Origin of the sequence: Ureibacillus endophyticus (genome assembly GCF_003628435.1) — a bacterium.
In the GTDB taxonomy this organism is placed as follows: Bacteria; Bacillota; Bacilli; order Bacillales_A; family Planococcaceae; genus Ureibacillus; species Ureibacillus endophyticus.
This window is the reverse complement of the sequence record NZ_RBZN01000006.1, coordinates 1-115,343: the sequence shown is the minus strand read 5'-3', so window position 1 is coordinate 115,343 and position 115,343 is coordinate 1. Positions and strand designations below refer to the sequence as shown.

Sequence of the window (115,343 nt, the reverse complement as noted above, 5' to 3'; positions counted from 1 at the left end):
ACTCTCATACGGTCCCTGGAGCTGTTCGACTTTCCTTCACTTCTACTATAAAAAAATAGTAGCACAAACCATGGCCTTGGTTTGTACTACTAATGTTAGTATGTTTTTTATTAGTTATTTTTCAATCTCTTAGCTTCTTCAATTATATTTTGAATCAATGTTTCAACGGATTGACTTTTCGCCAATGCTGCACTTTGACCAGACCACAGTGACATAAATTCTGCATTATGTTGTTCCCCTGATTTTTTGCGAATGTCTTGAGTGAGTGTATTTTGAACTGGGAAACTTGGTAAATTGTTTTGATGTGCTTGCATTTCAGAAATGAAACTGTTCTTTATTCCCCTTGCCCATTTACCAGAAAAAGCACGTGTTAAAACAGTAGTATCTCCTTCTACATTAAGAATCGCTTCTTTATGTACCTGATGTGCACCACTTTCGATGCAAGTTAAGAAAGCTGTTCCCATTTGTACCCCTTTTGCCCCTAAGCAAATCGAAGCCATAAGTCCTCTACCATCCATAATACCCCCAGCAGCAACAACAGGAACCCCTATATTATCTACAACTTGTGGAATTAGTGACATTAAACCAACTAAACTCTCTTGATCTTTATCAATAAAGTTGCCTCGATGCCCACCTGCTTCACTACCTTGCACAACAACGATATCCATACCTGCTTTTTCATTTGCAACTGCTTCTCGTAACGTAGTGGCTGTTCCCATGAGAATGATGTTATGTTTCTTTAATTCTTCTATAACATCAGCAGAAGGAATACCAAATGTAAAAGTACAGATTGGAATTCTCTCTTCAATGACTACTTGAATTTGCTCCATAAATGTTTCATATACAGAATTGAAATTAGGTACTTCTATATTTTCTTTTCGTGGTAAATCTAACTCATCACGAAAGCTGTTCATTATTTGATTACTTGATCTTATTTCATCTTCATTAACTTCAAATTCGTTAGGGACAAACAAATTAATACCAAAAGAATTTGACGTTAACTGCTTTAATTCTCTAATTTGTTCACGCATTTGAGTAGGTGTCATATATCCTGCACCAATCATCCCTAATCCTCCAGCATTTGAAACACTGGCTACTAACTTTGAAGTTGTAACTCCACCAGCCATTGGAGCTTGTATAATTGGATATTCAATATTTAATAATTTCGTTAGTACATTTGTTAGCATCGTTAAACTCCCCATGATTTTAGTTTCTTTATTATGTTCGTTACATTTAGTAGTAAGTCCTTCTTACTGCAAAAAGGGATAAAATCCAATAAAAAAACGAGTAGTACAAAGTCTACTCGCTACTTAGTTGTTTTTCGTTGTATGAATGCCCCTATCATCGTAATGATGATTAAATACGGAACAATGAACATGCCATAACCTGTTCCATACTCCGTTATGTCAGATGTAGAATGAAGAAACCATCCCCATAATCCATAGAGCAAGTAGCCTAAAATAACGGTAAGACTCCAAGCCCATTTCCTTGTTAGTAGTGGGTAAAATAAAGGTCCACCTACAAAAACAAGAAGAATGATTATTTGTGAAATACTAACGGACATACAGCACCCACTCTCTCAATATCTCAATCTCTTATTAGATTATAGATTAGTTGCATCTAGAACGATATTTATATTATTATGGTTGCTTTAATTCATTACTTGATCAATAGCTTTATTTCGAACTAATACCTTTAAAACAACATAGGCAAGTAGTGCACCTACAAATGAACTAGCTGTGAATGCTGGAATTAGCCCAAAAAGTGTCGCATCCTGACCTAAAAATAAGATGCCAATTGGATAAGTTGCCATTGCCCCTAATATTCCAGTTCCAATCACTTCTCCCAATGCCGTTAGCTCTAAATTTTTCGTTTTAGCATATAAAATACTTGCCAGTAACGCTCCTATTATACTGCCCGGATAAGCAAACAAACTACCCGTTCCTAAAAGATTACGCATTGTTGATGTTAAAATTGCTTGTAAAACTGCGTAGGCAGGACCTAACATAACAGCAGAAATAACATTTGCTAAATGTTGAATTGGAAAAGCCTTTGCAAATCCTAATGGAATGTAAATTAATGTACTTGACGCTGTTGTAATTGCTGCAATAATTGCAGTGTAAGTAAGTTTCTTCGTTTTGTTCACACTAAAACCCTCTTTCCTTTTTACTTACACTAGCGGCGCGCGTACCCCATTCCCCAATAAAAAACCCTATTTACACAAAACATGTAAATAGGGAAAATGAACAGAATGATTAAGTTGCAAATCATTGTACACTTCCCTACGTTAGTACGAACTAAATCAGGTTCAAAGGGTACTTCTCAGCCGAATGGCGCCCCTAGTGTTAAATATTCGATTGTCATTATCATACCATTCTACAAATATTTCTCAAGTATTTTGATAGGAAATCCTTTCAATTATTACTATTTAAAAATACATGAAAAGAATACCACATCTATGATAAGGTAAATTATCTAGTACTCATGAAAGGTGAAGATTCATGCTTGAAGTTAGCGATAGTAAATTATTAAAATATATAGTTCACCATGTAAGTGATACACTCATCTTAGGGGAAGAGGAATTCGCCCATCCAGAAGTATTGCTTGAAGCTGCATTCACTCAATTAGCCTTTAACAAAATTGATTTGGACCAGCAATACGAATTTTTCCACGAATCTGATATTGGTTTAAACGAAATATATACATATGTAAAATCGATTTTTGACAATGAAACTAGTTTCCTAGAACAATCAAAAAATATTGCAAAACATTTATATAGTGCTTCTCAACATCCGAATATAAAAGGCGGTGAATTGTTTGTTGGTCTTTTCGATCAATGTATCTGGAACAACAAAAGTAAAAAAGCAATTTCTATCGTCAAAATTGATGAAAAAGAAATATTTTTAGATGTGAAGAATGATCAGAACAAAATGGTGGTAAACGGCATCGATGGAATCAATGTAAAGAAGATTAATAATATGGCGGTTATTATAGATATGGGTGCAGATGAGCCCCCTGCTATCTTTATTAAAACGAAGAGAAAAGAAGATGTCGTTTACTGGCAAGAACGTTTCTTAAAAGTGAAAGTTGCCGATGAACACTATCATAAAACAAACTTAGCATTAACTGAATGTAAAAAATATATTTTAAAAGAGGCAAGCTTTACAAATACTGAGAAACTAGGTTTGTTAAACAAAACCCTTGATTATTTCAGAAATGAAGAAGAATTTCAGGTGAACGATTATATCGACACTGTATTTACCCAAGTAGATGCAGTTCAGAAAGATGTTATCATCAATACCGTAAAACCATACGAGACGATTATCTCTGATAGTGCTATTGAAAAAGCGGAAAAACAATATAAAAGAAAAATTAAACTAGATTCTCATATTGAAATACAAGTGAATGTCCGAGATATTGAGCAAGTAGATGATTTAATTGAAGTTGGTTATGACGAATCTACAAATCGAAAATATTATAAAATTTACTTCCAAGAAGAAGAATAATCTTAAAGTCCTGCATTTGCAGGGCTTTTTTTCATTCAAACTTCACAATTAACTTATATAATGCCCTTATGAATAGTTTTTCCATAATTGGTTGAACTTAATATTAAAAACGATTAGGAGATTATTGGTTATGAAAAAAATATTGTTCTTTAGCTTTATATTTTTACTCACATTTATAGGGAATGCATTTGCTCACACTGGATTAGAAACCTCCTCTCCTCAACAAGGAGAAGTCGTTGAAGAAGAGCTTAAACAAATACAACTAACTTTTGAAACAAAAATTGAACAAGGCAGTACTTTCACACTTCAAAACTCGAGTGGTGAAACGATTCCTGTTGATAACATCTCAGTTGTAGAGCGACAATTGGTTGGTGATATCCCAACCCCGTTACAAAATGGTGATTACAAAATAAATTGGAACATTATCGGTGCGGATGGTCATTTAATCGAGGGGGAAATTTCTTTTTCTGTAAATGTGCCTGAGGAAGAGACAACTGTAGAAGAAACAACTGAGGTAGAGCAAGCTGTGGAAGAAAATGAAGCAACAACCGTGATTGATGCAAACAATGAAGAACCAGAGCAAGAAAAATCTAATAATAGCATTTTGATTATTGCAGTTGTATTAATTGTCATTATTATTGGTAGTTTCTTGTTCATGAGAAGAAAAAAATAATGTATGTTTTTATTAATTATTAGTCAAGTATTCTTATACCTATGCCTTTCAATCACATTTGGTTGTTTTTTACTTTCCCTTATTCCCAAAAATTATCGACCTGATATTACTGTTCCAAAAAGGATCTTGTTATTAAGTATTATAGGAATTCCACTTTCTTCGTTTATACCAGTTTTGCAAATCATTCTTTATTTAATTCCTACTAGTGGATTTTATGAATCGTTTCAAAATGTAGTATTCACTTTTGAAATAGGAAAAGCGTGGCTGTTTGTTTTTACTTTATCTACTATTTTATTCATTTTTGTTCTTTTAATAGATTATCGTAAAGAAGCGTTATATGGATTTTTTGGCATTGTCCTTATCTGCCTTTCGATTGTCGGTGTTGGTTGGTCAAGTCATGCTAGTTCAATTGATTCAACATGGGGATTTATTAGTGACACTACTCATTTAACCGCTGTCTGTTTATGGATTGGCATTCTAATCGTGGTTAGTTGGTTTTCTAAAGATTCATCGAATTGGTTAGCCTTCTTAAAATGGTTTACGCCCGTAGCCATTCTTTGTTTTATCGTTACGGGGATTAGTGGACTTATTTTGATGAGTTTTGTCGTGGATGATTATGTAACTTCTTGGATGATTCCATATGGTCAGGCACTATTAATAAAGCATCTGTTCATTGTTCCTTTACTATTTTACGCCTTACTAAATGGTATCATTATTAGACGCGAAATGAAGAAGAATATCGATTTCGACCCACGCCCTTGGGCAAAAGTTGAAAGTATTATTATATTATTTATTTTTTCTGAAACTGCAGTACTCGGCGAACAGTCACCTCCGAAAGAGACAGCGATTAGCTCCGATACTGTATCGAAACTATTTACCATGTTCTCCAAGGTGCCAGTTCAAGAATCTTTACATCTATCAATAAACTTTAATAGTATCTTGTTTATTATTTTGGCTGTGCTTTTTTTTGCTATGACAATCTATTCTTTTATTAGAAAATCACCAGTTATTTTATCCATATTAATGAGCGTTCTACTAGTGGTTTGCTTATATTTCTCGTTTATATTAAGTGTTGCTTAATCACGATTGAATGTATTACTACTGAGCTGAGTGACCTTCATCTGGATTATGAAGGTCACTTCCTCCATTTTTCACGGAGTTTTGTCCTTCATCCGGCTTATGAAGGTCACTTCCTTCACTTTTTCACGGAGTTTTGTCCTTCATCCGGCTTATGAAGGTCACTTCCTTCATTTTTTCACGGAGTTTTGTCCTTCATCCGGCTTATGAAGGTCACTTCCACCATTTTTTCACTGGAATTTGGACTTCATCATTTCTAGGAAGGCACTTTTCAGAGCTTTTCTCTCAATAAAAAACAACTAACTCAATAATAAAAGGCAAAGTATAAGCTTCTACTTTGCCTTTTAATCATTATAACTTCACCAATATTCTTCCTCTTGCTTGTGCTTTTAGTAGAGTTGGTAAAACTTCTGGGAGTTGTTGTAGCGTTACTTCTTGTTGAACAAATTGCTCGAGATTTAACGATTTGCTTATATCTGCAATACGCTTCCAAACTTTCAAGCGGCTCTCCATATCGCAATAAACAGAATCGATTCCTAATAAATTAACGCCTCTTAAAATAAATGGGAACACTGTTGTAGGTACATTCGTTCCAGCTGTTAATCCACTCACAGCTACAGAACCACCGTATTGAATTTGACTTAGTAATGCCGCTAAAGGCTCTCCCCCAACAGGGTCTACGGCAGCCACCCATTTTTGTTTACCTAGAGCTCTTATTTTTCCATCGAAAACCTCTTCACGAGAAACAATGGAAGACGCACCTAGTTCTTTCAAATAATCCTGCTCTGATTGTTTTCCTGTACTCGCTTCGACCTCGTAACCAAGCTTAGCGAGAAGTGCGACCGCTATACTTCCTACCCCTCCAGTTGCTCCTGTTACAAGGACTTTTCCTTTATCAGGTGAGATACCATTGTCTTCTAAACGTTGTACAGAAAGAGCTGCAGTAAAACCAGCCGTTCCAAAGATCATTGCTTCTCTTAATGTAATTCCTTCAGGTAATGGAACTACCCACTTAGATGGAATTCGAGCAAATTGGCTATAGCCGCCAAAATGAGTAACCCCAATCTCATAGCTAGTTGCAATGACTTCATCCCCCTCTTTGAATCGTGGGTCTTCTGAAGAAACAACTACACCAGCTAAATCAATTCCCGGAACAAATGGATAAGTTTTCACAATGTTCCCATTCGGAATCGTAGCAAGACTATCTTTATAATTTATACCAGAATATTTAACTTGGATTAGGACTTCTCCTTCTGGTAAATCTTCAAATGTTAACTTTTGAACTTCTACAGAAAATTGTTCATCTTGTTTATTTACTATAAGTGCATCAAATGTTGACATGGTAAAGCCCCTTTCAGAACGATGATTATTAATAAATTCCACAAAGAATTGTATTATCCTTCTATGTAAACAAGGCTAGTCCGACAAACCAGATCACTGGAATAAAGAGTGCAGGTAACATATTTAATGATTTTGTTTCTTTTATCCCTAAAATCGCTAACCCCGAACTTAAGATTAAAATGCCGCCAACAATTGAAACTTCTGTCATCAGTGCATCAGTTAAAAATGGTTCAATGTATTGGGCACTTAAATAAATTGAGGTTTGCCATATAAATAACACAACTGCTGCAAAGGCGATTCCAAACCCGTATGTTGCAGCTAAAGCCATCGATGTGACCAAATCTAATGTAGCGTTTGTAAATAAATATGTATGGTTATTATTTAACGCACTTTCAACTGGACCTAAAATTGATAATGTTCCAATGCAAAAAAGTAATATCGCAGTTGATAGCCCCTTACTTAAATTCGACTTCGAAAAGCGATTAACAAGATTGTTAAACTTTGCATCAACGTCAATCACCGTACCAACTAACCCGCCAATCGCTAAGCTAACAATAAATAATACAGGATAGATACTATTGGGCATATTTTGTACAACTGCATTTACTCCAAGTGCCACTGCAGCGAAACCCATTGCAGTAAATAAAGCCGATTGATATTCATCTTTAATTCCTTTTTTTAAAATACTCCCTACAGCACTCCCAATTAGTATCGCTAAAGTATTGATAATTGTGCCGATCATAATTTCCCCTCACAGTTCTATTTATCTAACTATATATTACAGTCACACTTTACTTTATTAAAGTGTAAAAAAGGAGTTGTCTGAAAAGTCATTTTGAGACAACTCCTTTGCGACGAGAATAGTGACAACCACCGCAGGAACAATAATTCATGAGAGATATTTATCAAGAAAGAAAAGAGGTGTCCAAAAAATTATTACTTTTTTGACACCTCCATTAGTTTATCCGAAAAATAAATCAAGAATATTTGAACCTGTAGAAGATTGCTTATTATAGAACTCTGAATAGCCACAATTTTTACAGTAGACAACTACAAATTGATTATGTTGAATATCAAACATTTTAGACAACCCCGTTCCTGTCATCGCCACTTCTTTCGTTGCTGCATCTTTGCTACCGCACTTCACGCACCCTTTTTCATTCATATGAGATCCTCCCATTTAGGTTGTTAATACATATACGATTGAGTACTAAGAAGGTTTCGGGATTATTGTTTGGCGGATAAATTAAAATTTTTGGCGGAAAAAGCCCGAAAGTTGGCGGATATTTTGCCTAGTTTGGCGGAATTAATCACAACTTTGGCGGATTTCGAATCACACCTATAAAAAAACGCTTCTACCTAAGTAGAAACGCTAGCGTAGCTTTTTACCTAATATCACTAAATCACGTTTTACACCATCTAATGTTGCAACTTCAGGAAGGTGTGCCCATTTTTCGAATCCAAAGCTGTTAAATAAGCGGATACTAGGTTCATTGTGAGCAAAGATAAATCCAAGTAACGTGTCTACTTCACACTTTGGAGCTTCTTTGATTACTTTTGCCAATACCGTTTTTCCAAGACCATGCCCTCTATATTTTTCATCGAGATAAATACTAATTTCAACCGTAGCATTATAAGCGGGTCTTCCGTAGAAAGATTGAAGGCTAACCCAACCACAAATCTTTCCATCTGTCTCTACTACCCATAATGGGCGTTTAGCCGGTGAATGTTCATGGAACCATTTCAGCCGATCTTCCACTGTAACGGGTTCTGTATCTGCAGTGACCATGCGACTCGCAATCGTTGTATTATAAATCGCTACAATCGTTGGTAAATCTTCAAGGGTTGCATCTCTAAACGTAATTTCTAGGGACATACAAACACACACCTTTAGTAAATTTTATTCCATGTTATATCTTATTACATGAAATTACAACAAAGGATCCTTGTTTTCATCAAATTTAGGGAAAATAGTTGGGTGTAGAATACTAGCAATCTTCGCCAACCCTATTAATAATTTTGGAGAAGGTCTACAAAACAAATGCTCTTCTAAAATATGAAGTTCCATCTGTTCTGTGCCGCCACGCTTCACAATCACCTTAGGATTCACTTTTTCTTTCTGTACCCCTACCCACACTACACAGATTACTTCAGGATTTCGACTTTTCACGTCTTCCCAATCTGTTTTTACACTTGAAACAGGCACATCATCAAAAACATTCCGCCCACCAGCAAGGGTACTAATTTCAGTTAACCAGTTTTCAGCACCTGGCGTAAAAATCGGTTTTGCCCACCATTCCCAGTAAAGTTTTGTAGGCTCTGAAATTTGCTTAGATAAACCACGATATTTTTCAAGAAAAGCATTATACTTATCAACTAACTCCTTTGCTCTGTCAGAAGTATTTGTCGCTTCTCCAACAAATAGAAGGCTTTCACCTACTTCTTTCAACGTCTTTGGATTAGGCACTATCACATAAGGAAGTTTTCTTTTTTCCAACTCCTCAATATTTCGTTCCATTCCAGGTACTGTAAGAGACGCTAATACAATGTCAGGCTGCAACTGTTCTACCTTATCCATATCAATCTCTAAGTCTGGACCTACTCTTGGCAACGAGTTCACAACTTCTGGCCAATCTGAGTAGTTATCTACACCGACTAGATTGGATGTCAAACCTAAGTATCCAACTAACTCTGTGTTACTTGGACAAATGGATATGATTCGCATAGTACTCCTCCATCAATTTTTTAATCCGATCTAATTGAATATTTTCACGTACAACTTCAGCTAATAAATCAAAGCCTTCCTCTTTTTTCCGCGCAAAGGATGCTCGATTTTCAATTGGTTCTAACCCTTTTGTCATTCTTAGTTCATTCAACACAACTTCTCGGAAAGGATCGTTATGGAATATACCGTGAAAGTAAGTACCGATAATTTTTTTATCTAAAGTAATTATTCCTTCACTTCTATCCGTTAAGTGAATTAGATGATTCCAATCCTCTTCTAAGTAAGTTTCGCCCATATGAATTTCATACCCTTCTACAGAAATTCTCACATCTCCAAAATGAGCAATTCCTTTAGAAAGTACCGTTGTTTTATTTAGCGTCATCGTTGTTTTCATTGGAACTAAACCGAGACCATGGATTTCCTTAAGTGATGATTCTACTTCATAAGGATCTGTAATTTGATCCCCTAACATTTGATACCCACCACAAATGCCGAAAATCATTTTATCTTTCTTGTAGACTAAATCTAAAATTCTATTGGCAAGGCCCGTATTATGCAAAAACAACATGTCTTCAATTGTATTTTTACTACCAGGTAAGATAATTAAATCTGGTTCTCCAAGTTCTTCAATGTTTTTGACAAAACGAACATGACAATCTGTTTCCTCAAAAAGCGGATCAATATCTGTAAAGTTTGATATGAATGGAAGCCTTATTACTGCAATATCGATATCTTTTGTTGAATTTTGTGCAGAGGAATATTTACTTAAAACGACCGAATCTTCTGCTTCAATTAGTAAGTTATGAATATAAGGGACTACACCTAACACAGGTACTCCTGTATATTCTTCAAACCAGTCCAATCCAGGCTTAAGTAGTGATATATCGCCTCTAAATTTATTAATGATTACACCAATTACCCGTTTTTTATCTTCCGGCGCAAGTAATTGCAACGTGCCTACTAAACTTGCAAAAACGCCACCTTTCTCGATGTCTCCCACTAAAATAACAGGGGCATTTGCAATTTGAGCAACTCGCATATTGACTAGCTCTCGATCATTTAAGTTCACTTCTGCAGGGCTTCCGGCACCTTCGATAATGATTCGCTCAAAACCCTCTGCTAATCTGTTGTAAGATTCAGAAATTAACTTATAGCCTTCTTCAAAAAAATCTTGACGGTATTCGCCAGCTTTCATATTACGGTATGGCTTTCCATGAACAACAATTTGCGATTGGTATTCACCAGTTGGTTTGATTAAGATTGGATTCATATCAGTTGTTGCAACAATTCCAGCTGCCTCAGCTTGTACACCTTGAGCACGACCGATTTCTTTCCCATCCACCGTTATATAGGAATTTAAAGCCATATTTTGAGATTTAAAAGGTGCTGTTTTATAACCGTCTTGCTTAAAAATTCGGCACAATGCCGTAACAATGGCACTTTTCCCTGCATCTGAATGAGTTCCTTGAATCATTAAAGGAATGGCTCTCTCCATTTAAAATTCAATTCCTTTCACTGCAGGAATACCCTCATTATAATAGTGCTTTTCCGGTTCGATGATCGATACCAGATCTGCAATATCTTTTATCTCTTGTTTTGCATCTCTTCCTGTAATGACTAAGTGCACATGGGATGGTTTATTTTTAATGACTTCTAGTACTTCTTTAAGTGGGATACAATCATCAATAGGGAATGAATTGATTGCTAACGCATTATTTAATTCATCTAAAATGACTAAATCATATTCTCCACTCATTACGGCATCACGAGCAATTGGCCAAGCTTTTTTTAATGCTTCACGATGTTCCTCAGGTGTTTTTGTCCAAGTAAATCCTATGCCAAGTTGAACCATTTCTACTCCTAGCTTTTGTAACGCAATTTTCTCGCCATAAGTGCGCTCTGGAGATTTGATAAATTGATAGATTTTTACTTTTAAGCCTCTCCCTGTTGCACGCAAAGCTAGTCCTAAAGCAGAAGTTGTTTTTCCTTTACCATCGCCTGTATAAACTAGTGTGAGTCCCTTTTTCATGTAGTCATCTCTCCTTTACGTTCTAAACATTTATTAATCCAGTTGTCCACCATCTCCGGGCAAGATGCAAAATGAAAATGGGTATACCCCGCTACTAGATTATGTGTTAAATATCCCTCTTTTTTTACTCCTCGCATACCCTTTGTTTCGTAGGCGAATGTTGGTTCTTCTGTTGGTTGATACGTTGAATAGTGAAATTCATGTCCTTTTGCTTTTAAGTTATCTAATAGGAAGTTTGAATTTTGTCCAGTTATTTCTCTATAGCCTAGTGCTGTAAGTCTTGTTTGCATTTGCACTGCACCTGGAATAACTCCGACCATTTCAAATTTATTGTTGTCTGTCGTTTCAATGGATTCTGTTAAATACATAAAGCCACCACATTCAGCAAGGGTTGGCATACCACTCTCAATCGCTTGTTTTACCGAGTCTTTTACCTGTTCATTATTTGCAAGAGTATCTGCAAACTCTTCTGGAAATCCCCCACCAATATACAAACCATCAGCATCTTGTGGTACTTCTTCATTGGCAAGTGGTGAGAAATAAGTAATTTCAGCACCTTTTGATTTCAACATTTCTAGGTTCTCAGGATAGTAGAAATTAAAAGCTGCATCTTTTGCCACTGCTATTTTTACGATTGGCTCTTTTTGCTCATTAAATAGTGAATCATTTGCCACATTTAAGAGGTTCGCTACAGAAATTTCAAGTAATCGATCAATATCTATCGTTTCTGAAACGAGAGAACTTAATTGTTCAAAAAAGCCGTCAAGTTCGCCTCTTTCCAGCGATGGAATTAACCCAAGATGCCTTTCTGGAATTTCAATATCTAGTTCTCTTTTCAAATAGCCAATCACCGGAATTCCACATTCTTGTTCTATCGCCTTTTTAACAAGTTGATAGTGACCTTCACTTCCCACTTTATTGGCAATAACCCCAACGATGTTTGACCCTTCAGCAAATAATTGAAATCCCTTCACAATTGCTGCCGCGCTTCTAGCCATACTTGCACAATTAACCACAAGTAGGACTGGACTTTGCGTTATCATACTAATTTCAGCAGTACTACCTTCATTGGTCTCGGGATTTTTCCCATCATAAAAGCCCATAACCCCTTCAATTACTGAAATATCTGCACCCTTAGTTCCATGATGAAAAATATCTAACACTCTATCTTTCATTAACATCCAACTATCTAAATTACGAGATACTCGACCCGTTACAGCAGTATGATAGGAAGGATCGATATAATCTGGACCGCACTTAAATCCCTGAACAACTAGCCCACGCTTTTTTAAGGCAGCCATCAATCCAATTGTTAAGGTAGTCTTCCCTACACCACTTCCGGTACCTGCTATTACTATTCTTCGTTGTGTCAATGATTTCACCCCACCTCTAAACGCAACTTCATACCCGTTGCTTTAGTTATTGCACTATAGATAAATTCTCTAATTTCTTGAGCAGTTATTTTTCTTCCTTGTTGTGTTACCGCAAGGAGCTGTGTATCTAACGAATTTGAATCTAAGCATTTTACAGCATGCATCTTCCCTTCAGTTAATGCCATAAAACCATTGATAAGTTCACCGTCTGAAAAATGACCATCTAAAAAGAGCAATATTTTATATGAGCCCTTTTCCATACCTACTACTGCCATCATTTGTGAATTTTCCGTTATCATGATATTTTCTGTTGGAACGATGCAAGCTTGCTTGTCATTTGATATTCCGTGTTTCTCCGTATTATCAGTAAAATAGAAATGCTTAAACCATTGGATTCCTTCACCAAATGCTCCATTAGACATTGTTCTAAGCGGTTTTGAAAATTGTATATGTGTTACGTTTTCATTCTTTTTTATTTCATAGGAGTCTTTGAAACTTATATTCTCTATATCTTTTGAGTACTCTGGCGTCATTAACAGTTGAGGCTTAGGTACAGTTGGATGTGATTGAGCATTCACCTTCACTTGGTACACATCCTGTAATTGTTCCGCTTTCCGTAATAACTCCACATCACCCACTTCTTTAAGGGTTCCATTATGCAATAAGGCAAATCTATCTGCATAAAGTGCTGCCACATTCAAATCATGCAGTATTGAAAAGATCGTTAATCCTTTTGTTTTTTGGCGTTCTTTCAGTAAATCTAAAAGTTGAAATGTATGTTTAATATCTAAGTGATTAGTTGGTTCGTCTAAAAGTAAAACTTCTGGTTCTTGGGCTAGAGCTTTTGCTAGTAAAACTCGTTGCTTTTCACCGCCACTCAGTTTTTTAAATTGTGTTTTTCTGAAATGACTAATCTTTGTAATATCCATCATTTCTTCAATAATACGTTGGTCATCTTTTGAAAGACTTTTTAATAATCCCTTTTGGTGTGGATAACGACCAAGACTAATAATCTCCTCTACCGTATAATCAAAAGATACTTGAACTTCTTGTGTAAGAACGGCTACCTTTTTTGCTTTTTCAATTTTTGAGTATGAGGAGATTTCTTTATCGGATAATAAAACATTACCACTTTGGATTGGCAATTGCCCTGTAATCATTTTGAAAAGAGTTGTTTTTCCACTACCGTTTGGACCAAGTAGAGCAAAAAACTCACCTCTATGAATTTCTAAATTAATTCCTGTCAGTACAGGAGCATTTGAATATCCACCTACTAAGTTCTCAATTTTTATCATCCTCTTCTCCCCCTTTTTTCTCGAATTAATAAAAATGCAAAAACAGGTGCGCCAATTAAGGCAGTAACGACACCAATTGGAAGTTCTGTTGGTGCAATTATTGTCCTAGACAGTAAATCTGCTAAAATTAGAAAGCTACCACCAGTTATTAAGGATAACGGCAATACATGGCGATGATTTGGTCCAATTATAAGACGTACTAAGTGAGGAACAACAAGTCCAACAAATCCAATTGACCCAGAAACAGCTACTGCTGAGCCGGTCAATAAAGACGCACCTACTAATATAAAAGCTTTTCCTCTTTTTACATTCACACCAATATGATCGGCAGTTTCCTCCCCAAGAGCTAACGCATTTAGTTCACGATAATGATAAAATAAAATAATCGATCCAATTATCATGAATGGAATAATGAGTTGAACGTATTCCCACCCTCTCATACCGACACTTCCATATAACCAATAAATAATTTGTGTCATAACATCTCTGTCACCTAATGAAATAATGAGGGAAACAAGTGCACCAATAAAGGAGCTAACAATAATACCGGCTAAGATAATCGTTTCAATTGCCAAACTTCTACTACTTAATTGCACTAACCCAAATACAACAAGTAGAGTAGTTAAACCACTTACGATGGCAACTACTGGCAGTGTAAAACTACCTAAACCAATAATAGATACTTGGAAAAACAAAACAAGAACCGCGCCAAGTGAGGACCCGGATGAAACTCCAATGGTATAAGGATCTGCTAATGGGTTACGTAATAGCCCCTGGAAAGCTGCCCCTGCTAGTGCTAAAGAAGCACCAACACAAAAAGCAAGAACGACACGGGGCAAACGGATATTCCAAATAATCATTTCTTCATTTTTCGGAATAACTTGTAGCCAACCCATACCCAATGTTTTTTCTGAAATGATATGTAAAATTGTTGCTATTGGTACTGTCACACTACTTAAAAATAAGCCAAGAAGGCCCGTACAAAGTAGGAGCCCTCCGCTAAAAATGTATAACCAAATTGTTTTATTGTTTAAAAATTTCCGGATAGATAAGTTTTGCAAGTGTCTCGACTCCTTCAATTAAACGAGGACCAGGTCTTGTAACCGTATCGTTATCAACGTCAAATACCTCTCCGTTTTTTACAGCAGGTACTTCCGCCCATCCTTCCCGCGCAAGCACTTGTTCACTTGGATTGTCAATATAGTATCCATACGTTGTAATAATGGCATCTGGATTTAATTTAACGATTTCCTCTTCGTTTAATTTCACCCAACCTTCTTGGTCTTCGGCAACATTTGTTGCTTGAATTGACTCAAGCATTTCGTGCATAAATGTATTTTTACCTGTTGTAAAAATATCTGGAGCTGGTGAAACTTCTACCCAAACACGTTTTTTCTCTTTCACTGAAGCTATTGCCTTATCTTTGATTGCTTGGTGACGATCTTTCATGTCCGTAATAATTTCTTCTGCTTTATCACTTGTACCCGTAGCAGTACCAATCATTTTAATTTTCTCGTAAACATCATCAAATGAACTTGCACTTCCAACTACGATGACTTTAATTCCTGCATCTTCAAATTGTTGCAATACTTTTGGATGGGTATTGTAGTGATAATCTGTTACAAGCGCCATATCTGGCATTAAACTTAAAACAAGCTCTGCATTAATATCTTGTCCACCAACTTTTTGAATGTTGGCTGTTTCAGCTGGATAGTTACAATAATCTGATACACCAATAATTTTATCTCCAAGCCCTAATGCAAAGGCAATTTCTGTATTACTTGTTTGAATGGAAACAATTGATTCAGGTGCTTTTTCAATCGTTATTTCCCTATTTGCATCATCTGTTATCGTTACTGGGAACACATTTCCCGATTTCTCATTAGCTTCTTCAGTTGCGTTTGTATCCGCGTCATCTTGTGTGTTAGTATCGTCCGTACCACACCCTGCAAGTAACCCAATACTTAACAGTAGAAACGCGGTGAACAGTCCCAACTTTTTGAAAATCTCTTTCATTTCAAATTCCTCCTTCTACGTTAGAACAATAAAAAAAACGCCATCCCTCTTGGAAAGCGTTTTGTAAAAAGGCAGTTTATGTAGAAGTATATAACCAAAAATTAAGTTCGGTTACCTGCGCTTTAAACATTCCTTTCCTCGAGGAAGTTTAAACTACATAATAGGCAGGTCTCCTGACTTACGAATCAACAGTCGGTTACTCCTTCCCATGTTATAAAACACAGTGGATATTGCGTAACCTTCCTACTCGCTTACAGTGGCGGGACCGTGTTGGATTTACACCAACTTCCCTCTTAGTCTTAAATCATTCTTAATCGAATATTTAAGAAACCTATATGTATCGTATTCATTTTTGTTCTAAAGTGAAGTATAGTTGATAGCGACGTATTTGTAAATGTCAGAAAAAATTTACTTCCAAGTTATTTTTCCCTTTCCTCCAACCATTCTTTATATTCATGTTCGAGGTATTCATCCGTTTTTACAACTGTCCATTGGTCGCTTTTCTTTTGCAAATTAACTTCTATCAAGTATTCCCCACCTGCTTCATCGAAGTCTTTTTTCACATAGGAAATGCTACCATGTACTAGTATAATTACTTCTTGCTCGTTAATCCTTTTAACTTTAATTGGTTCGTAGCTTTCAATACTATAGTTAGCATCTATAACATCATCCATCGAATCAATTTCGTCTTTTTCGATATTAATTCCCGTCTTCTGATCGATATTATTTTTTAAATCCGGATATCTATCCCAAAGCAAGTTTACGTCGTGATTTAATACAGCTTGTGTTCTATAGTACATATATTCTCGAATCGACTTTACATATGTAGTGTATTCTGATGTCTCTGGTTCAACGAATTCTTCTTTTCCTAAATTTGACTTTAAATCTTCTGGAAGTGAAATAGGATCTGAACACCCACATAAGAAAACTACTAGACTGCTAACGGCTAAAAGTTTTTTCATATTCGATACCTCGCATTCCCTCTTAATATCTCTATTAATGTAACGGCCAAATTTGGTATTAGTTTCAAATATATCTTTTTTTCATTTTACTATAACATGTTTACGGAACGGTATTCTATCCACCTCCGTCTAACTGATAAAAACAAAAATGAGGAATTAAAAATGCATGCTAAATTAATACATTTAAAATCCCCCACCATCCAGGAAGTGAACCATGCGACAAAGGAAGAACAACTGGAATGGTTAATGGAACAGTATGGAGACTTAGTAATGAGACTGGCCTTTACGTATGTAAAAGAAAAACAAATTGCAGAAGATATTTCGCAAGAAGTATTTATAAGTTGTTACAAGCACCTTCAAAATTTCGAACAACGCTCCACTTATAAAACATGGATTTATCGGATTACGGTTAATAAGTGCAAAGACTATTTAAAAAGCTGGTCTTACCGAAATATTTATTATCGGGATAAACTTCAATCATTTTTTAAAGGTAGTAGTCATTCATCGGAGTCAAAATTTTTAGTAAGTGAAGAAAATGAAGAATTGTTTAAAAAAGTACTCGCACTTCCAACAAAATTAAGGGAGTCCATTATTCTTTATTACTATGAAGGTTTTTCCATCGATGAGATTGCAGAACTTTTAGCTATTAAAAGCAACACTGTGAAAACAAGACTCCACCGCGCAAGAGCTACTTTAAAAGTAACGTTAGAGGAGGAAATCATCGATGAAAAATAAATGGAACTATCCAGAGCAAAACGATCTTAAATTTGAGCAGAAGCATAAAGAATATGTATTTAAAAAAGTTGGAGAAATCCATGAAACTAGTAAAAAAAGTCACCACACGTTTGTTAAAAGAATGACCTTAGCTGCAACAATCACCTTTGCAATGGTTGCACTACTTATTGCTTCAACTTATGTTTCACCTGCAATGGCTAAGGTTGTTAGTAATATCCCTTATATTTCAGAATTTATTAATAAACAAGAACGTACCATTGCTTTAAATGATACCGTATATAATGTGATGAATAAACATAACTACCAACTACTAGATCTTCAAATTAACGGGAAGAAGATTTCCATTACGTTAATTGGCACAGATCAAGAAATTCAAGTAATTAAAAACGAAGTAGTGACAAATGTAGATACTGCCCTACAAGAAAAAAATCTCGGTCACTTTTCAATCGATGTAAAAGCTGGTGAAGTAACTCCATGGCCAGAAGATGACCCTGAAACGGTTCAAATGGAGAAAGCTAGTGAAGCTTTACACGATGAGATTATGGCACTTCTAGATGAAAATCATTTTGAACCTGCTTTCCCAATTGAAGCCCGCGTCAATAATGTACAGAATTTTATTTATGTCGCTGTCCCGAATACGGAATCTAAAGAAAGAATGGAACAATTAAAGGCGTTATTAAAAACAGCTTCTTCAAAATATGGCGATGATTTTAAAATGCGAATCACACAAATTGATATGAAGGCACGAGAACAGGAATTACGTTGGGGAGGAAATATTCACGCTATCGGTAGCGCATTAATGGAAAATAAGGATTTTAATGTGACAGGTTTTTCGTATTCCTTCCATCCTTATCCTTTGATGATAAAACTAAAAACATCAATAAAATCAACAGATCCAAATGTTAATGAACTTGTTGAAAGAATTGAAAATGAAATCACGCAATTTCTTAAAAATGATGAAAGGACGAAAGATATTCGAAACGACCCTTACGATTTAATTATTATGAGTAAGGATAAAAAGAGAATTAATTAAAAATAATCGCGGCTTACGATTGTAGGCCGCGATTTTAATTTAGAAATTTAACTCACTTCAGCAATTGTAATATCCACTCTTTTATATCTACAATACGGAGAGAATTTGGCTTAGAATCTGTTCCAGTAATAATAAGTGGTACAAGGGAATCTACTTTGTGCAATGAACCGTGAGCTCCCCCTCCTGCATGATCATAACTGTGATTTTCAATGAATTCATAATTAGGTAAAGCATCCACAATAATATAGCGCCCTTTGTGGGAATGGAGTGCCCCGTTTAGTCTTGCAAGTGCATCTGGGTAATCGTTATATTGTATTTTTCCATTTTGAACTGATAAATCTAAAATGGATGTGTCCCCTTTTATGTCCCAATTTTGATTATATTCGTCTTTTAAAGAACCATTTGCAGAAAATACCATCTCTTCTTTATGAGGTGCTGTTACGACGTTTTGTGTACCTTCCTTCCAAGAGATAAAACCAATACGTTCATCTTGCTTTAAAACATTTACAACTTCACTAAAATCAATTTGTTCATCTTTCAAATAGATATAGGCCATTCGTTCATTTACTGCAATAGCTATTTGACCATTTTTATTGTCCCGTTCCCAAAATGAATATTTGCTAAGTAGTTTATTTAAATCAATTAATGATTTATCCTTATCCTTTTTCACATAAGATTGACCACTATCTCCAACAATAATCCAAGTTACTTTCTCTATTGCCTCTTCCCAAGTCGGAAAAGAATTTAGCATTTCTTGTAATGATTCATCCAATTTTTCAATGGCTTTTAGGTTGTCAGGTCCCTTACTGTGTATGCGTGCATCTGCATCAGGAAAATAAGCTAAAGTAAAAGGTGGTAGTTGGTTCTGTTTTAATAAAAATTTGAACTCATTAACCGTAAAGTCGTTACTAACTCCCATCTTGTCCCAAGCAAATTTTTGAAAGTTATTATTTGGACTTAATTGTGATAAAACGCCAAAGGATAGAATATCTGGCCCTTTAACTTTCACATCCTTTGGCAATAGTGCCATTGTTGATATTAGTGCAGGAACATTGAGTTTATGCTCATCCCTTCCCCGATATATCACACCATTAATTGAGGCTGATTGTATCGAACGCTTTGCTAAATCTTCATAGATTGTGGTAGTTTCAGAATTCAGATGTTCATTATTCAATCGAATCACACTATCTTGAACGACATTACGAACTCCAGTATTCCAAATTTCACCAGGTCCACTCCCATAACTAACGATTCGATTTGCATCTTCGTTAAACCAAATTAGCCCTGGTATATTATGTTCATCAGCAAAAGTACCTGTTAATAATGAACTATCAATAGTTACGGACATCGTCGGATAAGAACTAACTATATTTGGAATGAATTCACCATTTTCAATTAAATATTTAAATGCTGGAGCTTTCCCCTGTGCTATCACTTTTTGAAGAGGTTTACTCATTAAAGAATCTACCGCAATAATAATAATCGGTTTTTTATCTGAGGTAATTTGGATATCAGAAATATCACGAGTCTTTGAGATGGATAAAGCCATTACAAAACCTATCAGTACAATCAACAATGCACCGATGATTAATAAAATTTTCCGCACCATTGTTTCACCTAAATTCCAATTTATTAAACAATAGTATGTATATTGAATGCTTTTATCATGTATAAAAAAGCGCCTCTACCATGTTGTAGAGCGCTTCATTACATATCTTTTAATTTTTCACGATTAAATATACCGAAATATAAAATACTAAAACCAACGACTTCTAAAAAAACAAACCCATAAATCATGATGGTCATTCCCGCAAACCCATCACCGACACTGATTCCAAATAATATACCCGCAACCCACGACAAAAGCGGTGCAATGATAATAATCGTTGCAATTCCCCAGATAAGGAACTTCCTTTTATTAGTTTTTCCACGACTTAAAAAAATTGCAGAAATAATGGCTAATACTAAAACAATAATAGCGGCTGGCATATGGTCTCCCCTTACTTTTCCCATTGAAAACAATTTAATTACTAAAGCCAATCATACAATAACTACCCCTTAATAAAAAGAATACGGATTTGACCCTCACCTACATCCAACTCTCTAAAGAATCAGGAATACATTTCCCTGTATTTTCTGAATTTTAACGCTTCGTTAAAAATACTATTTTTTTCTGCAAAATCCCTACATTTCCTTATTATTACTTTACTAATTGTGTTAATATACATAATGGTTTTCTATATCAAATGTTAATTTAAAGAAGGAGAATAAAAGACAAGTATGTTTAAAAAACTTAATCATATTAAAACCAAATTAATCCTAACATTTTCATTCTTTCTTATTATTCCAACGATAGCTGTAGGGGTTTTCGGTTACTTAAAAGCTGAAAAAGAAGTTACAAAAGCAATAACCGATAATATTGATGCAAACCTTAACTTACTAAACAGTTCTATTGATCAAACAATCAATTCTAGCATTTTTGATATTGAAACATTCTCAAAAGAAATTACTACTGCTTCCTATCAAGGTGAAAGCACTACGGAGCTACGTAAAGAACTCGCACAGTACTCAAAGTTGCATCCTGAAATTTTTAGTATCTATGTTGGAACTAGTGAAGGTGATTTTATAGAAGAACCGATTATTACTGATACTTCAGATTATGACCCAAGAATAAGAGATTGGTATAAAGAGTCCGTTGAAAATAATGGACAAATTATTATTTCAGAGCCCTATCCAGATATAACGACTGGGGATATGGTTGTAACCATTTCAAAAACTACCGCTGATGGAGAAGGTGTGGTAGGACTTGATCTTAATATTAAACATCTTCAGGATTTAATTGAAAATGTTCAAATCGGTGAAAGTGGCCACGCTTTACTTATCGATAAAAGCCAAACCTTTATTGCTCATCCAACCGAAGAAGCAGCCGCTCCAGCTGAAGAAGAATATTATAAAAAAATGTTTGAAGCAAATGAAGGTGCCTTTGACTTTGTTCAAGATAACGAAAAGAAATATATGAGTTTCCATACAAATGAATTAACAGGATGGAAAATTGGCGGAACTTTAGTTTACTCAGAAATAAAGCAAGCAGCTGCTCCTATTTTACATAACATGATAATTATCATTGTTATTGCACTTATATTAGGTGGTTGCACGATGTACTTTGTTATCAGATCGATTATTAAACCACTAAAAGTCTTAAAAGAAAAAGCTATTACTGTAAGTAAAGGTGATTTAACGGAACAAATCCAAATCAAAACTAATGATGAAATTGGTCATTTAGCAACTGCCTTCAACGAGATGCAAAATAGTTTACGAGTGCTTGTCCAACAAGTTGAGATGAGTGCTGAGGAAGTAGCAGCTTCATCTGAACAACTATCTGCGATTTCAGAGGAGACAACAGCAGCTAGTCAACAAGTAGCTTCTTCTATTCAAGAGGTTGCAAGTAATGTTGAAAAACAAGCATTCGGTGCGAAACAAAGTTCTGAACTGTTAAACGACTTTTTACACAATACAGTGGAAATTTCTAATTCTTCTTCCGTTGTAACAAAATTATCCTATAATACATTGTTACAAGCTGAAGAAGGTGAAAAAGTAGTAGAGAACAATGTTGAACAAATGAACTCTATTCATGAGTCTGTTACTGAATCCAATAAAATGATGGAATCCTTATATGAAAGTACAAAAAAAGTAAGCTCCATTTTAGCAGTCATAACTGAAATTGCAGAACAAACAAATCTACTTTCATTAAATGCTGCAATTGAGGCTGCCCGTGCTGGAGAACATGGAAAAGGATTTTCAGTTGTTGCTGATGAGGTCAGAAAACTCGCTGAACAATCACAAAAATCAGTACAAGAAATAAATACAATCGTACACACAATTCAAAACGACACAGAAAACACCGTACAAACAATGTTAAAAGTCAATAATGATGTTCAAGCTGGTGTTCAAATTTCTCAAGAGACAATCCAGAAATTTAATGAAATCATTAAAAGTACAAAAGAAATAACACCACAAATGGAGGAAATTTCAGCAACGGCAAAACAACTTGCAGAGAATATTCAAATCAATGCAACCATTGCTAGTGATGCAGCAGACATGGCACAAAAATCTGCATCCATTACGGAGGAAATTGCTGCTTCTTCAGAAGAACAATTGGCTGCAATGGAAAACGTTTCTTCCTCAGCGCAATCACTCACAACTTTAGCTGAAGCTCTAAAAAGCAATCTATCTAAATTCAAATATTAAAAAGAACTACTATGGAGGTGTCCAAAAAGTAATAATTTTTTGGACACCTCTTTTCTTTCTTGATAAATATCTCTTATGAATTATTGTTCCTGTGGTGGTTGTCACCATCCTCGTCGCAATTTATCTGTGACGAAAGCGGTAGCGTCAGTTACAAAGGAGTTGTCTCAAAATGACTTTTCAGACAACTCCTTTCCTTATGTCGATTACAGTATGATACTGCTCCCCTTTTTCATTAGCTCCATAGTTATTCTCCTGCGTACTTTTGATATTGAACATAATTATTGTCTATAATAAACATCTACTTTTGATTTTCAAAATTCAATTTATGAAATAGGTGAAATACATGAAAAAACTTCTCCATGTGGTTGCAGCAATTATTGAAAATGATCAACATGAAATCTTTTGTGCTCTAAGAGGACCAAATATGTCATTACCTAATTATTGGGAGTTCCCCGGCGGTAAAATTGAAAATGGTGAAACTCCAGAAGAAGCATTAGTTCGGGAAATTAAAGAAGAATTTAACTGTGAAATTAATGTTGGAGAAAAAGTAGAAGACACAACTTGTGAATATGAGGATATTATTGTAAGATTACAAACGTTTAAAGCAAATATAATTGGTGGAGTACCTATTGCAATGGAACACGCAGATGCAAGATGGGTGGCAAGAGATAAATTTAAGAAACTTGAATTTGCCCCTGCTGATATTCCCGCAGTAGAAAAGATATGTAAGAACTAAAAAATCACAAGTGTTAGTCTTGTTCTATCCTCTCCATCGTTTCAATATGATGTCATGGGGAATCCATTCATTTTAAGCGCAAGGACATTTCTCGACACATTCAATTATAGATGTTAAAATTTAAAGATTCGTAAAGTTAGTATATCCATTTTTTTCAATAGTAGGTGATTGAGTTTGCGCATTAAAAAGGCTATCCCCAATATGTTAACATTAGGCAACTTGTATTGTGGTTTTCTATCAATAGGTTTTGCTGCAAATAGTCATTATAAAAACGCAGCAATATTAATAATAATAGGCATGATGTTAGATAGTATGGACGGCAGATTAGCGAGGATCTTCAATGCCGATAGTACTTTAGGAAAAGAGTTAGACTCTTTAGCTGACATCGTTACATTTGGAATCGCACCATCATTTCTAATGTATTATACTTACTTTTACCAGTTAGAATTACTTGGATTAGCGATTGCTGGATTATTCCCTTTGTTTGGTGCCTTCCGATTAGCAAGATTCAATATTAGCAGTAATAAGTCATCACAACACTACTTTATCGGTGTTCCAATTACAGCCGCTGGTGGCATATTAGCATTATTGTCCTTGTTCAACCACCTGATTCCGAATATAATAACAGCAGTTATTTTTACTGCGCTTTGCTTTTTAATGGTTAGTAAACTTAAAATTCCAAGTTTAAAAGATGTTCCTTTACCTAAGTACGGTACAATTGTTACGATTTTTTTAGGATGTTTATTATTTATATTATTCAAAAATACTTATGGGAAATTTCCTTACTTAATCTATATTGCAGCACCTACGTATATTATTTATGTACTTTATCAATTTGTAAAAAACAAAAAATAAACATTCCATTGTCTACAGCTACAACTTTCCCTTAGGTTGTAGTTTATTTTTACGAAAAATTCCATTTTCTGCATAATAAGAAGGGATAATCAAAGAATGAAAATAAGAAGGAGAATTAAATATTACCTTATTCGTTTATTTCGCTTAAAATCTAGTCCACATCAAGTAGCTTTAGGCCTTACTATGGGTTTTATACCAAGTTGGATTCCACTGTTTGGTTTTGGCCCTGTACTTTCTATTGGTCTAGCAAAATTAACTAGATCAAATCCCATTTCAGCATTTGTAGGCGGTGTGATAGGTACTCCAATTTGGCCACTACTTTTTATATTAAATTACATGATTGGAGGCTTTCTATTAGATAGAAAACCTAAAGTTGATACACTTGAAGAAGTAGAGTATTCAACAGCTATTCAACATACACTTTCAGGATTTTTCAAATCTCATACGAGTGGAGTGCTATTTCTAACTGGTGCAATAATAAATATAGTACTCTCCTCAATCTTAATTTACTTCATGACATTTTTTCTATTCAAAAAATATCGGGTAACAATATTAAATAAATTAAGATGAACTATAGAATAAAAAAGCCAGCACTATATTTGAACTGCCCCGTAAAAATTAGATTTTTGTCTAACTTTTACGGGGCAGTTTATTTTAGATTACTAGTTTATGTTCATCTTACATTTTCATCCAATATCAAAGTGTTTATACTAATTCCCTGTTCAATCTTGTCAGAGAGAACTGAATTTTATAATAATGTGGTTTATCCAACCATATAAGTAATATAATAACAATGAATTGACTAAATTAAGGGGAGTGAATCTATATGATTATCGTTACAACAGAAAATATTCCAAATTACAAAGTAACTGAAGTTTTAGGTCCAGTATTTGGGCTAACAGTACGAGCTAGAGGAATTGGAAAAGATATTGTCGCTTCATTAAAGGGACTAGTTGGTGGGGAAATTAATCAATATACTGAAATGCTTGAAGATGCAAGAAAACAAGCCATCGATCGCATGGTAAAAAATGCTGCAGCAATGGGAGCAGATGCAATCGTTATGATGCGATTTGACTCTGGTGAAATCGGCCAAAACATGAGTGAAATCATCGCCTATGGAACGGCTGTTAAAATTGATAAGGCATAACAAATGAAGTGGATTATAGGATTTTACGGTGTTCAACTCGTCATTCTCATTTTATTAATTATTTTATCTTATCTAATTTATGATCGCCGCTTCAAGAAAAAACATGGGAAGCAAGTTCCTAAAGGTTTTGTACGTACAAATGAAATAACAATTGACCCAACTACAGGAAAAAAATTAGTCATTTATTTCAACCCCGAAACTGGTGAAAGATTTTACAAGGAAGACTAACAAACAATAAAAATTTGAAACAAAAGGGTGTGAAATACATTTCCATGCCCTTTTTAATATATCTCCCGTAATAAAAAAGCATTCAGAATGTCCACACATTCCGAATGCCCCATTTCCAATCCCTTGTATATACATAGAAAGGTTTTAAACTTCTAGACCTGCATTAACTGCTGAATTTGTTGAATTTGTCTCAACGGGTGTTTCATCCCCATTATCAGTACAAGCCGTTGTAAAAATAAGAAGGCAAATTAATCCCAGTACTACTTTCTTCATTCATACTCACTCTCTTCAAAAAAAGGTTTCCCTTATTTTTAGCTATTTGAGTAAAAATTATAAGTTTATTTCAAAACTAGAAATTGTCACTACTTAATCGGAATTTCAACTTTTGCGATTACCTTCATATCATCGTCAGTTGATTTAATTGAAATGAATCCTTTATTCTTTTTAACAATTTCTTTAACAATGAACAACCCTTGCCCTCTTATCTTTTTAACGTCCCTATCTTTCGTTGTATAGCCTTGTTTAAAAATAAGATCAGGTTCTATTTTCTTTATGCTTGTATTTGTTACTTGAAAAATATATTTCGTAGCCTCAGCAGTACAAATTACCTCTATTTTTCTATTACTCTCTGGAAGTTCCATTGTTGCTTCAATGGCGTTATCTATTAAGTTAGATAAGATTTTTATCAAATCAATTGACTTGATGTGGTCAAAGGCGTTTTGAGAAATACCAAAATCCATATCTATTTGATAGTTTTCCGCGGCTATTTTTTTCGTCTGTAATAAAATCGCTAATCCAGGATGGTCGATATTTAGTTTCAACTTTTCAATCATACTAACTTCTTTATTAAGGGATGTTACATATTCTAATGCTTTATCGTATGCACCAATTTGAAGTAACCCTTGAATGACTTGGATATGATTAATATAGTCATGTCGAAATGAAGAAACAGATGCAATAAGCGTGCTTAATTCTGATTGATATGTATTTTCTGCATACCCTACTTCTTTTGTAACTTCTTTTTGATACCATCTTTGTAAAAATAAAAAAGATACAATGATAATAATTATGAACAACCCGATAAATATAAAGATAACAACACGATCTTTAATAACCGCTTTCTCAATATGATGAATCGATGCTGAACTAATATCCATACCCAAATACCCTAATACATCTCCGGATTCATCTTTAATCGGTACTCCAACAGACATATATGTACCAAATTCAGGATCATGAATTTCTTTTGTTACATAGGGTTCGTTATATAAAAATGCTCGTTCTACATATTTTTTAGGTACAGTACAATTTGTTCCTATTGGAAAATGAATATTTCTAGGCATACCAACAATGAGGGTTTTCGAAACTTCAGGATTATCTATGTCCAATGTATAAACATATAGTGCAACTACTTTATCCCTAAATTCGTTCAACTCACTCCGAATTTTCCAATAGTATTGGTTTTCTTCTTGATTCTCCAGAAACTTTTTATAAGTTTCTATATCTAAATCACTTGCCAGTCCTTTAGCTACTTCTAGATTATGATTGACGACTGCATCTTCTACTGTGACTTTCATTCGGAAATTAATTGCAAGAAAACTAAGGCTTGTAAAAACAAGTATAAGAATAGTAGAAAGAATTAAGATTATTTTTCTTTTCATTAAACAAAATTTCCTTATTTTATTTATATATCTAGTAAAAACATCAATATGTATACTATTTTATAGTTTTAGTATTGTCTAGTGTTATTACTATAAATAATTTTAATGCCCTATTTATTAGCCAAGTTTTTCTGGAAGTAATTTATAATGTTGTTGATTTTATTTTAAGATGCGACTAGTTATTGTCAATAGTGCTCAAATCTCAATCATATTATTGCTTAGTTGGGACAGAATAATTAATAAAAGACTAAAGAGTTTCCTCTTTAGCCTTAAAATCAATGCTCTGTATAGCTACCAAACAGTTAGTTCCATGCAGTTCGTTCACTTACAGGTCTTTCCTGTTCGAACGAATTTCGATCGAAAGCTGCTTCAGGCCGCCGATTGTTGTCTACTTGGAATTCAGAAGCAAACTCTTCATTGTTGTTTTTGGCCTTTTGATTCTGATTATTTTTTGCACCATAAACATTTACATTGTTATTTTTATTGTTCGCTTCTTTATTTGCCATAGCTATCCTCCTCATTGATTTGAAATGAAAAATTCAGACAAGACCAAAATAGATTGTCTGCTTTTCATAAAATAGTTTGTCCCAATTAGGCGATTTTATCTCAGGAAAAGCTATGGTTTTATTTAAAATAATCTACTACATAAATTTTTAAAAATAATGATACAGGCTATCTTAAATGAATCATTATTTTCTTTCATACCTTTCGACAATTTGTTTTGCCAGATTATAAAAAGCTTGTGATTGGCTATCATACCCCCATTTTTCTTTAAAGGTACTATAATACTTTGTAAAATCTGCTGCATTTGCCATCTGATTATTTTCTTTAAAAATTGAATCAAATAAAGGTGCATCGGATTCATTTTTTAATAACTCCAAAGTGCTTTTATGAATTTTCGAATTTTCTTTATATTTTGTCACTACAATACCTAATGATTCTAATTTTATATCTAAATTTCTAGCAAACTCTTTAACTCGTTTAACAATTTGGGGAATTCCATATGTAGAGAGGATATCAGGTACGGTTGGAATGAGATAGCCGTTTGAAATTCGTAAGCCGTTTAAAGTAATGATGTCAAGGTTTGGAGGACAATCAATTAAAATATAATCATAATGATAATTTATTGGACGGATAGCTTTTTTAAGAATTTCTATTGGATTCGTTTCATGAAATGGTCCTGTCGCCATTTTTGCAATACGCTCTTGAACATCCATTAAATCCAAACTTGATGGTAGTAAATCTAAGTTTTTTATAGATGAAATATTTGAAACACTTTTTTGTATTGTTTTTTCTAAAATAAATTTTACTTCATCGGGGTCTAATGCTTCTTCAAAAATTGTAGCAATTGTATAACCGTCCTCGTTTAAATCTTTCCATTTGTTTTCACCTATTAACATTAAAGTAGCATTCGTTTGAGGATCTAAATCAATAACTAATACTTTTTTCTTAAATTCTGATGTAAGCATTTCTGCAAGGCCAACTGTTGTTGTAGTTTTTGCCACGCCACCTTTTAAGTTAATTGTAGAAATTACAATAGCCAATAGTCGCTCGCCCCTTTCCGATAACTGTTATCTACAATTTATGATAGATTTACTATTTTCATTAACAAAACTGGAAATCAATAAACGCATTTATAGACATTTCTCGGGAAATAAAATGAAATCTTTGACGAATATTCTCATTTATATTAATTCTTTGTCAAAGAAATAAAAGAAGACACTGATTGTCTCTTAATCTGTATACATTAATCCCATAATAAAAAGAATTTGGAACAAAAATCGATTTTTCAAATTTATTTAGAAATATTAGTGATGAAAATTTGCTATTTAGAAAAAGTTGATTGGAATGGAGTGTGGCTGACTCCTGCGGGAATAGCATGAGCCGAAAATCCATTTTTGCCGGCCATAGACGGCAAAAATTAGTTGAGGCCATGCCCGCGGAAAGCGTCCACACGAAATGGAAATCAACGTCCTTCATATCAAAAGACACCATTTTCACGTGAGAAAATGGTGTCTTTTCAGTTTTATCCCAGCTTCCTGCTTTTATTTTTCATCATAATCTGGAAGTTTAAATGTTTCTACTTCTTTTAATAAATCCTCTACTATATGTTCTAAGGCTTCTGCTGTCGCAGCAATTTCCTCCATAGAACTTAATTGTTGTTCTGTCGCTATAGAAACTTTCTCAATTTCACGTTTTGAGGAATTTGATATATCTTCTACAACCGTCATATCTGAAACGACTTTTTCGCTATTTTGCGCAATTTGGTGAGTGCTTTCAACAACTTGCTGTAGTTGATCTGTAATTTGTTCTATCAACATTTTAATTTCCATGAAGTTCTTTTCTGTTTGTATAAACATATCTAAACCTTTTGTAACTTCAAGGCGACTTGAATTCATTGATTCTACAGATTTCGAAGACTCTCTTTGAATTGCCGTAATAATTTCTTGTACTTGGTTGGAAGAATTATTTGTTTGTTCTGCAAGTTTACGTACCTCTTCAGCAACTACTGCAAAGCCTTTACCATGTTCTCCAGCACGTGCTGCTTCTATCGCTGCATTTAGCGCTAGTAAGTTTGTTTGTTCTGAAATCGATGTAATTACATTCACAATTTCATTAATCTTATTAGCATAATTATTTACAGTACTAATATCCGCAGATAACATATTAAAGGTTCCTTCGATTGTTTTCATTTGCTGTTGAGTAGAGGAAACAATCTCATGTCCAACGTCAATTTTAGATTCAGCCTCTTCTGCTTTCATTGTGACTGTATTCGTATTCTGATAAATTTTCTGAATATCTTCTGATACAACCTTTAAAGAGGCAAAGCTTTGATTTAGTTTATCCGTTTGATTTTCTAACCCTCTTTGAACTAACCCCATAGCAGCTGCTATTTGTTCTGACGATTTTGTACTTTCATCAATTGTTGAACTTAACTCTTCAGAAGATGATAGAATAACCTCAGACTTATTATGAATATGTGAAATAATAGAGGCTAGCATTGTCGACATTTTGTTAAATGACTTTCCAAGAATACCAATTTCATCTCTTTTTAAAACATCTACTTTCGTCCGTAAATCTCCCGCGCTCATTTCTACTGAGGCATCTGTTATTACTTTTAAAGGCTTCGTTATCGAACGGATGATAACTATTAAATAAATACTAAGTAAAATTAGTGATCCGATTACAACATAAATCGTCGAATTTAGAATTGGTTTTGTGGCATCGCTAATTTCACTTGTAAACATTGTTCCGCCAATTTTCCATCCAGTTAATGCGTTTGTTTGAACAAACATTTGTTTCTCTTTACCTTCAAATATATAGTCAAATGATGTTATATCCGGTTCTATCATTCGCTTAGCCCACTCTTCTTGGGAAACATCTAAACCTAATTCCAATGTTGGATGAGCTATGATCTGTTGGTTTGCTGTCATTAAAAACGGGTAACCTGTTTGACCAACTTTTATGGAATTAATAATTTCATATAAACTATCCATTCTTAAATTTACAGCAAATACAGCGTCTGCATTGCTAAGCGTTTTAGAAACCGTTACTACCCAATCACCTGTTGAAGCAGCTTGATGTGGATCAGAAATAACCACTTGTCCAGAATTTTCTTTAGCCTTTATATACCAATCACGGGTTGTAGGATCAAACTCAGCATTGTTCATGAGACCTAAATCCGGATATTGAATCATTTCTCCCTTAGCTGTTCCAATAAAAGTAGAAAGAATGCCTTCACTTGTTTCAAAGTAATTTTTAAATATATTTAAAGTACTATCCCAATTTTCTTTTTGTAAATCTTCTTGAGTCAGTTGGTCAGAAAAATAATCAACACTCTTAACAATTGGATCGAAATGTTTATTTATAAATCCATCAATGGTGACAACACTCTGATTGGCACTACCATGTATTTGATTTTCTAATTCTTCTTTTGAAGCAATAAATGATGTTGAAGCAATTAATAAACTTGGTAATAGTAATGCAACCAAAAAGGCAAAGCCTAATTTTCCATTAATAGATGTTTTCACAATACGTTTCTGCTTTTTTTCCATACGCAGCTACAAACCTCGAGATTTCTTAAAGTAACCTGGATTTGTAACCTTTCACCTCTCTTATAATGTAGTGGGGTGTATAAGTGCACTTGTTTTTACTAAATATTCCATTTCTTTTAATAATAGTATAATAGAATCGCACTCAAAAATGTGGTGATTTTTTTACAATTGTATGGAATTTTCTCGCTCATGCAGAAGCCCTTTAACACATTGAAAACTCGAGATTTCTTTAGGCGAAATAAAAAAACACCGTTTGTCGCAAATTCATGTGACAAATTGGTGTTTATACTAAGGTAGACTTTAAATGTATAGTTTTTTATAGGATACATCTAGTGCATTAACTTTTATTTCTAAAAAACTGGCTTAGTTTCGTTTTGAAATTAAGCCAGCCCTGTATACTATGTTACTTTTCTAATGTCACTCTTTGTAGGCGCAATGCATTTAATACAACAGATACGGAACTAAACGCCATGGCGGCACCAGCAACCCAAGGGGCAAGTAAACCAATTGCAGCAATTGGGATACCAAGTGTATTGTATGCAAAAGCCCAGAATAAGTTCTGTTTAATATTACGCATCGTTTTCCGACTCATTAAAATCGCATCTGCAATACTATTTAAGTCGCCTCTAATTAATGTAATATCAGCAGCTTCCATTGCAACATCTGTACCTGTACCGATTGCCATACCGATATCTGCTGTAGCTAATGCAGGCGCATCATTAATTCCGTCACCGACCATTGCTACCTTTTTGCCCTGTTGTTGTAGTTTCTTTACTTCTTCGGCTTTACCCTCTGGAAGCACTTCCGCTATAACTGCATCTACTCCTACCTCTTTACCAATTGCTTGAGCTGCACGTTCATTATCACCTGTCATCATGATGACTTTAATACCCATTTTTTGCAGTCTTTGTACCGCTTCTCGGGAAGTATCTTTTATCGTATCTGCCACTGCTACTAAACCTGCATATTGTCCATTAATTCCTGCTAGCATTGCCGTTTTTCCATCACGTTCTAATTTCTCCATCAGTGAAAGAACATGTTGTATATCAATTCCATATTGAGCCATTAATTTCCTTGTTCCAATGACTACACCCTGACCTGAAATTGTTGATTGCACACCGAAACCAGGAATCGCTTCGAAATATTGAATACTTCCCAGTTCTATCCCTTTTTCTTGAATACCTTGAACGATAGCTTGAGCTAATGGATGTTCAGATTGTTTCTCCGCTGCACCAATTAAAGATAAGAAATTTTCTTCATTTTGACCATTTGCTACATAGACATCCGTTAATACCGGTTTACCATGTGTCACGGTACCTGTTTTATCTACTACTACTGTATCAATATTTTGTGTTTGTTCTAAATGTTCGCCGCCTTTAAACAGAATACCAAATTCTGCAGCCCGGCCAGATCCTGCCATAATAGAAGTAGGTGTCGCTAAACCAAGAGCACATGGGCAAGCAATAACTAATACAGCGATTAATACTTCAAGAGCTGAAGTGAATTCACCAGGGTTAACCCAAATAATCCAAACTAAGAAAGTTAGAATAGCAATCCCTACTACGATAGGTACAAAAATACCTGAAATTTGGTCTGCCATTCGTTGAATTGGTGCCTTTGATCCTTGTGCATCTTCTACAACTTTTATTATTTGAGCTAGCGCTGTGTCACGACCAACCTTTGTCGCTTTCATTTTAATAAAACCGTTTTTGTTAATTGTAGACCCATATAAAGTGTCGCCAATTTCTTTATCTACAGGTAGACTTTCACCCGTTAACATCGATTCATTAACGGCAGTTATTCCTTCTATTACTTCTCCATCAACTGGAATTTTTTCACCTGGTTTTACTAGAATCATGTCACCAATTACTACTTCTTCTAGTGGAACTTCTTTTTCCACACCAGCTCGAACAACAATGGCAGTTTTCGCTTGAAGACCCATTAATTTTTTAATTGCTTCAGATGAACGTCCCTTTGCTTTTGCTTCGAATAATTTCCCTAAAAGAATAAGCGTAATTAAAACCGCACTTGTTTCAAAATAAAGATGTGGTGCATGATGTGTTCCTACAGTGATGATTGTTTGATAAACACTATAAAAATACGCTGCGGATGTACCCATCACGACCAGTACATCCATGTTCGCACTGCCATTACGAAGTGCTTTATATGCTCCTACATAAAATTGTTTCCCAATAATAAATTGCACTGGTGTTGCTAAAAACAGTTGTATCCATGGATTCATTAGGAAATCTGGTACATATAGAAACGATGTAAAAGCAAAGTGACCTACCATAGTCCAAAGTAACGGCAATGATAAAATAGCTGAAATAATGAACTTACGTTGTTGTTCTTTAATGTGCTTTTCACGGTAATCTACTTGTTCTTTATTTTCTTGCTTTTGGTGTGCACCGTAACCAAGTTTTTCTACTCTTGCAATTAGATCAGCAATTGTTATTTCAGAAGGATTAAATTCAATTGTTGCTTTTTCAAGGGCTAAATTAACGCTTGCACTAGCAACACCATTCGTTTTATTTAATACTTTTTCTATCCGCGTTGCACAGGCTGCACAAGTCATTCCTGTAATTTCAAACTCAGCTTTTTGCTTAACTACACCATAGCCTATTGCTTCGATTTTCTTTTCAAAGTCAATTTCACTTAGCTTTGAAGGATCGTATTGAATAGTTGATTTTTCGAGAGCTAAGTTAACAGTAGCCTTTTCAACACCATCCATTTTATTTAATACTTTTTCAATTCGTGTCGCACAGGCTGCACAGGTCATCCCTGTAATTTGAATACTAGTTTCTTTTACATTACTAGCTTCAGTACCCATTTTCTCCCCCTCCCCCTATATACCTGTACAGGGTATAATTTTATGAAAATGAGAGAGTGCTACAAGAGCACTCTTATTTTACGTCATAACCTTGTTCTTCAATTGTTTCTTTAATTTTCTCAATCGATACTTGAGATTCATTAAACGAAACATCTACTTGAGCAGTACTTAAATTTACTTTTACTTCGTTTACACCTTCTAATTTACCAACACTACCTTCTACAGCATTTACACAATGCCCACAAGACATACCTTGAACGTTTAATGTTACAGTTTGCATATTTTTTCTCTCCTTTAAATAAGTTTTATATACACTACTGGGGTATATAGAATATAAAAAATTATTTCTTCATTAACTTTTGAATCGTGACGATTAATTCATCAATTACTTCATTATCACCATTTGAAAGGCGATCTACGACACATCCCTTAACATGCCCTTCTAAAAGGATTTTAGCTACACTATTTAAAGCGGATTGTGTGGCAGAAAGTTGAGTAATGACATCATCGCAGTAAACGTCTCTCTCTATCATACCTTTAATACCTCGAATTTGACCTTCGATACGGTTTAAACGCGTTGTTAAATCCTTCTTTACACGTTCTGGATGATGACTTTTCCTGCAAGTGTCACTTTCAGTATGGCACTCTACTTCTTTCGATAGGTCTTCCATCAGTATAACCACCTCACTGAAATACAATTTACCATACCTATATAGGGTATGTAAAGTGAAACAAAAAAAGTTATTTTTTTCGTATTTCCACTAATTTTGATTAACTAATTAGTAATGCAAATCCAATACATTTATTAATGAACATCCTTATAGCTTTTATACCCGTAATTATTGTCTCTCTTATAATATAAAAAAACCTATTCACTCGTTTTTGAATGAATAGGCAACGTTTTATAAGAAAAATCCACCTATCAAAAGACCTCCCATTATTACAAAGGCAGGATGAATTTTCATCTTCTCTAGGGCAATAAATGAGCATACAATTAATAGAATCGTTGCAATTAACCCTATTGCGTTATATGAAGTGTTGAAAAAATCTAAAGTCATATCCGCTAAAAGAATTGCAATTGCTGGTAATACGAAACTAGATAATCTTTTTACACGCTGAGAATTTCGATAACGATATAAAATATTTAATAAAATTAACATGGCAATTAATGATGGCCCTACTTGAGCAAACAATCCAATAATCGCACCTGGTATACCAGCTACTTCATACCCAATGTAACCCGCCAATTTTGTTGTAATTGGTCCGGGAAGTGCATTCCCAAGCGCAAGTACTTCACTGAACTCACTTGTTGTCATCCAGCCATATTTTTCAACAACTTCGTGCTCAATTAATGGAATGGAGGAAGGTCCTCCTCCATAACCAAGAATACCCGTATAAAAGAAAGCTAAAAAAACTTGAAGATAAATCATTTTTCTTCACCTTCCTCTTTCTTTTTAATCGGAAGGGCTAATGCAAATAATAATAATAAACCGATGATTACACCTGGATGTAGTTTTAATAAAAATATTCCTACAAACGAACATACAAGAATAAGGGTACCAACCTTCCAACCGAGGGACTTTTTTGATTTTTTTAAGAAATCCCATGTTAAAACACCCAGCATAACAGCTACAATAGGTACTACACCTTTTGTCATGCCTTTAACAAAATCGAAATCCTTAAACTCTTTTAAAGTTACTAATAGAATTATCATTAAAAGGACAGTCGGAACCACCGTCGCTACTAGTGCTGTCACCAATCCTAACCAACCACCAACACGATATCCAATATATCCTGCCATTTTTGTAGCTATTGGTCCCGGCAAGGTATTTCCTATTGATAACACATCAGAAAATTCTTCATCGGTCATCATTTTAAATGTGTCTACTACTTCTTTTTGAACAAGAGGGATTGTAGAGGGACCCCCTCCAAATCCAAGAATTCCCGATCGGAAAAACGCAATAAAAATATCTTTTTGTTTTGTAATTGTGTCTTTTTCCGAGAACGGAATTGTTTCTTTTTTAGTAACCAATTGCCATCCCATCTCCTCTTGGGTCTGCTCCACCATATTTCACATTTGTTTGTTCATCAATGAAAATTGCACCAGCATGCCCCATAATGTCTGTAAACTCCTCTAGCACTTCTAGTTCATGCCCCATTTTCTTCAATTCATTGCAAACTTCTTGAGGGATACGGCTTTCTACTTTCAAACTATTTGATGCTGCTCCCCAAGTACGCCCATAAAGCCACCTTGGAGCTTCAATTGCCTCTTGCACATTCATTCCATAATCTACAATTCTCGTAACTAATGCAGCTTGTGTTTGTGGTTGCCCTTCCCCACCCATGGTTCCATAAACAAGTGTAGGTTTATCATTTTTCAATAACATCGCAGGGTTTAATGTATGGAATGTTCTTTTACAAGGAGCTAATGCATTTACATGATTTTCATCTAGTGAGAAATAGCTACCCCTGTTTTGTAGTACAATTCCCGTATCTTTTGGGATAAAACCTGAACCAAATTCATGATAAATACTTTGAATCATTGAAACAGCATTGCCGTATTCATCTACAATGCCAAACCATACTGTATCTCCCTTTGCATCAAGGAGTTGTAACTCATTAGCACGTTCACTATTTCTAATTTTTTCCGCTAATTTCAGCCCATGTTGTGGACTCAATAAATCATCAACTGGTATATTTACAAATTCAGGATCTGACAAATACTGATCACGGTCCTTAAAAGCATGTTTAATCGCTTCTACGAGTACATGATAATACGTAGATGAACCCTCTTCAATGTCTCTCAGCTCAATATGATTTAATATATTTAATATGGACAATGACGCCATGCCTTGCGTGTTTGGAGGCATATTATAAGCTTTATATTGTCGATAGTTCACTGAAATCGGATTAACCCAATCGCTTGTATGTCGCTTAAAATCATCAACAGTGAGAATACCACCATACTTTTGTAAATCAGAAACAATTCGTTCTGTTAATTCACTATTGTAAAAGTAGTCTGGTCCATTTTGAGCAACCAGTTCCAGTGTGCGGGCAAGATCCTCTTGTTTCATTATTTCTCCAGCTTGATAAGACTTTCCATTTTTTAAGAAAACTTTTTTAAATTCTTCAAATCTCCCGAGTGCTCGAAATTCCTTATCCCTTTCATCGAGATTTACATCTGTCCAATAGGCTTGACTTGGAGTTACAGGGAATCCCTCTTTTGCATAAGTAATTGCAGACTCTAACAAACTTCCCCAAGATAAGGTGCCATCCATTTCACTCTTTCCGTACTCAAATGCTTGCCCCCATCCAGCAATAGCACCTGGTACCGTGTTTGCAGCCAACGCTCCTCTTGATGGAATTATCGATAACCCTTGATTTTTGTAAAATTTGATTGTCGCCTTCTCTCCCGATCGTCCACTTGAATTAAGTGCTTTTAATTGTTTTGTTTTTGCATTATAAATTAACCAGAAATTATCTCCCCCAATACCATTCATATGAGGGTACACTACTCCAATTGTTGATGCTGCTGCAATTGCAGCTTCAATCGCATTTCCTCCCCTTTGAAGAATAGACATTGACGCTTGTGATGCTAAATAATGTGGAGTTGTGACCATCCCTTTTGTTGACATGGTTGTTGCTCTATATTGTTTCCCCATGAATTATCCCCCTTTGTCCCACCAAAAATATGTAAATATTCTATCAATTTATATGATAGACTAATTTTCATTTAAATGAAGGGGTCCTAAGTCTGAAAAAATTAAAGAGGTACCTTTTAGATACCTCAAAGTAAATTATCCTATTTGAATTTCTTTCAACTTGTCATTTAATTTTTTATAAACTACTTTCATTTCTGGTTCAGTACTTGCTTCAATAGCATCATTTAGTCCAAACCAGCCAATATCACTATTTTCATCAGCTTTAATTTGTATCGATTGATTTTCACTTGCTTGTAATAGGTAAGTAACATTTAAATGAACATGAGTTGATACGTGTTTTCCCTTTTTCTCATGAGCAGGTACACCTAAAATCTCTATAGAGTAGATGTCTTCCATGACAGGATTTATATTAGATAGTCCTGTTTCTTCTTTTGCTTCTTTCAATGCAACATGAAGTAAATCCGAATCCCCATCTGCATGTCCACCAACCCAAGACCAAGATTGATAAATATTATGATATACCATTAACACTTTTGAAAAATCCTCATTAACAAGCCAAGCTGATGCAGTAAAGTGTGCAAATTCATTTTCACGAGTTAATAGATTATCAAATGTATCCATATATCTTAATAGCATTTCTTGATCTTTTGTTTCTTGTGCGTTAAATGGTTTATATTGTTTAATTTGTTGTCTAATATTCATTTTGTAACTCCTATGATGTTAATTGATTTATTATTGTCGTTACCCTTTTATGCTGTGGTTTTGTTAAGTACGGTTCTCGTTCTTGTAGTATAGCAAGAAATTCTGCCTTGTTGAGTTCTGTTACCGCTATCAACGTACTCTCAGCATGTTGTGGGATTTCCTTTGTTCGGCAAGTTTTTAAGTGCTCCATTAAAAATGGAAAGATTTTTTCGTTGTTTTCATTATTTACTGAAGCTAACTTAGCAAGAGTTAGAATGCCTTTATCAACAGTAATAACGGAACCATTTTTTATAGCCAGTTTTATCGAATGAAGGTGTTCCATTAAAATCTCTGGCACTTCTTTTGCAATTGTTGCTAATACTTGCATCGAGCCCCAAACTAATCGATTGTTCGAGCTTTTTAATAGTGTAATAAAGGTTAGAGCATATTCACTAATTAGTTCGGGTTTTAATTTGCCGATTTCATAAGCTACTTTGATACAATCTTGTTTTATCTTTTTATCCTTGCTCGATAGATTTTGAATAATTTCATGGATTCCAACGATATTGTTTTCACTTACAAGTTCTTGCGCTAATTCAATATTCGGTTCTTCATCTCTTCTATCTAATTGTGAGGCTAATCTGTTCAATATTGTCATATTATTCCCCTTTGTTTGACATTACTCTCCCTAACGATCCATTTTCACCAGAATATACCTTTTCGATTTCTGTCATGCTTTTAATTAATTTAATATCATCAAATAGTATTCTTTCATCATCTTCTAAATTTGAGACTACAATATCTTGGAAAGTTAGAGAAGGATAACTATTTAAAAGCTGAATCAATTCAAATATTTTGTCTTTATCCAAATTATCGCCTTTTAAATACAACCGATACCCTTCACTACATTCGCCATTTTCATAGAACACATCAAAGTTCTCTTCAATTTTTTCGGATTCCTTATAACGATTTAATAAGTTAATAAACTCCATTAATGGTTGTATTGTTTCCTCTTTAAAGGTGGAAATTGTTGAATTATAGTTTGCTTCAATATTGAGACCACTACTTTTCCTAAATACTACATTAGAGATATTTAATTTTGGTACTTCCTTGCCATATTTCTTTAAGAAGTTTTCACCTAATAAAAAAGCTTTCTCCTGGATTATATAGTTATCACCCACAATTTCTGTATCCAACATTCCCATAAGGTCTACTGTAAATTCTACTTTGGGATCATCCGTGCGTTGTACTTGGTATATTCTGTCTCCCATATTTCCTTCATTAAGGGATTCTCGATAAGTAATGTCCACTTCAAAACCATATGTCTCTTTTATATAATCCTGTACTTTACGATCCACTTCCTCTTCTGAATCACATCCCGCTAGAAACAGAACAATAAGCAGAACCATTATGAATACCTTAGCCTTCATATTCATCTCCTCTACCCAGTTATCTTGAAAATTCTACCATATCACAGGAGTTCAGAGCACTAAATTTTCGAAATATGTTTTTCGATATTTATCGCAAAATTAAACATTTCTCGGGAAATATTTCTATATTTTTTATTTATATATCGAATTTTGTAAGGTATTGATAAAAAACGCTTATCATTTTAAATAGTTCTACTAATATTTGATAATATAGAAATTATAATTGTTTTGGAGAGTTTGAAATAAAGCTAATCCAACTATTAAAAATATTAATGGTATAAAGTTAGTTGAAATAAAAAAAGGAGGCATAATCGTGGATTTTCTAACCGTTTTATCTTTTTTAGGTGCGGCAATCGTCCTTACCATAATGCCGGGGCCAGATAATTTATTCACTTTAGCACAAAGTATTGCTAAAGGAAAAAGTGCTGGTATTTATACTACATTAGGCCTTTGCACAGGATTATTAGGTCATATTACAGCTGCAACAATCGGAATTTCAGCCATCATTTATCAATCAGCTTTTGCTTTTACTATCGTAAAATATGCAGGAGCGGCTTACTTGTTATATTTAGCATATAAGTCCTTTAAAGAAAAAAGTTCAAGTTTTAATATTAACAGTGATGACACTTTAGACCACAAATCTTTATACAAAAAAGGGGTTATAATGAACCTACTAAACCCAAAAGTTTCTTTATTTTTCTTGGCTTTCTTCCCACAGTTTATTAACTATGAAAGTGGAAGTGTATCCTTGCAAATGCTTATCTACGGAGTTTTATTTTTAATTCAAACTTTGGTGATTTTCACAGTCATCAGTATTTTTGCAGGGCAAGTTGGAAACTATTTACGAAAAAATACTTCATTATCTAAAAAGATTAATATTATTCAAGGAAGTCTATTTACATTAATCGGGTTAAAAATTGCTTTCAGTCAAAAATAATATAAAGCACATAAGCGATATAAAATAAGCACTCGTGATTCCATGAGTGCTTTAACTTTTTTCAGCGTTTCTTATGCTTGAACTTTTCCAAATACAGCTATTACTTCTTCTTCAAGTTGCTGGATTAATTTATACTTTCCTTTATGCGGTAAAACAGCTTTCACAATACTACTGTAATACCATTGTTGTTGTTCTTTTCCTCGATTAAATCTAGACCACACAACATCCCCTTGACTTACAAGCTCCTCACGAATAGTTCGTAAATTATGTAATTTATCTGCTATGATAATTTGAATTTCTTCTAAAGAAGCATTTTTTAAGGAATCAATTGTTTGTTGTTTCCGCTCTTCCCATGGGAGACTTTTATCATGTTCAGATGCTGCTAGAACAAGTTTTGCAATCTTTTCACCAAACTCTTGCACAAGTTGTTCATAGGTAGCGTCTGTATCCTCAATGGTGTCATGTAAAATTCCAGCAGCGATTACATCATTTGAACAGTTCAGCTGTTGTAAAAGCATCCCTACTGCAAATGGATGTGTAATGTATGGAATACTTGTCGATTTTCTCATTTGTCCATCATGAGCTTTTGCCGCAAAATTAATAGCCTTTTCAATGATCGTCATTAAAACTCTCCCACTTTCTTATTGTTAGCGTCATTGTCGGTTAATCTATAACTAAGTATAACCACCCTATTTAATGTAAGCACAAAAAATAGTCAGTTAATAACCAAAAAGCTTATCTCACTTTTACATGAGAATAAGCTTTTCTTCTAAATTAATCTTCTTTCTTAAACAACTTACCTGGCCAGAATGCATAGCGACCTAATACAACCGTAATAGCTGGAACAAGTAATGGACGAACAATAAATGTATCAATTAATACACCTAATGCAGTAATAACACCAAACTGAACAAGCAATTGAATTGGTAATGTAGCTAATACTGCAAATGTACCTGCTAAAATTAACCCTGCAGAGGTAATTACAGAACCAGTTTGTGTTACCCCATTTTTCACTGCCTCTTTTATACTTTGTGTTTTTCGATTATTCCACACTTCTGAGATCATAAAGATATTGTAATCTTCCCCAAGTGCTATTAAGAACACGAATGAATACAAAGGAAGTGCACTTGCAATGGATTCTGCTCCAAAGAAGTTCGTTAATACTAACCATCCTAATCCTAATGCTGCAAAGAATGAGATTAAAACAGTTCCTACTAAGTAAATAGTTGCTGCTATAGAACGTAAGTAAACCAGTAATAAAAGTGCAATAATAACTACCATTACAGGTTGAATAATCGATTCATCTCGTTCTTGTACAGTCTTTTTGTCAACTTGTGAGCTTGTTTCTCCACCAATCCAGTAACTTTCGTCAGCATTTTCAACACCAGCATCTGTAAGCATTGTTTTCATATCTTCTTTTAATGTAGGAATTAAATCCATCGCTTCGTTTGAATATGGGTTAACATTTAAATCAGCTTCATAATACTGAATGTTTGAGTCTTTTTCACTTGTTACAGGTTCATTAACTAAATCAATGTATGAAAGCGACTCTATTTGACTAGTTAAATTAATCTCTTCACCCTTTGTATCTACAAGAATTTTCACTGGTGCCAATTCACCTGGAGTGAAGTTTTCTGCAATAATATCAAACCCTTCACGCGAAGGCATATCCTCAGGGAAAGAAGATAATAAATCATAATTATATTTAATTTGCGTTGATGTTGGAGCTAATCCGCCAAGAACCACCAACGTCACAATAATAACTAACCATGGTTTATTCGTTACAAATGTGCCGATTTTAGACATGATTGGATGCTTTGGTTTTGGTTCTTTAAATGGTTTATTTTTCTTTTCTGCTCTCTTACGTTCCATTTCTTCCGTACGAGGAACAAACGGGAAGAATGCTGCACGACCCATAAGAGCTAAAATTGCTGGTAAAACCGTTAAAGCTGCAATTCCCATGATAAAGATAGCAAAACTAAATGGTACAGCAAAACGTTCAAATGCTCCGAAGTCTGCTAAGCCTAATGTTGCTAATCCAATGAATACAGTTAAAGCACTCATTAAAATCGCTCCACCTGACTCTTTCATTGCAAGGCTAAGCGCTAAATATTTATTCTCTACTTCTAATAATTTATCTCGATATCTTGTAATTAAAAATAAACAATAGTCCGTTCCAGCACCAAATAATAATACGGTCATAATCGATGCTGCTTGTGCATCTTTATTAATCCATCCATTTTCAGCGAACCAGCCTAATAATGGACTAATTGCACCATAAGCGATACCAACTACAATGATTGGTGTGATAGCTAATATAGGTGAACGGTAAATGACAATTAATAAGACTAAAATTAAAATAACCGTTGCAATTAAAAGTTTAACGTCTGCTTGCATAAACAGGTCTGTTGCATCTACTGAAATCCCTGCTGGACCTGAGAAGCGTGCATGTAAAACATCATCTTCTAAATTCGTATCATATGGATTTTCACCAATTGCCTCTTCAGTAATTTCTTTAATCTTTGCAAAGTTTTCTTTTACAACTTCTGCATCTAACGTTTCTTCGAAGAATACTGGCGTTACAATTGATGAGCCATTTTCAGAAACGCTGGCAAATAGAGCTTCCGGTGGGAGATCCCCAAATGGCGGAAGAGTGGTTTGCCCTTCTAATGGATTATTTGCTAACTCTTTATAGAGTTTCTGAATTCCTTGTATGTCCTCAATCCCTAACCCGGCCTCTTTATACCATACAATCAGCAAAGGTAACCCTGAATCTGATGGAAATTGTTCTTCTATAAAAGCATTTGCTTGTTCACTCATTACATCTTCAGGTAAATCACTACCACTATAGTTATCAACACTGTTGATTTGTGGGAATGACATTGATAATATTCCAACTATTAAAATCCACACTATTAGGGTTACCCATCGAGAATATTTATTCCCAACTAAATTTCCCAACTTCTCCATTAGGTGTTTTGACAATGTTTTATCCCTTCTTTCTCTTTTGTGAAAATAAAAAAACGCAAAGATATAAAAACATCCTTGCGTTTAATTTTATACCGATTCTCAATTCATTTCCTTGAATTAAGCTTTTAGAAAAGGTTTGCTAAATTATTAAGTATAGGATAAAGAATTAGCGAGTAACTTTTTAGACTATCTATGTTATTACAAAGATAGTCCTAATCAATAATGTTATATAAAAGATAATGTTCTAGGGTGATTTACTCTATCTCTTTTTCTTCTTCTTCATTAAATTGTCCAAAAATCGTCACAATTTCTTTCGCTTTCTTACGTTCTACCGCTTTTGGAAGCTCGTCAAAATAGCCTAATTGAAGCATAGAAATAATTCGCTCACCAGGTTTTGCACCAATTGCATTACGGAAAACAGGAGAATCTAAATAATCCGGAGTTTTCCAACATGAACCAATTCCATAATCCCATGCAAGAAGTTGGATGTTTTGAATAAATGTACTTGCTGCTGCAAAATCCTCTAGTCTTTGTTTTTGACGTACATCTTCCGGTACAATAACAAAAACAAATGCCCCAACTGTCGTAAATTTTTGCATTTGTTTATCTAACGCTTCATCACTAAGCTCTTTCCATTTTGGGATTGTTATATCACGTAATACCTTATATAATTGGAAAATTTCTTTACCACACGCTACTACTAATCTCCAAGGTTCTCTGTTTTGATGGTTCGGTGCCCATACCGCATCATCAATAATACGCATTAAATCATCTCGGTCTACTGGTTGGCCATTAAATTTTTTAATAGAACGTCTTCCTATAATTGCTTCTCTTACAGTTAACGATTGTTCGTGCATTGTTGTGTCTCTCCTTATAAAAAATCTAGACTCATTGTATTGGTTATATTCAATTTAACCTTAACACAAATATTTTTGATTTTAAATATTGCTTATCATTTCAGTTGAACACATCATCTATTTTAAAAAAGTAGTATTTCGTATTTGGGGTATAAGCATATGAATTAGTATAGTCGTAATGCCGATCTGCACTATTAACAGTATGAGCATGAATATAGGGAACTCCATTTACAATGCTCGTTACAATTGTACTATGATCAATGCGCCCGTCTCCTTGAAAATCATAAAAAATAACGTCCCCTATTTCTAACTCTGAAGCAGATTGTACACGTTTTGCAGTAAGCCCCGTCTTTGCAGTCTCTAAATACCAACGCAAACTATTCGATACTGTCCAGCTGTAACTCCAAGTTTCATTGGAATAATATCCACCTACATTTCGACCGCTTTTCCATCCATCTGTAATCCACCAGCCTCGAGCTCGATTGGGATATCCAGACATTGGGGCTCCCCCTGCACGCAAACATTGTGAAATAAAGTTCGTGCAATCATCTGAAAATGAAGGATAATTCGGATTTCTTCCATTCCACCACGTACGAGCATACTGAACAGCCGCGGCACGATTATAATAGATTGTAATGTTTAGACCTCCTTTATTTATCCTATGAAGTATCTGTTAATCAACATGTCAACTTTATTACAAATAAGCAATTGCACTAATTTTTTGATACAATGAATTTAATGAATATTCGGGTATCTAAATATAAGACAATTATTACAAATACCCATTAAACGATATATTTGTCAGTGCACTATCATATTTTACTTTCAAATAGATGAGGAATTTAAAATAGATAGAATGAGAGTGAGAGGATGTTGGCTTTGACACAGCACGCTGAAAAAGAAATTGTGGACTTTACAATGCTATGTGACAAAAAGGGAAACTTAAATCCTGAGGCAATTGGTTATGCTCGAAAACCAATTATTGATTGTAATTTAAGTGGACACTTCTTAAGAAAGAAAAAATGGAATTACTGGTGTGTATATGGTGAGGAAATTTTATTTTCAGTTACTGTCTGTCATTTTGATTATGCTGCTCTTTGCTCCATCTATTTTTTAGAATACGAATCACAAAGATTTTATGAAAAAACCGTTACGATTCCACTTGGGATTGGTAGTAAATTAAAAATGCCTACGAAAGTATTAGAGCCTTTACGTTTTTCAAATAATGAAGTTAAATTAGACATCACCCATTATCAAAATCAAACATTCTTAAACATATCTTCTAATAACTTCGATAACGAAACACTACAAACGGAGCTAATTATTCAGCATCCAAAAGATGACGATACGTTAAATGTTGTTATTCCGTGGAATCGTCAAACTTTCCAATTTACTGCAAAGCACCATACATTGCCAACAAGTGGTTTTGTAAGAATTGGAAATCGAATATTTAATTTTAACGTTGAAGACTGTTTTACAGTTTTAGATTTCGGACGTGGTGTTTGGCCAAGAGAAGTTACTTGGAACTGGGGCATGGCTTCCCAACGAAATCGTGATAAACGGATTGGTTTAAATTTTGGAGGAAAGTGGACAGATGGAACAGGAATGACAGAAAATGCGGTATTCGTAAATGGGCACATGACCAAAATCCACGAAGATGTGATTTTCTCATATGATCGATCTAATCTAATGAAACCTTGGTATGTTACTACGAAATTCACTGATCAAGTGGTATTAACGTTTCACCCATTCTTTGAACGAGTTTCAGAAACCAATGCAAAACTGGTCAAATCAGAAATACATCAGATGGTCGGTTATTATAGCGGTCAAGTTAAACTAGATAATGGGGAAACCCTCTTTATTCAACAAATGCTAGGGTGTATAGAAGAACATATTGCAAAGTGGTAATCCGGGCTTATCTTCATGCCCGGATTTTTAAATGCTTTTTAGGATTCGTAGGAATACTCGTTATTTTAATAATAGGATGAATACAATTTTGATGCGTAAAAATCGTACTTATTTAGAGTTCTTTCCTTTGGTTTCTCTGCTTCATAAAATTCAGCATTTTCTCAGGTTCATCTGTAAAAATAGCATCTACACCAATATTCAATAGTATTTCTGCATGTTCAATTTCATTTACCGTATATACACGAACAATTGAATTCTGTTGAATTGCTTCTAAAACCGATTTGCGAACTGCTGTTGGTAAAGCGACATGGAGTGCCTTTGCAGGAATTTCTTTTTGGTAATTTACTACGTTTAATATCATATTGGCAAACAAAGCTGCGTTCTCAACATTAGGGTCAATGTGAGCGATACGTCTCACCGCTTCATGATCAAATGATGAAATAATTACTTGATCCTCCATACCATATGCTTCTACTTCTCGTAATACTTTTTCTTCTAACCCTGCATACACAAAAATATCCGATTTTAATTCAATGTTTACCATGATCTTCGTTTTACAGAATAGCTCTAACACTTCAGATAAAGTCGGGATTTTCTCGCCTGAAAATTCCTCACCAAACCAAGAACCAAAATCGTATCTTCGTAGTTCCTCTAAAGTAAGATCTTTCACAAACCCACTACCATTGGAAGTGCGATTAATGGTTTCATCATGGATGACAACTATTTGGTTATCCTTTGTTAAATGTACATCCAATTCCACACCAAATATCGGTAATTTTGCAGCTGCCTGAAAAGCTGCCATCGTATTTTCAGGATATTTTCCGGAATACCCACGGTGGGCAAAAATTTTCATTCATACCTTCCTCACATAAAATTATATAAATATCCGATCTAATTCCCTTTCAATTAACGCACGAATTCTATCTCTACCAATGGTTATAAAGCCCATTAAAAGATGTAATGCTATCCCATCAATTAATGCATGCAGATGGATAATCTCCTCTTCTAGATTAATATCCACTTTTAATAAACCTGCATCATTCAACTTGTTCATAATTAAATTTATTCCTTGATGAACTGAGTCTTCCTTTAACTCCTTTTTTCTTAATTTATAGGAGATATACTCTAACCACACTTGCATTTCAACAACTCGATCTTCTGGTGGAATGAGTTCCATTAACATGTTCAATGTGACTTCTTTTGGTGGTAACTGCTGCTTCGCGTGTTCCATAATTCTTTCCGTTGCTTGCTCTTCAACTAGTTGCATGGCAAACTCAAGCAACTCTTCTTGTGTATTGAAGTAATGTCGAACAGCTCCAAGTGAAAGATTCGCCTCCTTTGCAATTGAACGAACAGACGCCCCACCAAGTCCATCTCTGGCTATAACATTCCACGTTGCTTTTGCGATTAACGCTTTTCTTTCTTCATGATTCACTATTTTTGGCATGACTCTATTATAACTCAATTTTTAAATAATACACTTGTATTATTTAAAATGACGTGCTATTATTTTAATACAAACGTATTAAAAAAACTAAAGGAGTTTTTACATGATAAAATGGATTATTGCTGCTGAAGTTGCCTTTTGGATTGTGATTATTGCAGGACTCTTTTCAAGATATGTGTTGAAGTGGAATAAAGTAAGCATTCTATTTTTCCTCTTAACGCCATTAATTGACCTTGGATTAGTAGCTTTGACGGTAATTGATTTACGGAATGGTGCTACAGCCACTACCGCGCACGGACTTTCGGTCATTTATATTGGGGTATCCATTGCATATGGCAAAACAATGATTGCTTGGGCAGATGAGAAGTTCCAATCATGGTTCTTAAAAAAACCGTCTAGTAAAAAGACATTAACAGGCATGGCAAAAGCAATTCACGAGTTAAAAATGTGGGCAAGACACGTTACTGCCTTTTCAATTGGAAGTTTGCTATTTTGGGGAATTATTACTTTTGTAGGCTCACAAGCAACCGAAGCTTTAAATGGTATATGGAGAGTATGGGGTTTAGTGTTATTAATTGATGCGATTATCTGTCTATCGTACTTTATCTTTCCCAAAAAAGTGACATCGTAATGAAAGGTAGCTATCACCAAAATGTAAGTGATAGCTATCTTTTTTCATGCGAATGCGAATAAGGCTCATTATATCAACTAGTCTTTGCTACCGCATTTGAACCATTGATATGTCAGATTGTATAGAAACTTGCATCGTTTGAAATCTTGGAGGCATCTTTGGTTCTTCAATAACAAGCGTAGAATAATATGCTTCCGTAATGGTAATAAAATAGACTAAAAATAATATTTTTTTCAGTCAATGATACAAAATAAACTCTTTCTCCTTCTTGTAAATAAATTTAACGTTTTTTCCATAATTGCATTTATTTTGTATACGAATAAGTTTCCTAAAAGTTTCAATATAGAAAGGAGATGTTTTGAAGTAAGTTGATTTCTTCTGCGGTGGTCACATAAAAATGCCATCCTCGTCGCAATTTATCTACGATGAAAGTGCTAATGGCAATCGCAAAGGTACCGTCTCAAATAATTTTCAGACGGCACCTTTACTCTTTAACCCTCATTAACCGCATACTATTTAGTGATACAATTAATGTGGCACCAATGTCGGCAAATATGGCAATCCATAAAGTTAGCCATCCTGGTACGACTAGCAATAAGGCTAGTAGCTTGATTCCTAATGAGAAAGTAATATTGGATTTAATAATCCTTAAGGCTTTACGACTTAATTTGATAGTAAATGGTAGTTTACTTAAATCATCAGCCATTAAGGCAACATCTGCTGTTTCCAATGCTGTATCCGTACCTGCTCCACCCATCGCAATCCCTACTGTTGAAGCTGCTAAAGCTGGAGCATCATTTACTCCATCTCCTACCATTACGACCTTTCCATACTCACTTCTTAACAATTTTATATAATTTAATTTATCTTCTGGCATTAGTTCGGCTTTTATTTCAGAAATCCCTATAGCTCTACTAATTGCTTTGGCTGTAGCTGTATTATCCCCAGTTAACATCACTGTTTTCTTAATGCCTAGCTCGTGTAAAGAATTTATTACGTTACGACTTGATTCACGCACTTCATCAGCAACGGCAATAATTGCCAACACTTTTTGCTTATTCCCAAAAAGCATTACAGTTTTCCCTTGATTCTGAAGGGTATCAATTCGTTGACTAATTTCACTTTCCACTAAAGTTATTTCGTTAAAAAGATGTAGACTTCCAACATAGTACGTAATTCCATCTATGGATCCTTTAACACCCTTGCCAGTGATGGAAGTATAATCTTCAACGTTAATATCTAAATAAGAAGTTTGCTTATCTTCGGCATTTTTTATGATCGCACTGGCAAGAGGATGACCTGAACGATATTCAAGTGCAGCAATGAATGATAAAATTTGTTCTTCATTTTCTCCATTTAACACCTCGAATTCCGTTACAACTGGAATTCCTTTCGTGATTGTACCTGTTTTATCGAAGGCAATCGCTCTTACATTCCCCATTTCCTCTAAATAAACGCCACCTTTAATAAGCACACCTTTTTTCGCAGCATTACCTATGGCAGATACAATTGAAATGGGGGTTGAGATAACTAAAGCACATGGGCAACCAACCACTAGAACGGATAAACCTTGATAAATCCACTCTCCCCAATCGCCTGCATATACAAGGGGTGGCACTATTGCTACCAATGCAGCAATGACCATAATGATGGGAGTATAATATTTTGCAAATTTATCAACAAACGCTTGAGATGGTGCTCGTTCGGCTTGTGCTTCTTCTACAAGTTCAATAATTTTCGAAATAGTAGTGTCTTCAACTAACTTCGTAATTCGTACTTCTAGTAAGCCTTCTTCATTTAACGTTCCAGCAAATACTTCATCGTTTACTGTTTTAACCACAGGTACAGATTCCCCTGTTATCGCGGCTTGGTTAACGATGGAGTTTCCATTAGTCACGATGCCATCCATTGCAATTTTCTGACCTGGTTTCACAATCATAATATCTCCAATTGCAACATCTTCAACGGGAACTAGCATTTCTTGGCCGTGACGTCTAACGAGTGCTTCTTTTGGTGCAATATCCATTAATGACCGGATGGATTGCCGCGCTTGATCCATTGAGTAGCGCTCCAATGCCTCACTTATTGCGAAGAGAATAACGACAACTGCCCCTTCAGCCCATTCACCGATTATGGCTGCACCAATTATCGCCACAGTCATTAATGTTTTCATATCAAAATCAAGCTGGATTAAATTTTTTAGACCAACTTTAAAAAGAGAATAGCCACCAATGACTATTGCAGATAAAAATAATAATATTGTGATTACGTTCTTTTCACCATTTAAATAAGAAGAAAGATAACCTAGTACAATAAGTAGAGCAGAAAAAATGAGAACTTGATGTTTTTTATAGAACGGAACCTTCTCTGTTTTCGGCTCAATTACTGCTGTAGGTTTATCTAGCATAACTTTAAGGCCTTCAAAGGCTCCTGCTTTTTCTAGCTCTTGGATGGTTGTTTCGCCTATAACACTAATTTTCGATGCGCCAAAATTTACTTTTGCATCTTGTACGCCTGGTAATTGTTTTACGTTACGTTCGAATTTCCCTGCACAATTTGCACAGGAAAAACCTTCTACTCGATAAACTTTTTGTTTTTTCGGCCTATCAGGATATACCTTTAAATTCTCAAATGCCCCTACCTTTTCAAGTTCTTCAACCGTGGTATGACCAACAACACTTATTTTTGAGGCACCAAAATTCACCTTTGCATCTTGTACCCCAGCAAGCTCTTTTACTTTTCGTTCAAACTTCCCAGCACAGTTCGCACAGGAAAAACCTTCAACTCGATACACCGTTTTATTTTGTTCATTTGCCTCATTCATCTTTTGCCACCTCCTTTTGATGAGCAAAAGCGACTTCTATCAGTTGTTTAACGTGATCATCATCTAATGAGTAATAAACTAATTTTCCCACTTTACGATATTTCGCTAACCCTAAATTTCGCAATAACCTGAGATGATGAGATGCAGTGGCAATTGAAGTTCCAACTATATTTGCGACATCACAAACACAAAGTTCATCTTCAATCGTTAACGCATAGGCAATTTTCACTCTTGTTTCATCGGATAATACCTTGAATACTTTGGACACTTCCACGGGTTGTTCTTCATCTAATTTATTTTGAATTTTTAAGACCTTTTCTTCATCTACACATGTCACTTCACAAAAATCTTTTTCTTTGGGCAAACCAGCCACCTCTTATTCAAACATATATTTGAATATAGTATATGTATGATACAACTTTATAGTCAATCGAAGTATTTACAAAAAAATAAGAAGCTAATTACTTGAAGTAATTAGCTTCCATATAGAATTTTAATTTGGTTTTAAATTTTGAAATTGATTCATAATTACATCTAATTCTTGACTACATTTTATTGTCTCTGGGTGTAGAAGTCCTTTATTTCTGCCTATTTCGATCATTCGTTTACGTAAATTGTATATTTCATTTTCTAAATCTATTGTGGAATAAATTAAACTTTCCAAGAAACCTACCCCCAGATAATTATCTTTAATTAAAGTATTTTTAATATATTATTAATTGATTACATTATGTTTCAAAATATTAAAAAAGTATATCAGCTAGGGCTCCTATTCTACTAGGAGTACATTCCTATAATGCCATTTAATTGTAAAAAATATACAACAAAATGTAATGAAACTTCACTTTTTATAGGGATTTTAGTAAGATTAATATCTAAATTTTAAGTAAATATAGATTGGGGGTTTTAATGTGTCTAAAAAACAACAGGAATCTTTCCAACATCCAGAATTTGAGAAGGAAGTAGATCGATTAAATTACACAAAACAATATATGGAGCAAATTCTGGAAGCTTCACAACGAGACTTGAAAGCAGTTCAAGAAAAAATTAAAGAATCCATGGCTAATCTTGAATATATTGATTCCAGTGATAGCTATATTAACATTTTAACAAATTCTCGTTTTTTCGAAATGGCTCTTAATCAAAAAGATAGCCTAGAGGCTGTTAAAAAGAAACCCTATTTTGCACGGATTCACTTTCAAAGAACTGGAGAAGCTGAAGAACTTTTATACATCGGGAAGACATCATTATTTCACAACGAGACACTTGAACCCATTATTGTAGATTGGCGTTCTCCTGTTGCTAACGTTTATTATGATGGCCGACTTGGAGAAATTACATATCCTGTTCGAGATGAGGTTTTTACCGGACATCTTTATTCAAAACGCCAATATAAAATTGAAGATGGAGAACTACTTAGCTTCCAAGATATAGACTTAACAACAAATGACGAGCTTTTACAAGATGCTCTTTCTGGAAAAGCCGACGTTCGATTAACCGAAATCGTTGCAACTATCCAAAAGGAGCAAAATGAAATCATTCGAGCCCACCTTCGTCAACCTATACTCGTTCAAGGTGCCGCGGGAAGTGGAAAAACAACCATTGCTCTTCACCGCATATCTTATTTTTTATATACAATGGGTGAACATTTTAACCCTGAGCAACTTATGATATTAGCGCCTAACAAATTGTTTATTGAATATATCGGGAATGTTTTACCTGAACTTGGTGTTGAACATATTTGTCAAACGACCTACGAAGAATATGTTCAAAAGGCAATTGGCATTAAATTAAAACTACAAAACCCTAACGAGCAACTTGAAACTATTGTTGAAGACGGAATTGATACACTCCCTGCCTTTAATATTCCCAAAATAAAAGGTACCCTATTTTACCGAGATATTTTAGATCGCTACTTAACTATGCACGAACAGCAACTTGCTATTCTTTTCGATGAAGATGTCTCCATCGAAAAATATAAAATTATAAGAGGTAGCCATTTAAAAAAGCTGTTTTTAATTGAATTTTCTTATATGCCTATTGAAAAACGTCTAGAGCGAATCAAGAAAGTGATACAAGCAGAAGTAAAAAGAAAATCGAAGTCAGTCATTGATACTTTAAATAAACGTTATGAAGACATGATAGGAAAAGCACTTAGCGGACTTCGGGACCCTGACAAACGAAGAGAAATGGTTACCAAGTTTATTGATAAACGGGACGAACGCTTACCAAAGATTAAAGCGGAAGCTAAAACCACCGCTTCAGCCTATATGCGACGATTTGAGAAAGTAAAAACTAAACTATTTTATCGTAAATTTTTGACTGATCGCATTCTTTTAAGTGAATTAGCACCTGAATGGACAATGGAAGAACAAGAAAAGTTTCTTCAATATCACAAAAAAGAACGATGGGCAATTGAAGATTTAGCAGCCCTATATTACTTACATGCGAAAATTAAAGGAATTCCCGAGCAGTGGAAAATGCGAGTTGTTTTCATTGATGAAGTCCAAGATTATAGTTTATTCCAATTAGCAGCATTAAAAGCTGGTTTAGAAACCGATATGTTTACTATGGTAGGAGATTTAGCTCAAGGGATTCATAGTTATCGTTCGGTTACCGAGTGGGATTCCGTATTAAATCTATTCCCCCGTGCAAACTATTTCACATTGCAAAAAAGTTACCGTACAACGATTGAAATAATGGAAGTTGCAAACAAAATTTTATCTAAAATGGATGAAGACCTTCCGTTAGTTGAACCTGTTGTACGTCATGGAAACATCCCTACTTTTGTAGAAAGTGAAAAATTTAGCGCAGGAATAATTGAAGAAATTTATGAAAAGTTACTTCAAAGAGGACATCGCTCTATTGCACTTATTTGTAAGACATCTAAAGAAGCTTTATTGTATTCAAAGATACTGAATAAATCCGGCATTGAAGCAGCCGTTTTAAAAGAGGATTCTGTTCTTGGAAAAACTCAATTGCTAATCGTTCCAAGTTACTTAGCAAAAGGTCTTGAATTTGATGCGGTTATTATTGTTGCCTTTGATACACCTTATTTTGATACACCAATTGATCGGAAATTGTTGTATGTGAGCTTAACTAGAGCAATGCATGAATTGTATTTAGTAGGACCTAATATGGAGTCCTTTTTGTTAGATGAAATCAAAAAATAGCTATCCTATGCAACAGATATTAGCACAGGACAGCTATTGACTAGGAGGAACCTTTACAAAGGAACGTTTCTTCAAAACTTTGTTCCAAAACACCTTTTTAAAATAATGAAATACGGATTTTCTTGGTCTTTTTTCAACTACTGTAGGTTGTGGCAACGCAGGCATTCTCATTGGATATCACTCCTTTATCTTAATATATAAAATATGAGATAAATTATGTGTCTTCTACACAAAATTTTTTAAAGGCTGTGCAGAAATTTCCTTTCTGTACAGCCCTTTATCTCTTATTTTAATGAAAAAACTGCATATTCTTTATACTTAGGGGATTTATCTAAGTGTGTTTCATATAGCACAACTTCATTCACTTCAAATGAAACTTCCTTACCATCTTCAGAAAGTATTGGGATAAGAGAATTTATATCAAAAGGCTGTTCTCCCTCCCATTTTCTGGCCAATGTAATGTGGGGGCGGAAAGGTTTTTTATCCAATTGAAAACCGACCTCAATACACTGTTGATACACTTGTTTTTGTAAATTATTTAAAATTTGCGATTCATTTACACCAGCCCAAAAAATACGTGGACTTTTCGGTGATCCAAATGTACCTATATTACTTAATGTTAAAGAAAATGGCCCTATATCAGAAATTGCAGAAGACACGGATTGAATCGATTTTATTTTCATTTCTTCCTCAGCAAAACCTAAAAACGCTAATGTGATATGATAATCCGCTTCGTGTACCCAACGCTTAAATGGGAATTTCTCTCTATTTTGCTCAATCCAATTATGTAAAAATGATTTCACATCGTTTGGAAGCTTTACTGCAAAAAAGTAATGATGTTTATCTGCCATTGTTTCACCCCTGTTAAACTTTCTCATTAATATACTTTCCGAACAAAAGTAAACTATCCATCAATTAGTTTTAACCCAATAGCCGAGATTAAAATGATTGAGATAAAAAGAACTCTTTTCAAGTCTTTTGATTCACCATATAAAAACATTCCAACAATGGTACCTCCTACAACCCCAATGCCCGTCCAAATTGCATAAGCTGTCCCCATTGCAATGGTATTCATTGAATATTGAAGAAGAAACAGACTCATACAAAAAGCGAGTATAAATAATACAAGAGGTTTCCAGTTTTTATCTTTACTCAACTGATTCATCATTGCAACACCGAAAGTTTCAAATAGTCCCGCCAAAATCAACGCCATCCATGCCATTAGTTTTCAACCCCTTTTTGCTCGTCTTGATCTGTCACCAGCTTTAGACCAATTACTCCTACTAGTAAAAGTAGAATAAGTAGAATTTTAGCTAATTTAAAAGGTTCGCCAAAGAATAGAATTTCTGATATTACTGCTCCAGCAGTACCTAACCCAACAAAAACTGCATATACCGTCCCTGCTGGTAAAGTTTGGGCAGCTGTTATTAACAAATAGTTCGAAACGATAATCGCGATAATTGTACCCGTCCATGACCAAAAGTCATTCGAATGAGCTAGTCCAATAACCCAAAAGACTTCAAAAACGGCTGCTACAAGTACCTTTATCCAATGTACATTCATTAAATTTACCTCCAATCAAAATAAAAAAGCCTAAAGAGATTACTAATAATAGTATCTCCCAGGCTTTTATCCTTCCGTGTCACAAAACATTTGTGGTTTTCTCTCGGACCAGACCATCTCTATGCGGAACCCTAGAAAACTTTAAATAATATACAATTGAAATTATTATTTCACATCTTTAATTGAAATTCAATATTAGCATAGTAGACTAGTGTGATTTTGTTCCAAATATTCCTTTGGTCCTTTATGATAGAATGAGGAATTACCGTTAGGAGGGGTTGAAATGGAGAATGATCATAAAGATAAGCAAGATCCAATTAGTGAAGAAGAGCTTATCGAATTAGTCCTAGAAGCCCAAAAAGAAGCGCTTGAAAAAGCAAGACAACAAAGATTATCCGGTGTCCAACCTACAAAAAAGAAACCGCCATTTGTCCGTGTGATTGCTTGGGTTATGGCTTTGATGCTAATGGTTAGTACTTTTGCAGTTATTTTTGAGATTTACTCAATTCCTGCAATTGAATTTTTAAAAACATCTGCATCACTTTCATCAAAAGAAGAAATAAAGAACTATAAAAAATCAGTAGTTGAAGTGAAAACGAATAGTGGAAAAGGAACAGGTTTTTCAATTTCAGAGGATGGATATATCGTTACAAATGAACATGTCATTGATGATGCACTTACAATCACCGTAACATTTCCAGATGATGGTCTATATAAAGGCGAGGTTATTGAAAGTTACCCCGATATCGATTTAGCAATATTAAAAGTTGAAGGTACAAACCTCCCCTACCTTTCGTTAGCAGATACATATGAACTTATTAAAAATGAAGCCATTTATTTTATTGGTAACCCATTATACTTCTCTGGCATTGCCAATAAAGGTGAAGTCATTGATTACATTTTACTTAATGATTGGAATGAACAAGTCATTATGTTAGATGCGCCTGTCTATCGTGGTAACAGCGGTAGTCCGGTTATTAATAATGAAGGTCAGGTAATCGGTATTATCTTTGCGACCACAAAGACAGACGATTATGGCCGTGTCGGCTTATTTATACCTATTGATTTGTTGCAACAACGTCTTAATTTATTAAAATAATGTAGTTTATCAGCTTAATAATCACCTACATTTCACCACCCCTTATTGATGAAACATTCAATAAGGGTTTTTTTGTATACTTAGTTGACGATTGTACTTTTGTACAAAAGCAATCACCCTTTTGATAGGTTATGTTTTATTGAAATAAGTTATTGATTCAGAGATTTTTCATAGAGCGTGTATCTATAATTAATAAATAAACAATTAAAGGAGATTTTTATGTAAACTATGTTGACGATATTACTTTTTAGTAATAATAAACCCTTTAATAAGGATATCCTTTATCATCTGGATATCAGATACTTTATTAATAAAGTTATTAGATTTACTAATTTTATTGTGTAAACAGCTTTTAAATTTAACAATTTAGGGTTAATAACACTCTTTTTAGTCAACTTAATTGACATGAAAACTTTCTTTATATAATTATCGCAAATTATTGCTAATTTGCATCAATTTTCAAGTATAATAATTAATTTTTATCAATATTTTTGTTATCTCTATAATCTTTCATATATAAAACTTGTTGGTTATTATTTTTGTCAACCACATTGACATTTTCATATTTTCAAATAACACAAAAAGATCCTGCTACCTCACAGGACCCTAAAATGAAGCTATCTTTTAATCATCATAACGATTGTCCACATAATAATCGAATACTGGAGAGTTTCTAATACCGATCCGTCATACAAAAGAATAAAAGATGCAATATAAATCAAAACAAATATAAACAAAGCTTGTGCTAGTTTCAATATTTCTACCACCTTGTCCCATTGCAGCATTTCATCTAAAAATCCACTATCATCACATCATATTAATTCATCTGCTCTATTATGAGACTCTATTTCTAGCTCATTATTTCATAAATTTACACATCATAGATAACTCTGTTATAATAAGCGCACCTGCAAGATACAAATACCGACAAGTCCAGATATAAATTTACATCGTTTATTTGTTTAGAATACTTTAATCATCAACTTAGTTTACAAAAAAACAGGTAGCCTATATTGTAATTAAAGCGTTTGTATGTTTTTTTGAAAAATATCTTGAATTCATTTATTCTACTCTTATTGGTGACAAACATTTACTTACACTGACAAACTTATTTTTCAAGAATATCAAGTTAGTCAACTTAGTTTACAAAAAACTTTTCTAATCTCTCTATATTCTCAACTGTTGAACAAGATATTGAAAAAAATCACAAATCATTATTACTTTTCGCCATTTATCTTAAAAAATCAACATTTCTATGTCAGTAACAATAACATTTTCGTCAATTAAGTTGACTGAAAAACAATTAATATTATTTGATATTAAGGGAACAATCTCTCTATTTTTAATTTATGTATTTTGAAAAAAGATTTTAAACTATAGTTTTTATTCAATAACAAAATTCGAGGAACTTCACTGCAACAATATAACGAAAATGTCATCTAGGTTGACAAAAATTTATAAGGTGCTATTTACTTTATCAATATCTCATTCTTCTAATGAAAATTACTGGATATATCATTTATTATATCCCGTGATAAATGCACATTACTTATTTCGACATTCATCCGATCATCGTTCTTCACTATATAACCTCTAACTTTTCCATTTTAACTTCTTATATCTACGGTTTAACGTCTGAAAATAATTCGATAATCCAAATAATTTGACTGAAACCTTCTAAACAAAAAAAGAAGGTGCAACATGAGCTGCCCTTCAACTTTTTTTGCAATATTAAATGATATAACTAATAAATAATCCAATAGATAATACAAAACTAAATAAAGTATTTGTGATTGCTGTAGACTTCATTGCCACACGCATATATTGTGGTTCTTTTTCACCTTTTTTAAATCCATTCACTGCAGATATAGGCTTTTTAATTGTTAATAGTACGATAAGTGCCCATGGACTAATACTTCCTATTAATACAAGAACAATAATCCATAAATAAGCAACAATAAACGAAAATGCTAAAACACTCACTGCTTTTTCTCTACCTAAAAGGATTGCAAGGGTTTTACGTCCACCTTTTGTGTCTTCCTCGATATCACGTATGTTGTTTGCCATATTAATAGCACCAACTAGAATCCCAACAGGAATCGAAATTAACACTGCTGTCGTCGATAACGTGTTTGTTTGAATAAAATAGGAGATTAATACAAAGCCTGTCCCCATTAAAGCTCCTGCAAAAAGTTCTCCAAATGGTGTATAAGCAATTGGAATTGGTCCACCTGTATAAAGATAACCTACCGCCATTCCAAATAACCCAATTACCACTAACAACCAACTACTATTCATACAAATGTAGACACCGATAATCATTGCTATTAAATAGAGAAGCAATGCAACCGTAAGTACATTTTTAGGTTTTAAACCATGACGAACGATTCCACCACCAATTCCAACTGAATCGGCAGTATCTAATCCTCGTTTAAAATCATAGTACTCGTTAAACAAATTCGTTGCGATTTGCAATGCTAGACAAGCAAGCATCATTGCAATAAATAACAACCAATCTATTTTGGCTTCAAATAGAGCAATAACAGTTCCTAAAATAACAGGTGCAAAGGTTGCCGTTAATGTATGTGGTCGAGTCATTTTCCACATTAATTTTACTGGACTCAAGTTTTCCTGTTCCATGAATCTATTCAACATCCTTATCTTTAAGTTCACATCTTTACATTATAACAAAAACCATTATTTGCTCAATGAGTAACTTTTGGATTCAGAAAATACCTTAACGAAAATTAAAGACCCAGACCAAAATTGATCTGGGACTTCATAATTTTAACTTAACCATTATATACAAAATAATCTACTTGCATAGACTTAATAAACCCTGCTCTTTCATAAACAGCAAGTGCTCTTTCATTTTCAATTTCTACTTCAAGCATGATTAAATTTTCACCATTTCTCAAAGCAAAGTCTTTTACCCAATTAAGAAGTGCTGTTGCAACACCTTGCCCTTGAAAATCCGGATGAACTGCAAGTGCTGTAATCCATTGGACATCGCCTTCTTTTACAGACGTAACAGTTCCAGCAATTTTATCATCCAATAAAGCAATCCACAAAATTCTACCTTCTGTTGTCGTATTGTAAGAAATCAGTTCTAGTGACTCTTCCATTAAATCACCAAAAGCTTCACCGTAGATTTCAATTAAACGTTCTTTATCAGTTGCTTCAAAGTAAGGTCGAATATATATACGGTCGTTCTCATCGAAAATTTGAGGCTTTGCTTCAAAAGTTGCTTCTGAAAAGCTATAAGTATAGCCGTATTTTTCAACAAATTTTCTTCTATATTTATCATTTTGAATGACTAATGAAAGCTCTCCTTCAGCACCACGTTGATGTAGTCCATCACCTAACACTTTAAGTAAAGCTTCATCAATCCCAATTTCTCTATACATTGGAGCAACTAGAATTGACCACTCATATGTATTCAACCCCATTTGATCCACTGCACTTGATACTCCGACTAACTCGTCCTTATCATCATCATATGCAAGAACAAAAAATCCTCTGACATTTGTATTTTGAGAAATAGGTAAATTTAATAAAACACTATAATTATATTGATCTATTTTACAAGCATCATCACACAAAGCTTTTATTTCTTTGTATGTTTCCGAATCTATTGGAAAGGATGCTGTGATAATTGAAAAGTTCATGTATTACTCTCGCTCCTAAAGCCTATTTTAATATCTTCTAATTTTAGAGGAACACTATCAAGGTAGCAAGGTCAAATCACTAATTACATGTTATTCCCTTATCATAAAATACCAGTTTGTTTTAGCATATTAGCGTAAATTCCATTCCTATTTTGTAATAATTGTTGTTGAGTACCAGATTCAACAATTTGCCCTTCTTTCATTACTAAAACAATGTCCGCATGACGAATCGTATTTAATCGGTGGGCAATGATAAAACTTGTTCTGCCTTTCATTAATACTTCCAACGCCTCTTGTATCTTAATTTCTGTCAAAGTATCGATACTACTTGTCGCCTCATCAAGTAATAATATTTTAGGGTCCGCTACAAGTGCCCGCGCAATTGAAAGTAATTGCTTTTGCCCTTGTGAAATTCCACTACCATCTGCTGTTAAAATGGTGTTATAGCCATTTGGTAGTTTCATAATAAAATCATGGGCATTTGCCTTTTTTGCAGCTTCTTCAATTTCTTCATTTGTAGCAGTTAGCTTACCGTATCGGATATTGTCATAGACACTTGCTTCAAATAAGAAAGAATCTTGCAAAACAAAGGCCATCTGATTGCGCAATGTAGAACGTTTTAAATCCTTTACATTAATTCCATCAAATAAAACCTCTCCACTTTCAACATCGTAAAACCGTGCGATCAATTGCATAATGGTTGTTTTCCCAGCACCTGTTGCCCCTACTAGCGCTACGGTTTGTCCTGGATAAACATGAAAACTAACATTTTTTAAGGTCTGTGTTTCTTCAGCTAATTCATATTTAAAATGTACATTTCGAAATTCCACTTCACCAAGAAGTTGATGAGTGTCAGCTACTTTACCAATATCATCTTCTTTGTCCTCATCCATAATTGAAAATACTCTTTCTACACCAGCAATAGCAGACAATACCGTATTCACTTGGTTAGCTAGATCATTTAATGGTCGAGTAAATTGTCGAGCATATTCAGTAAAAATCACAATCGTTCCAATTGAAACATATCCATTAAATGCTAAAATTCCCCCAATACCTGCCACAATAGCAAAGCTCATATTATTCAATAAGTTCATCACTTTTGGAATATATCCCGAATAAGTAAGCGCCCAGAAACCAGTTCTTTTTAGTTGCTCACTTTTTTCCCGAAATTCTTGCTTAACTCTTTCTTCTTGGGAAAATGCTTTAACAATTCGTTGCCCCGAAATGGTTTCTTCTATCATTCCGTTTAATGCACCCAAAGCAGCTTGTTGCTCTTTGAATAGTTTCCCTGTTCTCTTTGTAATCCAACGTGTAGCAATAAACATTAACGGAATAATTAACATTGTTAACAAAGTTAATATAGGACTTAAATACAGCATGACCACAAACGTACCAGTTAGAGTCAAAATACTAGAAAACACTTGAATAAAGGACGTATTCAATGTTGAACTAACCGTTTCGATATCATTCGTTGCTCGACTCATTAATTCTCCGTGTTGACGTTTATCGAAAAACGAAACAGGTAATCTCAGCAATTGATGAAAAACCCCTGTACGCATTCGATAAATTGTCTGTTGGGCAATACCTATCATCCAATAATTTTGGAAAAACAATGCTAATGCTAATAACAGGTAGATGAAAATTAGCATAATAATCATTGTTGATAAACCATCAAAGTTAAATTTTAGTACGTAGTCATCAATAATATGACCAATTAATAATGGGCCAAGCAATGACATGGTAGAACTAATAATGACAAGACATAACACAACAATAAGTAAAGCGCGTTGTTCATCTACTATTCTCCAAATATTTAGTAGGGTTCTTTTCCAATCACTTGCACGGGGGCCCTTCTTCTTTTTCCCAGATTTCTTTAAGTCTTCTTTCGATAATAATGGTTCATATCCAAAGGGCTTTTGGAAAAAGTTCATTACGATTCACCTACCTGTTCTGCTTGAGATTTTGCTATTTGTCTATATTCTTCACTCATTTGCATTAATTTCTCATGGGTTCCAAAGGCGATAACTTGTCCTTCATTGAGCAATAAAATTTTATCTGCTTCTTTTGCAGTACGCACCTTTTGAGTAACCACAAACATCGTAGCCTGTTCGTCCCTTATATCCTCCCAAAAAGCAGCCTCCGTTTTTATATCTAATGCACTCGTACTATCATCCAATATTAAAATTGGTGGCTTGCGAATTAGTGCCCGGGCTATGGATAATCTTTGTTTTTGTCCTCCCGAAAGATTAACGCCTTTTTGTCCAACCCGAGTTTCGTATTTATTCGGAAGATTTTCTAGTGTGTTATGAATTTGCGCCTTAGTCGTTGCATTTATGATTTCATTTAGTTCTGCATCTTGTTTACCCCAACGAACATTCTCAGATATGGAACCTGTAAAGAGCATCGACTGTTGAGGTACATAACCAAACATAGCTCTCAATCTTTCTAAAGGCCATTCTTTTATGTCTCGACCATTAATGAATATGGTTCCTGATGTGACATCATAGAAACGTGGCAGTAAATCTAATAATGTAGACTTTCCTGACCCTGTTGCTCCCATAATGGCGAGTTTTTCCCCTTCCATTACAGTAAAGGATACATTATTTAATATTTGCCGATCTGAATTTGGATAGTTAAACGAAACTTTGTCAAATTGTATTGACCCTACTTTATGTTCCACCAAGTTGTTTACTTCAAAGGATTTAGTTTCCGTTCCATGTTCTACAATTAATATTTCCTCCATTCGCTCTGCAGAAGCTTTCGCACGAGAAAACGCATTAATAATGAAGGCAAACATTGAAAATGAACCAGTCATACGTAAAGCGTAGTTAACAACTGCAACTAACTCCCCAACTTGAGCATGGCCATTTTTAACATCAATTGCCCCAAACCAAATGGCAATAAGAAGACTTCCATTCATAACAAAAAGTAGCACAGGCATAATGATTTCCATAATTCGTAAAGCTTTTACTGTATCCGTTTTTAAGTGGCCTGCAACTTGTTCGAATCGATTACCTTCATAACTTAAACGCATATAAGCTTTTACTAACCGAATGCCTTGTAAATTTTCCTGTAAAACACGATTAACTTTATCCAATCTTCTTTGAACTTGCGCAAAAGAACGTACGCCTTTTTTCACAATGAAGAATAAAAATAAAAAAGATATTGGTGCACCAATCATTAAAAATAATGCCATTTTTGAATTTACGAAAAACACCATAATTAAGCTTCCGATTACCATAAGTGGTACACGCATCATAATCCGTAAACTCATAAAAAAGACGGTTTGTACTTGTTGTACATCACTTGTTAATCTCGTAATTAATCCTGATGTAGGAAACTTCAAATAAGTTGCCATTGTAAAGGATTGTATTTTACTAAAAAGTGCATTTCTTAAATCAAAAGCAAAACTTTGTGCTGCATGGGCGCTGAAATACGAATTAATAACACCACTTGTAAAGGCTAAAAATGCTAAGCCAAGTAAGGTTAAGCCCCAGATAGCAATGCTATTCATATCGTTCGCCACGATACCGTCATCAATAATTTTCCCAATGATTAGCGGCTGTACAAGCTCTACTGCTAACTCCATTAACATTAAACATAGCGCTATAATTGCTGGTACTTTATACGGTTTTATAAATGAAAATACTGTTCTCACTATCTCACTCCCAATAGATAAACACGCATTATAAACCAACTATACACCTTTTAATATAGAAAACGTGTAGTGAATTGATAGTTATCTTCGTTTACACTTTGTTCATATTTAAAAACTAAATTGTAATTTTCTGCCTATACCCATACAACTAATCGTTTTATTCCATTGAAAACATAGATAGAAATGATAACTTTAAGCAAGAATATATTACATTTATTTTTTCTGATTATAACACCGTATGTAACTATCTTTTATCGTTAAGAATCAAAGCTTTAATACGATACATATATACTTAAAATTTCCAATTTCCTCTTTCGAACAAATAGTTCTATAGACCCTATAATCACAATATAAGACTTACTAATAATATCCTCCTCCATCCTATACCCAATTCACCCCCCATTCTAAAATCGTATTTTAAAATGACATTTATTTAACAATTTAGGAACACTCTCAGTACTTTAGTACCTCATTCAATTATTATCAAAATCTTAATAATAGATAGATAATGACTATTCGCTACAATAACTTTATAATAATAGTATGAATATACGATTTTTAAGGAGAAGGTTAGTTATGAGCCGTGAAAATACATCTTATAAAATTAGTAAAGAAATAGTAACATTTGCTCCCTTCCCGACTTTTGTACTAAATACACAAGGAATAGTAACTGTTTCAAACGATCTATGCACTAAATATTTCGGTTATTCTAATAATGAATTCGCAAAAGATTATCTGAACAATAGTTTATTATCATCCTTACCTGAAGAATCATGGAATCGAATATTACTTGGAAAAGAACAACTTCGTTTTGAACAAGTTCAATTGGTAACAAGTGACGATACATTTATGATGGCTACGTTAATTACAACACCATGTGAATTAGAAAATGAATCCTCTATTTTAGTCACATGCTTACTAGATGAAATGATGACTCGTGCAGATGATACATCACAGGAGTTAATAGATTTAAAAAATGGCCTTCTTTCAACTTTTATGGTAGTCAACTTGGATGCAGAAGGATTTATTACACATGGTAACCAAGCCTTTTTAAAAACAAGTCATTGGACACCTAAACGCATAATAGGAAAAACGTTTTGGCAACTCTTTCCCGAGACAGCTGAAAGTGCTGAAATCGTTGAAACTATTTGGCAGACAATAAATTCAGGAGAAATATGGGAAGGCGAAGTCGAAAAGATTACAAAGGATGGTCTATTGTATTGGGTCCATTTAACAGCAATCCCCACTTATTCTCATATAGAGCAAAATTACCGTTACATTTTAATCGAAAAAGATATAACAAATGAAAAGAAATTAACATTACAGTTGGAAAAAATCGCATATATTGATACAGAAACAGGACTTATGAATGTTCACCGTCTTGAAAATATCGTGACGGATATGATTGAAGAAGGTCGTCATTTCTTATTTGTTTATCTGAGTATCGATAAATTTTATACATTGCGAGAACTCCATAGTAATCAATTAGATCATAATTTAATTGTTGAGTTTACAAAACGTATGAAAATTTATTTCCAAGACAGTTTAATGGCTCGCATTAATGAAAATGACTTTGTAGTGATTACTCCTTTAGGCGAATGGTTTATTCAAGGGTTCTTAACATACCTAAAGCAAAACCCTATTTATATTGGAAATATGGCAGTCCCTATTTCTATTAGTGGCGGTATTACTCATTCACCACAAGATCAATCGAACTTTGCCCAATTAATGAAAGCATCCCTTGCAACAATAGCAAACGTCCGTGAAGCCGGTGGAGACAGTATACTTTCACTATCAAGCGAAACACATAAAGCTTTAAATCGTCGTTCTGTAATTGAGAAACGATTATTACTTGCACTTGATCAGAAAAATCTTAAAGTACTTTACCAACCACAAGTGGATCTTCAAACTGGAGATATTATCGCTGTAGAAGCCCTTGTTCGTTGGGAAGATGAAGAAGTTGGCGTAGTATCTCCAGATGAATTAATCCCGATTGCAGAGGAGTCAGGTTTAATTAATAATATTGGTTCCTTTGTAATTGAAGAAGCTTGTAAGCAAGCTGCTAAATGGAAAAATGAGGGGTTAAATTTAAAGGTAAGTATTAACCTATCTGTTCGCGAATTCCGTGATAAAAACATGGCAAAGTCAATATTAAACACTTTGGAGAAAACAGGTTGTCCTGCAAATTTAATTCAAATTGAAATTACTGAAAAGTTTGCATTAGAAGCTGAGGCTGAAACATCCATCATTAATCAAATGCGTAAACTTGAAAATGCAGGAATTGTATTTGTACTAGACGATTTTGGAACTGGTTATGCCTCATTCCGTTATATGCAGCTCTTACCAATAAGTATTTTAAAAATTGACCAAGCCTTTATTGGTTCCTTGTTACAATCTGAGAAGACACAACGATTAATTAACGGGATGGTTCAGTTTGGTAAATCTATGAACTTAATTGTTTTAGCAGAAGGCGTTGAAACAATTGAACAAAGAAATTTACTAGAACAATATGGTTGCGATGCGATACAAGGCTTCCTAATTAGTAAACCTATTACTGAATTAGAAGTAAGCAATCTTGTAGCTACGGTTTAAAAATATACTTTGCTAGGGCTCAATATGCGCTAAACCTTACTCCATTATTAAAGGGACATCTCAATTATAGATGTCCCCCTTTTTCTCTTCGTTTAGCCCTTGCGTAAGTTTGCATTGACGTTTTCCCTTTATTAAACATACGCATTACTAATTGAATAATTACCTCAGCAAAAACGAGTCCCATTGCAATTGCGCCTGAAATCATAAAAGCACGCATACCATTTTGAATACCTAGGTTATAGTCTAGTTCTACTATATTTCGCATAGTATTATAAGCGATACCCCCTGGAACGAGAGGTATAATTCCTGATACGTTAAAAATTATCATAGGCATTTTAAATCGACGAGCAAAAACCTGAGCAACAATTGCAACAATAAATGCTCCTATAAAAGATGATTGCACTTCTGTTGTTACCCCATAGTCCATTAGAACGTAGTATACTATCCACCCTATTGACCCTACTAATCCACAATAAGGAATCGCCTTTGTAGGTGCGTTGAAAATCACACCAAAACATGCTGTGAAAATAAAACTAAATAATAATTGTAGAAAGATTTCCATTGCAACGTCTCCTTAAAATGCTACCACAATCGCAATACCCGAACCGATTGCAAATGCAGTCAGAAATGCCTCAGTACCTTTTGCAATACCCGCTGTAAAATGGCCAGCCATCAAGTCTCGTACTGCGTTTGTAATTAATACCCCTGGAACAAGTGGCATTACACTACCGACAATGATTTTATCCATTTCACTTCCTAAATCAAAATGAACAGCTAATGAGGCGATGAATCCTACTACGAGGGAGGCAAAGAATTCTGAGAAAAACTTAACTTTTGTCATATCCTGAATAATTATTACTACAAAGTATCCTACCCCACCCGCGACAAAAGCTGCAGGTATATCTGACCACAATCCATTAAATAAAACCATAAAACAACTACTTGCAATCGCCGCGGCTAAAATTTGAAGATGGACGGGTAAAAAATAATTTGTTTTTTGTATCTTTCGCAACTCGTCATATGCTTCTTCTAATGTTATTATTTTACTTGAGAGCTTACGAGAAACACTATTCACTTTGGCTATTTTGTGTAAATCAGTAATTCTAGTCGAAATGGAAGTTATTTTCGTAATCTGCCTTCTTCCCAGCGATAGGATAATTCCTGTTGGTGTTACATAACTTTGTGCATCCTCGATTGATTGGGAGCGTGCCATTCGGAGCATTGTATCTTCTACTCGATATGTTTCCGCACCGCTTTCCATCATAATTTTGCCCGCTAGCAAAAACGTATCGAGAGCCATTTCATAATTCTGTTCTTTAGTTTCCATTGCGTGTGTTAATCTCCTTTTTTCTCCATGCTCATATTATCGAACAGAAACGTAAATCTCATTACATACTTTTCTCAATTTTAATTAAGTGTAGGAATTCTGACAACAATAAAACAAAAGGAGTGTAGTTTCGTTGAATAACGATCGTCAAAAAAAGCATCGTTCGTGGGTAGATTATGTATTGGTTAGCTCAATCTTCACACTCACGGTTTTAATTGGAATATTTATTTTTACAAACGGAGATTCAAAGTTTCAGAGTTCCATTTCTGCCAAGACAAAAGGTGAAATCGTTAATGATACACAAAAGTTATTATCAGAAACTAAATCTGAATTTGAAGATATTCAAATTGTGACAGAGACTTCTGAAGATCCTACAATGCCTTATACTCTTTACTATCCAAAAACGAAATTCGAACAAGTAAATAAAGAGATTTCACAATACATAACTAAATCAAAGGAAAATTATTTTAATGCCGTTCGACTTTATAAAAATGCTCATCCGGATAAAGATGTCGTAGGTAAATATCAGTTATTTTTAGACATTCACGAACATAATAACAGCTACTATTCTATTGTTTTTAAAAATAAATTAACAGTCGATCAAGCTAACTATGACATTTCATATCAAACTTATATTTTCAATAACCATTCAGGTGAGCTTGTTAGCACTTATCAATTATTCAATCAGAAAACTGAGAATTTAGAAGTTTTTTCAAAGTACGTGAAAAATCAACTTACTAAAAACTTAGGCAAGAACGTTTATACAGATAAACTGGATAGTAGTACTGCTCCTTATTGGAAAAACTATAAACGTTTAGCTATTATTAATGACCGTTTGGTTGTTTACTATAATAGTGGAGAAATTGCTGATCCTTCAGCCGGCACTCCAACGGTTATCGTTCCTATGTCTTATTTAAATCCAATATTGGCAGATTCCTTTAGAACAAGTGCGATAAGTAAAGAAACTATCATACCTGTTAAACCAACTGGAACAGGTAAACGTGTTGCTTTAACATTTGATGATGGTCCACATGAGAAAGTTACAAGACAAATCTTAAAAACATTGAACAAGTACGATGCAAAAGCTACGTTCTTTATGGTAGGGCGTCGTGTTCCAAACAATACAAAACTAGTAAAAGATATCTATAATAGTGGTCATGAAATTGGCAATCATACATGGAATCATCCAAAACTGACTAGCCTGACTTCAAAACAAGTAATGTCACAACTTGATTCAACGGACGATGCCATTTATAAAGCAATAGGTCAATATCCAACGGTTTTCCGTCCTCCATATGGGGCTAAAAACAAACGAGTAACCGATTTAATCGATGTCCCTGTTGTCATGTGGACAATTGATACGTTGGATTGGAAACACCGAAATGCCAATAAATTACTTCCAATGGTGAAGAACAACTTACACAACAACGCAATCATTTTAATGCATGATATTCATCAATCTACAGCAGATGGATTAGATAGTGTGTTAGCCTACTTACAAAAAGAAGGATATGAATGTGTAACAGTTAGTGAAATTCTTGCTAGCCAGAAGTAAGCTAAAAAGCCGAATTGCAAGTGTTAATCTTGCAATTCGGCTTCTTTTTATTTTATCTTTACATTCCCCAGTTTCTTAAAGCTCTTCAAATCATAACTGTTTACTTCTTTTGGAGAGATTGTGTATAAAGCTCCCTCTATATAAAGTAAGCGTGTAATCATTGAATTGTAGTCTTCATATTGCTCATCTTTTTGTGCATTTTTAATGAGATTTCCTTTTAATTGAATCCCTTTTTCTGCTGTAATCTCATAGATTAGTGCCCCTGTTCCTTTATAAGCAACTTCATACTCACCTTTTGCTTCATAAAGTGTTACAGGGAATCCGTAATAATTTAAGTTAGCATTTCTAAATAATGCTTTGTGGTTATATTGGATATCTGAATACGTACCACGACCGCCAATTACAACGCTATCTTGCTCTTTTGGATTGGAGAAGTCACTTACATCAAATAATGACACTTTCATTCCAGGAGTTGTTACGATTGGTTTCTTTGAAAAACTATCAACTCTCGACTCCGTTTCATAGCCAAATCCTATTAAATGATTTTCATCTAATGGATGTAGATAATTACTGAAGCCAGGGATTTTTAGCTCCCCTAACACTTTAGGGTTTTCTGGATTTTCTAAATCAATAACAAATAGTGGATCAATTTGCTTAAAGGTAACGATATACGCTTTCTCGCCCATGAAACGGACAGAATAGATTTTCTCTCCTTTTGCTAAATCCTTTACTTCTCCAACTTTCTTCAACTGGTCGTTAAATATGAACAAATGATTTTTAGAAGTTTGTTCACCTGCCCCCCAACTATTACCTTCAGTTACTGCAACTCGGAAATAGCCATTATGTTCATCCATTGAAAATTGATTAAGGATACTTCCATTAATTGTTGTTGTAGCTGCTAACTTCACATCCATCCCATTAATATCAAATTTATAGATGTCTGTGTCAGTAGCCATTGGAAGTATCATCATATCTGTTGCTATCATTTTTGAAGATTTGAAAGTTGTTGCTGGTAAATAATTGAATGCTGTTAAGTACAACGCTTCTTTCGACATATAAAGGGTTGAACTTCCCCCTAAAAATCCTTTTGTTTTCACTTCACTTTTTTCGAAATTCTTTACATCTATTGCAGATATAATCGTATAACTTGGTTCCATTGAGCCTGGTAAAATGGATAACTGTTTTATATCCATTGGTTGAACGGATTCACTTTCCGCACTATCGTATACGTACGGTCGTAGTTCAACATCCTCTTTCTCCGTAATAATCCAATAATCAGGTGTTTTATTTGTAACGATATACAAAATGCCATCAGTCAAACGAACCCCATTCATGTATCCATCTTGGGCTACTTCCCTTACTAATTTTGGATTACTTGCATCTTTCACATTATAAAATGCCGCTTTTGTCATGCTAATTCCTGAAATATAATCCTCTTTTTTCATTTCGAGATATTGATCAATAATAACGATTAATGTATCTTCTTTAATCATTAATTGGGTAGGATAACTGTTCTTCTCTAATGAAATTTTATTAACTACTTTTAATGATTTTGGATTATTAGCATCCGTAATAACAATTTCGTTTTCAATGATTGAATAAATATATCGGCCGTCTGTTACAACAATGTCTCCTTCTTCGATATCTTCAACTTGATTATTCGTTGTGGAGTGGGACGTGCCTCCACTTCCTCTATCTGCAGCTACATTAGCGCTTTCTTCAGCTATTGTCATTTCAGTTTTTTCTAAATTTCGTTTTTCCCGAGATAAGGCTACTTTAAAGAAATTTTCAAGATCTTTCATTGATTGAATTTGTTCTATTTCTTCAATTACTGTAAACTCAATTTTCTGCTTTTTTGCCTTTGTTTTTGACTCCTCAAATGCATTTTTCTCTACAAGCAAGACATATTTTCCTGGTTTTGTATTAGCAATTGAAATCGATTTTCTATTTTCATGTAATAATATTGTGGCTTCTACTCGATGACCTTGATTATCTTCTAAATACACATCCCCCTTATTCACACTGTCTTGTTTTAGTGATTCTGAAAAATGAACGATGTATGGTTGATTAACAAGAACTGTGGATGCCGCATTTACTTCTATCTTCTTTCCAAATAACATTAGAGAACTTGCTACTAAAATAACGATCAGTAGAAAAATTACCCCTGCATAATGCCTGCCATTCATAATTCTTCGCTCCTTTTAACCTTCTTTAATGGATTAGACTTGGCAATCATTATTTCGTTTCAATTTTTCAAAAAATTTTTCTACATTCTTATAATATAAAAAACGTGGAGAACCCCCTATTCTCCACGTTTATCATTTCTCCCTTATTCGAATGGCCATTTAGGTAACATTTTCGATAATGGTTTATCTTGACGTTTACCCAATACATAATCTGCCTGCATGATTGTGTGAATTTCACGAGTACCTTCATATATGACAGGTGCTTTTGAATTTCTTAAATAGCGCGCAACAGGATATTCATCTGAGTAACCATAAGCACCATGGATTTGTACAGCATCATCTGCTGCCTTGTTTGCAAAATCACATGCTTGCCATTTGGCTAACGATGTTTCGCGTGTATTTCGAACCCCTTTGTTTTTTAATTCTCCCACGCGATAAACAAGTAGCCTACTCATATGATAGCCTGCTTCCATTTTAGCTAGCATTTGTCCTACAAGCTGATGATCCCCAATCGCTTTCCCAAATGTTTTGCGTTCTTTACAATACTTCACACTTGCTTCAAGACATGCTTGAATTAAGCCTACTGCACCAGCAGCCACAGTAAATCGACCATTATCTAAAGCAGACATGGCAATTTTGAAGCCTTCTCCCTCTTCCCCAAGACGGTTTTCCACTGGTATTTTCACATCATCGAAAAATAATTCACCTGTATTTCCTGCACGGATACCGTACTTTCCTTTTATCGCCTTAGACGAGAAACCAGGCATTGTTCTTTCAACGATAAAAGCAGTTATTCCATGGTGCTTTTTCGACTTATCCGTATAAGCAAAGACAATAAAGTGATCTGCTACATCACATAAAGAGATCCACGTTTTCTGTCCATTTAAAATATAGACATCACCTTCACGTTTTGCATAGGAATCAATAGCTGCCACATCAGAACCTGCCCCTGGTTCAGTTAACCCAAAGGCACCAATTTTCTCACCGCGCGCTTGTGGTATTAAATATTTCTGCTTTTGAGCCTCTGTTCCCCATTGCAATAATGTCATAGAGTTTAACCCAGTATGCACAGAAACTGCAGTTCGAAAAGCAGTATCCCCGCGTTCAAGCTCTTCACAGACTATAGCTAAACTATTATAGTCCATACCTGCTCCACCGTACTTTTCGGGAATACAAACCCCCATTAAGCCTAATGATGCTAATCGTTTCCAAATGGTAGGATCAAACCCACCTTCAGCATCCCACTTTGCAATATGAGGCATTATTTCTGCATCAACAAATTGACGAACTGTTTTTCGCAAAAGCTGTTGTTCTTCTGAGAAATCAAAGTTCATATGCATCACCTTACCATTTCACAATTGATGAACGGTGAGATGTTTCTTTTATTACGACATTACGATTTGCCATTTTATCTATATATTCTTTTCCTGGTACAACTGTTTCTGGAGGGAAGACTCCTCTTTCCGTAATCGTACCACTTCCAAGCATGACTGCTACTGCTGCAATTGTACACGCTGTTGCACGTGCCATCGCTGTCATTGAAGATGTATCTTCTCGTTTTATATTCATTTCATATTCATAAGTGACTTGCTCACCAGATTTTTCACCTGAAACAATTACTCGAAGTAAAACAGCATCTTGTTTATTGCCTAAGTATAATTTTTTCTTTAATGCTTCTCGTACGACATCTCGTACTTTTACTTCATTACCATCAACTTCAACTTTATTTTCTTTATCAAAGAAACCTAAATCAGCAAGCAGTTTAAACTTTTCAGCATGCCCTTTATAGCGAATTGTTTTATATTCTAACGTTTTTACATTAGGGAATGTTTTGTAGAGAGTAGAAATTCCACCAGACGTGTAAAACGCCTCCAACACTCCAAACTCATTGAAGTAAATTGGCTCAACACCAGAAAGTGAATTAACTTCTTTTAATTTTCCATCCTGAATTACCTTTGATGGTTCAGTATAATGGTCAAACACACCTTCTAATGAGAATACTCGAGTATAGTTAAGCGGTGGTTCTGGTTTTGTAGGAATACCACCAACATAAAGCTTGATCGACTCAACTGAATCTAATTTTGAAGCACCATATCCTGCAAGTATATTAACCATCCCTGGTGCTACTCCTAGGTCAGGAATGATCGTAATACCTTTTTCCTTTGCGGCTTCATGCAATGTTAGAACTTCTTCTGTTACGTCTCCAATATGGCCTCCTAAATCGACAGAATGAACGCCTATTTCAATTGCTGCCTTTGCAACCTTTTTATTAAATTCATAGAAAAGAGCATTTACTGTTACGTCCCCTCTTGCCATAACATTTTTTAATTCCTCATCATTATTAGCATCAAGTTTAACCACTTCTACTTTTTGTGTATTTAAGGAATCAACAAATGCTTGTGCCGTATCAGTATCTAAATCTGCTAGATAGATTTTTTCTACTTTGTCGCTAGCCGTTAAGTCACGTGCTACCTCTTTCCCCATTAAACCAGCACCTAAAACTACAACTTTCATCACACACATCCCCTTTTATGTTTAGTTTTCTGTATCGATTTGTGCTCTTTGCAACCTACCACTATAATCGACGTAAATGCTTTTCCACTCTGTATATACATCTAGAGCAGCTTGACCTGAATCTCGATGGCCATTGCCTGTACCTTTTGTCCCCCCAAAAGGTAAATGGATTTCAGCTCCTGTTGTTCCTGCATTTACATAAACGATACCCGTATCTAAATCTCTTTGGGCTTTAAATATTTTATTAACATCTTGTGAGAAGATAGAACTTGATAAGCCGAATTTGACACTGTTGTTTACTTCAATTGCCTCCTCTAAACTAGCAACTTCAATAATACTCACAACTGGTCCAAAAATTTCTTCTTGTGCAATGATCATTTCATTTTTTACATTTGTAAAAATGGTAGGTTCAAAATAATACCCTTTATCAAAAGGTGGTGACGTTAAAGCTTTCCCACCAGCTAGTAAAGTAGCACCTTCTTTTTTACCAATCTGTACATAATGATTAATTTTCTCTAATGCTGCTTTATTAATTACCGGCCCCACCTTTACCGTAGGGTCAAGACCATCACCAATTGTTAAACTACTTAAAGCTGAAACAAGCATTTCTTCTAATTCATTTTTCACGTCTTTGTGAACAATAACGCGACTACATGCTGTACAGCGTTGTCCAGCTGTACCGAAAGCACTCCAAATTATTCCTTCCACAGCAAGATTTAAATCTGCATCATCCATAACGATAACCGCATTTTTACCGCCCATTTCAAGGGAAACTTTTTTCAAATGCTTACCACCTAGTTCAGCAACCTTGCTTCCCGTAGCGTTTGACCCCGTAAATGATATTACCTTTATATCTGGATGCTCTACCATTGCAGATCCAACATTAGGCCCAGTTCCAAACACAATATTGGCTACCCCATCAGGTAATCCTACTTCTTCAAATATTTTAGCCATCTCATAAGCCATTAAAGGAGTTTCTATAGAAGGTTTCCATACAACTGTGTTGCCAGCGACAATTGCAGGGAACGATTTCCAAGTTGCAATAGCAATTGGGAAATTCCAAGGCGTAATTAAACCAACTACCCCAATTGGTGCTCTAACACTCATTGCGAATTTATCTGCTAGTTCAGAAGGTGTTGTTTCCCCAAACAACCTTCTTCCTTCACCAGCCATATAAAATGCCATATCGATACCTTCTTGAACTTCTCCTCGAGCTTCCTCAATGACCTTACCCATTTCTTTTGTTAAAATTTGAGCAAGATGTTCTTTCTTTTCTTTTAATTTAAAGCCAATTTCATATAGAAATTCCGCTCGCTTTGGTGCAGGAACGAGAGCCCACTTTTTTTGTGCCTTTTTTGCTGCTTCTACCGCTTTGTCCACCTCATGTTTTGTTGAAAGTGGCACTGTTGCAAGATGCTCACCATTTGCCGGATTGATAACTGGAATATATTGAAGGCCATCAATCTCTATCCATTTACCGTCGATATAATTTTTTAGTTGCATAACACCCTCCTCATCCCAATCGAAATTGCGATAATATTGTATTAATATTCGACATTTTCTATTTAAATCCCTTTTTTTCTAAAAATTATTATTCTATAAAGATTATATGAATATGAATCTTTTTTTAGAGGTAAATCGTAATTTGAAATGGTATATATATATTAGTAACTTTAGGAGGTTATACCATAATGAACAATCATGAAATTGATTACAAATTGTATGGAGATGACATGCAATTTGTAGAGGTAGAGTTAGATCCAGGAGAAACAGTCATTGCTGAAGCTGGAAGTTTAATGATGATGGACGATTCAATTCGAATGGAAACAATTTTTGGGGATGGATCAAAAGGACATGGTAGCGGTCTAATGGGTAAACTAATGGGTGCTGGAAAACGTTTAATTACCGGCGAAAGTTTATTCATGACGACTTTCACTAATGAAGGTTCAGGAAAAAAGCATGTTTACTTCGCTTCCCCATATCCAGGAAGTATCATTCCTATGGATTTAAGCCAATATGGCGGGAAAATTATCTGTCAAAAGGATGCATTTTTAGCTGCTGCTAAAGGTGTTTCTGTTGGGGTAGAGTTCCAACGCAAAGTTGGTGTTGGTTTCTTCGGTGGAGAAGGTTTCATTATGCAAAAACTTGAAGGTGACGGTATGGCCTTCGTTCATGCTGGTGGTGCGATTCACCGTGTAGATTTACAACCAGGGCAAAAATTACTTGTAGATACTGGATGTTTAGTTGCGATGACTCAAGATGTAGATTATGATATTGAAACTGTTGGTGGCATTAAAACTGCTCTATTCGGTGGAGAAGGTATTTTCCTTGCTTCATTAAGAGGCCCAGGTACTGTTTGGATTCAATCATTACCATTTAGCCGTTTAGCAAGTCGCGTATTTGCTGCTGCTCCTGTGAAACAAGGCGGAGGCGGTAAAAATGCTGGAGAAGGCGGCATTGGTGGTTTATTTAATCTGTTTAACGACTAACAAAAAAGTGGAAGACCTAAGTCAATTAGGTCTCCCATTTTTTTTGTTTAGAAAGCAACGATCGTTTCTTTTAATTTAGATGCAGCTTCTTCAAGTTGTTCGGTTGTATTTCCAATTCGTTCAACGATTTGTGATAACTCCTCAACCTGTTGACCAACACTTTCAAAATCTGAAATCGTTGTTACAACTGTGGATGATATTTTCTCAAAGGATTCAAGGGATTTTTCGTTTTGCTCCATTCCATTTTGAACTAACTCTTGAATATGATGAATGGATTGAGTAACTTCAGAAGTTACTTCACTAGACATCCCGATTAAAGTTGCAATCTTTTCAACTGATTGTTTTGTTTGGTCTGCAAGTTTCCGAACTTCATTTGCAACTACTGCGAAACCTTTTCCGTGTTCCCCTGCTCTTGCTGCTTCGATTGCTGAGTTAAGCGCTAACAAATTAGTTTGGCCCGCAATGTCTTTAACAATTTCAACAACAGCTTGAATCTCTGAAGAAGATCGATTTAAGTCTTGTACCATTTTAGTCATTTGAATGGTTCTATCATTGATTTCTTTCGTTTGATCACTTAAATATTGAAGTTGTTTATAGCCCTCACTAGAAGCTTGTCTAGTATCCTGGGCATCTTGAATACTATTTTGCAATAATTCATTCACACTTTTCGTATTAGTAAACAGTTCTGATACTGCGTCATTAGTAGCAAATGATTGTTCTTCTAAGGTTACTGAAATGTTCCCGATAATTTCTTTCACTTCATTTCTAACCTTTTCTTGTTCCTTAACAGAAACACTTTGTGCAACACGGTCATATTCATCTAATACGATTTGTTGTTCTAGATTACACACTTTCCTTATAGCTTGGAATATTTTTTTCTGCTCTACTTCTAGCAAATTTAAGTCAGAAACAATTTCTTGCACTTTTCCTTCTAGTTTTTGGAATGAAGCTAAATACCATTTTGTTGTTAATCCAATTAGAACATGTTTATTTGCTACTCTTCTTCTAACTTCAATATAGTTTTCATCAATTCGGCCTGCAAACATTTCAATAAGATGATGTCTTAAAGTATGGCTTAGTCTTTCTGATGTACTATATTTCTCAATCATCTGTTTAAACTCTGGTACATTTCCTATTGTTCCGTAAAAAGCATCTACTACCTCTTTTACTCTTGGATCAATAAAAGGCTTAACCGCACGAATTGTTTGTAAGTCCTCTTCAGTTAAACCAATTATATCCAATTGCAACTGAAGTTTAGGATCCTCTACAAATATACCTACATTTGAAAATCTTTCATTTAAAATTGAGTTTCGACTTTCCTTTTTTTTAATAGCAAACAAATTACTCACTCCCAATTTTAGGGTTAAAGACTCTAGAAAATATAATTATTTTAGTAGAATTTTAATATATACGAACTTTTAACCTATTTACAATATATGCAATATCTATCATTTATTCAAGTTATTTATGAAATTAGACTTAAATATTGACGTATTATTGAACACATTAAATGATATTAGGTATATTGTCACTATTAAAAAGGAATAATTGGTAATATTGCGTAATTTTATTAAAACGGGAATTTTAAAAGGACTATGCAGATTGCCTTCTGCATAGCCCTTACGATTAATTATTAGATTAATATTCAAGAGTATCACTCCTGAAATTATTATTCTATTAGCAATTAAATTATACAACAATAGTGAATTTTACAGATATAATACAACAATTAAGATAGCCGCCAAAATAATTCGATATATTGCAAATGGTACTAATTTAACTCGAGAGATTAATTTTAAGAAGAACTTAATCGCTATTAATGCAAATACAAATGCACTAATAAAACCAACTACATAGAAAGAAATGTGATCTGCATTAATTTGATCCCAATTTTTTAGAAGTGATATACCACTTGCACCAGCCATTATTGGAACTGCCATAATAAATGTGAAATCAGCTGCCGTTTTATGGTCCAATCCTAATAATACCCCACCAGAAATCGTTGCACCAGAACGGGAAAACCCTGGCCACAGCGATAAACATTGGATTAATCCCACTTTAAACGCTTTCCCGTAAGATAGGTCATCTAATGATTTAATGGCTGGTCGTTTTGGAGCAAATTTGTCCGCAAAGATCATCAGGAAAGCCCCTATAATTAAACCAATGATCACAGTCTTAGTAGAGAATAAATTTTCATCAATAAAATCCTCAAACAAAACACCAAAAATACCTGCTGGAATAATCCCAATAATAACATGTCCTAAATTAAATTTACGAGAAGTTGTTTGTCCTTCTATTTTGTATAGTCCAACAAGGCTTAGCATTCGCTTCCACATAACAACTACTACCGCTAATATTGAACCAAGTTGAACAACAATTTTAAATGTATTCGCTGATCCTGAACCTAAAAATTCTTGTGTTTTTAACCATAGATCATCGACAATAATCATATGCCCTGTAGATGAAACAGGAGCAAACTCTGTCATCCCTTCTACAAATCCAAGGATGATAGCTTTTATTAAATCAAATAATTCCATAAATATCTCCTTATTATTTTCTATAAGTTCACAATTACATTACATGATGCAAGGTTGATTGTCTATCAGGCATTAATCATTTTTTTAATTGCCCTCTCCTGAAAAATTAATATCAACAATCCATAACTCCGAACGACTGCCAATTCTCATTGGTGGACCCCAAAATCCAAAACCTGAAGAAACTAAAGTATGCATATTTCCCTTTTTCATATAGCCATAATCCAGTTCAAAAATTCTATCAGTAATCAAGTTATTAGGCCAAAGTTGTCCAAGATGCGTATGACCGGATAAATGAAAATCTACTCCTGCTTCTTGAGGAAGCTCTAAATCATAGGGTGTATGGTTCATGACAATCCATGGATATTCTTCGTCAGTTGGTTTAAGAGAAGCAATTGGTTTTCGTTCTTTGTTCGTTGCATCTTCTTGTCCTGTTAAATATAAACGGTCGCCAACTAAAATGGTTTCATCCATTAATATTTGTACATTTGCACCCTTCATTTCTTCAATAAATAACGGAATTTTTCCACCATAATATTCGTGGTTTCCTAACACCCCATAAACACCATATGTTGCATGTAACTGTTTCATCACTTCATCCATGCCCTCTTCGACAAACCAAATCGGATCATCATCTACTATATCGCCGACAAGTAATATAGCGTCTGGTTTTGCTTTATTTGCTAGATCAACAAATCTTTGTAGATGCCCTTTATTCGATAAAATACCTAAATGAAAATCAGATGCCATGACTAAACGTAATGGCTCTCCACTCTTATCGATAGATATTTCTAAATGTCGTGTAACAGGCGAGTAAGCATTATATGTACCAACACCAAATAAAATAACGAGTAAACCAACAACAATTGAACCCATAATCTTTACATTTTTTAGTGGTGTTATGAAGATAATGATGTTTACAATCACACAAAGTATAAGGCCATATTCAAAAAAGAACATCCAATAGTTCCCCACAATAGCTAATGGAGATAGCCAACTTACTTGGGCGAAAAACGGACTAAATGCTATTATAAAAAAGACAACCCAAAATACTACCGGCCATCTAAATGGACGAAAAGATCCTATCCACTTTTTTAAATTCCAACCTAAATATGCACTTATAGCACCATATATTAATACAGCAATGATTATACCCGCAAGACGCCCCATAAATTTCCTCCTAAGACGTAATCTTTACAAAGTATATCATGGTAATTGACGATGTTCATTGAAGGTGGCATCTGAAAATTTATTTTGAGACGCCACCATGTGATGAGGATGGTTCAACCACTGATATTAGCACTAATAAGTATTGGAAAAGGCTGTGCAGAAATCTACATTTCTGCACAGCCCTATACACTTACTAACTCACAGGTACTGTAATCGTTACTTTAAATAAATCACCATCTACATCAATTTTTAATCTGCCATTGTGCATATCAACTATTGATTGTGCGATAGCTAACCCTAAACCTGAGCCATCTGTATGTCTTGAAGTATCTGCTCGTTTGAATCGTTCAGTTAATTCCTCTACATTTTCACCCAGCTCATATTTCGCAATATTTTTTACCGTAAACTCTGCATCCATACCCTTTTGAGTTAACGTCATATAAACTCTAGTACCCTCTAAAGAATATTTCAATGCATTGACTACTAAGTTATCCAGCACTCTCCACCATTTTTGGCCATCCACATTTGCATAAAGTGGTACATCTGGCTTTGTTATGCGAAGATCTAAATTTGCATCTCGGAAAGCTTCTTCATGTTCTCCAACTGCTTGTTGCATTAGTTGGGTTAAATCAATACGTTGTTTATTGAGTTCTATATTTCCACTTGCCATTTTTGACACTTCAAACAAATCTTCAATTAATGTTTTTAATCGCGCCGATTTTTTATCAAGTACATCAATGTACTTATTACGCTCTTCTTCAGATAAATTAGGATTTTTTAGCAAATCTGTATACGTAATAATTGACGTTAATGGTGTACGTAAATCATGACTTACATTTGTTATAAGTTCTGTTTTTAATCGTTCACTTTTAGCTTGTTCTGTTAAGGATTTTCTTACTCCTTCACGTAAATGGTTCAAGTTTTCTGCGTGGTTTGCTAATGGTGATTTCCCTTTTACTTTAATTGGAGTCGTTAATCTGCCCTCTGCCATGTCCTTCGTTTGTTTCATTATCAAGTTTAGGTATCCCATACGACGAAGGAAGATTATCAGAGCAGGTAATCCTATAAAGAATAGTAGAACAACATATACAAGTAGTAATCCACCATCCAACATTGATCCAGCAAAGCCTATTCCTGATAAAAATGTAATTACCATTATTATGACAGATTGTATACCAATTGAACGATTTAAAAATAAATCTTGTATTCCATCTGCTAATCTATATAAAAACGCTTGTTTAAATTCTTGTTTAAATTTTTGTGCATTGCTTAAGCATTCCTTAATCCATACTACTCCTAATACAACAATCGTAATTGAAATAAAAAGTAGTATAAAATTAAATAGTACATCTACTACATAATTGGTTAAATTATAGTAGTAAGTAACATTACTGATAAGATTACTCATCGAATCTATCAATGCATAAGCAAATAAAGCTGAAGTCAATACGATGACAATTCGAACATCAATCGGTACTCGTAAAAACCACTCTTTTAATCTTGATGAGAAATTAAAGTTTTTAAAAGAAGGTTTTGCAATAGTAAACAAAGCTATTATTGTTAAAATTCCAGTAGCCCAAATGGAATAAAAAATAATTTTAGCCACTGTAAATGACTTATACTCTGTACCAAATTGAGTTGCATTTAACATACTTTTAGGAATACTAATACTCCCTTCAAATTGAACTGTCTCGTAATTAAACTCCATTTGATTAATTAATGTAACACTATCATAGTTTCCATCAGAACCAACATAAAAATAATTATTTACTGTAAAATACGGTTTTTGATTACCATATTTTTCGGAAAAAATTGTTACATTAGAATTTCCTGAATCAAAGTGTTCACCAGTATCTACATTGACCAAATTATAAGAGAAATAACCATAGTTATTTAAAAATTCCTTCGCTGCTAACTTCTCTTCTTTTGCAAACTTTTCAATGAGTTGTTCCTTTTGTTTTCTTATTTTTTCTTCCACATGTTTATCATCGGAGAAATTCTCTTTTATATCTTCTATCTTAGCATCACGTTCTGCTATTAATATTTCTTTTAATTGTGCGTCCCCAGATTCATCCGCTTGTAAAATTCGATCACTATATTGCTCGCGAATATTTGCTACTTGTTCGGATAATGTACCGTAATAGTTACGATGAAAGTCAATTTCTTCTTGTGTAACTGTAATCGATTCTTTTGCTTTTTTCTCATCAAACGGTTGCAACACATAACGTCCAAGCTGTTGTTTAAAGTCTTCCTTCGTCATTTCAAAATTAGAGGATTCGAAATAGTTGCTGCCTATATATTTATGTGCATTGAGAATAAAGAGCACGCTAGAAAAAACTACCCACGTAATTAGAAAAAGAGAGAGGAGTGATTTAGCATTTAACTTCATTTATATTTTCCTCCTCAAAATAGTTTTATTAATAATTGCATTGCATTATCATAATGTGAACTTAAAAACTTCCATGTGGCAAATCCGATATACCCCATCCCAATAATGCTCGCTATTAGGCAAGTAATGGTAATGTAAGTCTCAATTTTATTTTTCAATTTTATATCCAATGCCCCACACAACCTTTAAAAACCTTGGATTTTTAGGATCAGCTTCGATTTTTTCACGGATTTTTCGGATATGCACTGCCACTACATTTTCTGCGTTATAAGCTTCTTCATTCCATACCAATTCATAAATCTCGTTAATTGAATATACTCGTCCAGCATTTTTTAATAAAAGCTCTGTTATTTTGTATTCAATGGGTGTTAGTTTTACAAGTTCCCCATCTAAGCGGACTTCTTTTGCATCCACATCAAGGGATAGCCCATTCACTTCAACTTTTGATTTGGATTGTCCATCATACGTTCCTAACTGGACATATCGTCGTAATTGCGATTTAACACGTGCTAGTAATTCTAACGGGTGGAAAGGTTTTGTAACATAATCATCTGCCCCAACCGACAACCCGTGGATTTTATCAGAATCCTCTGCCTTAGCGCTTAACATAATAATAGGAATATTTTTTTCTTCTCGTATTTTAAATGTTGCCGTAATTCCGTCCATATTTGGCATCATTATGTCTAATATGATTAAATGAACTTCATTTTCCTTTAACAACTGTAATGCCCTAAGTCCATCAGCAGCTTTTAAAACATTATATCCTTCATTTTTTAAATAGATCTCTATGCCATCTCGAATGTCTTGATCATCATCTGTCACAAGTACCGTTAATTTTTTCTCCACTGACCTCACCTCATCCCTTTTTCTTATGTTTCCATCATAGTTTTTGAATCTTAATAACTGGTTATTATAATTCTGAAGAAATTCTTAAGATTGTATGTAACATTTAATAAGTTTAATAAGGACATGCTAAGTTTGCATGTCCTTATCCTATCAACTTGAGGGTTCAATTTCCTCATTTATAGCGTTATGTGCTTTTCTACTACCTAATGTTAAAACAATAATCCCACCTAATAACATCGCTACGCCTACCCATGATGTAGGACTTAAATATTCCCCGACTAGAAAGACTCCGAGAAGTGCAGCTGTTAATGGTTCAGCTAAGGATAATGTAACTGCAGATGAAGAGCTAATTTTCTCTAAACCACCTAAAAATAATATATAAGCTACACTAGTTGCTGCTAAACCCATAAATACGATTGGAAATAGGTTTTGCTTATCCATCGCCCAAGACACTCCATCACCAGAAAAAGGTAATAACATAATAGAGCAAATAGAGAAAGTCATTGCTACTGCTGGTAATGTTTCTTCATTTTCCGTTAACTGCTTACTACAATTCGTATAAAGCGCAAACATAAACCCTGCACATAAAGCGAGAAGAACGCCTATCGGATGCACTGTAGCTTCCCCACGGTTAACAAAGAGCAATATACAACCAACGATAGCGAGAATAGTTGCAATTCCCCAAACTCTATTTGGTTTGCTCTTCCAAATAGCCCACTCAATGATTCCCGAGAATACTGGAGAGCTTCCAATTGTAACAACTGTACCAACAGCGACTCCAGTAAATCGTACAGATGTAAAAAATAAAGATTGGAATAAAGCAATAGTTAATGCAGCGAGAATTGTCCATTTCCACGACCATTTGCGAAAATTAATTTTACGCATGAACAATGCTGCTATCAGGAGTACCCCTCCCCCAATAAGTGAACGTACCCCCGCTACGGCAATCGGTGATATCCCTTCTTTCAGGAACGTTTGTGTTGTACCTACCGTTCCCCAGAGAATCGCAGCAAGTAACACAAATATATATGGCAATAAATTCAAACGAGAACATCCCCTTAAATTCATAGTTTACTCTATATTGCAATACTACCATTTTTTAGAGGTATATCAAAATAGGTTACGTAGAATGTTATAATAGAGAAAATCAACGGAAATGAGTTTGATAGGAGAGCTTAAACATGTACAAAACTGTAGCTGAAACTGCAAAAGATATTTCAATGCCGGAAGATCAAGTACTCCGCTATATTTATGCTGGACGAATTAAAGCGGTTTACGATGGTGAGCAGTATTTGATCAATAGCTCGCAATTTGATACTTATCATGAGCAATTGGCACGCATAAAGGAAGAGATCGAAATTTGGCGAAACACTCCAATCCCAGAAGACATTGATGTAAAAGATGAGGATTAAAATTCCGCTCATATTCAGCTAAAGCGTATATAAAAAACCATCCTGAGGCGTCAAGTTGATAAACCGAACGCAACAAGATGGTTTTTTTATATTGTCACGACAAAGCCCGCACGTTTGCCGATAATTTCTGCATAATCTTCTACCATTACACTTGCAGTAGGGTACATACCTGCACCTGGTCCTACTAAAGTTAAAGTCCCGATATAATTTGTCTCCATTGTCACTGCATTAAACACATCATCAATTGGGTACAATGGATGTTCTTTATCCACTACCATTGGTCCAACTTTCGCAATGATTTTCCCATCCGATAGACGTTCAACTTCTGCTACGTGACGATAACGTAATCCTTGTTCTGTCGCTTCTTTTACTTGTTCAGAAGTAATTCCATCTATACCAACGACTTCAACATCAGCCCAATCTGGTTGTTCTCCAAAAGCTAAGGCTGATAAAATCATTAATTTTTTGAACGCGTCTTGCCCTGATACATCATTATATGGGTCAGCTTCTGCATAACCTAAGTTTTGTGCTTCACGAAGCGCTTCATCAAAAGACCAGCCTTCTGCACGCATTTTTGTTAAAATATAATTTGACGTACCATTTAAGATACCTTGAATTCTAGTAACATCGTTAACTAGTAAAATGTTTTTCATTGTTTTTATAACAGGAACACCGCCAGCAGTTGTTGCCTCATAACCAACGAATACACCATTTTGCTTTGCTAACTCTTGCAACTCTAACCCGCGCTTTGCAAACATCACTTTATTTGCTGTAACTACATGACACTTATGTTCTACAGCCTTTTTTAAATAAGAATAGGCAGGTTCTTCATTTACGATTGCTTCAAATACTACTTGAATTCCTTTGACTGATAGAACATCATCTATACTATCTGTTAGCAAGTGTGCTGTACCAGGTACACGTTCTCTCGTTGTATCACGAACTAAAATCTTTGCTACTTCTAATTCAATACCTAGTTTATCTCGAAGCTCCTCTCTTTTTTCATTTAATATATGATATATCCCTTGCCCTACTGTGCCAAAACCTAAGATGGCCGCCTTTATTGTTGCCATTCCTATACTCGCCTCCATCTTTACTATACGTCCTTCTATTTCATATGCTCGTTAGATAAACCTATTTTACAAATATAAAAACAAATAATTCGAAAAATTTAACTTAAGAGAATTTTATCTTATATTCAGACGGAACTCAAGGAAATTCTTCTCATGATGGACAATTGTTTTTTTAAGAAGGTCAGAAAAATTCCAATTTACTTTTAATGCATAATATATTTATTCATTAAACTTTACATTAAATAATGTTCTTATAATGCCCAATTACAACCACTATTTAAGAAAATAAAAAACTGCCTAAAATGCACATTCAGGCAGTAAAAGAGATGTTATAAAGGGAAATGTTTAATTAAGATACTTTTCTAATAAGGCTCGCTTTATACTTATTTATTATTTCTTTCATAATATTTTCTTCTTCCATCGTAAAACGTGGTACACCATATGTTCTGTAAACTAACTGGAACTGACCGAATTCTAGCTCCCAATCCTTCGCAGGTTCATCAATATGACTCTTTCCATACTCTTCGTATGCATCTTTCACTTCTTTCACAATATACCCATTTTGAGCGAAAGAATGTACTTGTTCAGAAAATGCGTTATGACCATATATTTTATTCCACACCGTCGCAACATCCGCTAATAGATGTTGTAAAGCATCAGCATTAATAAAAATATGTTGTTCGTTTAATTCAAAAATAAAATAAGCTGCGATATTTTGTGCACTATAGATATTTCCCATTTTACAACACTCCTTCATCTCTCTAGGGGTGTAGCAGTTGTTGGGGGACAACCGCTACAGTTTTCTAATTTCATATATATTCAAAAGCTAGGGGATGCTTTGAACGCGATTTTCAATTATTTACCTATATTATAAGACCGATAACCTTAATTGTCAATAAAACAAATGAATTTACTAGGTTTTAAAATAAAAAGTAAGTAGCCTAATGAACGGCCTTTAGTTTGGTTGGCGAAAACCAGCCTATTCACGAAATGATGTGAATCAGACAAGCTTCACCAAGCGAACTAAATTACTTTTTATGCATTTGTTTGAGTAACACCTTCAACAGCTACAGCTAAAGCTTGTTCTAAATCAGCAATGATATCTTCAACGGCTTCTAAACCAATTGATAAGCGAATGAGCTCTTCAGATACACCTGCAATTTTTAATTCTTCAGCAGATAATTGTTGGTGAGTTGTTGAAGCTGGATGAATGATTAATGATTTTGCATCTCCAACGTTTGCTACGTGAGAGAATAATTGAACATTATCAATCACTTTGCTTCCTGCTTCTCGTCCACCTTTAATGCCAAATGTAAGCATAGAACCGAAGCCATTTTTTAAGTACTTTTTCGCTAATGCATGCGATGGGAAGTTTTCTTTCCCTGGATAGTTTACATATTCCACAGATGGGTGGTTTTCTAAAAACTCTACAACTTTCTCTGCATTCTCACCGTGTCTTGTATAACGCAAATGAAGCGTCTCTAAACCTTGTAAGAAGTTAAATGCAGCATCTGCACTTAATGTTGGTCCAAAGTCACGTAGTAATTGAACACGCAATTTTGTAGCAAATGCAGCTGCAGCAGTGTCAATTCCATAACGTAAACCATGATAAGACTCGTCCGGCTCTGTAAATCCTGGGAAGCGACCTTGTGTCCAATCGAACTTACCAGCATCAACGACAATGCCACCGATCGTTGTTCCATGTCCACCAATCCATTTTGTTGCAGAGTGAACGACAACATCTGCACCAAATTCGATTGGGTTTGATCCGTATGGGGATGGGAATGTATTATCGATAATTAGCGGAAGTCCATGCGCATGAGCAATTTCCGCAACTCTTTCAATATCTAAAACATTTAAACTTGGATTACCAATTGTTTCAGCATAGATTGCTTTTGTATTTTCAGTAATTGCCGCTTCAAAGTTTTCTGGGTTTGATTCATCAACAAATATTGTTGTAATTCCGTAGCGTGGCAGTGTATTTGCAAACAGGTTATATGTTCCACCGTATAATGAACCAGCAGCTACAATTTCATCCCCTGCCCCTGCAATGTTTAAAATGGAGAACGCTATGGCAGCCATCCCTGAAGATACAGCTACTGCTGCAGTTCCACCTTCTAATTTGGCAACACGTTGCTCAAAAACATCGACTGTTGGGTTCATAATTCGGGAATAGATATTACCTGGTGTTTCTAATGCGAACAGTTGACGAGCATGCTCTGTATTTTGAAACGCATAAGCAGTCGTGCGATAAATTGGTACAGCAATTGCACCTGTTACTGGATCTGGTTTTTGTCCACCGTGCAATAGAATTGTTTCTGGACGTTGTTGTGACATGTAATCTTCCTCCTAGTTTTTATTCGATGGATGATCGCATTTAATAAGGAGGACTTTATTTAGGGAAAAACAAAAAGCCCTCTTATATAAGAAGAGGGCTGCTAGTTGCATTTTTCCTCCCCTTATCTGTCAGATCAATCAAAATCTGTAGGAATTAGCACCTTAGTAAACACTTTATGTATTCACTGGTTGCCGGGCATCATAGGGCCTATTCCCTCCGCCACTCTGGATAAAGGTATTTGATTCATGTTCCATCGTTGTACTTACTATAAAGCATAGTAATCAACTCTGTCAACTATTAATTTTAAATTTTTTGAAACTTCTTTCATTTCATCAGAGTATAATAGAAATAACATCTATTGGAAAGGAGTTTTTCAGAATGCTAGTTACTTTGTTTTCCGTTCTTATAGTTGGTTATTTAATCGGATGCATTCATGGTTCTAACTTCGCTAAATTATTATCCGGTGTAAATTTGAAAGAAGTTGGTCATGGAAATGCCGGAGCATCAAATGCAGTATTATCTCTCGGATGGAAATATGGTGTACTTGTTGGAATAATTGATATTGGTAAAGGGATCGTCGCAATCATTCTTGGTCAATTTTTACTTTTAAATTATACTACCTTTACCACAGAGCAAATTTCAATACTTCTTTATTCCATCGGAGCCGCTGTTATTTTAGGACATAATTTCCCCGTCCATATGAATTTCCGCGGTGGAAAAGGTACTGCATCTTTAATCGGCATATTCATTACACTTAACTGGCAGATGGGGTTAATTGCAGTATTGCTTCTTATTGTCATTTCCCTTATATCAAATTATTTAATTATCGGTGTATTTGCCCTTTATTTGATATTTGCTATAACTGCTATCATACAAGAACCAACAATCTGGCCATTTTTCATAACATTATCTTTATTTGTTATAGCAATCATCTTACATGTTGAAAATCTAAACCGAATGCGTTTAGGAACAGAACCAAAAATTACGTCTGCTTTTAACAAAAAACGATAAATTAACAAAAATGCCGTAAATTTAACTTCAAATTAACTTTACGGCTTTTCACCTCTCCTTCCTCCTCGGTAAAACACATTTTGAAATTACCCTCAATCCCCTATTTTGTATTACATTTCAAAATAGTCTAATATAGCTTTATAGGGAATATTTCTCTAATTTATTCTATTTACTACATTACATACAAAGGGGAGTTTTAGTATGTCAGTTAAAGAGGTATTACGTAGTCATTCATCTGTTCGAAAATACACTGGAGAACAAATTCCAAAAGAAACGGTTATTGATCTAATCGAAACTGCACAAATGGCAGCAAGTTCCCATTTTGTTCAAGCCTATAGTGTTATTTGGGTAACTGATGAAGAAAAGAAACAAAAACTAGGTGAACTATCTAAGAATGAATTTCAGTTTAAAACAGCAGGTGCTTCATTTTTATTTTGTGTAGACTTTAAACGTCTTCAAATGGCGGGGCAAAAACATGGAGTTGAGATTGTAGCAGACAGTGCTGAAAATGTACTTGTTGGGGTTGCAGATGTATCAATTTTTGCTCAAAACTTCGTAATCGCTGCAGAAGCAGAAGGTTATGGTATTTGTTATATCGGGGGTGCACGTAACAACCCTGCTGAAATTAGTGAATTATTCGATTTACCAGATTACGTTTTCCCACTCTTTGCTATGACAATTGGAAAACCTACAAAACGCAACGAAACAAAACCAAGATTACCTGTCGGAGCAATCCTTCATGAAAATAGTTACAATACAGAAAAATACAATGAACTGTTAGATGAATACGATTCCATTATGGAGAACTACTATGCAAGTCGCAGTTCAAACCAAAAGATGTCTAATTGGACAAAACAGATGGCGGATTATTTAATTGAGCAAAAACGTCCTTACATGAAAGAGTTTTTAGCATCAAAAGGATTTAATTGGAAATAAATAAGAATTTATAGGGAGAACTTACCTGTTTATATAGTTAAATGGTAGGTTCTCTTTTACATAAATACGGTAATATAGTAATCTAATAATTCCCCGATAACTTTGATAAACTACTAGTATTATTTGTAAGTTTAAAGGGGTGTTATAGATGTATCAAAATAGACAGGTCGCATTGTCTTTAGAGAGACAACAGAATAAAAAAATACGACATTATTATCGTGTTTTAGCAGACATTAATTTAGAACTTGCAAAACTTCACAAAAATATAGAATTGAAAATTAATAAAGAAGCCTATAAACACATTACTGAATTTGTAAATCAATATATTTCTTATACAACGGTTTGGAATATTAAATTTATCTACAATTTGGAAAGCCCTGAAGTGGCATTGATGCAAATTTTCCATTTAGAATATATTTTTAAACACGAACCAGAAAGTCGCTTTGTACATGAGCGACAGATATTACAAAAGAAAAAGAATCTGTTTGATAAATTAAAACCTTACACAAAAGAACATGTCCAGCTAAGAAAACAACGATTGATAGATTATCTCAATGAAAAAGAGAAAAACCTGACAAGATAATGCCCGGTTTTTCTCTTTTTTTAGTTAGATACAACACCTTCGATTTCCATCTCTTTTACAGGGAGGAATAATTCTTTCGTATTGTAGTATATTACTACAACCTTGTCACCTTCTTGTAAATAAATTGAAAGTGGTGTATTTTGAGAACTTACTATAAAGTTTTGCCCCGTGTTCAATAAGAACGAAACAACTGTATAATCCCCTACACGTTCTTTATAAACACGTACAACTTCACCTGAAATTGTAGCTTCTTCAGCACTTGAAGTTCCATCTACAGATCCCCCACCTCTTCTTAGCGCTGTCTTATACTGTTTCAACGCTTCGTTCGGTGTTACACCATATGCGGAAATTTCAGGATTTGCAGCTGATACAATAAAGTAGTTTTGTAAAAAACCGTTTGAGTCTAATACTGGTGCTAGCCAACTTGCTTCGCCATAGAAGTTATAAAGAATCGGCATTTCACCTTGCCATTCCTTTTCAATAAACTTTTTCTCAATAATATCTAAAGCACCTTGAGAATCCATATATGATTCTTCCAAGTTACCTGTATAATACGTTGCTTCACCTGTTCTTGCATGAGTTAAAGAATAGCCAAGCATTGAATCTACGCCCTCTTTTGGACTCGTGAAATCAGTGAAGTAGTACATTTCCCCATTCTCATTAAAGATAGGACTAACATTTGCTTCTGTTCCTTCATCTGAAGGTAACTTCACGTCCTTTTTACCAAACATACTATTCCAGAAGCCATGAACATATTTACCAAAATAGCTATTTTGTAAACTTACCGCTTCTGGTGAAACCGCACCATCAATAAACTCTGGTACTTCATCTATTGTTAAATTCTCTGAATCACCAGTTGCCGCATCCACCATAACGATTCCCTTCACATCAAAACCATTTCGAGCAGAAATGAAATTACCATAAGAGCGGATATAGTACGGTTTTCCATCGTCATCGATTTCAAGCTGTGGTTCTCCGTAGAAAATTAACGTTGGGTTTTGCAAACGAATATGTCGCTCTAAATTTTTATTTAAAAATGCTGAAGGTACATAAGTCATTTCATATTGAACAAACTTTGGATTGTCTGTTGAATCAGTAGCGCTCATTGTAAAATAGCCTGGTGTTGTTTTTCCTGTGAACCATTTAAAGAATCCGGAAAACTCAACTGGTGCAATATAAACAAATTCACCATTTACCTTTTGTATTTGTAAATTACCAAGTTCATAGTAACTAGTATTTGGGACTTGCCCAAATGCTTTTTTCATTTTATTTTCTGCAAAACGTGGTGGTACACTTGCTGGAGTTTTTGTTTCATCAAATGGTTCAATTTCAACCTTTTCCTCCATTTTTGCAGATTCATACTTATCATTCGCATTCCAAACCGAAGCGGATAGCATATAGCCAAGGACGATCAAACTTAATAAAAAGATTAAACCTTTAAATGTTTTTTCTATACCTGATGAGATGATTGCTCCTAAGAGAGCGACGATTGGTAATGCATACGCAAAAATCGTCCAATGCAGATCAATTTTAGTAATGTAAATAATTGCAACAATTAATATAAAACTTGCTATTAGAACGAAAATAAATGAATTCGCCAGTTGTTTGCTGCTAATTTCCCCTTTTTGCACCTTTTTCGAGAGCGGAACAAGAAGAAGTGTCGTGACAAACGCAGCTATTACTGCTGTTAATAACAATTGAGTCACTTAAACCACCCTTTCTTTTAATTAACTGATTTACGTAATTAGGAGCTAATTAGTTTCATATAAAATTAAATAATTTATAATGTTAAAGTGTTCATACATCTTTACAAATTATTCCGTTATCCGAAGTAAAAATGTTACAATAAATGTAACAACCATTTAAGGAGGACATTCCATGAAAGAGAAAGTAATTGAACGGTTAATTCGATATGCAAAAATTGATACAACATCTGATCCGGAAAGTTCCACAACTCCATCAACTAAAAAGCAATTTGATTTATTAAATGTTTTAAAAGATGAACTTGCGGAAATTGGTCTAACAGAAATTACACTTGATGAAAATGGTTATTTGTTTGCAACATTACCTGCAAATACAGATAAAGAAGTGCCGACAATAGGTTTTTTAGCTCATGTAGATACATCTCCCGACTTTTCTGGTACAAATGTAAATCCTCAACGTATCGATAATTATGATGGTGGGGATATCCAATTAAATGATAACTTAATCATGTCACCAAATTACTTCCCTAATTTAAAGAACTATGTTGGTCAAACACTTATTACAACAGATGGTACTACGCTTTTAGGAGCAGATGATAAAGCTGGAATTGCTGAAATCATGACAGCAATGGAATACTTAGTTCAACACCCTGAAATCAAACACGGAAAGATCCGAGTTGCATTTACACCTGATGAAGAAATTGGTCGTGGTCCCCATAAATTTGATGTGAAAGCATTTGGAGCAGATTTTGCCTACACAATGGATGGTGGTCCACTTGGCGAACTTCAATATGAAAGTTTTAATGCTGCAGCTGCAAAGGTTACTATTCGAGGAACAAGTGTACACCCAGGATCAGCAAAAAATAAAATGGTCAATGCCATCACTTTAGCAGTTAAATTCCAAAACGGTATGCCATCAGATGCTGTTCCGGAAAAGACTGAAGGTTATCAAGGTTTTATTCATTTAATGAACTTTAATGGTCGAATTGAAGAAGCTCAACTTTCATACATTATTCGTGATCACGATCGAGAAAAATTCGAAGCAAAAAAGGCTCATTTCTTTGAATTAGAAAAGTTTATGAAAGAAAGATTTGGTGAAGATTCAATCACAGTAGAAATTGAAGATCAATATTACAACATGCGTGAAAAAATTGAGCCAGTAAAAGAAATTGTAGATATTGCACATAAAGCAATGGAGAATTTAGGTATTACACCGATTGTTGAACCAGTTCGTGGTGGTACTGACGGTTCTCAATTATCATTTATGGGCTTACCAACACCAAATATTTTTGCTGGTGGAGAAAACATGCATGGCAAATTTGAATTTGTCTCAGGTGAAACGATGGAAAAAGCAACGAAAGTTATTTTAGAAATTGTTCAATTATTCGAAGCACAAGGAAAATAATTAGTTATGTGAAGTAAGTATATAGCTTACTTCGCTATTTTTTAATTATAAAATTCAGAACCCTTAGAATTTTTTATTATCTTACAGTATACTTAGGTTTATTTAAGAAAGGTATTCCTGCTATTACATTTAGGAAGTAGGTTGATAGATTGAAAGAGATTACTATAGGTATTTTAGCTTCAATATTTTTTGCGGTTACCTTTATTTTAAATCGATCAATGGAATTGGAGGGCGGGAGTTGGCTTTGGAGTTCATCTCTACGGTATTTCTTTATGCTTCCCTTTTTATTCGTGATTGTCTTATCTCGAAAAGGGTTAAAACCATTATCACATGAAATGAAAGGTCAACCAATTAAATGGTTGCTTTGGAGTTTTGTAGGTTTTGTACTATTTTACGCTCCCCTCACCTATGCAGCTGCTTTCGGACCAGGTTGGCTTGTATCAGGTACTTGGCAATTAACAATCGTAGCGGGCGTTTTATTAGCACCACTTTTCACATCAATGATTAATGGTAAAAAAGTGCGTCAAAAGATACCTGTTACTTCTCTATTAATTTCAAGTGTTATTTTAATAGGAATATTATTCATTCAAATTCCACAAGCTAAATCCGTATCTCCTAGTATTTTACTTTTAGGAATTTTGCCGGTATTAGTTGCAGCTTTCGCTTATCCTTTGGGGAATAGAAAAATGATGGAATTATGTGGTGGTCGACTTGATACGTTTCAACGAGTTTTAGGTATGACCATTGCCTCCTTACCAAGTTGGATTGTACTAGGCGTTATAGCATTGTTTACTGTTGGCCTCCCTACTCCTAGCCAAATATTGCAATCTCTTATAATCGGAGTTAGTTCGGGCGTAATTGCAACCGTATTATTCTTTATTGCAACAGATCGTTCCAGAGGCGATCAAGGTAAACTGGCAGCGGTAGAAGCAACACAATCGACACAAGTGCTGTTTGTAATTATTGGCGAAATGTTAATACTAGGCGCCCCCCTCCCAAATGCAATTGCATTAACAGGTATAGGTATTATTATTGTTGGAATGATTCTCCACAGTTACCACACAATGCTAGTAGCGAAAAAATCCAATATAAAAGAAAAACAGGCCGAGCTTCAAGGATGAGCTTGGCCTTTTCATTTAAGTAAACGTTTTATTAGGGGGGGAACGTTGCCTTATGTTATGTTTAGAGATAAACCTTTTCAAATCTTTTGTTTATTTCTTTCTATATGGTAATGATAATCATTTTCATTTATAAAGTCAACTGTTTTTAGCACATTTTATTAGGAATTCTTTAAAGATCTTCTATATTGATATTGCTTAATTTGGAAAAACAGAAAACATCCTATGCAAAATCCCAAAATTGCAATAAATGATGCAAGAGCAACCATTACTGTAAATACATAACCTAAAACATTCCATCCAATTAAAAAACTCAATAATCCAAAAGCTAAACAAGCTATTGCAATGCAAGCATTAAATTTTTGTTGTGTTACATCTTCAGGAACATAGCTCTTTCCTTCTTTGATTAAAAACAATCGTGCAAACTTCATTACTGGATTATAGTTAAACAATACACCCATCAAATTTGCGATAAGTGGAATAATAAGAATCCAAACTTCTCCTGTTAACCAAGTGAGAATAACTGATAAAAATATTGTCCATTGGTTCATTCTAACAAGTGGACGTGGTATAGATAGTATTTGCGACACCTAAATCCCCACCTTTCCAATTTGTTTTATTTATTTTATTATATTTCCCACTATTTGTATAGTAAAAAATTCATCGATTTATTAAAAAATGATATAGTAATGGTAAGGAAGGTGAAGGAAATGCCAGCGTTAACGTACGATCAAATAAGAATTTTGAATTCATATAGCGTTTTTACAGAAGATACTGAACGAACACTATTCACATTAGAAAATTTACATAAAGACTTTTTTATTAAAGACTTCAGAAATTTAATGATGGGCATTACACAGGCGACAACAGAAGCAGCTGCTATTTCTCATTTTGGCCGCCGTTATGGAATGTTTGTAGCGATGCAATTCTATATGTTAGCAGTTTATGATGAAATCTGGGACGGCAAATTAGATGATGTGCGTTTTAGTCTTATTAACGAATACGGGAATAATACACTTGGAACTTTTATTACGCCAAAGGATTTTCGTTATGTGGAGGATAAAGAAAGAAGTTCGGTAATTAAAAAACTATTAATTCAATGCCATTTAGTTTTTCAACAGCTACGAAAAGCAACTTCTGTGTCCCCATTAACTTTATGGGAAAATGTCTTTGGTTACATGTTATGGAATTACCATGAACTATTAGAAAATCCTTTATTAGCAGACCGCGCATTTGAAGATATCGAAATACTTGAAGATGAAGAAACTTGGGAGTTGTTTTCTAGCAAGTCCTTGTTTTATCAATATACAGGTGGAAAGAATCCTTCAAGTTTAGTCAATCAACCATTACGAAAAAGTTGTTGTTTTTCAAAGGATATACCAGGACTAACTGCTTGTGAGTTTTGTCCGATGAAGTAAAAATAAAAGGGATATTGCAGAGTTTATGATTCTGCATATCCCTTTTCAATAACTTATGCAAATGAATTCTAAAAAGTATTATCTCTATGGTGGTTTTAACAATACTCGTTACAGAAATTGTGCTCCTGCGGTGGTTGACACCATCCTCGTCGCAATTTATCTGGACGAAAGCGAAGCGACAGTCACAAAGGGTGCGTCTCAAAAATAAATTTTCAGACGCACCCTCACCACCAATACATTGGATATTTCCTTTTTGGATGTAAGTTATTAATAATAAGAGCGAAAATAACAATGATTATTGTCCCAAGTAAAACTGGGTGAAAAATAAAATCCCAGCCATAGTCCCCCATCATTATGATTATCGTATTCCCACATGCTGGTGGATGAAATGTTCTCGCTAATAGCATGAAAAAGATGGTCAAACATAGAGCAAGGCTGATTAAAATTGGTGACGATCCAAATTGAGTAGATATTGTTAAACTAATAATTGATGCAATGAGATAACTTCCTATAACATTCCGAGGTTGTCCAACAGGTGCATTCCACGCCGCAATGACAAGCATTATACTTGCCCCAAAAGATGCGATAAACCAAATTGAATTTGTATATTCAGTTAAAACGAAGACTGGCAATACACAGCAAAATGCCCCTACCGCAGCAATCATAGCATCTGAAACAGAGGTACGACTATTGCTTTTTGAATATCCAGTCATTTTACTAATTAGCGTTTTAAGATAATGTTCGTTTACTGTTGTTTTATTCTCCAATGTATTCACTTTCCTAGTTATTAATTTTTATAAATTCTATCATTTTAATATGGAATATGGTAGAACTATTTTAGGAATTCTTTAAAAATTGCAACAAAAGGAGAAAAAATAATAAGAAGCTACCAATAGATAGCTTCTTATTAATTACTATTTAATTTTTTGATATTCTACTACCCAATCATCCGCAAGTTGTTTCATTCGAACACCGACAAATCCTTCACTCAATAATCTTTGCTGTGCTTCTACATCGCCCATTGAGATAGTCACAACTTCATCTTCATAATGAGGTTCTCCTCGTAAATCAAGAGCAAAAACGTAACGTAATTTTCCACCATAAATATACTTTAGCGCTACAATGTAGAATCCTTGAGAGAACTTGTCCTTTAAACTTGGAATATTGTATGGCATCACTGTTGTTGCTACGTAATCGAAGGAATCTGTATCAATTTGCTTCATAATAACAGAAGCTAATGTTTTTTGTAGACCAAACCCTCGATAATTCGGATTAACACTTGAGATTTCTTGGTATAAAACTCGTTTTAATTCTGACTCTTTTTCTAGCCCAATATCATATCCTAAATGTTCATCATCTATCGGAGGAATAAGAAGCGCACGAAAGCCGATTAATTTAGCATCAGCATAAGCACCAATCATAATTCCATTGCCCTCTAAAATAAATTCAAATTCTTCTTCTGAAAGTGGTTGTAGTATGTCTTTGTCTGTAAGAGCTTCACATACTAAATCTTGTAACTCCAACACTTCAGGTAAATGGCTTTTATTTAAAACAGCTACATAATATGGCTTGTCTCCTAATAATCCTTCATGAATAGTCTTCATAATTCTCACCTACTCCACTATCTCTGAATTTTGGGTAAGCTCTGCAAGAATTGTTTCATCTATGCTAAGACCTAAACCAGGTTTTTCGTTTAATTGAATATAAGGAATGATGTAACTTTCTTTTAAATCCCCAATATCTTTCGTAAATTTCACAGGACCTGTTAATTCAACACTCTTAATAATTTTTTTAGAAAAGGCTACATGGAATCCTGCCGCTGAACCGATTGAAGATTCCACCATTGAACCAATTTGACATTCAATACCGGCCATTTCCGCCATATGCGCTAACTTCATAGCAGGATAAATTCCGCCACATTTCATAAGCTTGATATTGATTTTATCAGCCGCGCGTTTTGCAATAATTTGACGTAGATCATACATATCACGGATGCCTTCATCAATCATTTGTGGTACAGATGTTTTAGACTTTATCTCTACCATTGCATCGATATCATCTTGCACTACTGGCTGTTCTAACCAATCTAAATCAAGAGATTCTAGTTTGCGTAATGCTTGAAGTGTGTTTGCACTGTTGATCCAACCTTGGTTTACGTCTACGCGAATTGCAATGTCATCACCAACACGATCGCGAACAGCTTGAATACGCTTCACGTCACCTGCAACATCTAGACCAACCTTCATTTTAAATGAACGGTATCCTTCTTTTATTTTTTCTTCAGCTTCATCAGCCATTTTCTCCGGTTCATCTATACTTAGTACATGTGTAACCGGGAATTTTTCATGATACCGTCCACCAAGTAATTGATAAACTGGTACACCTAACTTTTTCCCTGCGATATCATAACATGCAATATCGATTGCAGCTTTTGCTGCAGGTGCTCTGTGTACCGTTTTATCCATAAGTTCATGGATTTTTTCAAATTCCATTGGGTTTTGTCCAACAATTGCTGGTGCCAATGTATTTTTTAACATGGCATAGGTAGATTCCGGTGTTTCTCCAGTAATATGTTCGTCTGGGACTGATTCGCCCCATCCTACAACACCACACTCTGTAGTTAGTTTTACGATTATTGATCGAATATGTGGGTAAGTCGCATAGCTTATAATAAATGGCTTAATTAATGGCAAGTTAACTTCAAAGATTTCAACTTGTTTAATTTTCATAATTCGATAACATCCTTTTCTAGTCTCACACTGAGGTATTTTTTATTATCCTTTTGCTGCATTCTTTAATGTTGTTGTTAATACTTTTGCACCTGTAATTAACGCTTCTTTGTTAAACGTCATTTTAGGATGATGAAGACCTGGCGCTAAATCAGCACCAATACCAATCATTGCTGCTTTTAATTCCGGTTTTAAAACTGTATAGAAATGGAAATCGTCACTACCAGTAGTAGAAATTGGTTTTGCTAAGTGTTCAATTCCTAAAGTCTCGATAATGGATGCTTCTACAATATGCGCAGCTTCTTCTGAAACTTCGGCACCCGGAGTTCTATCTATCCAATCCCATTGAATTTGTGTTCCGAACATATTCATTATAGCCTTGAAGCCTTCTTCAATTCTCTTTTGTAATTCATCCAATGTCGCATTTTTCTGTGCGCGAACGTCCATAGAAAATGTTGCATTACCCGGGATTATATTCGTACTTCCACCGTCTGCAACCACTTTCGTTAATTTAGCACTATATACTTCAAATGGGTTGATATAAATATTTTTAAGCATTTGCTGAATTGCAACAATGACATCAATTGCATTTTTACCTTGATGTGGTCTTGCGCCATGGGCATCCACTCCATGAATTGTACCATTTAAAAATAATGCGGCACCATGGTGAATTGCTGGAGTAACTTTTCCAAATGGAAGCTCTTCGATTGGTCTTAAATGAATTCCGAATAAATGCGAAACACCATCAGCAACACCGTGTTTCACCATTTCTATTGCTCCCCCACCTGTTTCCTCAGCAGGTTGGAAAATAAAGCGAATACGTTTTTTTAGTGGTAAATCTTTTAATTGAAGTAATGCACCTAAAACCATTGAAATATTTGCATCATGGCCACAGGAATGGTTCGCCTTCATGATACCATCTACATCCTGCCATAGAGCATCGATATCAGCTCTTACTGCTATTATTTCCTCTCCTTCACCGATTTCTGCAACAAGTCCAGTAACATCAGAAAAGAGTTTATATGAAACTTTTAATTCATCTAATATAGAAGCGATTTTTTTAGTCGTCTCAAATTCTTTCCAGCTAACTTCTGGATTTTCATGAAAATAGTCAAACCAACCATAGATGACTTCTTCATAAGTTTTTATTTGGCTCATATAAGTGCACCTCAAATTTTTATTTCTTTCTCTATTATACATAACAATGATAGAAATATTAACAGCTTCCGCCTATCAAGCTTAAATTATAGAAGGAGGAATACTAGTGATTTATTTTGCCATTCTTTTTTACTAATCTTTTGCTTTTTCCCAAAAGGATAAAAGACTAATCATAACGATTAGCCTTTCGTCAAATTTTTATAAATGCTCATACCACTCTTTAGCTGCCTGCACTTCGCCCATTGTTAACTGGTGTCCATGATTGTCCCAATACATTACAACCGATGCATTCGCTTCTTCTAGTAACGCCTGTAATTCAACAGATTCTTGTTGCGGGCAAATAGGATCATTTGTACCTGCTGCAATAAATACATGAGTTCCGGCTAAATTCGGTAATTGTATCCCTCTTCTTGGTACCATCGGATGATGTAAGATAGCACCTTTTATTGCAGTCTCATAATGGAATAGTAAACTTGCTGCAATATTAGCCCCGTTTGAGTAACCAATCGCCATGATATTTTGCCGATTGAATTCGTACTTGATTGCAGCTTCATCTAAGAATGTATTCAGTTCATTTGTTCGGAAAATTAAGTCTTCCTCGTCAAATATCCCTTCAGCAAGTCTTTTGAAGAAACGAGGCATTCCATTTTCTAATACATTTCCTCTCACACTTAACACTGGAGCAGTTGGGTCTATTATTTCTGCCAACTGTAATAAACTATGTTCATTGCCACCAGTTCCATGTAAAAGTAAAAGTACTGGTTTATTTTGATCTGTTCCCTGCTTAAAAATATGTTGCATTTGATTTCATCCTCACTTTTTTTATTAATCTAAATGGCGAACTTCGATTGGGATTAATGATTCTCTTAACCTTTCACGTAAATGCTCATATTGTGCAGGTAACTTTAATTCACTTCCCATTGTTTCAGGCGTTTCATCATGTGCAAAGCCTGGTGAGTCTGTGGCAATTTCAAATAATATTTCTCCAGATTCACGGAAATAGATCGAGTTAAAGTAATTCCGATCCTTTACTTCTGTTACATGTTGACCTAAATCCATTGCGTATTGTTGCCATTCAATATGATCTTGATTATCGTTTGCTCGCCAAGCAATATGATGAACTGTTCCAACGCCAATCCTACCACGAACACCCGTTGTCATCTTTAAATCAATAATATTCCCTATGTCTGCTGTTGCTCTAAAACGTTTATAGTCACCTTCTTGACCAACTACCTCTAAACCCATTAGCTCTACTAAAGTCTCTGCTGTTTCTTCAGGACGACATGAATAAAGTATTGCACCGCCAAAACCTTTAATAGCAACTTCCTTTGTCACTCCTCCGAATGTCCAACCATTGTCTTCACCATTTACACGTTCAACAAGTTCTAAGTGTAATCCATGTGGGTCATCAAATTGTAAAAAGGTTTCACCAAATCGAACTGTTTCGGAATAGCTGATATTAAATTTTGTTAAACGTTCTTTCCAAAAATCCATCGCGCCAACGGGAACTACATATGTTGTAACTCCCACTTGCCCATCGCCAATTCTTCCTTGATAAGCATTTGGCCAAGGGAAGAAGGTGATGATAGTACCTGGTTTTCCATTTTCTTCTCCGAAATAAAGGTGATAAGTGCCTGGGTCATCGAAATTAACCGTTTGTTTAACTAGTCGTAATCCAAGAACTCCTGCATAAAAATCAATATTTTCTTGAGGATGTCCTACAATAGCAGTAATGTGATGTATCCCCGTTGTATGTTTTTTCATTTTCATTTCCCCTCACGTTTATTCTATTGGTCCTAACTTCGCTTCAATTTCAGCTCGCTTTGGTTCTAAAAAAGGTGGCAAATCTAATTTTTTACCAAGCTCTTCAATTGGTGTATCAACTGTAAATCCTGGACCATCTGTAGCCAATTCAAAAATAATGCCGTTTTTTTCTTTAAAGTATAAACTTTCAAAATAGTAGCGATCAGTCAGGTTCATAATTTTATAGCCAAAGTCTTTAATTCTCTTTTCCCAAAATCGTAATTGTTCTTTATCTTCCACACGCAATGCTAAATGATGTACACTTCCTCGACCAGGTCTTTCTTTTGGTCCATCTTGTTGAACGATAACAATTCCCCCAAATACTTGCCCTTTAACGGATTGAAGAATTGCTTGGTGACTAGATTTTGAAACAAGTGTGTAATCAAAAATATTCTGTAACATACTTGATAGATTCTCTAAAGATTGAACCGTGATTTCTACATTTCCCATACCTAATATTCGATGCTCGGATGGTACATTCGAATGGTTCCATTCAGTCCAATGCTGTGGGATTGGTTTACCATTATGATTTAATAAAACTAACCTTAAGCCGTCTGGATCTTCAAAATGTAATGCCTCCATCTCTGCATATGTTGTAATTTCCCCATGTTTAACACCTAGTTGCGTAAAACGTTTTTTCCAGTAGACAAGGCTTTCATAGGAAGATACTAATAAACCAATTTGAGTAATGGCGTTTGTACCACGGTGCGTTCTTCCGACAAGTGGCATTTCAAAGAAAGTTAAGCCTGTTCCTGGACTTCCTATTAAATCTCCATAAAACAGGTGATACATGGAGGGATCGTCTTGATTTACAGAGACTTTTACTCTTCGCAATCCAAGTATAGTTTGATAGAATTCATTGTTTACTTTAATGTTTTTCGTAATCATTGAAATATGATGATGTCCAGCGATATTTACCATTTTTCGCACCTCAATTTCTTCCTTCATAACGACTCAGCACATCTTTCAACTTCTTTAAATGATTTGCTCAATCTTTATGTAAGAGGCAACATGTGCATTTACGATTGCACATGTTGCTAAGTATTTATTAACGTATTGTCTTTAAAGCCGTAGCCCAAGGAATTAATTGATCCAACATTTGATTTACTGAATCTGCTTGCACATCTTTCGGTTTGAAGTCTGTACCGTTTTCAAAGTCTGTGAATAGTGATAATGCAGGGTGAACACGAACGTCAGCAACTAATAATTCACCTAAAATTCCACGTAGATGTTCTGCTGCACGTGCCCCACCAACTGATCCGTAAGATACAATACCTGCCGCTTTGTTATTCCATTCTTCACGTAAAAAGTCTAAAGCGTTTTTAAGAGCACCAGTAATAGAGTGGTTGTATTCTTGAACGATAAAGATGAATCCATCTTGTTTTGCAACCGCTTCTGACCAAGCAGCAACACCTGAAGTATCTCCACCTGGTTCACCTAAGAATGGTAGTTTATAATCAGCAATATCAATAATTGTATAGTTTGCGTCTCCGCGTTTTTCAGCAAGTTCTTTTACCCATGCACCTACTTGAGGGCTTACACGTCCTTCACGAGTTGATCCTAAAATAATTCCGATATTTAAATTTGTCATTGTTTGTTCCTCCTTATGGTCATTACCAAATAGTTTATCTAAAAATCCCATTTCTATTATTCACCTCCTTAAAAATACTCTTTTTCGAAATGTTTAGTGCTACGAACTGTATCAATTGGGCGCACTAGCTTTTCAATTTGGTCACGTTTCTCTTCAAAAAATGGAGGAAGGGACAACTTTTCTCCAAGAGTTTCGTATGGTTCATCGCCCATAAATCCAGGTCCATCTGTAGCTAACTCAAAAAGGATAGAAGGAGCAACATTTGTGTATAGCGAGCCAAAATAGTAACGCTCAACATAACCTGAGTTTGGTAATTTAAAGTTGTGTAGACGTTGTTTCCAAGCTTCTAAGTCTTCACGATTATCTACTCTGAATGCAGTATGATGGACAGAACCATAACCTTGACTTGCTTGAGGAAGAACTGTATTATACTCAACAATTACTTGAGCACCATTTCCACCTTCACCCATTTCGAATAGATGAAATGCATTTTCTTGTGCAACTTCACGCATCACGAACACTTTCTCGAGTACTTCTTTAAAATAATCAAAATATGATGTTCGCACATGAATTGGTCCAAGTCCGGTAATCGCGAATTCTAATGGAATTGGTCCCTTTTTCCATGGTGTGCCAGATTCTACTCCCTTGTTTGCTTCATCTGAAATAAGTTGATAAGCTTGATCGTCAAAATCTACAAACCGTAAAATCTTTTTCCCAAACTGTTGTTGGATTCCTTGATGTTTTACTTCATATTTATCAAATCGCTTAACCCAATACTCTAACGCTTCATCATTTGGTACACGAAAGGATGTTTTTGATATCTCATTCGTTCCATGAACACCTTTTGGAATGCCTGGAAAATCAAAAAACGTCATATCTGTACCCGGGCTCCCCACATCATCGGTGAAATATAAATGGTATGTTTTAATATCATCCTGATTTATAGTTTTCTTCACTAAACGTAAACCTAATACATATGTGAAAAATTCATATATCTTTTCAGCACTGCTAGTAATGGCTGTAACATGATGAATACCTTTTAATTCTTTCATTTTATTCTCCTCCATTTTTATCTCGAATTCGAGATATATATTTAAAAAAATTTATCCGAAATTAAAATTATTTTTTTGGCGAATACCTTCAAAAAAAACATTCACTTGAATTCAGTTATCTTGAATTCGAAATAAATTTAACATATTTTTATCATGTTTGTCAATAGATAAAAAAAACGACAAACTCCATTATGGGTTTTGTCGTTATAAGTTATTATAAACTTGAAAAAAAGCCTTGAGGATATTCTTCAATATCGACTAATTGTTCCTTAGTTTCAAATTCTAACTCCACACGACTATCTTGCTCTTGTTCTTCATCCAGTAAATACGTTTCAAACTTGGATAATAGTAAACTCGTCATAATAAACACCCCTTAGTTAGAATTTTCTGATATTTTATATCTTACCCATTTTAATTAGTGAAAACAATACAAATTTGTTATATATGCAAAAAAAGTATTAAACATATCTCAATAATCGAATAGTTTCTGGCAATAATATTTTTATGCATAAAAAAAGCTTGCACGATAAGTACAAGCTAAAAAATTTATTTTGCAGTTGCATCTAACTTTGTTTCTCTCTGGCCATTTTCACCTTTATGTTTCGTTAAAAATTGAACGATAAACATAATTCCGAAGACGATTAATCCTGTAATATCAGATAGTGACTCTGGATAAATCATTGCTAAACCAGCTGCAAGTAAAACTAAACGTTCAAACCATAACAACTTCCTATACCAGTATCCAATTACGGCTGAACCGATTGCTATCATACCCATAATTGCTGTAACCACGACCCAAAGTATTTGTAAGATGGTTACATCAATCATCAACAGAGCTGGAGAAAAGACAATCATATATGGAATAATAAAAGCAGCTATCGCTAACTTAGCAGAGTTAACTCCCGTTTTAATTGGATCTCCACCTGATATTCCAGATGCTGCAAACGCCGCAAGGGCAACTGGTGGTGTGATATCTGCAATGATACCAAAATAGAAAACAAAGAAATGTGCTGATAATAATACTGTAATTGGAATTAATTCCTGAGATACGATATCCGGAGCTAATAATGTAATAATTGCTGGAGCTGCTATTGTCGATGTAATAACATAGTTAGCTGTCGTTGGTGCACCCATACCAAGTATCAATGAAGCAATCATTACAAAAACTAACGTTAATAAAATATTGCCGCCTGCTAAATCTACTAAACTATTAGCTAAACTTAAACCTAGACCTGTTTTCACAACTACGCCTACGATAATACCTGCACAGGCTGTTGCTGCTGCTACCGCTAATGCAGTTCGTGCACCATCAACTAGCGCTTCAATAACATCTTTAAACCCAAGGCGTGTATCTTTATTAATTGCCCCTACGATAATACAAGAAACAATTCCATAAAGAGCAGCGTGCATTACAGGTACCCCAACTAGCATTAACACGATAATTAATACAATAGGGAATAATAAATAAATCTTTTTAAACACTTCTCTACGATTTGGTAATTCCTCATCAGTCAGTCCACGTAAACCTAATCGCTTTGCTTCAAAGTGTGTCATAATCCAAATACCTGTAAAATATAAGAGTGCTGGAATTGCTGCTGCTTTTGCAATATCCCAATAGGTAATACCGCGCCCAATAAATTCGACCATTAAGAATGCTGCGGCCCCCATTATCGGTGGCATTAATTGTCCGCCTGTTGATGCGGCTGCTTCTACTGCCCCTGCAAATTCTTTCTTATAACCTAATTTTTTCATCATAGGTATTGTATATGAACCAGATGTAACAACGTTTGCAACAGAGCTTCCGGATATAGTACCTTGTAAAGCTGAAGAGAAAATGGCAACTTTCGCTGGACCACCAACAAGCTTTCCAGCAACTGCAACAGCTAAATCGTTAAAGTATTGTCCCACACCCGTCTTCACTAAAAAGGCACCAAATAATAAAAACACAAATATATATGTGGCAGATACACTAATTGGTGTTCCTAAAATACCATCTGTTGTGTAAAACATTAAATTAACAATATTTTCTATCGATTGACCACGATGGGCTAAAAAATCTGGGAAATATGGACCGTAAAATGCATAGATTAAGAAGAATGAAGCTATTATCATTATTGGTAAGCCAACTGCACGTCTAGCGGCTTCTAAAACTAATAAGACTGCAATTAAACCTACATAAAAGTCCATATCAGAAATTGTACCTAAACTTTTTACTAAACGATCGTAGTTTATCGTCCAATATGACCCTACTACGACGGATAATACAGCCAAAATATAATCATAGAAGGCTACTTTTGTTTTTGGTCCCCTTTTACGAGCTGGGAATAATAAAAATATCGCAGTTAAAGCAAATCCTAAGTGAATCGTTCGCTGGATTGGCGCCGTATATTGCCCGAAGATTGCTGTATACAATTGAAACAATGAAAAACATAGTAGAAGTATAAAGATAGCCCAATGTACTACACCTTTTAACTGCCGAGTATTCGATTCGGTGTCGTATTTTTCTAAGAGTGCTTGTTGTTGTTCAGCAGATAATGTTTCAAATTGCTCTTCTTTCGTCTGTTCATTATGCTTTACCATCTCCCATTACAGCTCCTTTCCATTTTTCAAATAACGAAACTTTTTCGACTTGGAACAAGTACGATTTACCCTTTTCCAAATGTTTTTTTAAATTATATGATTGTTGATTGTAAATAAACGATAAATCCATATCGATATTTCCTATATATATTGTAAAATCTGATAAAACCTTATCCTCATAAGACAATATGTATCTCCCATTTTCATACGTAAGCCTTTCTCCTTCTTCAGCGTATGCAGGCATTCCTATCGATACGTCTTCATATTCCATTGACACAAGCTTTAGATCCTTTGTCTTCGTAATCTCATAGGTTTCTAAAACATCTGTCCTATGAATTGAATGGGTGTACCTAATTTGAAATTCGTTTTCATTTGAGATGTTTATATAAACCTTTTCTGGTTGGTTTGTTCTTGTTTCCGTAAATGAAAAGACTAAATCTATTGGTAAAAAAAAGAAGCATGTAGCTACAATACCAAACGAAATGACCATCACTATTCGTTTCATGTAACCACCTCTATTGTTAGTAAAAAAATAGGGCTTGCAATTACAAGCCCCATTTTAATAACAGATTAATTATTGCTCATCAAAATATTTTTGTGCACCTGGATGAACATCAATTCCAATTCCATCTAAAGCAGTCTCCGCTTTAATAAATGCACCTTTTGCATGGCTGATTGAACCTGCGTTATCATAAATCGCTTTTGTAATTCCATAAGCAACATCTTCTGGTAAATCAGCTTTCACAGCAAGCATAGCTAGTACAGAAACAGTTGGCACATCAGTTTCTAACCCATAAGTACCAGCAGGAACTGTATCCGTTGCATAATAAGGATATTTTGAAATTAAACTTTCTGCCTTATCAGCTGCTACTGGAACGATTACAACGTCTGTAGTTGCACTTAATGCTTCTACAGCTGCCGTTGGATAACCAGCAGTAATAAACGCAGCATCAATTTGGCCAGTTTGTAATCCATCTGTAGATTCACCGAAATCTAAATTTTGAGCTTGAATATCATCCATCGTTAATCCATGTACTTCTAATAATTGTTCAGCATTTGCATATGTTCCTGAACCAGGAGCACCTACCGATACTTTTTTACCTTTTAAATCTTCAAAAGAAGTAATTCCAGATTTTTCAGTTGTTACAAGCTGAACTGTTTCTGGATATAAACCACCGATTGCCACTAAGTCTTCTACAGCCGCGCCTTCAAACATCAGTTGACCATTTTTCGCATAATAAGCAATATCTGTTTGAACAAAGGCAATTTCAGCATCGCCATCTTTTAAAGCGTTTACGTTTGCAGCAGAAGCTTGTGATACTTCAGCAGTTGTTTTAATTCCAGTTTCATCAGTTATTAAGTCAGCAAATGTACCTCCCAAAGCATAATAAGTACCTTGAGTACCACCTGTTACTAAACTTAAAAATTTAATATCAGATTTAGTTTCCTCTGAAGACTCTTCCGTTGTCCCCTCTGTTGTAGTGTTATCAGTAGTACTTTCTGTATCTTTCGTCTCTTCCCCACCACATGCTACTAAAACTAGTAAAAGTAGACTCAAGATTGCGAAAAATAAAAACTTATTCTTCTTCAAAAAAACCCCTCCTCTGACATATTTGTAACATACAGTATAAATTTAACTATTATTCTAATGGAAAGTCAAATATTTTAATATTCTACTAATTTAATAATAGCTTAAAAACAAATAAATACCCTCTTTAAAGCAATATTTTCAATAATTATCAGAATATTAAGTAGTGCAATAATTTTAAGTGATCTTATTCTCACCCATATTTTGAATAACCAGATGCACTGACTTTTAAAGAGTATTTGCAACTCCAAAATAAAAAAACTGTAAGAAAAGGTTCGTTCTTCCCTTTTCCTACAGCTTAATAATTAATTTTTAAGTGTAATGACTCCACAAGCAATGCGATCTCCCGAATTCCCTGATGGATCTGTAACATAATCATCCGGATGTTGATGAATTACAATTGCACTACCATCTTCATCAATAATTGAATTTTCTTTCCCAGGTTTAAGAGTTATATCTTTGGCTACTAATTCTACTTGAACATTTCCATCTTCTTCAGGTGTAATATTCGGTAAATCTCCTAGATGTGGGCCAGCAGGATTGTCAGTGCCGTGCTTTTTACCTGTTGGATTAAAATGGGCACCAGCTGACTCGAATGTAGGTTTTTCACATTTACCTACTTCATGTATATGAAACCCATGTCCCCCCTCTGAAAGTCCTTTCACACCTAGAGATATTTGTACACCATCATCCCGTTCAGTCATTTCCATATGACCAATTTCATTTCCTTTTGTATCAATAATAGTTGCTGTTGCTTGCAAAGCTTCTGGTGCAGCTACTGAAATTTTTTCTTCATCATTATTAAAACCAAAAAGATTACATCCACTTAGAATTACTGCTAATCCACTTAATAATATAAATTTTTTCCACATAATTTATTAACCCTCCTCGTTGTGAGTATTACCAAGGGGGTATAAAAATATTCTTGTAATGTTTTTATTTCCCATTCACCAAATATAAAGATTACCGATAAAAGATAAAAGGAGGGAAACAAATGGATATTAGCTCTATAATGTCTGCTCAAGTAGCACAGCTTCAACATACTGTACAATTATCTATTATGGATAAAGCATTGAATATGGGTGCAGCCAGTGCTGTCGAAATGCTCAATCAATTACCACAACAACAAGCTTCTGCAGCAAACCATCCGTACAAAGGAACAGTAATTGACGTATCAGTATAAAAATATCTACGGATTAATTTTACCCATCCAAAAATACATTTTAGTCGGGTAGACATAAAAAAGCGCTAAAAATTAGCGCTTTCTAAAATGAATCATTAACAAATGCCTTTTCATTTTCTTGATATTTTAATAAACTATGTAAAATACAATTTTTACCATAAATTTGGTTTTGCCACCATCAGCCACAATACGATTAATAAAATTACAATATATAACCATGTTGATTTCCTTAGATTAGCTATAAAATTTGCTTTATTAAAATCAGTGGTGCCAAAGGTTTTTAAAGTTGGTTTAAAGGCTCTGGCTAAATAAAAAACAGAACTCATCATCCCAATAATTGTTAATACAATCCATGATGTTGTCCAAGTCCAACCGCTTAAAATAATTAGAAATATCCCAGAAACTACTAATACATGTCCGAAATGTTTAATTACATTAATCGCATATTGAAATGCTTGAACAAAACCACTTAAATCAGCTTCTTCAGTCACTTCCATTTTCTTTAGCATAGGTATTAATGCAAATAGCGGTCCAATCGATCCAATAGCACTTAATATATGTAAATATAAGAAAATAGTATGTAACACTGTTCTACACATCCAATCAACTCTAATGTCTATAGTATATCATCACGGCAATTGCTATTTTTTGATAAAAACATGACAATTGCACGTAATAATCCAACTTTTAGAGCATAATATATAAATTAAACAATTATTACTTATGTAAACTTTGTTAATTTCTAGTTAGATATTTGTAAAATCAAACACACTAGAAATAATACCTTATATTATTCAAATTAGAAGCATACATAGTTGTGCTAATACTAATAATCGGAGGTGGTCATTATAGGTATCCATAAATTTTTCACAAGCTTAAATGATTTAGAGCGAATTTTCCGTGCACCTGGTCGCTTTAAGTTTGAAGAACATAATGTTGCTGCACACTCATGGAAGGTATCTCAATATGCCATGTTTTTTGGGACATTAGAAGAAATGAACGGTGCAAAAGTAAACTGGAAATCATTATATGAAAAAACAATTAATCATGATTTTGCAGAAGTCTTTATTGGAGACATTAAAACTCCCGTTAAACATGCGAGTATTGAATTAAAACAAATGCTTGCCCATGTAGAGGAAAAAATGATGGAAAATTTCATTAAAGAAGAAATCCCTACTGAATTTCAGGAAATTTTCTCTATGCGAATGAAAGAAGGAAAAGATAATACCCTAGAAGGTCGTCTTCTTGAGTTTTCTGATAAACTCGATCAATTTTATGAGTCCTTTGCAGAATTAAAGCGAGGAAATACGGATAAAGAGTTTGTCATTATGTATCAACAAGCATTAAAAAATCTTTTGAAAATGCCGCTACCAGTGAGTGTGCGTTATTTTAGAAACGAAATTTTAAGTGATGTTATTAAGGAAGATACTCAAATTAATGTTGCAGCTTTAACACATGAAATTTTAAATAAATTAAATAAAAAATAAAGCTTTTCCTATGATGGAAGGCTTTTTTATTTTTCACTTTCTTAGGATATATTTTTTATATTCTAACTTATTAAAAATTTGACTTTTTTATCGTTACATACTTACTTGCACAAATAAATACAATCGTATAATATAACATTAAAGCTGCGTTGTTCGTAAAAATATTAAGTTTTAACCTTTGAACTGTAAAAGGGAGTTTTAATCGAATAAGGAATGGCGAGCGTCACACTGCGGTGCATGACGATATACAGGAATTATTCTGCGAACACCCACTTTGAGGAGTGGTGGTTTAAAACTTTCTATTAATAACTACGGCAAGGCGGCTTTGCCATACATACTGTATAGCAAGGCTTCTTTTATTAACACCTTAATCATTCATTATGATAAGGTGTTTTTTATTTATGAAAAGACATTCTTAAAGTAAACATATTGTTCTTTATGACAGTGCAAATAATCTTCGCTTCACACATGGACACACTAATTCTCTTATTCGTTCTAATTTGCTATGTGTACCTCTACTTACTTGTTATATAGGTTACTCCCCTATCTCCTAATGCTACACTTTATAACTCTATTTATATTCTTTCAATCTAAGCTTCTCATCATCAAGCTGAAATATTCTGCATACCTAGCATAATATAAATTTCATATTTCTCGGTCTGGTCTCTACTTCTGAGGCTCAAAACGACTTTCATTAAATACAAAAAGACGTATAGCAAATGCTATACGTCTTCATATGACCCGTACGGGATTCGAACCCGTGTTACCGCCGTGAAAGGGCGGTGTCTTAACCACTTGACCAACGGGCCGTGGCTCCGAAGGTAGGACTCGAACCTACGACCAACCGGTTAACAGCCGGTTGCTCTACCACTGAGCTACTTCGGAATATTATGGTGGGCCTAAATGGACTTGAACCATCGACCTCACGCTTATCAGGCGTGCGCTCTAACCAGCTGAGCTATAGGCCCATAATGGAGCGGGTGATGAGAATCGAACTCACGACATCAGCTTGGAAGGCTGAGGTTTTACCATTAAACTACACCCGCATAAAATGGTGGGTCGAGACGGAATCGAACCGCCGACACTTTGAGCTTCAGTCAAATGCTCTACCAACTGAGCTATCGACCCACTTTATGGCGGTCCCGACCGGGATCGAACCGGCGATCTCCTGCGTGACAGGCAGGCATGTTAACCGCTACACCACGGGACCTTAAGTAAATGGCGGAGGAAGAGGGATTCGAACCCCCGCGCGGTTTAACCCGCCTGTCGGTTTTCAAGACCGATCCCTTCAGCCGGACTTGGGTATTCCTCCACTTTACTAAATGGCGGCAGAGGGGATCGAACCCCCGACCTTACGGGTATGAACCGTACGCTCTAGCCAGCTGAGCTACGCCGCCATATTTTTATTTGATTTTATTGGTGGAGCCTAGCGGGATCGAACCGCTGACCTCCTGCGTGCAAGGCAGGCGCTCTCCCAGCTGAGCTAAGGCCCCAATTAAAATGGTCGAGAAGACAGGATTCGAACCTGCGACCCCTTGGTCCCAAACCAAGTGCTCTACCAAGCTGAGCTACTTCTCGTATATATGGCGCGCCCGGCAGGAGTCGAACCCACAACCTTCTGATCCGTAGTCAGACGCTCTATCCAATTGAGCTACGGGCGCATATAAATGGTGCCGAGGACCGGAATCGAACCGGTACGGTAGTCACCTACCGCAGGATTTTAAGTCCTGTGCGTCTGCCAGTTCCGCCACCCCGGCACATTTGGAGCGGAAGACGGGGTTCGAACCCGCGACCCCCACCTTGGCAAGGTGGTGTTCTACCACTGAACTACTTCCGCATGTGCATTGATTTTCTGGCAAGTTTTTAATAAAACTGGTGAGCCATGAAGGACTTGAACCTTCGACCCTCTGATTAAAAGTCAGATGCTCTACCACTGAGCTAATGGCTCTCTATAAGATGGTGGAGGGGGACGGATTCGAACCGCCGAACCCGAAGGAGCGGATTTACAGTCCGCCGCGTTTAGCCACTTCGCTACCCCTCCAGAAAGGATGCCGGCGATAGGAGTCGAACCCACGACCTACTGATTACAAGTCAGTTGCTCTACCAACTGAGCTACACCGGCATATATGGTGGAGGATGACGGGCTCGAACCGCCGACCCCCTGCTTGTAAGGCAGGTGCTCTCCCAGCTGAGCTAATCCTCCATTTTTGAAACAAGCGAAGCGACGTCCTACTCTCACAGGGGGAAGCCCCCAACTACCATCGGCGCTAAAGAGCTTAACTTCCGTGTTCGGTATGGGAACGGGTGTGACCTCTTTGCCATCATCACTTCACTTGTACATGGATGTACTGGCTTCGCCGTTGAAACATGGATGTTGCGCTCTTAGGCGAAGTTCCTATTTCATTGTTGAGAGCTTGTACTCTCAAAACTGGATAAAGACATTGACTAACGACCATTCAAGTTAGTGGTTAAGTCCTCGATCGATTAGTATTCGTCAGCTCCATGTGTCGCCACACTTCCACCTCGAACCTATCTACCTC

The 115,343-nt window shown here is 34.9% G+C and carries 108 protein-coding genes, 17 tRNA genes, 1 rRNA gene, 1 other RNA gene and 4 riboswitches; of the genes, 29 read left to right on the top strand and 98 right to left on the bottom strand.

Annotation, left to right across the window (positions count from 1 at the left end):
* Positions 1 to 110: 110 nt before the first annotated feature.
* The 3 genes from D8M03_RS04610 to thiW form a co-directional block, all read right to left on the bottom strand.
* Positions 111 to 1,187, bottom strand: coding sequence for an NAD(P)H-dependent flavin oxidoreductase (locus D8M03_RS04610; RefSeq protein WP_245987449.1), 1,077 nt, complete (start codon positions 1,185 to 1,187; stop codon positions 111 to 113).
* Positions 1,188 to 1,306: 119 nt separating this feature from the next.
* Positions 1,307 to 1,564: a hypothetical protein gene (locus tag D8M03_RS04605; RefSeq protein WP_121213575.1), complete on the bottom strand. Its 258-nt coding sequence runs from the start codon at positions 1,562 to 1,564 to the stop codon at positions 1,307 to 1,309.
* Between the two features lie 87 nt (positions 1,565 to 1,651).
* Positions 1,652 to 2,146 carry an energy coupling factor transporter S component ThiW gene (thiW, locus tag D8M03_RS04600; protein WP_121213573.1) on the bottom strand — a complete coding sequence of 165 codons (495 nt, stop codon included), beginning with the start codon at positions 2,144 to 2,146 and terminating at the stop codon, positions 1,652 to 1,654.
* 116 nt (positions 2,147 to 2,262) lie between these two features.
* Positions 2,263 to 2,351, bottom strand: a riboswitch (TPP riboswitch).
* Between the two features lie 150 nt (positions 2,352 to 2,501).
* Here thiW and D8M03_RS04595 point away from each other — a divergent pair.
* The 3 genes from D8M03_RS04595 (at position 2,502) to D8M03_RS04585 (ending at position 5,259) form a co-directional block, all read left to right on the top strand.
* A complete protein-coding gene (locus tag D8M03_RS04595; RefSeq protein ID WP_121213571.1) occupies positions 2,502 to 3,506 on the top strand; it encodes a nucleoid-associated protein in 1,005 nt (334 codons plus the stop codon).
* A gap of 130 nt (positions 3,507 to 3,636) precedes the next feature.
* Entirely contained in the window at positions 3,637 to 4,179 is a 543-nt protein-coding gene (locus tag D8M03_RS04590) for a copper resistance CopC family protein (protein ID WP_121213569.1), read from the top strand.
* 3 nt (positions 4,180 to 4,182) lie between these two features.
* Positions 4,183 to 5,259, top strand: coding sequence for a copper resistance D family protein (locus tag D8M03_RS04585; RefSeq protein WP_121213566.1), 1,077 nt, complete (start codon positions 4,183 to 4,185; stop codon positions 5,257 to 5,259).
* A gap of 348 nt (positions 5,260 to 5,607) precedes the next feature.
* Here D8M03_RS04585 and D8M03_RS04580 read toward each other — a convergent pair whose 3' ends face one another.
* The 12 genes from D8M03_RS04580 to D8M03_RS04525 form a co-directional block, all read right to left on the bottom strand.
* Entirely contained in the window at positions 5,608 to 6,597 is a 990-nt protein-coding gene (locus tag D8M03_RS04580) for an acrylyl-CoA reductase family protein (RefSeq protein WP_121213564.1), read from the bottom strand.
* A 61-nt stretch (positions 6,598 to 6,658) separates the two neighbouring features.
* On the bottom strand, positions 6,659 to 7,339 hold the full coding sequence (locus tag D8M03_RS04575; RefSeq protein ID WP_121213563.1) for a DUF554 domain-containing protein: 681 nt from the start codon (positions 7,337 to 7,339) through the stop codon (positions 6,659 to 6,661).
* A gap of 219 nt (positions 7,340 to 7,558) precedes the next feature.
* Complete coding sequence (locus D8M03_RS04570; RefSeq protein ID WP_121213562.1) at positions 7,559 to 7,762, bottom strand: zinc ribbon domain-containing protein; 204 nt, start codon at positions 7,760 to 7,762, stop codon at positions 7,559 to 7,561.
* Positions 7,763 to 7,969: 207 nt separating this feature from the next.
* Positions 7,970 to 8,473 (bottom strand): GNAT family N-acetyltransferase, encoded by a 504-nt coding sequence (locus D8M03_RS04565; protein WP_121213561.1) that lies wholly within the window; start codon positions 8,471 to 8,473, stop codon positions 7,970 to 7,972.
* Positions 8,474 to 8,527: 54 nt separating this feature from the next.
* Complete coding sequence (locus D8M03_RS04560; protein ID WP_121213559.1) at positions 8,528 to 9,322, bottom strand: cobalamin-binding protein; 795 nt, start codon at positions 9,320 to 9,322, stop codon at positions 8,528 to 8,530.
* Positions 9,294 to 10,817 (bottom strand): cobyric acid synthase, encoded by a 1,524-nt coding sequence (locus D8M03_RS04555; RefSeq protein WP_121213557.1) that lies wholly within the window; start codon positions 10,815 to 10,817, stop codon positions 9,294 to 9,296. The genes D8M03_RS04560 and D8M03_RS04555 overlap by 29 nt, the downstream gene beginning before the upstream one ends.
* Positions 10,818 to 11,351 (bottom strand): cob(I)yrinic acid a,c-diamide adenosyltransferase, encoded by a 534-nt coding sequence (locus D8M03_RS04550; RefSeq protein WP_121213556.1) that lies wholly within the window; start codon positions 11,349 to 11,351, stop codon positions 10,818 to 10,820. It lies immediately after the preceding gene.
* A complete protein-coding gene (locus D8M03_RS04545; RefSeq protein ID WP_121213555.1) occupies positions 11,348 to 12,724 on the bottom strand; it encodes a cobyrinic acid a,c-diamide synthase CobB in 1,377 nt (458 codons plus the stop codon). The genes D8M03_RS04550 and D8M03_RS04545 overlap by 4 nt, the downstream gene beginning before the upstream one ends.
* Positions 12,725 to 12,729: 5 nt before the next feature.
* Positions 12,730 to 14,019, bottom strand: a complete 1,290-nt coding sequence (locus D8M03_RS04540; RefSeq protein ID WP_121213553.1) for an ABC transporter ATP-binding protein — start codon at positions 14,017 to 14,019, stop codon at positions 12,730 to 12,732.
* Positions 14,016 to 15,080, bottom strand: a complete 1,065-nt coding sequence (locus D8M03_RS04535; RefSeq protein ID WP_121213552.1) for a FecCD family ABC transporter permease — start codon at positions 15,078 to 15,080, stop codon at positions 14,016 to 14,018. Before D8M03_RS04535 ends, D8M03_RS04540 begins: the two co-directional genes overlap by 4 nt.
* Complete coding sequence (locus tag D8M03_RS04530; RefSeq protein ID WP_121213551.1) at positions 15,043 to 16,035, bottom strand: ABC transporter substrate-binding protein; 993 nt, start codon at positions 16,033 to 16,035, stop codon at positions 15,043 to 15,045. The genes D8M03_RS04535 and D8M03_RS04530 overlap by 38 nt, the downstream gene beginning before the upstream one ends.
* Positions 16,036 to 16,181: 146 nt before the next feature.
* Positions 16,182 to 16,384, bottom strand: a riboswitch (cobalamin riboswitch).
* 70 nt (positions 16,385 to 16,454) lie between these two features.
* Positions 16,455 to 16,997 carry a hypothetical protein gene (locus D8M03_RS04525; protein ID WP_121213549.1) on the bottom strand — a complete coding sequence of 181 codons (543 nt, stop codon included), beginning with the start codon at positions 16,995 to 16,997 and terminating at the stop codon, positions 16,455 to 16,457.
* 162 nt (positions 16,998 to 17,159) lie between these two features.
* Between D8M03_RS04525 and D8M03_RS04520 the strand changes: the two genes are divergently transcribed.
* Positions 17,160 to 17,732: a sigma-70 family RNA polymerase sigma factor gene (locus D8M03_RS04520; RefSeq protein ID WP_121213548.1), complete on the top strand. Its 573-nt coding sequence runs from the start codon at positions 17,160 to 17,162 to the stop codon at positions 17,730 to 17,732.
* Positions 17,722 to 18,765, top strand: coding sequence for a DUF4030 domain-containing protein (locus D8M03_RS04515; RefSeq protein WP_121213546.1), 1,044 nt, complete (start codon positions 17,722 to 17,724; stop codon positions 18,763 to 18,765). The genes D8M03_RS04520 and D8M03_RS04515 overlap by 11 nt, the downstream gene beginning before the upstream one ends.
* 52 nt (positions 18,766 to 18,817) lie before the next feature.
* Here the strand turns inward: D8M03_RS04515 and D8M03_RS04510 are convergent, their stop codons facing one another.
* Complete coding sequence (locus D8M03_RS04510) at positions 18,818 to 20,374, bottom strand: alkaline phosphatase family protein (protein WP_121213545.1); 1,557 nt, start codon at positions 20,372 to 20,374, stop codon at positions 18,818 to 18,820.
* Between the two features lie 98 nt (positions 20,375 to 20,472).
* Complete coding sequence (locus tag D8M03_RS04505) at positions 20,473 to 20,754, bottom strand: hypothetical protein (RefSeq protein ID WP_121213543.1); 282 nt, start codon at positions 20,752 to 20,754, stop codon at positions 20,473 to 20,475.
* A 291-nt stretch (positions 20,755 to 21,045) separates the two neighbouring features.
* Between D8M03_RS04505 and D8M03_RS04500 the strand changes: the two genes are divergently transcribed.
* The 6 genes from D8M03_RS04500 to D8M03_RS04475 all read left to right on the top strand — a co-directional run bounded on the left by D8M03_RS04500 (position 21,046) and on the right by D8M03_RS04475 (position 25,979).
* Positions 21,046 to 23,013 carry a methyl-accepting chemotaxis protein gene (locus D8M03_RS04500; protein WP_121213541.1) on the top strand — a complete coding sequence of 656 codons (1,968 nt, stop codon included), beginning with the start codon at positions 21,046 to 21,048 and terminating at the stop codon, positions 23,011 to 23,013.
* Positions 23,014 to 23,356: 343 nt separating this feature from the next.
* Positions 23,357 to 23,749, top strand: coding sequence for a (deoxy)nucleoside triphosphate pyrophosphohydrolase (locus D8M03_RS04495; RefSeq protein WP_121213539.1), 393 nt, complete (start codon positions 23,357 to 23,359; stop codon positions 23,747 to 23,749).
* A gap of 174 nt (positions 23,750 to 23,923) precedes the next feature.
* Positions 23,924 to 24,604, top strand: a complete 681-nt coding sequence (pssA, locus tag D8M03_RS04490; protein WP_121213537.1) for a CDP-diacylglycerol--serine O-phosphatidyltransferase — start codon at positions 23,924 to 23,926, stop codon at positions 24,602 to 24,604.
* A 96-nt stretch (positions 24,605 to 24,700) separates the two neighbouring features.
* Positions 24,701 to 25,174, top strand: a complete 474-nt coding sequence (locus D8M03_RS04485; protein WP_121213535.1) for a DUF2062 domain-containing protein — start codon at positions 24,701 to 24,703, stop codon at positions 25,172 to 25,174.
* Positions 25,175 to 25,430: 256 nt separating this feature from the next.
* Positions 25,431 to 25,751 (top strand): YbjQ family protein, encoded by a 321-nt coding sequence (locus D8M03_RS04480; protein WP_121213534.1) that lies wholly within the window; start codon positions 25,431 to 25,433, stop codon positions 25,749 to 25,751.
* Positions 25,752 to 25,754: 3 nt separating this feature from the next.
* On the top strand, positions 25,755 to 25,979 hold the full coding sequence (locus D8M03_RS04475; RefSeq protein ID WP_121213532.1) for a hypothetical protein: 225 nt from the start codon (positions 25,755 to 25,757) through the stop codon (positions 25,977 to 25,979).
* A 144-nt stretch (positions 25,980 to 26,123) separates the two neighbouring features.
* Here D8M03_RS04475 and D8M03_RS17950 read toward each other — a convergent pair whose 3' ends face one another.
* The 14 genes from D8M03_RS17950 to D8M03_RS04405 form a co-directional block, all read right to left on the bottom strand.
* Positions 26,124 to 26,252, bottom strand: a complete 129-nt coding sequence (locus D8M03_RS17950) for a hypothetical protein (RefSeq protein WP_281272146.1) — start codon at positions 26,250 to 26,252, stop codon at positions 26,124 to 26,126.
* 89 nt (positions 26,253 to 26,341) lie between these two features.
* On the bottom strand, positions 26,342 to 27,640 hold the full coding sequence (locus tag D8M03_RS04470) for a sensor histidine kinase (RefSeq protein WP_121213530.1): 1,299 nt from the start codon (positions 27,638 to 27,640) through the stop codon (positions 26,342 to 26,344).
* A 302-nt stretch (positions 27,641 to 27,942) separates the two neighbouring features.
* Positions 27,943 to 28,146, bottom strand: a complete 204-nt coding sequence (locus D8M03_RS04465) for a hypothetical protein (RefSeq protein WP_121213529.1) — start codon at positions 28,144 to 28,146, stop codon at positions 27,943 to 27,945.
* 183 nt (positions 28,147 to 28,329) lie between these two features.
* On the bottom strand, positions 28,330 to 29,184 hold the full coding sequence (locus tag D8M03_RS04460; protein WP_211330866.1) for a ParA family protein: 855 nt from the start codon (positions 29,182 to 29,184) through the stop codon (positions 28,330 to 28,332).
* Positions 29,185 to 29,685: 501 nt separating this feature from the next.
* On the bottom strand, positions 29,686 to 31,695 hold the full coding sequence (locus D8M03_RS04450) for a methyl-accepting chemotaxis protein (protein ID WP_121213525.1): 2,010 nt from the start codon (positions 31,693 to 31,695) through the stop codon (positions 29,686 to 29,688).
* Positions 31,696 to 32,098: 403 nt separating this feature from the next.
* Entirely contained in the window at positions 32,099 to 34,525 is a 2,427-nt protein-coding gene (locus tag D8M03_RS04445; RefSeq protein WP_121213524.1) for a heavy metal translocating P-type ATPase, read from the bottom strand.
* 73 nt (positions 34,526 to 34,598) lie between these two features.
* Positions 34,599 to 34,805, bottom strand: a complete 207-nt coding sequence (copZ, locus tag D8M03_RS04440; protein WP_121213522.1) for a copper chaperone CopZ — start codon at positions 34,803 to 34,805, stop codon at positions 34,599 to 34,601.
* Positions 34,806 to 34,866: 61 nt separating this feature from the next.
* Complete coding sequence (locus D8M03_RS04435) at positions 34,867 to 35,196, bottom strand: metal-sensitive transcriptional regulator (protein WP_121213520.1); 330 nt, start codon at positions 35,194 to 35,196, stop codon at positions 34,867 to 34,869.
* 231 nt (positions 35,197 to 35,427) lie between these two features.
* The gene (locus D8M03_RS04430; protein WP_121213518.1) at positions 35,428 to 35,955 is read right to left on the bottom strand and encodes a chromate transporter; all 528 of its coding nucleotides are present in this window, start codon (positions 35,953 to 35,955) and stop codon (positions 35,428 to 35,430) included.
* Positions 35,952 to 36,557, bottom strand: a complete 606-nt coding sequence (locus D8M03_RS04425; protein WP_414674145.1) for a chromate transporter — start codon at positions 36,555 to 36,557, stop codon at positions 35,952 to 35,954. The genes D8M03_RS04430 and D8M03_RS04425 overlap by 4 nt, the downstream gene beginning before the upstream one ends.
* The gene (ggt, locus tag D8M03_RS04420; RefSeq protein WP_121213515.1) at positions 36,547 to 38,187 is read right to left on the bottom strand and encodes a gamma-glutamyltransferase; all 1,641 of its coding nucleotides are present in this window, start codon (positions 38,185 to 38,187) and stop codon (positions 36,547 to 36,549) included. The genes D8M03_RS04425 and ggt overlap by 11 nt, the downstream gene beginning before the upstream one ends.
* Before the next feature lie 135 nt (positions 38,188 to 38,322).
* Positions 38,323 to 38,889, bottom strand: coding sequence for an NUDIX hydrolase (locus D8M03_RS04415; protein WP_121213514.1), 567 nt, complete (start codon positions 38,887 to 38,889; stop codon positions 38,323 to 38,325).
* A gap of 10 nt (positions 38,890 to 38,899) precedes the next feature.
* Positions 38,900 to 39,526 carry a hypothetical protein gene (locus D8M03_RS04410; RefSeq protein ID WP_121213512.1) on the bottom strand — a complete coding sequence of 209 codons (627 nt, stop codon included), beginning with the start codon at positions 39,524 to 39,526 and terminating at the stop codon, positions 38,900 to 38,902.
* A gap of 1 nt (position 39,527) precedes the next feature.
* Positions 39,528 to 40,298 (bottom strand): hypothetical protein, encoded by a 771-nt coding sequence (locus D8M03_RS04405; protein WP_121213510.1) that lies wholly within the window; start codon positions 40,296 to 40,298, stop codon positions 39,528 to 39,530.
* A gap of 313 nt (positions 40,299 to 40,611) precedes the next feature.
* Here D8M03_RS04405 and D8M03_RS04400 point away from each other — a divergent pair, with 313 nt between their 5' ends.
* Complete coding sequence (locus D8M03_RS04400) at positions 40,612 to 41,235, top strand: LysE family translocator (RefSeq protein WP_121213509.1); 624 nt, start codon at positions 40,612 to 40,614, stop codon at positions 41,233 to 41,235.
* A gap of 71 nt (positions 41,236 to 41,306) precedes the next feature.
* On the opposite strand, the gene D8M03_RS04395 is transcribed toward D8M03_RS04400, so the two are convergent.
* From D8M03_RS04395 to D8M03_RS04380, 4 genes are all read right to left on the bottom strand, one after another.
* Positions 41,307 to 41,858: an HD domain-containing protein gene (locus D8M03_RS04395; RefSeq protein ID WP_121213506.1), complete on the bottom strand. Its 552-nt coding sequence runs from the start codon at positions 41,856 to 41,858 to the stop codon at positions 41,307 to 41,309.
* 151 nt (positions 41,859 to 42,009) lie between these two features.
* Positions 42,010 to 44,220, bottom strand: a complete 2,211-nt coding sequence (locus D8M03_RS04390) for an MMPL family transporter (RefSeq protein WP_121213505.1) — start codon at positions 44,218 to 44,220, stop codon at positions 42,010 to 42,012.
* Positions 44,221 to 44,459: 239 nt separating this feature from the next.
* Positions 44,460 to 45,062 (bottom strand): nitroreductase family protein, encoded by a 603-nt coding sequence (locus D8M03_RS04385; RefSeq protein WP_121213503.1) that lies wholly within the window; start codon positions 45,060 to 45,062, stop codon positions 44,460 to 44,462.
* 100 nt (positions 45,063 to 45,162) lie between these two features.
* On the bottom strand, positions 45,163 to 45,699 hold the full coding sequence (locus tag D8M03_RS04380; RefSeq protein WP_121213502.1) for an amidase domain-containing protein: 537 nt from the start codon (positions 45,697 to 45,699) through the stop codon (positions 45,163 to 45,165).
* Between the two features lie 242 nt (positions 45,700 to 45,941).
* On the opposite strand from D8M03_RS04380, the gene D8M03_RS04375 reads away from it, so the two are divergent.
* The gene (locus D8M03_RS04375; RefSeq protein WP_121213500.1) at positions 45,942 to 46,970 is read left to right on the top strand and encodes a DUF2804 domain-containing protein; all 1,029 of its coding nucleotides are present in this window, start codon (positions 45,942 to 45,944) and stop codon (positions 46,968 to 46,970) included.
* A gap of 112 nt (positions 46,971 to 47,082) precedes the next feature.
* Here D8M03_RS04375 and D8M03_RS04370 read toward each other — a convergent pair whose 3' ends face one another.
* Together D8M03_RS04370 and D8M03_RS04365 are read right to left on the bottom strand one after the other, a co-directional pair.
* Positions 47,083 to 47,823 (bottom strand): glycerophosphodiester phosphodiesterase, encoded by a 741-nt coding sequence (locus tag D8M03_RS04370; protein ID WP_121213498.1) that lies wholly within the window; start codon positions 47,821 to 47,823, stop codon positions 47,083 to 47,085.
* 21 nt (positions 47,824 to 47,844) lie between these two features.
* Positions 47,845 to 48,417 (bottom strand): TetR/AcrR family transcriptional regulator, encoded by a 573-nt coding sequence (locus tag D8M03_RS04365; RefSeq protein WP_121213496.1) that lies wholly within the window; start codon positions 48,415 to 48,417, stop codon positions 47,845 to 47,847.
* A gap of 103 nt (positions 48,418 to 48,520) precedes the next feature.
* Between D8M03_RS04365 and D8M03_RS04360 the strand changes: the two genes are divergently transcribed.
* Positions 48,521 to 49,048, top strand: coding sequence for a hypothetical protein (locus D8M03_RS04360; RefSeq protein ID WP_121213494.1), 528 nt, complete (start codon positions 48,521 to 48,523; stop codon positions 49,046 to 49,048).
* A gap of 484 nt (positions 49,049 to 49,532) precedes the next feature.
* Here the strand turns inward: D8M03_RS04360 and D8M03_RS04355 are convergent, their stop codons facing one another.
* The 3 genes from D8M03_RS04355 to D8M03_RS17945 form a co-directional block, all read right to left on the bottom strand.
* Positions 49,533 to 51,872, bottom strand: coding sequence for a heavy metal translocating P-type ATPase (locus D8M03_RS04355; protein ID WP_121213492.1), 2,340 nt, complete (start codon positions 51,870 to 51,872; stop codon positions 49,533 to 49,535).
* Complete coding sequence (locus D8M03_RS04350) at positions 51,865 to 52,236, bottom strand: ArsR/SmtB family transcription factor (protein WP_121213490.1); 372 nt, start codon at positions 52,234 to 52,236, stop codon at positions 51,865 to 51,867. Before D8M03_RS04350 ends, D8M03_RS04355 begins: the two co-directional genes overlap by 8 nt.
* A gap of 129 nt (positions 52,237 to 52,365) precedes the next feature.
* The gene (locus D8M03_RS17945) at positions 52,366 to 52,536 is read right to left on the bottom strand and encodes an aspartyl-phosphate phosphatase Spo0E family protein (protein WP_253423025.1); all 171 of its coding nucleotides are present in this window, start codon (positions 52,534 to 52,536) and stop codon (positions 52,366 to 52,368) included.
* 328 nt (positions 52,537 to 52,864) lie between these two features.
* Here D8M03_RS17945 and helD point away from each other — a divergent pair, with 328 nt between their 5' ends.
* On the top strand, positions 52,865 to 55,045 hold the full coding sequence (helD, locus tag D8M03_RS04340) for an RNA polymerase recycling motor HelD (protein ID WP_121213581.1): 2,181 nt from the start codon (positions 52,865 to 52,867) through the stop codon (positions 55,043 to 55,045).
* Positions 55,046 to 55,329: 284 nt separating this feature from the next.
* Here the strand turns inward: helD and thpR are convergent, their stop codons facing one another.
* From thpR to D8M03_RS04325, 3 genes are read right to left on the bottom strand one after another with little or no spacing between them, the layout of a single operon-like run.
* Entirely contained in the window at positions 55,330 to 55,896 is a 567-nt protein-coding gene (gene thpR, locus D8M03_RS04335) for an RNA 2',3'-cyclic phosphodiesterase (protein ID WP_121213488.1), read from the bottom strand.
* 53 nt (positions 55,897 to 55,949) lie between these two features.
* Entirely contained in the window at positions 55,950 to 56,267 is a 318-nt protein-coding gene (locus tag D8M03_RS04330; RefSeq protein ID WP_121213486.1) for a DMT family transporter, read from the bottom strand.
* Positions 56,267 to 56,608 carry a DMT family transporter gene (locus D8M03_RS04325; RefSeq protein ID WP_121213484.1) on the bottom strand — a complete coding sequence of 114 codons (342 nt, stop codon included), beginning with the start codon at positions 56,606 to 56,608 and terminating at the stop codon, positions 56,267 to 56,269. Before D8M03_RS04325 ends, D8M03_RS04330 begins: the two co-directional genes overlap by 1 nt.
* Before the next feature lie 53 nt (positions 56,609 to 56,661).
* Positions 56,662 to 56,754: riboswitch (guanidine-I (ykkC/yxkD leader) on the bottom strand.
* A 137-nt stretch (positions 56,755 to 56,891) separates the two neighbouring features.
* Here D8M03_RS04325 and D8M03_RS04320 point away from each other — a divergent pair.
* Positions 56,892 to 57,707 (top strand): S1C family serine protease, encoded by an 816-nt coding sequence (locus tag D8M03_RS04320; protein WP_121213482.1) that lies wholly within the window; start codon positions 56,892 to 56,894, stop codon positions 57,705 to 57,707.
* Positions 57,708 to 58,324: 617 nt separating this feature from the next.
* On the opposite strand, the gene D8M03_RS17650 is transcribed toward D8M03_RS04320, so the two are convergent.
* The 5 genes from D8M03_RS17650 to D8M03_RS04300 all read right to left on the bottom strand — a co-directional run bounded on the left by D8M03_RS17650 (position 58,325) and on the right by D8M03_RS04300 (position 65,033).
* Positions 58,325 to 58,462 (bottom strand): hypothetical protein, encoded by a 138-nt coding sequence (locus D8M03_RS17650; protein WP_170148379.1) that lies wholly within the window; start codon positions 58,460 to 58,462, stop codon positions 58,325 to 58,327.
* Between the two features lie 976 nt (positions 58,463 to 59,438).
* Entirely contained in the window at positions 59,439 to 60,347 is a 909-nt protein-coding gene (locus tag D8M03_RS04315; RefSeq protein ID WP_121213481.1) for a 1,4-dihydroxy-2-naphthoate polyprenyltransferase, read from the bottom strand.
* Positions 60,348 to 60,499: 152 nt separating this feature from the next.
* The gene (locus tag D8M03_RS04310) at positions 60,500 to 61,375 is read right to left on the bottom strand and encodes a GNAT family N-acetyltransferase (RefSeq protein ID WP_121213479.1); all 876 of its coding nucleotides are present in this window, start codon (positions 61,373 to 61,375) and stop codon (positions 60,500 to 60,502) included.
* 101 nt (positions 61,376 to 61,476) lie between these two features.
* Positions 61,477 to 63,306 (bottom strand): ABC transporter ATP-binding protein, encoded by a 1,830-nt coding sequence (locus tag D8M03_RS04305; RefSeq protein WP_121213477.1) that lies wholly within the window; start codon positions 63,304 to 63,306, stop codon positions 61,477 to 61,479.
* Entirely contained in the window at positions 63,306 to 65,033 is a 1,728-nt protein-coding gene (locus tag D8M03_RS04300) for an ABC transporter ATP-binding protein (RefSeq protein ID WP_121213475.1), read from the bottom strand. Before D8M03_RS04300 ends, D8M03_RS04305 begins: the two co-directional genes overlap by 1 nt.
* Positions 65,034 to 65,609: 576 nt before the next feature.
* On the opposite strand from D8M03_RS04300, the gene D8M03_RS04295 reads away from it, so the two are divergent.
* Positions 65,610 to 67,625 (top strand): putative bifunctional diguanylate cyclase/phosphodiesterase, encoded by a 2,016-nt coding sequence (locus tag D8M03_RS04295; RefSeq protein WP_121213473.1) that lies wholly within the window; start codon positions 65,610 to 65,612, stop codon positions 67,623 to 67,625.
* Positions 67,626 to 67,689: 64 nt separating this feature from the next.
* Here the strand turns inward: D8M03_RS04295 and D8M03_RS04290 are convergent, their stop codons facing one another.
* Together D8M03_RS04290 and D8M03_RS04285 are read right to left on the bottom strand one after the other, a co-directional pair.
* A complete protein-coding gene (locus tag D8M03_RS04290; RefSeq protein WP_121213471.1) occupies positions 67,690 to 68,187 on the bottom strand; it encodes a threonine/serine exporter family protein in 498 nt (165 codons plus the stop codon).
* Between the two features lie 12 nt (positions 68,188 to 68,199).
* Positions 68,200 to 68,952, bottom strand: a complete 753-nt coding sequence (locus tag D8M03_RS04285; RefSeq protein WP_121213469.1) for a threonine/serine exporter family protein — start codon at positions 68,950 to 68,952, stop codon at positions 68,200 to 68,202.
* A gap of 133 nt (positions 68,953 to 69,085) precedes the next feature.
* Here D8M03_RS04285 and D8M03_RS17645 point away from each other — a divergent pair, with 133 nt between their 5' ends.
* The gene (locus tag D8M03_RS17645) at positions 69,086 to 70,507 is read left to right on the top strand and encodes a polysaccharide deacetylase family protein (protein ID WP_170148378.1); all 1,422 of its coding nucleotides are present in this window, start codon (positions 69,086 to 69,088) and stop codon (positions 70,505 to 70,507) included.
* Positions 70,508 to 70,554: 47 nt separating this feature from the next.
* Here the strand turns inward: D8M03_RS17645 and D8M03_RS04275 are convergent, their stop codons facing one another.
* The 4 genes from D8M03_RS04275 to D8M03_RS04260 all read right to left on the bottom strand — a co-directional run bounded on the left by D8M03_RS04275 (position 70,555) and on the right by D8M03_RS04260 (position 76,710).
* Positions 70,555 to 72,693: a beta-propeller domain-containing protein gene (locus D8M03_RS04275; protein WP_121213468.1), complete on the bottom strand. Its 2,139-nt coding sequence runs from the start codon at positions 72,691 to 72,693 to the stop codon at positions 70,555 to 70,557.
* A gap of 143 nt (positions 72,694 to 72,836) precedes the next feature.
* Entirely contained in the window at positions 72,837 to 74,027 is a 1,191-nt protein-coding gene (locus tag D8M03_RS04270) for an acyl-CoA dehydrogenase family protein (RefSeq protein ID WP_121213466.1), read from the bottom strand.
* Between the two features lie 10 nt (positions 74,028 to 74,037).
* Complete coding sequence (locus tag D8M03_RS04265; protein ID WP_121213464.1) at positions 74,038 to 75,207, bottom strand: saccharopine dehydrogenase family protein; 1,170 nt, start codon at positions 75,205 to 75,207, stop codon at positions 74,038 to 74,040.
* A 21-nt stretch (positions 75,208 to 75,228) separates the two neighbouring features.
* Entirely contained in the window at positions 75,229 to 76,710 is a 1,482-nt protein-coding gene (locus D8M03_RS04260) for an aldehyde dehydrogenase family protein (protein ID WP_121213462.1), read from the bottom strand.
* 188 nt (positions 76,711 to 76,898) lie between these two features.
* On the opposite strand from D8M03_RS04260, the gene D8M03_RS04255 reads away from it, so the two are divergent.
* A complete protein-coding gene (locus D8M03_RS04255; protein WP_121213460.1) occupies positions 76,899 to 77,696 on the top strand; it encodes a TIGR00266 family protein in 798 nt (265 codons plus the stop codon).
* A gap of 47 nt (positions 77,697 to 77,743) precedes the next feature.
* Here the strand turns inward: D8M03_RS04255 and D8M03_RS04250 are convergent, their stop codons facing one another.
* From D8M03_RS04250 to D8M03_RS04225, 6 genes are all read right to left on the bottom strand, one after another.
* Positions 77,744 to 79,045: a protoglobin domain-containing protein gene (locus D8M03_RS04250; RefSeq protein WP_414674144.1), complete on the bottom strand. Its 1,302-nt coding sequence runs from the start codon at positions 79,043 to 79,045 to the stop codon at positions 77,744 to 77,746.
* A 360-nt stretch (positions 79,046 to 79,405) separates the two neighbouring features.
* Positions 79,406 to 80,233, bottom strand: coding sequence for an undecaprenyl-diphosphate phosphatase (locus D8M03_RS04245; RefSeq protein ID WP_121213456.1), 828 nt, complete (start codon positions 80,231 to 80,233; stop codon positions 79,406 to 79,408).
* 84 nt (positions 80,234 to 80,317) lie between these two features.
* A complete protein-coding gene (locus D8M03_RS04240) occupies positions 80,318 to 81,400 on the bottom strand; it encodes a metallophosphoesterase (RefSeq protein WP_121213455.1) in 1,083 nt (360 codons plus the stop codon).
* 193 nt (positions 81,401 to 81,593) lie between these two features.
* A complete protein-coding gene (locus tag D8M03_RS04235; protein WP_121213453.1) occupies positions 81,594 to 83,789 on the bottom strand; it encodes a HAMP domain-containing sensor histidine kinase in 2,196 nt (731 codons plus the stop codon).
* 147 nt (positions 83,790 to 83,936) lie between these two features.
* Positions 83,937 to 84,635, bottom strand: a complete 699-nt coding sequence (locus D8M03_RS04230; protein ID WP_121213451.1) for a response regulator transcription factor — start codon at positions 84,633 to 84,635, stop codon at positions 83,937 to 83,939.
* A 150-nt stretch (positions 84,636 to 84,785) separates the two neighbouring features.
* Entirely contained in the window at positions 84,786 to 85,679 is an 894-nt protein-coding gene (locus D8M03_RS04225) for a DMT family transporter (RefSeq protein WP_121213449.1), read from the bottom strand.
* A gap of 137 nt (positions 85,680 to 85,816) precedes the next feature.
* Between D8M03_RS04225 and D8M03_RS04220 the strand changes: the two genes are divergently transcribed.
* Entirely contained in the window at positions 85,817 to 86,047 is a 231-nt protein-coding gene (locus D8M03_RS04220) for a MerR family transcriptional regulator (RefSeq protein WP_121213447.1), read from the top strand.
* A gap of 86 nt (positions 86,048 to 86,133) precedes the next feature.
* Here D8M03_RS04220 and D8M03_RS04215 read toward each other — a convergent pair whose 3' ends face one another.
* From D8M03_RS04215 to D8M03_RS04205, 3 genes are all read right to left on the bottom strand, one after another.
* The gene (locus D8M03_RS04215; RefSeq protein ID WP_121213446.1) at positions 86,134 to 87,120 is read right to left on the bottom strand and encodes a homoserine dehydrogenase; all 987 of its coding nucleotides are present in this window, start codon (positions 87,118 to 87,120) and stop codon (positions 86,134 to 86,136) included.
* 349 nt (positions 87,121 to 87,469) lie between these two features.
* Complete coding sequence (locus D8M03_RS04210) at positions 87,470 to 87,859, bottom strand: hypothetical protein (protein ID WP_121213445.1); 390 nt, start codon at positions 87,857 to 87,859, stop codon at positions 87,470 to 87,472.
* A 296-nt stretch (positions 87,860 to 88,155) separates the two neighbouring features.
* Positions 88,156 to 89,457: an O-acetylhomoserine aminocarboxypropyltransferase/cysteine synthase family protein gene (locus D8M03_RS04205; protein WP_121213443.1), complete on the bottom strand. Its 1,302-nt coding sequence runs from the start codon at positions 89,455 to 89,457 to the stop codon at positions 88,156 to 88,158.
* A gap of 119 nt (positions 89,458 to 89,576) precedes the next feature.
* Positions 89,577 to 89,693, bottom strand: a riboswitch (SAM riboswitch).
* A gap of 143 nt (positions 89,694 to 89,836) precedes the next feature.
* Between D8M03_RS04205 and D8M03_RS04200 the strand changes: the two genes are divergently transcribed.
* From D8M03_RS04200 to D8M03_RS04190, 3 genes are all read left to right on the top strand, one after another.
* Entirely contained in the window at positions 89,837 to 90,469 is a 633-nt protein-coding gene (locus D8M03_RS04200) for a glycerol-3-phosphate acyltransferase (RefSeq protein WP_121213441.1), read from the top strand.
* Positions 90,470 to 90,670: 201 nt separating this feature from the next.
* Positions 90,671 to 91,405, top strand: a complete 735-nt coding sequence (gene nfsA / locus D8M03_RS04195; protein WP_121213439.1) for an oxygen-insensitive NADPH nitroreductase — start codon at positions 90,671 to 90,673, stop codon at positions 91,403 to 91,405.
* Positions 91,406 to 91,553: 148 nt separating this feature from the next.
* Positions 91,554 to 91,988, top strand: a complete 435-nt coding sequence (locus tag D8M03_RS04190; RefSeq protein WP_121213437.1) for a hypothetical protein — start codon at positions 91,554 to 91,556, stop codon at positions 91,986 to 91,988.
* 20 nt (positions 91,989 to 92,008) lie between these two features.
* Here the strand turns inward: D8M03_RS04190 and D8M03_RS04185 are convergent, their stop codons facing one another.
* Positions 92,009 to 93,694, bottom strand: coding sequence for a hypothetical protein (locus D8M03_RS04185; RefSeq protein ID WP_121213436.1), 1,686 nt, complete (start codon positions 93,692 to 93,694; stop codon positions 92,009 to 92,011).
* A 172-nt stretch (positions 93,695 to 93,866) separates the two neighbouring features.
* On the opposite strand from D8M03_RS04185, the gene pepT reads away from it, so the two are divergent.
* Entirely contained in the window at positions 93,867 to 95,096 is a 1,230-nt protein-coding gene (pepT, locus tag D8M03_RS04180; protein ID WP_121213434.1) for a peptidase T, read from the top strand.
* Between the two features lie 149 nt (positions 95,097 to 95,245).
* Entirely contained in the window at positions 95,246 to 96,217 is a 972-nt protein-coding gene (locus D8M03_RS04175) for a DMT family transporter (protein WP_121213432.1), read from the top strand.
* Between the two features lie 158 nt (positions 96,218 to 96,375).
* Here the strand turns inward: D8M03_RS04175 and D8M03_RS04170 are convergent, their stop codons facing one another.
* Positions 96,376 to 96,804 (bottom strand): DUF4395 domain-containing protein, encoded by a 429-nt coding sequence (locus tag D8M03_RS04170; RefSeq protein ID WP_121213431.1) that lies wholly within the window; start codon positions 96,802 to 96,804, stop codon positions 96,376 to 96,378.
* Positions 96,805 to 96,924: 120 nt separating this feature from the next.
* Here D8M03_RS04170 and D8M03_RS04165 point away from each other — a divergent pair, with 120 nt between their 5' ends.
* A complete protein-coding gene (locus D8M03_RS04165; protein ID WP_121213429.1) occupies positions 96,925 to 97,632 on the top strand; it encodes a Fe-S oxidoreductase in 708 nt (235 codons plus the stop codon).
* 224 nt (positions 97,633 to 97,856) lie between these two features.
* Here the strand turns inward: D8M03_RS04165 and D8M03_RS04160 are convergent, their stop codons facing one another.
* From D8M03_RS04160 to D8M03_RS04100, 14 genes are all read right to left on the bottom strand, one after another.
* Complete coding sequence (locus D8M03_RS04160; protein WP_121213428.1) at positions 97,857 to 98,399, bottom strand: HPP family protein; 543 nt, start codon at positions 98,397 to 98,399, stop codon at positions 97,857 to 97,859.
* A 147-nt stretch (positions 98,400 to 98,546) separates the two neighbouring features.
* Positions 98,547 to 99,236 (bottom strand): GNAT family N-acetyltransferase, encoded by a 690-nt coding sequence (locus tag D8M03_RS04155; RefSeq protein ID WP_121213426.1) that lies wholly within the window; start codon positions 99,234 to 99,236, stop codon positions 98,547 to 98,549.
* A 9-nt stretch (positions 99,237 to 99,245) separates the two neighbouring features.
* The gene (locus D8M03_RS04150) at positions 99,246 to 100,361 is read right to left on the bottom strand and encodes a mandelate racemase/muconate lactonizing enzyme family protein (RefSeq protein ID WP_121213424.1); all 1,116 of its coding nucleotides are present in this window, start codon (positions 100,359 to 100,361) and stop codon (positions 99,246 to 99,248) included.
* A 45-nt stretch (positions 100,362 to 100,406) separates the two neighbouring features.
* Positions 100,407 to 101,519, bottom strand: coding sequence for an amidohydrolase (locus tag D8M03_RS04145; protein ID WP_121213422.1), 1,113 nt, complete (start codon positions 101,517 to 101,519; stop codon positions 100,407 to 100,409).
* Between the two features lie 198 nt (positions 101,520 to 101,717).
* On the bottom strand, positions 101,718 to 102,320 hold the full coding sequence (locus D8M03_RS04140) for an alpha/beta hydrolase (protein WP_121213420.1): 603 nt from the start codon (positions 102,318 to 102,320) through the stop codon (positions 101,718 to 101,720).
* Positions 102,321 to 102,344: 24 nt separating this feature from the next.
* Complete coding sequence (locus D8M03_RS04135) at positions 102,345 to 103,283, bottom strand: ring-cleaving dioxygenase (protein WP_121213418.1); 939 nt, start codon at positions 103,281 to 103,283, stop codon at positions 102,345 to 102,347.
* A gap of 18 nt (positions 103,284 to 103,301) precedes the next feature.
* The gene (locus tag D8M03_RS04130) at positions 103,302 to 104,243 is read right to left on the bottom strand and encodes a ring-cleaving dioxygenase (protein WP_121213579.1); all 942 of its coding nucleotides are present in this window, start codon (positions 104,241 to 104,243) and stop codon (positions 103,302 to 103,304) included.
* 127 nt (positions 104,244 to 104,370) lie between these two features.
* Positions 104,371 to 104,964: an NADPH-dependent FMN reductase gene (locus tag D8M03_RS04125; RefSeq protein WP_121213417.1), complete on the bottom strand. Its 594-nt coding sequence runs from the start codon at positions 104,962 to 104,964 to the stop codon at positions 104,371 to 104,373.
* A 17-nt stretch (positions 104,965 to 104,981) separates the two neighbouring features.
* Positions 104,982 to 105,965, bottom strand: a complete 984-nt coding sequence (locus D8M03_RS04120; RefSeq protein ID WP_121213415.1) for a ring-cleaving dioxygenase — start codon at positions 105,963 to 105,965, stop codon at positions 104,982 to 104,984.
* Positions 105,966 to 106,179: 214 nt separating this feature from the next.
* A complete protein-coding gene (locus D8M03_RS17640; protein WP_170148377.1) occupies positions 106,180 to 106,326 on the bottom strand; it encodes a hypothetical protein in 147 nt (48 codons plus the stop codon).
* A gap of 185 nt (positions 106,327 to 106,511) precedes the next feature.
* A complete protein-coding gene (locus tag D8M03_RS04115; RefSeq protein WP_121213413.1) occupies positions 106,512 to 108,545 on the bottom strand; it encodes a TRAP transporter permease in 2,034 nt (677 codons plus the stop codon).
* Positions 108,532 to 109,050, bottom strand: a complete 519-nt coding sequence (locus tag D8M03_RS04110) for a DUF1850 domain-containing protein (RefSeq protein ID WP_121213411.1) — start codon at positions 109,048 to 109,050, stop codon at positions 108,532 to 108,534. The genes D8M03_RS04115 and D8M03_RS04110 overlap by 14 nt, the downstream gene beginning before the upstream one ends.
* A gap of 69 nt (positions 109,051 to 109,119) precedes the next feature.
* Positions 109,120 to 110,136 (bottom strand): TAXI family TRAP transporter solute-binding subunit, encoded by a 1,017-nt coding sequence (locus D8M03_RS04105; protein WP_121213410.1) that lies wholly within the window; start codon positions 110,134 to 110,136, stop codon positions 109,120 to 109,122.
* 302 nt (positions 110,137 to 110,438) lie between these two features.
* The gene (locus D8M03_RS04100; protein ID WP_121213408.1) at positions 110,439 to 111,005 is read right to left on the bottom strand and encodes a superoxide dismutase family protein; all 567 of its coding nucleotides are present in this window, start codon (positions 111,003 to 111,005) and stop codon (positions 110,439 to 110,441) included.
* Between the two features lie 122 nt (positions 111,006 to 111,127).
* Here D8M03_RS04100 and D8M03_RS04095 point away from each other — a divergent pair, with 122 nt between their 5' ends.
* Positions 111,128 to 111,316 carry a putative motility protein gene (locus D8M03_RS04095; RefSeq protein WP_121213406.1) on the top strand — a complete coding sequence of 63 codons (189 nt, stop codon included), beginning with the start codon at positions 111,128 to 111,130 and terminating at the stop codon, positions 111,314 to 111,316.
* 152 nt (positions 111,317 to 111,468) lie between these two features.
* On the opposite strand, the gene D8M03_RS04090 is transcribed toward D8M03_RS04095, so the two are convergent.
* Positions 111,469 to 111,903 carry a hypothetical protein gene (locus tag D8M03_RS04090; protein WP_245987447.1) on the bottom strand — a complete coding sequence of 145 codons (435 nt, stop codon included), beginning with the start codon at positions 111,901 to 111,903 and terminating at the stop codon, positions 111,469 to 111,471.
* A gap of 252 nt (positions 111,904 to 112,155) precedes the next feature.
* Between D8M03_RS04090 and D8M03_RS04085 the strand changes: the two genes are divergently transcribed.
* Positions 112,156 to 112,803 carry a YfbR-like 5'-deoxynucleotidase gene (locus D8M03_RS04085; RefSeq protein WP_211330862.1) on the top strand — a complete coding sequence of 216 codons (648 nt, stop codon included), beginning with the start codon at positions 112,156 to 112,158 and terminating at the stop codon, positions 112,801 to 112,803.
* Between the two features lie 138 nt (positions 112,804 to 112,941).
* Positions 112,942 to 113,133, top strand: a non-coding RNA gene (ssrS, locus tag D8M03_RS04080) — 6S RNA.
* Positions 113,134 to 113,540: 407 nt separating this feature from the next.
* Here ssrS and D8M03_RS04075 read toward each other — a convergent pair.
* The 18 genes from D8M03_RS04075 to rrf form a co-directional block, all read right to left on the bottom strand.
* A tRNA-Glu gene (locus tag D8M03_RS04075) sits at positions 113,541 to 113,612 on the bottom strand.
* A 1-nt stretch (position 113,613) separates the two neighbouring features.
* Positions 113,614 to 113,688 (bottom strand) — tRNA-Asn (locus D8M03_RS04070).
* Positions 113,689 to 113,694: 6 nt separating this feature from the next.
* Positions 113,695 to 113,771, bottom strand: a tRNA-Ile gene (locus tag D8M03_RS04065).
* 4 nt (positions 113,772 to 113,775) lie between these two features.
* Positions 113,776 to 113,849, bottom strand: a tRNA-Gly gene (locus D8M03_RS04060).
* 6 nt (positions 113,850 to 113,855) lie between these two features.
* Positions 113,856 to 113,931, bottom strand: a tRNA-Phe gene (locus D8M03_RS04055).
* A 6-nt stretch (positions 113,932 to 113,937) separates the two neighbouring features.
* Positions 113,938 to 114,013: transfer RNA gene (locus tag D8M03_RS04050), tRNA-Asp, on the bottom strand.
* A 9-nt stretch (positions 114,014 to 114,022) separates the two neighbouring features.
* Positions 114,023 to 114,115, bottom strand: a tRNA-Ser gene (locus D8M03_RS04045).
* A gap of 11 nt (positions 114,116 to 114,126) precedes the next feature.
* A tRNA-Met gene (locus tag D8M03_RS04040) sits at positions 114,127 to 114,200 on the bottom strand.
* A 20-nt stretch (positions 114,201 to 114,220) separates the two neighbouring features.
* Positions 114,221 to 114,296, bottom strand: a tRNA-Ala gene (locus D8M03_RS04035).
* 8 nt (positions 114,297 to 114,304) lie between these two features.
* Positions 114,305 to 114,381 (bottom strand) — tRNA-Pro (locus D8M03_RS04030).
* Positions 114,382 to 114,387: 6 nt separating this feature from the next.
* Positions 114,388 to 114,464: transfer RNA gene (locus tag D8M03_RS04025), tRNA-Arg, on the bottom strand.
* A 7-nt stretch (positions 114,465 to 114,471) separates the two neighbouring features.
* A tRNA-Leu gene (locus tag D8M03_RS04020) sits at positions 114,472 to 114,560 on the bottom strand.
* Between the two features lie 5 nt (positions 114,561 to 114,565).
* Positions 114,566 to 114,640: transfer RNA gene (locus D8M03_RS04015), tRNA-Gly, on the bottom strand.
* Between the two features lie 36 nt (positions 114,641 to 114,676).
* A tRNA-Lys gene (locus D8M03_RS04010) sits at positions 114,677 to 114,751 on the bottom strand.
* Positions 114,752 to 114,760: 9 nt separating this feature from the next.
* Positions 114,761 to 114,844: transfer RNA gene (locus tag D8M03_RS04005), tRNA-Tyr, on the bottom strand.
* 8 nt (positions 114,845 to 114,852) lie between these two features.
* Positions 114,853 to 114,925: transfer RNA gene (locus D8M03_RS04000), tRNA-Thr, on the bottom strand.
* Positions 114,926 to 114,930: 5 nt separating this feature from the next.
* Positions 114,931 to 115,006 (bottom strand) — tRNA-Val (locus D8M03_RS03995).
* Positions 115,007 to 115,019: 13 nt separating this feature from the next.
* Positions 115,020 to 115,135, bottom strand: a 5S ribosomal RNA gene (gene rrf / locus D8M03_RS03990).
* Positions 115,136 to 115,343 lie beyond the last annotated feature (208 nt).

What these genes read in the sequence shown, in the direction of transcription:
- D8M03_RS04405 (WP_121213510.1), bottom strand. Translation starts at nt 40,298, where the DNA reads ATGAAGGCTAAGGTATTCATAATGGTTCTGCTTATTGTTCTGTTTCTA.
- D8M03_RS04525 (WP_121213549.1), bottom strand. Translation starts at nt 16,997, where the DNA reads ATGAAAAAACTTTTAGCCGTTAGCAGTCTAGTAGTTTTCTTATGTGGG.
- D8M03_RS04480 (WP_121213534.1), top strand. Translation starts at nt 25,431, where the DNA reads ATGATTATCGTTACAACAGAAAATATTCCAAATTACAAAGTAACTGAA.
- D8M03_RS04165 (WP_121213429.1), top strand. Translation starts at nt 96,925, where the DNA reads ATGCCAGCGTTAACGTACGATCAAATAAGAATTTTGAATTCATATAGC.
- D8M03_RS04435 (WP_121213520.1), bottom strand. Translation starts at nt 35,196, where the DNA reads ATGGAAGACCTATCGAAAGAAGTAGAGTGCCATACTGAAAGTGACACT.
- D8M03_RS04530 (WP_121213551.1), bottom strand. Translation starts at nt 16,035, where the DNA reads ATGAAAGAGATTTTCAAAAAGTTGGGACTGTTCACCGCGTTTCTACTG.
- D8M03_RS04360 (WP_121213494.1), top strand. Translation starts at nt 48,521, where the DNA reads ATGATAAAATGGATTATTGCTGCTGAAGTTGCCTTTTGGATTGTGATT.
- D8M03_RS04100 (WP_121213408.1), bottom strand. Translation starts at nt 111,005, where the DNA reads ATGTGGAAAAAATTTATATTATTAAGTGGATTAGCAGTAATTCTAAGT.
- D8M03_RS04325 (WP_121213484.1), bottom strand. Translation starts at nt 56,608, where the DNA reads ATGAATGTACATTGGATAAAGGTACTTGTAGCAGCCGTTTTTGAAGTC.
- D8M03_RS04310 (WP_121213479.1), bottom strand. Translation starts at nt 61,375, where the DNA reads ATGAACTTTTCAATTATCACAGCATCCTTTCCAATAGATTCGGAAACA.
- D8M03_RS04590 (WP_121213569.1), top strand. Translation starts at nt 3,637, where the DNA reads ATGAAAAAAATATTGTTCTTTAGCTTTATATTTTTACTCACATTTATA.
- D8M03_RS04585 (WP_121213566.1), top strand. Translation starts at nt 4,183, where the DNA reads ATGTTTTTATTAATTATTAGTCAAGTATTCTTATACCTATGCCTTTCA.
- D8M03_RS04510 (WP_121213545.1), bottom strand. Translation starts at nt 20,374, where the DNA reads ATGGTGCGGAAAATTTTATTAATCATCGGTGCATTGTTGATTGTACTG.
- D8M03_RS04580 (WP_121213564.1), bottom strand. Translation starts at nt 6,597, where the DNA reads ATGTCAACATTTGATGCACTTATAGTAAATAAACAAGATGAACAATTT.
- pepT (WP_121213434.1), top strand. Translation starts at nt 93,867, where the DNA reads ATGAAAGAGAAAGTAATTGAACGGTTAATTCGATATGCAAAAATTGAT.
- D8M03_RS04155 (WP_121213426.1), bottom strand. Translation starts at nt 99,236, where the DNA reads ATGAAGACTATTCATGAAGGATTATTAGGAGACAAGCCATATTATGTA.
- D8M03_RS04140 (WP_121213420.1), bottom strand. Translation starts at nt 102,320, where the DNA reads ATGCAACATATTTTTAAGCAGGGAACAGATCAAAATAAACCAGTACTT.
- D8M03_RS04120 (WP_121213415.1), bottom strand. Translation starts at nt 105,965, where the DNA reads ATGAAAGAATTAAAAGGTATTCATCATGTTACAGCCATTACTAGCAGT.
- D8M03_RS04610 (WP_245987449.1), bottom strand. Translation starts at nt 1,187, where the DNA reads ATGCTAACAAATGTACTAACGAAATTATTAAATATTGAATATCCAATT.
- D8M03_RS04570 (WP_121213562.1), bottom strand. Translation starts at nt 7,762, where the DNA reads ATGAATGAAAAAGGGTGCGTGAAGTGCGGTAGCAAAGATGCAGCAACG.
- D8M03_RS04255 (WP_121213460.1), top strand. Translation starts at nt 76,899, where the DNA reads ATGAACAATCATGAAATTGATTACAAATTGTATGGAGATGACATGCAA.
- D8M03_RS04515 (WP_121213546.1), top strand. Translation starts at nt 17,722, where the DNA reads ATGAAAAATAAATGGAACTATCCAGAGCAAAACGATCTTAAATTTGAG.
- D8M03_RS04445 (WP_121213524.1), bottom strand. Translation starts at nt 34,525, where the DNA reads ATGGGTACTGAAGCTAGTAATGTAAAAGAAACTAGTATTCAAATTACA.
- D8M03_RS04205 (WP_121213443.1), bottom strand. Translation starts at nt 89,457, where the DNA reads ATGTCACAACAACGTCCAGAAACAATTCTATTGCACGGTGGACAAAAA.
- D8M03_RS04275 (WP_121213468.1), bottom strand. Translation starts at nt 72,693, where the DNA reads ATGAATGGCAGGCATTATGCAGGGGTAATTTTTCTACTGATCGTTATT.
- D8M03_RS04210 (WP_121213445.1), bottom strand. Translation starts at nt 87,859, where the DNA reads ATGGGAAATATCTATAGTGCACAAAATATCGCAGCTTATTTTATTTTT.
- D8M03_RS04150 (WP_121213424.1), bottom strand. Translation starts at nt 100,361, where the DNA reads ATGAAAATTAAACAAGTTGAAATCTTTGAAGTTAACTTGCCATTAATT.
- D8M03_RS04410 (WP_121213512.1), bottom strand. Translation starts at nt 39,526, where the DNA reads ATGACAATATTGAACAGATTAGCCTCACAATTAGATAGAAGAGATGAA.
- D8M03_RS04495 (WP_121213539.1), top strand. Translation starts at nt 23,357, where the DNA reads ATGAAAAAACTTCTCCATGTGGTTGCAGCAATTATTGAAAATGATCAA.
- D8M03_RS04190 (WP_121213437.1), top strand. Translation starts at nt 91,554, where the DNA reads ATGTATCAAAATAGACAGGTCGCATTGTCTTTAGAGAGACAACAGAAT.
- D8M03_RS04215 (WP_121213446.1), bottom strand. Translation starts at nt 87,120, where the DNA reads ATGGCAACAATAAAGGCGGCCATCTTAGGTTTTGGCACAGTAGGGCAA.
- D8M03_RS04305 (WP_121213477.1), bottom strand. Translation starts at nt 63,306, where the DNA reads ATGAACTTTTTCCAAAAGCCCTTTGGATATGAACCATTATTATCGAAA.
- D8M03_RS04555 (WP_121213557.1), bottom strand. Translation starts at nt 10,817, where the DNA reads ATGGAGAGAGCCATTCCTTTAATGATTCAAGGAACTCATTCAGATGCA.
- D8M03_RS04295 (WP_121213473.1), top strand. Translation starts at nt 65,610, where the DNA reads ATGAGCCGTGAAAATACATCTTATAAAATTAGTAAAGAAATAGTAACA.
- D8M03_RS04265 (WP_121213464.1), bottom strand. Translation starts at nt 75,207, where the DNA reads ATGAAAGTTGTAGTTTTAGGTGCTGGTTTAATGGGGAAAGAGGTAGCA.
- D8M03_RS04520 (WP_121213548.1), top strand. Translation starts at nt 17,160, where the DNA reads ATGCATGCTAAATTAATACATTTAAAATCCCCCACCATCCAGGAAGTG.
- D8M03_RS04135 (WP_121213418.1), bottom strand. Translation starts at nt 103,283, where the DNA reads ATGAAAAAACATACAACGGGGATACATCACATTACTGCTATTGTAGGA.
- D8M03_RS04540 (WP_121213553.1), bottom strand. Translation starts at nt 14,019, where the DNA reads ATGATAAAAATTGAGAACTTAGTAGGTGGATATTCAAATGCTCCTGTA.
- D8M03_RS04370 (WP_121213498.1), bottom strand. Translation starts at nt 47,823, where the DNA reads ATGAAAATTTTTGCCCACCGTGGGTATTCCGGAAAATATCCTGAAAAT.
- D8M03_RS04605 (WP_121213575.1), bottom strand. Translation starts at nt 1,564, where the DNA reads ATGTCCGTTAGTATTTCACAAATAATCATTCTTCTTGTTTTTGTAGGT.
- D8M03_RS04415 (WP_121213514.1), bottom strand. Translation starts at nt 38,889, where the DNA reads ATGAATATTAGACAACAAATTAAACAATATAAACCATTTAACGCACAA.
- ggt (WP_121213515.1), bottom strand. Translation starts at nt 38,187, where the DNA reads ATGGGGAAACAATATAGAGCAACAACCATGTCAACAAAAGGGATGGTC.
- D8M03_RS04235 (WP_121213453.1), bottom strand. Translation starts at nt 83,789, where the DNA reads ATGAAGTTAAATGCTAAATCACTCCTCTCTCTTTTTCTAATTACGTGG.
- D8M03_RS04565 (WP_121213561.1), bottom strand. Translation starts at nt 8,473, where the DNA reads ATGTCCCTAGAAATTACGTTTAGAGATGCAACCCTTGAAGATTTACCA.
- D8M03_RS04315 (WP_121213481.1), bottom strand. Translation starts at nt 60,347, where the DNA reads ATGGAACAGGAAAACTTGAGTCCAGTAAAATTAATGTGGAAAATGACT.
- D8M03_RS04110 (WP_121213411.1), bottom strand. Translation starts at nt 109,050, where the DNA reads ATGAAACGAATAGTGATGGTCATTTCGTTTGGTATTGTAGCTACATGC.
- D8M03_RS04450 (WP_121213525.1), bottom strand. Translation starts at nt 31,695, where the DNA reads ATGGAAAAAAAGCAGAAACGTATTGTGAAAACATCTATTAATGGAAAA.
- D8M03_RS04595 (WP_121213571.1), top strand. Translation starts at nt 2,502, where the DNA reads ATGCTTGAAGTTAGCGATAGTAAATTATTAAAATATATAGTTCACCAT.
- D8M03_RS04270 (WP_121213466.1), bottom strand. Translation starts at nt 74,027, where the DNA reads ATGAACTTTGATTTCTCAGAAGAACAACAGCTTTTGCGAAAAACAGTT.
- D8M03_RS04115 (WP_121213413.1), bottom strand. Translation starts at nt 108,545, where the DNA reads ATGGTAAAGCATAATGAACAGACGAAAGAAGAGCAATTTGAAACATTA.
- D8M03_RS04330 (WP_121213486.1), bottom strand. Translation starts at nt 56,267, where the DNA reads ATGGCATGGATGGCGTTGATTTTGGCGGGACTATTTGAAACTTTCGGT.
- nfsA (WP_121213439.1), top strand. Translation starts at nt 90,671, where the DNA reads ATGTCAGTTAAAGAGGTATTACGTAGTCATTCATCTGTTCGAAAATAC.
- D8M03_RS04125 (WP_121213417.1), bottom strand. Translation starts at nt 104,964, where the DNA reads ATGGGATTTTTAGATAAACTATTTGGTAATGACCATAAGGAGGAACAA.
- D8M03_RS04290 (WP_121213471.1), bottom strand. Translation starts at nt 68,187, where the DNA reads ATGGAAATCTTTCTACAATTATTATTTAGTTTTATTTTCACAGCATGT.
- D8M03_RS04485 (WP_121213535.1), top strand. Translation starts at nt 24,701, where the DNA reads ATGAAAATAAGAAGGAGAATTAAATATTACCTTATTCGTTTATTTCGC.
- D8M03_RS04470 (WP_121213530.1), bottom strand. Translation starts at nt 27,640, where the DNA reads ATGAAAAGAAAAATAATCTTAATTCTTTCTACTATTCTTATACTTGTT.
- D8M03_RS04365 (WP_121213496.1), bottom strand. Translation starts at nt 48,417, where the DNA reads ATGCCAAAAATAGTGAATCATGAAGAAAGAAAAGCGTTAATCGCAAAA.
- helD (WP_121213581.1), top strand. Translation starts at nt 52,865, where the DNA reads ATGGAGCAAATTCTGGAAGCTTCACAACGAGACTTGAAAGCAGTTCAA.
- D8M03_RS04385 (WP_121213503.1), bottom strand. Translation starts at nt 45,062, where the DNA reads ATGCACGAACAATCGTTAACTGTAAGAGAAGCAATTATAGGAAGACGT.
- D8M03_RS04240 (WP_121213455.1), bottom strand. Translation starts at nt 81,400, where the DNA reads ATGGGGCGTCTTGCGGGTATAATCATTGCTGTATTAATATATGGTGCT.
- D8M03_RS04560 (WP_121213559.1), bottom strand. Translation starts at nt 9,322, where the DNA reads ATGCGAATCATATCCATTTGTCCAAGTAACACAGAGTTAGTTGGATAC.
- D8M03_RS17950 (WP_281272146.1), bottom strand. Translation starts at nt 26,252, where the DNA reads ATGAAGAAAGTAGTACTGGGATTAATTTGCCTTCTTATTTTTACAACG.
- D8M03_RS04575 (WP_121213563.1), bottom strand. Translation starts at nt 7,339, where the DNA reads ATGATCGGCACAATTATCAATACTTTAGCGATACTAATTGGGAGTGCT.
- D8M03_RS04245 (WP_121213456.1), bottom strand. Translation starts at nt 80,233, where the DNA reads ATGGAATTATTTGATTTAATAAAAGCTATCATCCTTGGATTTGTAGAA.
- D8M03_RS04475 (WP_121213532.1), top strand. Translation starts at nt 25,755, where the DNA reads ATGAAGTGGATTATAGGATTTTACGGTGTTCAACTCGTCATTCTCATT.
- D8M03_RS04130 (WP_121213579.1), bottom strand. Translation starts at nt 104,243, where the DNA reads ATGGTAAATATCGCTGGACATCATCATATTTCAATGATTACGAAAAAC.
- D8M03_RS04095 (WP_121213406.1), top strand. Translation starts at nt 111,128, where the DNA reads ATGGATATTAGCTCTATAATGTCTGCTCAAGTAGCACAGCTTCAACAT.
- D8M03_RS04220 (WP_121213447.1), top strand. Translation starts at nt 85,817, where the DNA reads ATGTACAAAACTGTAGCTGAAACTGCAAAAGATATTTCAATGCCGGAA.
- D8M03_RS04465 (WP_121213529.1), bottom strand. Translation starts at nt 28,146, where the DNA reads ATGGCAAATAAAGAAGCGAACAATAAAAATAACAATGTAAATGTTTAT.
- D8M03_RS04430 (WP_121213518.1), bottom strand. Translation starts at nt 35,955, where the DNA reads ATGATTTATCTTCAAGTTTTTTTAGCTTTCTTTTATACGGGTATTCTT.
- D8M03_RS04500 (WP_121213541.1), top strand. Translation starts at nt 21,046, where the DNA reads ATGTTTAAAAAACTTAATCATATTAAAACCAAATTAATCCTAACATTT.
- D8M03_RS04320 (WP_121213482.1), top strand. Translation starts at nt 56,892, where the DNA reads ATGGAGAATGATCATAAAGATAAGCAAGATCCAATTAGTGAAGAAGAG.
- D8M03_RS04285 (WP_121213469.1), bottom strand. Translation starts at nt 68,952, where the DNA reads ATGGAAACTAAAGAACAGAATTATGAAATGGCTCTCGATACGTTTTTG.
- D8M03_RS04145 (WP_121213422.1), bottom strand. Translation starts at nt 101,519, where the DNA reads ATGAGCCAAATAAAAACTTATGAAGAAGTCATCTATGGTTGGTTTGAC.
- thpR (WP_121213488.1), bottom strand. Translation starts at nt 55,896, where the DNA reads ATGGCAGATAAACATCATTACTTTTTTGCAGTAAAGCTTCCAAACGAT.
- D8M03_RS04355 (WP_121213492.1), bottom strand. Translation starts at nt 51,872, where the DNA reads ATGAATGAGGCAAATGAACAAAATAAAACGGTGTATCGAGTTGAAGGT.
- D8M03_RS04200 (WP_121213441.1), top strand. Translation starts at nt 89,837, where the DNA reads ATGCTAGTTACTTTGTTTTCCGTTCTTATAGTTGGTTATTTAATCGGA.
- D8M03_RS04550 (WP_121213556.1), bottom strand. Translation starts at nt 11,351, where the DNA reads ATGAAAAAGGGACTCACACTAGTTTATACAGGCGATGGTAAAGGAAAA.
- D8M03_RS04260 (WP_121213462.1), bottom strand. Translation starts at nt 76,710, where the DNA reads ATGCAACTAAAAAATTATATCGACGGTAAATGGATAGAGATTGATGGC.
- D8M03_RS17640 (WP_170148377.1), bottom strand. Translation starts at nt 106,326, where the DNA reads ATGACGAGTTTACTATTATCCAAGTTTGAAACGTATTTACTGGATGAA.
- copZ (WP_121213522.1), bottom strand. Translation starts at nt 34,805, where the DNA reads ATGCAAACTGTAACATTAAACGTTCAAGGTATGTCTTGTGGGCATTGT.
- D8M03_RS04505 (WP_121213543.1), bottom strand. Translation starts at nt 20,754, where the DNA reads ATGCCAGCCGCTATTATTGTTTTAGTATTAGCCATTATTTCTGCAATT.
- D8M03_RS04395 (WP_121213506.1), bottom strand. Translation starts at nt 41,858, where the DNA reads ATGACGATCATTGAAAAGGCTATTAATTTTGCGGCAAAAGCTCATGAT.